The organism is Microbacterium sp. NPDC056052, assembly GCF_042266785.1.
GTDB lineage: Bacteria > Actinomycetota > Actinomycetes > Actinomycetales > Microbacteriaceae > Microbacterium.
The window spans coordinates 1-113,843 of record NZ_JBHJWV010000003.1 but is presented as its reverse complement, the minus strand read 5'-3'; the positions used below and the strand labels follow the sequence as shown (position 1 = coordinate 113,843).

General features: G+C 70.1%; 98 protein-coding genes, 1 tRNA gene and 1 pseudogene (1 of these 100 running past the window's edge). 36 read left to right on the top strand and 64 right to left on the bottom strand.

Annotated features, from left to right (window positions below):
* Positions 1-1,159: the 5' portion of a rhamnan synthesis F family protein gene (locus ACFC1J_RS07095; RefSeq protein ID WP_375903830.1), read on the bottom strand. The gene continues 725 nt to the left of window position 1, outside the view; the window shows 1,159 of its 1,884 coding nt (coding positions 1-1,159); the start codon lies at positions 1,157-1,159; its stop codon lies beyond the left edge, outside the window.
* A gap of 197 nt (positions 1,160-1,356) precedes the next feature.
* On the opposite strand from ACFC1J_RS07095, the gene ACFC1J_RS07090 reads away from it, so the two are divergent.
* The gene (locus ACFC1J_RS07090) at positions 1,357-2,829 is read left to right on the top strand and encodes a glycosyltransferase family 4 protein (protein WP_375903828.1); all 1,473 of its coding nucleotides are present in this window, start codon (positions 1,357-1,359) and stop codon (positions 2,827-2,829) included.
* Here the strand turns inward: ACFC1J_RS07090 and ACFC1J_RS07085 are convergent.
* Positions 2,813-4,009, bottom strand: a complete 1,197-nt coding sequence (locus ACFC1J_RS07085) for an ABC transporter ATP-binding protein (protein WP_375903826.1) — start codon at positions 4,007-4,009, stop codon at positions 2,813-2,815. The two genes, ACFC1J_RS07090 and ACFC1J_RS07085, sit on opposite strands and share 17 nt — an antisense overlap.
* Positions 4,009-4,857: an ABC transporter permease gene (locus tag ACFC1J_RS07080; protein ID WP_375903824.1), complete on the bottom strand. Its 849-nt coding sequence runs from the start codon at positions 4,855-4,857 to the stop codon at positions 4,009-4,011. Before ACFC1J_RS07080 ends, ACFC1J_RS07085 begins: the two co-directional genes overlap by 1 nt.
* A gap of 213 nt (positions 4,858-5,070) precedes the next feature.
* On the opposite strand from ACFC1J_RS07080, the gene ACFC1J_RS07075 reads away from it, so the two are divergent.
* A complete protein-coding gene (locus tag ACFC1J_RS07075; protein ID WP_375903822.1) occupies positions 5,071-5,907 on the top strand; it encodes an NAD-dependent epimerase/dehydratase family protein in 837 nt (278 codons plus the stop codon).
* Between the two features lie 19 nt (positions 5,908-5,926).
* On the opposite strand, the gene rfbA is transcribed toward ACFC1J_RS07075, so the two are convergent.
* Positions 5,927-6,802 (bottom strand): glucose-1-phosphate thymidylyltransferase RfbA, encoded by an 876-nt coding sequence (gene rfbA, locus ACFC1J_RS07070; RefSeq protein WP_375903820.1) that lies wholly within the window; start codon positions 6,800-6,802, stop codon positions 5,927-5,929.
* Between the two features lie 238 nt (positions 6,803-7,040).
* Between rfbA and ACFC1J_RS07065 the strand changes: the two genes are divergently transcribed.
* On the top strand, positions 7,041-7,472 hold the full coding sequence (locus ACFC1J_RS07065; RefSeq protein ID WP_375903818.1) for a GtrA family protein: 432 nt from the start codon (positions 7,041-7,043) through the stop codon (positions 7,470-7,472).
* Here ACFC1J_RS07065 and ACFC1J_RS07060 read toward each other — a convergent pair.
* On the bottom strand, positions 7,433-9,019 hold the full coding sequence (locus ACFC1J_RS07060; protein WP_375903816.1) for a DUF2142 domain-containing protein: 1,587 nt from the start codon (positions 9,017-9,019) through the stop codon (positions 7,433-7,435). The genes ACFC1J_RS07065 and ACFC1J_RS07060 overlap by 40 nt on opposite strands.
* Positions 9,020-9,084: 65 nt before the next feature.
* Between ACFC1J_RS07060 and rfbB the strand changes: the two genes are divergently transcribed.
* Entirely contained in the window at positions 9,085-10,083 is a 999-nt protein-coding gene (rfbB, locus tag ACFC1J_RS07055) for a dTDP-glucose 4,6-dehydratase (protein ID WP_375903814.1), read from the top strand.
* 8 nt (positions 10,084-10,091) lie between these two features.
* Positions 10,092-10,640: pseudogene (locus ACFC1J_RS07050) on the top strand (dTDP-4-dehydrorhamnose 3,5-epimerase family protein); the annotation flags it as partial.
* 78 nt (positions 10,641-10,718) lie between these two features.
* Here the strand turns inward: ACFC1J_RS07050 and ACFC1J_RS07045 are convergent.
* Together ACFC1J_RS07045 and ACFC1J_RS07040 are read right to left on the bottom strand one after the other, a co-directional pair.
* A complete protein-coding gene (locus ACFC1J_RS07045; RefSeq protein ID WP_375903813.1) occupies positions 10,719-14,195 on the bottom strand; it encodes a hypothetical protein in 3,477 nt (1,158 codons plus the stop codon).
* A 47-nt stretch (positions 14,196-14,242) separates the two neighbouring features.
* Positions 14,243-15,316, bottom strand: a complete 1,074-nt coding sequence (locus tag ACFC1J_RS07040) for a glycosyltransferase (RefSeq protein ID WP_375903811.1) — start codon at positions 15,314-15,316, stop codon at positions 14,243-14,245.
* Positions 15,317-15,452: 136 nt separating this feature from the next.
* On the opposite strand from ACFC1J_RS07040, the gene galE reads away from it, so the two are divergent.
* A complete protein-coding gene (galE, locus tag ACFC1J_RS07035) occupies positions 15,453-16,472 on the top strand; it encodes a UDP-glucose 4-epimerase GalE (protein WP_375903809.1) in 1,020 nt (339 codons plus the stop codon).
* A gap of 56 nt (positions 16,473-16,528) precedes the next feature.
* Here galE and ACFC1J_RS07030 read toward each other — a convergent pair whose 3' ends face one another.
* From ACFC1J_RS07030 to ACFC1J_RS06995, 8 genes are all read right to left on the bottom strand, one after another.
* The gene (locus ACFC1J_RS07030; RefSeq protein ID WP_375903807.1) at positions 16,529-17,986 is read right to left on the bottom strand and encodes an LCP family protein; all 1,458 of its coding nucleotides are present in this window, start codon (positions 17,984-17,986) and stop codon (positions 16,529-16,531) included.
* Positions 17,983-18,450 carry a 5-(carboxyamino)imidazole ribonucleotide mutase gene (gene purE, locus ACFC1J_RS07025; RefSeq protein ID WP_375904478.1) on the bottom strand — a complete coding sequence of 156 codons (468 nt, stop codon included), beginning with the start codon at positions 18,448-18,450 and terminating at the stop codon, positions 17,983-17,985. Before purE ends, ACFC1J_RS07030 begins: the two co-directional genes overlap by 4 nt.
* A 163-nt stretch (positions 18,451-18,613) precedes the next feature.
* Positions 18,614-19,738, bottom strand: coding sequence for a 5-(carboxyamino)imidazole ribonucleotide synthase (locus ACFC1J_RS07020; protein WP_375903805.1), 1,125 nt, complete (start codon positions 19,736-19,738; stop codon positions 18,614-18,616).
* Positions 19,739-19,916: 178 nt separating this feature from the next.
* On the bottom strand, positions 19,917-20,480 hold the full coding sequence (locus ACFC1J_RS07015; protein ID WP_375903803.1) for a PH domain-containing protein: 564 nt from the start codon (positions 20,478-20,480) through the stop codon (positions 19,917-19,919).
* A 102-nt stretch (positions 20,481-20,582) separates the two neighbouring features.
* Positions 20,583-21,251 (bottom strand): O-methyltransferase, encoded by a 669-nt coding sequence (locus ACFC1J_RS07010; protein ID WP_375903801.1) that lies wholly within the window; start codon positions 21,249-21,251, stop codon positions 20,583-20,585.
* Between the two features lie 31 nt (positions 21,252-21,282).
* A complete protein-coding gene (locus tag ACFC1J_RS07005; RefSeq protein WP_375903800.1) occupies positions 21,283-22,362 on the bottom strand; it encodes a lysostaphin resistance A-like protein in 1,080 nt (359 codons plus the stop codon).
* The gene (locus ACFC1J_RS07000) at positions 22,359-23,465 is read right to left on the bottom strand and encodes a DUF1648 domain-containing protein (RefSeq protein ID WP_375903798.1); all 1,107 of its coding nucleotides are present in this window, start codon (positions 23,463-23,465) and stop codon (positions 22,359-22,361) included. Before ACFC1J_RS07000 ends, ACFC1J_RS07005 begins: the two co-directional genes overlap by 4 nt.
* Positions 23,466-23,478: 13 nt before the next feature.
* Positions 23,479-23,826, bottom strand: a complete 348-nt coding sequence (locus ACFC1J_RS06995) for a GntR family transcriptional regulator (protein WP_375903796.1) — start codon at positions 23,824-23,826, stop codon at positions 23,479-23,481.
* A gap of 110 nt (positions 23,827-23,936) precedes the next feature.
* On the opposite strand from ACFC1J_RS06995, the gene ACFC1J_RS06990 reads away from it, so the two are divergent.
* Complete coding sequence (locus tag ACFC1J_RS06990; RefSeq protein ID WP_375903794.1) at positions 23,937-24,407, top strand: DUF4442 domain-containing protein; 471 nt, start codon at positions 23,937-23,939, stop codon at positions 24,405-24,407.
* A gap of 27 nt (positions 24,408-24,434) precedes the next feature.
* Here ACFC1J_RS06990 and ACFC1J_RS06985 read toward each other — a convergent pair whose 3' ends face one another.
* Positions 24,435-25,553 (bottom strand): LacI family DNA-binding transcriptional regulator, encoded by a 1,119-nt coding sequence (locus tag ACFC1J_RS06985; protein ID WP_375903792.1) that lies wholly within the window; start codon positions 25,551-25,553, stop codon positions 24,435-24,437.
* A gap of 137 nt (positions 25,554-25,690) precedes the next feature.
* Here ACFC1J_RS06985 and ACFC1J_RS06980 point away from each other — a divergent pair, with 137 nt between their 5' ends.
* The 3 genes from ACFC1J_RS06980 to ACFC1J_RS06970 all read left to right on the top strand — a co-directional run bounded on the left by ACFC1J_RS06980 (position 25,691) and on the right by ACFC1J_RS06970 (position 29,937).
* The gene (locus ACFC1J_RS06980) at positions 25,691-26,992 is read left to right on the top strand and encodes an MFS transporter (protein WP_375903790.1); all 1,302 of its coding nucleotides are present in this window, start codon (positions 25,691-25,693) and stop codon (positions 26,990-26,992) included.
* Positions 26,989-28,620 (top strand): CocE/NonD family hydrolase, encoded by a 1,632-nt coding sequence (locus ACFC1J_RS06975; RefSeq protein WP_375903788.1) that lies wholly within the window; start codon positions 26,989-26,991, stop codon positions 28,618-28,620. Before ACFC1J_RS06980 ends, ACFC1J_RS06975 begins: the two co-directional genes overlap by 4 nt.
* A 66-nt stretch (positions 28,621-28,686) precedes the next feature.
* A complete protein-coding gene (locus ACFC1J_RS06970; protein ID WP_375903786.1) occupies positions 28,687-29,937 on the top strand; it encodes an APC family permease in 1,251 nt (416 codons plus the stop codon).
* Here ACFC1J_RS06970 and ACFC1J_RS06965 read toward each other — a convergent pair.
* A complete protein-coding gene (locus tag ACFC1J_RS06965) occupies positions 29,891-30,679 on the bottom strand; it encodes a helix-turn-helix domain-containing protein (RefSeq protein WP_375903784.1) in 789 nt (262 codons plus the stop codon). The genes ACFC1J_RS06970 and ACFC1J_RS06965 overlap by 47 nt on opposite strands.
* Before the next feature lie 116 nt (positions 30,680-30,795).
* Here ACFC1J_RS06965 and ACFC1J_RS06960 point away from each other — a divergent pair, with 116 nt between their 5' ends.
* Positions 30,796-31,320 (top strand): VOC family protein, encoded by a 525-nt coding sequence (locus ACFC1J_RS06960; protein WP_375903782.1) that lies wholly within the window; start codon positions 30,796-30,798, stop codon positions 31,318-31,320.
* Here ACFC1J_RS06960 and ACFC1J_RS06955 read toward each other — a convergent pair.
* The 4 genes from ACFC1J_RS06955 to ACFC1J_RS06940 all read right to left on the bottom strand — a co-directional run bounded on the left by ACFC1J_RS06955 (position 31,301) and on the right by ACFC1J_RS06940 (position 35,483).
* Positions 31,301-32,155: an SGNH/GDSL hydrolase family protein gene (locus ACFC1J_RS06955; RefSeq protein ID WP_375903780.1), complete on the bottom strand. Its 855-nt coding sequence runs from the start codon at positions 32,153-32,155 to the stop codon at positions 31,301-31,303. The two genes, ACFC1J_RS06960 and ACFC1J_RS06955, sit on opposite strands and share 20 nt — an antisense overlap.
* An 81-nt stretch (positions 32,156-32,236) precedes the next feature.
* The gene (locus ACFC1J_RS06950; protein ID WP_375904477.1) at positions 32,237-33,505 is read right to left on the bottom strand and encodes a histidine--tRNA ligase; all 1,269 of its coding nucleotides are present in this window, start codon (positions 33,503-33,505) and stop codon (positions 32,237-32,239) included.
* Between the two features lie 48 nt (positions 33,506-33,553).
* Positions 33,554-34,285 (bottom strand): MazG family protein, encoded by a 732-nt coding sequence (locus tag ACFC1J_RS06945; RefSeq protein WP_375903778.1) that lies wholly within the window; start codon positions 34,283-34,285, stop codon positions 33,554-33,556.
* On the bottom strand, positions 34,275-35,483 hold the full coding sequence (locus ACFC1J_RS06940; RefSeq protein WP_375903776.1) for a Na+/H+ antiporter NhaA: 1,209 nt from the start codon (positions 35,481-35,483) through the stop codon (positions 34,275-34,277). The genes ACFC1J_RS06945 and ACFC1J_RS06940 overlap by 11 nt, the downstream gene beginning before the upstream one ends.
* 257 nt (positions 35,484-35,740) lie before the next feature.
* On the opposite strand from ACFC1J_RS06940, the gene ACFC1J_RS06935 reads away from it, so the two are divergent.
* Together ACFC1J_RS06935 and gdhA are read left to right on the top strand one after the other, a co-directional pair.
* Positions 35,741-38,335 (top strand): phosphoenolpyruvate carboxylase, encoded by a 2,595-nt coding sequence (locus ACFC1J_RS06935; RefSeq protein WP_375904475.1) that lies wholly within the window; start codon positions 35,741-35,743, stop codon positions 38,333-38,335.
* A 152-nt stretch (positions 38,336-38,487) separates the two neighbouring features.
* The gene (gene gdhA, locus ACFC1J_RS06930) at positions 38,488-39,849 is read left to right on the top strand and encodes an NADP-specific glutamate dehydrogenase (RefSeq protein ID WP_375904473.1); all 1,362 of its coding nucleotides are present in this window, start codon (positions 38,488-38,490) and stop codon (positions 39,847-39,849) included.
* 67 nt (positions 39,850-39,916) lie between these two features.
* On the opposite strand, the gene ACFC1J_RS06925 is transcribed toward gdhA, so the two are convergent.
* Positions 39,917-40,804, bottom strand: a complete 888-nt coding sequence (locus ACFC1J_RS06925) for a helix-turn-helix transcriptional regulator (protein ID WP_375903774.1) — start codon at positions 40,802-40,804, stop codon at positions 39,917-39,919.
* A gap of 101 nt (positions 40,805-40,905) precedes the next feature.
* Here ACFC1J_RS06925 and ACFC1J_RS06920 point away from each other — a divergent pair, with 101 nt between their 5' ends.
* Positions 40,906-41,679: an SDR family oxidoreductase gene (locus ACFC1J_RS06920; protein WP_375903772.1), complete on the top strand. Its 774-nt coding sequence runs from the start codon at positions 40,906-40,908 to the stop codon at positions 41,677-41,679.
* 57 nt (positions 41,680-41,736) lie between these two features.
* Here the strand turns inward: ACFC1J_RS06920 and ACFC1J_RS06915 are convergent, their stop codons facing one another.
* The 5 genes from ACFC1J_RS06915 to ACFC1J_RS06895 all read right to left on the bottom strand — a co-directional run bounded on the left by ACFC1J_RS06915 (position 41,737) and on the right by ACFC1J_RS06895 (position 51,150).
* The gene (locus ACFC1J_RS06915) at positions 41,737-44,703 is read right to left on the bottom strand and encodes an aminotransferase (RefSeq protein ID WP_375903770.1); all 2,967 of its coding nucleotides are present in this window, start codon (positions 44,701-44,703) and stop codon (positions 41,737-41,739) included.
* Between the two features lie 54 nt (positions 44,704-44,757).
* Positions 44,758-45,354: a gamma carbonic anhydrase family protein gene (locus ACFC1J_RS06910; RefSeq protein ID WP_375903768.1), complete on the bottom strand. Its 597-nt coding sequence runs from the start codon at positions 45,352-45,354 to the stop codon at positions 44,758-44,760.
* A 59-nt stretch (positions 45,355-45,413) separates the two neighbouring features.
* Positions 45,414-45,974, bottom strand: a complete 561-nt coding sequence (locus tag ACFC1J_RS06905) for an NUDIX hydrolase (RefSeq protein WP_375903766.1) — start codon at positions 45,972-45,974, stop codon at positions 45,414-45,416.
* Positions 45,971-49,558: a transcription-repair coupling factor gene (gene mfd, locus ACFC1J_RS06900; RefSeq protein ID WP_375903764.1), complete on the bottom strand. Its 3,588-nt coding sequence runs from the start codon at positions 49,556-49,558 to the stop codon at positions 45,971-45,973. The genes ACFC1J_RS06905 and mfd overlap by 4 nt, the downstream gene beginning before the upstream one ends.
* A 92-nt stretch (positions 49,559-49,650) precedes the next feature.
* Positions 49,651-51,150: a DUF222 domain-containing protein gene (locus ACFC1J_RS06895; RefSeq protein WP_375903763.1), complete on the bottom strand. Its 1,500-nt coding sequence runs from the start codon at positions 51,148-51,150 to the stop codon at positions 49,651-49,653.
* Between the two features lie 203 nt (positions 51,151-51,353).
* On the opposite strand from ACFC1J_RS06895, the gene ACFC1J_RS06890 reads away from it, so the two are divergent.
* Positions 51,354-51,959, top strand: coding sequence for a hypothetical protein (locus ACFC1J_RS06890; RefSeq protein WP_375903761.1), 606 nt, complete (start codon positions 51,354-51,356; stop codon positions 51,957-51,959).
* A 63-nt stretch (positions 51,960-52,022) separates the two neighbouring features.
* Here ACFC1J_RS06890 and pth read toward each other — a convergent pair whose 3' ends face one another.
* Both pth and ACFC1J_RS06880 read right to left on the bottom strand, forming a co-directional pair.
* Positions 52,023-52,604 (bottom strand): aminoacyl-tRNA hydrolase, encoded by a 582-nt coding sequence (gene pth, locus ACFC1J_RS06885; protein ID WP_375903759.1) that lies wholly within the window; start codon positions 52,602-52,604, stop codon positions 52,023-52,025.
* Between the two features lie 104 nt (positions 52,605-52,708).
* Positions 52,709-53,308, bottom strand: a complete 600-nt coding sequence (locus tag ACFC1J_RS06880) for a 50S ribosomal protein L25/general stress protein Ctc (RefSeq protein ID WP_375903757.1) — start codon at positions 53,306-53,308, stop codon at positions 52,709-52,711.
* 190 nt (positions 53,309-53,498) lie between these two features.
* Between ACFC1J_RS06880 and ACFC1J_RS06875 the strand changes: the two genes are divergently transcribed.
* Positions 53,499-53,624 carry a hypothetical protein gene (locus ACFC1J_RS06875; RefSeq protein ID WP_375903755.1) on the top strand — a complete coding sequence of 42 codons (126 nt, stop codon included), beginning with the start codon at positions 53,499-53,501 and terminating at the stop codon, positions 53,622-53,624.
* 67 nt (positions 53,625-53,691) lie between these two features.
* Here the strand turns inward: ACFC1J_RS06875 and ACFC1J_RS06870 are convergent, their stop codons facing one another.
* From ACFC1J_RS06870 to ACFC1J_RS06850, 5 genes are all read right to left on the bottom strand, one after another.
* Positions 53,692-54,399 (bottom strand): ABC transporter ATP-binding protein, encoded by a 708-nt coding sequence (locus ACFC1J_RS06870; RefSeq protein ID WP_375904471.1) that lies wholly within the window; start codon positions 54,397-54,399, stop codon positions 53,692-53,694.
* Positions 54,392-55,345, bottom strand: coding sequence for an ABC transporter ATP-binding protein (locus tag ACFC1J_RS06865; protein ID WP_375903753.1), 954 nt, complete (start codon positions 55,343-55,345; stop codon positions 54,392-54,394). Before ACFC1J_RS06865 ends, ACFC1J_RS06870 begins: the two co-directional genes overlap by 8 nt.
* Positions 55,342-56,547 (bottom strand): branched-chain amino acid ABC transporter permease, encoded by a 1,206-nt coding sequence (locus ACFC1J_RS06860; RefSeq protein ID WP_375903752.1) that lies wholly within the window; start codon positions 56,545-56,547, stop codon positions 55,342-55,344. The genes ACFC1J_RS06865 and ACFC1J_RS06860 overlap by 4 nt, the downstream gene beginning before the upstream one ends.
* Positions 56,544-57,560, bottom strand: a complete 1,017-nt coding sequence (locus ACFC1J_RS06855) for a branched-chain amino acid ABC transporter permease (RefSeq protein ID WP_375903750.1) — start codon at positions 57,558-57,560, stop codon at positions 56,544-56,546. Before ACFC1J_RS06855 ends, ACFC1J_RS06860 begins: the two co-directional genes overlap by 4 nt.
* 99 nt (positions 57,561-57,659) lie before the next feature.
* Complete coding sequence (locus tag ACFC1J_RS06850; protein WP_375903749.1) at positions 57,660-58,886, bottom strand: branched-chain amino acid ABC transporter substrate-binding protein; 1,227 nt, start codon at positions 58,884-58,886, stop codon at positions 57,660-57,662.
* A 336-nt stretch (positions 58,887-59,222) separates the two neighbouring features.
* On the opposite strand from ACFC1J_RS06850, the gene gndA reads away from it, so the two are divergent.
* Complete coding sequence (gene gndA, locus ACFC1J_RS06845) at positions 59,223-60,677, top strand: NADP-dependent phosphogluconate dehydrogenase (protein WP_375903746.1); 1,455 nt, start codon at positions 59,223-59,225, stop codon at positions 60,675-60,677.
* A 101-nt stretch (positions 60,678-60,778) separates the two neighbouring features.
* Here the strand turns inward: gndA and ACFC1J_RS06840 are convergent, their stop codons facing one another.
* Together ACFC1J_RS06840 and ACFC1J_RS06835 are read right to left on the bottom strand one after the other, a co-directional pair.
* Entirely contained in the window at positions 60,779-61,423 is a 645-nt protein-coding gene (locus ACFC1J_RS06840; protein ID WP_375903744.1) for a bifunctional 4-hydroxy-2-oxoglutarate aldolase/2-dehydro-3-deoxy-phosphogluconate aldolase, read from the bottom strand.
* Positions 61,420-62,340, bottom strand: a complete 921-nt coding sequence (locus ACFC1J_RS06835; protein WP_375903743.1) for an SMP-30/gluconolactonase/LRE family protein — start codon at positions 62,338-62,340, stop codon at positions 61,420-61,422. The genes ACFC1J_RS06840 and ACFC1J_RS06835 overlap by 4 nt, the downstream gene beginning before the upstream one ends.
* 109 nt (positions 62,341-62,449) lie before the next feature.
* On the opposite strand from ACFC1J_RS06835, the gene ACFC1J_RS06830 reads away from it, so the two are divergent.
* Positions 62,450-63,367, top strand: a complete 918-nt coding sequence (locus tag ACFC1J_RS06830; RefSeq protein ID WP_375903741.1) for a dihydrodipicolinate synthase family protein — start codon at positions 62,450-62,452, stop codon at positions 63,365-63,367.
* Positions 63,364-64,080 (top strand): SDR family NAD(P)-dependent oxidoreductase, encoded by a 717-nt coding sequence (locus ACFC1J_RS06825; RefSeq protein ID WP_375903739.1) that lies wholly within the window; start codon positions 63,364-63,366, stop codon positions 64,078-64,080. Before ACFC1J_RS06830 ends, ACFC1J_RS06825 begins: the two co-directional genes overlap by 4 nt.
* 66 nt (positions 64,081-64,146) lie before the next feature.
* Here the strand turns inward: ACFC1J_RS06825 and ACFC1J_RS06820 are convergent, their stop codons facing one another.
* From ACFC1J_RS06820 to ACFC1J_RS06810, 3 genes are read right to left on the bottom strand one after another with little or no spacing between them, the layout of a single operon-like run.
* Positions 64,147-65,454 carry an ABC transporter substrate-binding protein gene (locus tag ACFC1J_RS06820; protein WP_375903737.1) on the bottom strand — a complete coding sequence of 436 codons (1,308 nt, stop codon included), beginning with the start codon at positions 65,452-65,454 and terminating at the stop codon, positions 64,147-64,149.
* Between the two features lie 55 nt (positions 65,455-65,509).
* Complete coding sequence (locus ACFC1J_RS06815; RefSeq protein ID WP_375903735.1) at positions 65,510-66,370, bottom strand: carbohydrate ABC transporter permease; 861 nt, start codon at positions 66,368-66,370, stop codon at positions 65,510-65,512.
* Complete coding sequence (locus tag ACFC1J_RS06810) at positions 66,367-67,299, bottom strand: carbohydrate ABC transporter permease (protein WP_375903732.1); 933 nt, start codon at positions 67,297-67,299, stop codon at positions 66,367-66,369. The genes ACFC1J_RS06815 and ACFC1J_RS06810 overlap by 4 nt, the downstream gene beginning before the upstream one ends.
* Positions 67,300-67,514: 215 nt before the next feature.
* Between ACFC1J_RS06810 and ACFC1J_RS06805 the strand changes: the two genes are divergently transcribed.
* Entirely contained in the window at positions 67,515-68,318 is an 804-nt protein-coding gene (locus ACFC1J_RS06805; RefSeq protein WP_375903730.1) for an IclR family transcriptional regulator, read from the top strand.
* A gap of 93 nt (positions 68,319-68,411) precedes the next feature.
* Positions 68,412-69,572: a mandelate racemase/muconate lactonizing enzyme family protein gene (locus ACFC1J_RS06800; protein ID WP_375903729.1), complete on the top strand. Its 1,161-nt coding sequence runs from the start codon at positions 68,412-68,414 to the stop codon at positions 69,570-69,572.
* Positions 69,573-69,627: 55 nt separating this feature from the next.
* Here ACFC1J_RS06800 and ACFC1J_RS06795 read toward each other — a convergent pair whose 3' ends face one another.
* Positions 69,628-73,581, bottom strand: coding sequence for a hypothetical protein (locus ACFC1J_RS06795; RefSeq protein WP_375903727.1), 3,954 nt, complete (start codon positions 73,579-73,581; stop codon positions 69,628-69,630).
* A gap of 173 nt (positions 73,582-73,754) precedes the next feature.
* On the opposite strand from ACFC1J_RS06795, the gene ACFC1J_RS06790 reads away from it, so the two are divergent.
* On the top strand, positions 73,755-74,744 hold the full coding sequence (locus ACFC1J_RS06790) for an acetylxylan esterase (RefSeq protein WP_375903725.1): 990 nt from the start codon (positions 73,755-73,757) through the stop codon (positions 74,742-74,744).
* 75 nt (positions 74,745-74,819) lie between these two features.
* Here ACFC1J_RS06790 and ACFC1J_RS06785 read toward each other — a convergent pair whose 3' ends face one another.
* Together ACFC1J_RS06785 and ACFC1J_RS06780 are read right to left on the bottom strand one after the other, a co-directional pair.
* Positions 74,820-75,515 carry an ABC transporter ATP-binding protein gene (locus tag ACFC1J_RS06785; RefSeq protein WP_375903723.1) on the bottom strand — a complete coding sequence of 232 codons (696 nt, stop codon included), beginning with the start codon at positions 75,513-75,515 and terminating at the stop codon, positions 74,820-74,822.
* A gap of 30 nt (positions 75,516-75,545) precedes the next feature.
* Complete coding sequence (locus tag ACFC1J_RS06780) at positions 75,546-77,069, bottom strand: ABC transporter permease (protein ID WP_375903721.1); 1,524 nt, start codon at positions 77,067-77,069, stop codon at positions 75,546-75,548.
* A gap of 142 nt (positions 77,070-77,211) precedes the next feature.
* Between ACFC1J_RS06780 and ACFC1J_RS06775 the strand changes: the two genes are divergently transcribed.
* Together ACFC1J_RS06775 and ACFC1J_RS06770 are read left to right on the top strand one after the other, a co-directional pair.
* The gene (locus ACFC1J_RS06775; protein ID WP_375903719.1) at positions 77,212-77,946 is read left to right on the top strand and encodes a response regulator transcription factor; all 735 of its coding nucleotides are present in this window, start codon (positions 77,212-77,214) and stop codon (positions 77,944-77,946) included.
* Positions 77,947-77,983: 37 nt separating this feature from the next.
* Entirely contained in the window at positions 77,984-79,675 is a 1,692-nt protein-coding gene (locus ACFC1J_RS06770; RefSeq protein ID WP_375903717.1) for a sensor histidine kinase, read from the top strand.
* A gap of 23 nt (positions 79,676-79,698) precedes the next feature.
* Here the strand turns inward: ACFC1J_RS06770 and ACFC1J_RS06765 are convergent, their stop codons facing one another.
* The 6 genes from ACFC1J_RS06765 to ACFC1J_RS06740 form a co-directional block, all read right to left on the bottom strand.
* Positions 79,699-81,225 carry a flavodoxin reductase gene (locus ACFC1J_RS06765; protein ID WP_375903715.1) on the bottom strand — a complete coding sequence of 509 codons (1,527 nt, stop codon included), beginning with the start codon at positions 81,223-81,225 and terminating at the stop codon, positions 79,699-79,701.
* Positions 81,222-82,103, bottom strand: a complete 882-nt coding sequence (locus ACFC1J_RS06760; RefSeq protein ID WP_375903713.1) for an FAD:protein FMN transferase — start codon at positions 82,101-82,103, stop codon at positions 81,222-81,224. Before ACFC1J_RS06760 ends, ACFC1J_RS06765 begins: the two co-directional genes overlap by 4 nt.
* 1 nt (position 82,104) lies before the next feature.
* Complete coding sequence (locus ACFC1J_RS06755; protein WP_375903711.1) at positions 82,105-82,587, bottom strand: FMN-binding protein; 483 nt, start codon at positions 82,585-82,587, stop codon at positions 82,105-82,107.
* A 159-nt stretch (positions 82,588-82,746) separates the two neighbouring features.
* Entirely contained in the window at positions 82,747-83,784 is a 1,038-nt protein-coding gene (locus ACFC1J_RS06750; protein WP_375903709.1) for a ribose-phosphate diphosphokinase, read from the bottom strand.
* 9 nt (positions 83,785-83,793) lie between these two features.
* Complete coding sequence (gene glmU, locus ACFC1J_RS06745; RefSeq protein WP_375903708.1) at positions 83,794-85,224, bottom strand: bifunctional UDP-N-acetylglucosamine diphosphorylase/glucosamine-1-phosphate N-acetyltransferase GlmU; 1,431 nt, start codon at positions 85,222-85,224, stop codon at positions 83,794-83,796.
* A 1-nt stretch (position 85,225) separates the two neighbouring features.
* A tRNA-Gln gene (locus ACFC1J_RS06740) sits at positions 85,226-85,297 on the bottom strand.
* Positions 85,298-85,410: 113 nt separating this feature from the next.
* Here ACFC1J_RS06740 and ACFC1J_RS06735 point away from each other — a divergent pair.
* Both ACFC1J_RS06735 and ACFC1J_RS06730 read left to right on the top strand, forming a co-directional pair.
* Positions 85,411-85,878, top strand: a complete 468-nt coding sequence (locus ACFC1J_RS06735) for a GNAT family N-acetyltransferase (protein ID WP_375903706.1) — start codon at positions 85,411-85,413, stop codon at positions 85,876-85,878.
* Between the two features lie 54 nt (positions 85,879-85,932).
* Positions 85,933-86,442, top strand: coding sequence for a MarR family winged helix-turn-helix transcriptional regulator (locus ACFC1J_RS06730; RefSeq protein ID WP_375903704.1), 510 nt, complete (start codon positions 85,933-85,935; stop codon positions 86,440-86,442).
* 87 nt (positions 86,443-86,529) lie between these two features.
* Here ACFC1J_RS06730 and ACFC1J_RS06725 read toward each other — a convergent pair whose 3' ends face one another.
* Complete coding sequence (locus ACFC1J_RS06725) at positions 86,530-87,471, bottom strand: NADP-dependent oxidoreductase (protein ID WP_375903702.1); 942 nt, start codon at positions 87,469-87,471, stop codon at positions 86,530-86,532.
* A gap of 107 nt (positions 87,472-87,578) precedes the next feature.
* Between ACFC1J_RS06725 and ACFC1J_RS06720 the strand changes: the two genes are divergently transcribed.
* The gene (locus ACFC1J_RS06720; RefSeq protein ID WP_375903700.1) at positions 87,579-88,514 is read left to right on the top strand and encodes a GlxA family transcriptional regulator; all 936 of its coding nucleotides are present in this window, start codon (positions 87,579-87,581) and stop codon (positions 88,512-88,514) included.
* Between the two features lie 16 nt (positions 88,515-88,530).
* A complete protein-coding gene (locus tag ACFC1J_RS06715; RefSeq protein WP_375903698.1) occupies positions 88,531-89,472 on the top strand; it encodes a pseudouridine synthase in 942 nt (313 codons plus the stop codon).
* 29 nt (positions 89,473-89,501) lie between these two features.
* Here ACFC1J_RS06715 and ACFC1J_RS06710 read toward each other — a convergent pair whose 3' ends face one another.
* The 7 genes from ACFC1J_RS06710 to ACFC1J_RS06680 form a co-directional block, all read right to left on the bottom strand.
* Positions 89,502-90,161, bottom strand: a complete 660-nt coding sequence (locus tag ACFC1J_RS06710) for a methionine ABC transporter permease (RefSeq protein WP_375903696.1) — start codon at positions 90,159-90,161, stop codon at positions 89,502-89,504.
* Positions 90,161-91,222 carry a methionine ABC transporter ATP-binding protein gene (locus tag ACFC1J_RS06705; RefSeq protein WP_375903694.1) on the bottom strand — a complete coding sequence of 354 codons (1,062 nt, stop codon included), beginning with the start codon at positions 91,220-91,222 and terminating at the stop codon, positions 90,161-90,163. The genes ACFC1J_RS06710 and ACFC1J_RS06705 overlap by 1 nt, the downstream gene beginning before the upstream one ends.
* Before the next feature lie 121 nt (positions 91,223-91,343).
* Complete coding sequence (locus ACFC1J_RS06700; protein ID WP_375903692.1) at positions 91,344-92,255, bottom strand: MetQ/NlpA family ABC transporter substrate-binding protein; 912 nt, start codon at positions 92,253-92,255, stop codon at positions 91,344-91,346.
* 81 nt (positions 92,256-92,336) lie between these two features.
* The gene (locus tag ACFC1J_RS06695) at positions 92,337-93,011 is read right to left on the bottom strand and encodes a DedA family protein (RefSeq protein WP_375903690.1); all 675 of its coding nucleotides are present in this window, start codon (positions 93,009-93,011) and stop codon (positions 92,337-92,339) included.
* A 116-nt stretch (positions 93,012-93,127) separates the two neighbouring features.
* Positions 93,128-94,963 carry a Na+/H+ antiporter gene (locus tag ACFC1J_RS06690; protein WP_375903688.1) on the bottom strand — a complete coding sequence of 612 codons (1,836 nt, stop codon included), beginning with the start codon at positions 94,961-94,963 and terminating at the stop codon, positions 93,128-93,130.
* Positions 94,964-95,122: 159 nt separating this feature from the next.
* A complete protein-coding gene (locus tag ACFC1J_RS06685; RefSeq protein ID WP_375903686.1) occupies positions 95,123-96,055 on the bottom strand; it encodes a sugar kinase in 933 nt (310 codons plus the stop codon).
* A gap of 117 nt (positions 96,056-96,172) precedes the next feature.
* Positions 96,173-97,996, bottom strand: a complete 1,824-nt coding sequence (locus ACFC1J_RS06680; protein WP_375903684.1) for an ABC-F family ATP-binding cassette domain-containing protein — start codon at positions 97,994-97,996, stop codon at positions 96,173-96,175.
* 109 nt (positions 97,997-98,105) lie between these two features.
* On the opposite strand from ACFC1J_RS06680, the gene ACFC1J_RS06675 reads away from it, so the two are divergent.
* Complete coding sequence (locus tag ACFC1J_RS06675) at positions 98,106-99,470, top strand: hypothetical protein (RefSeq protein WP_375903682.1); 1,365 nt, start codon at positions 98,106-98,108, stop codon at positions 99,468-99,470.
* Positions 99,471-99,513: 43 nt separating this feature from the next.
* On the opposite strand, the gene ACFC1J_RS06670 is transcribed toward ACFC1J_RS06675, so the two are convergent.
* A complete protein-coding gene (locus ACFC1J_RS06670) occupies positions 99,514-100,281 on the bottom strand; it encodes a biotin--[acetyl-CoA-carboxylase] ligase (protein ID WP_375903680.1) in 768 nt (255 codons plus the stop codon).
* A gap of 137 nt (positions 100,282-100,418) precedes the next feature.
* On the opposite strand from ACFC1J_RS06670, the gene ACFC1J_RS06665 reads away from it, so the two are divergent.
* Positions 100,419-102,008 carry an acyl-CoA carboxylase subunit beta gene (locus tag ACFC1J_RS06665; RefSeq protein WP_375903678.1) on the top strand — a complete coding sequence of 530 codons (1,590 nt, stop codon included), beginning with the start codon at positions 100,419-100,421 and terminating at the stop codon, positions 102,006-102,008.
* Complete coding sequence (locus ACFC1J_RS06660; RefSeq protein ID WP_375903676.1) at positions 102,005-102,226, top strand: acyl-CoA carboxylase subunit epsilon; 222 nt, start codon at positions 102,005-102,007, stop codon at positions 102,224-102,226. The genes ACFC1J_RS06665 and ACFC1J_RS06660 overlap by 4 nt, the downstream gene beginning before the upstream one ends.
* A gap of 337 nt (positions 102,227-102,563) precedes the next feature.
* On the opposite strand, the gene ACFC1J_RS06655 is transcribed toward ACFC1J_RS06660, so the two are convergent.
* The 4 genes from ACFC1J_RS06655 to ACFC1J_RS06640 form a co-directional block, all read right to left on the bottom strand.
* A complete protein-coding gene (locus ACFC1J_RS06655; RefSeq protein ID WP_375903674.1) occupies positions 102,564-103,571 on the bottom strand; it encodes a hypothetical protein in 1,008 nt (335 codons plus the stop codon).
* Positions 103,568-104,794, bottom strand: coding sequence for a sensor histidine kinase (locus tag ACFC1J_RS06650; RefSeq protein ID WP_375903672.1), 1,227 nt, complete (start codon positions 104,792-104,794; stop codon positions 103,568-103,570). Before ACFC1J_RS06650 ends, ACFC1J_RS06655 begins: the two co-directional genes overlap by 4 nt.
* Before the next feature lie 68 nt (positions 104,795-104,862).
* Positions 104,863-105,528, bottom strand: a complete 666-nt coding sequence (locus ACFC1J_RS06645) for a response regulator (RefSeq protein WP_375903670.1) — start codon at positions 105,526-105,528, stop codon at positions 104,863-104,865.
* A 72-nt stretch (positions 105,529-105,600) separates the two neighbouring features.
* Positions 105,601-106,875 (bottom strand): class I SAM-dependent RNA methyltransferase, encoded by a 1,275-nt coding sequence (locus ACFC1J_RS06640; RefSeq protein WP_375903668.1) that lies wholly within the window; start codon positions 106,873-106,875, stop codon positions 105,601-105,603.
* Positions 106,876-106,953: 78 nt separating this feature from the next.
* On the opposite strand from ACFC1J_RS06640, the gene ACFC1J_RS06635 reads away from it, so the two are divergent.
* Together ACFC1J_RS06635 and ACFC1J_RS06630 are read left to right on the top strand one after the other, a co-directional pair.
* A complete protein-coding gene (locus tag ACFC1J_RS06635; protein ID WP_375903666.1) occupies positions 106,954-107,613 on the top strand; it encodes a Maf family protein in 660 nt (219 codons plus the stop codon).
* Positions 107,614-107,719: 106 nt separating this feature from the next.
* Positions 107,720-109,489, top strand: a complete 1,770-nt coding sequence (locus ACFC1J_RS06630) for an acetyl/propionyl/methylcrotonyl-CoA carboxylase subunit alpha (RefSeq protein WP_375903664.1) — start codon at positions 107,720-107,722, stop codon at positions 109,487-109,489.
* 367 nt (positions 109,490-109,856) lie between these two features.
* Here the strand turns inward: ACFC1J_RS06630 and ACFC1J_RS06625 are convergent, their stop codons facing one another.
* Positions 109,857-110,405, bottom strand: coding sequence for an RBBP9/YdeN family alpha/beta hydrolase (locus tag ACFC1J_RS06625; protein ID WP_375903662.1), 549 nt, complete (start codon positions 110,403-110,405; stop codon positions 109,857-109,859).
* Between the two features lie 195 nt (positions 110,406-110,600).
* On the opposite strand from ACFC1J_RS06625, the gene ACFC1J_RS06620 reads away from it, so the two are divergent.
* Positions 110,601-110,924 carry an SOS response-associated peptidase family protein gene (locus ACFC1J_RS06620; RefSeq protein WP_375903661.1) on the top strand — a complete coding sequence of 108 codons (324 nt, stop codon included), beginning with the start codon at positions 110,601-110,603 and terminating at the stop codon, positions 110,922-110,924.
* 41 nt (positions 110,925-110,965) lie between these two features.
* Here the strand turns inward: ACFC1J_RS06620 and ACFC1J_RS06615 are convergent, their stop codons facing one another.
* Positions 110,966-111,799 (bottom strand): helix-turn-helix domain-containing protein, encoded by an 834-nt coding sequence (locus tag ACFC1J_RS06615; RefSeq protein ID WP_375903659.1) that lies wholly within the window; start codon positions 111,797-111,799, stop codon positions 110,966-110,968.
* 253 nt (positions 111,800-112,052) lie between these two features.
* On the bottom strand, positions 112,053-112,187 hold the full coding sequence (locus ACFC1J_RS06610) for a hypothetical protein (protein ID WP_375903657.1): 135 nt from the start codon (positions 112,185-112,187) through the stop codon (positions 112,053-112,055).
* A gap of 22 nt (positions 112,188-112,209) precedes the next feature.
* On the opposite strand from ACFC1J_RS06610, the gene ACFC1J_RS06605 reads away from it, so the two are divergent.
* Positions 112,210-112,845 carry a hypothetical protein gene (locus ACFC1J_RS06605; RefSeq protein WP_375903656.1) on the top strand — a complete coding sequence of 212 codons (636 nt, stop codon included), beginning with the start codon at positions 112,210-112,212 and terminating at the stop codon, positions 112,843-112,845.
* Between the two features lie 299 nt (positions 112,846-113,144).
* Positions 113,145-113,549: a nuclear transport factor 2 family protein gene (locus ACFC1J_RS06600; RefSeq protein ID WP_375903654.1), complete on the top strand. Its 405-nt coding sequence runs from the start codon at positions 113,145-113,147 to the stop codon at positions 113,547-113,549.
* Positions 113,550-113,843: the final 294 nt, after the last annotated feature.

The window sequence follows — 113,843 nt, the reverse complement described above, 5'->3', positions numbered from 1 at the left end:
CGACGATGTCGTACTCGTCGTTACGGAGCAAATCGGCGCAGGTGAGCAGAAAAGCGGAGACATCGCGCCCTGCGTTGGACTCCGTCACACGGACCTCGTACGAGCGGACGCCTCGTGCGGCGAGCGCCGCCTCCAGCACTCGGCGCTTCTCCTCGGTGTCCGTCGTCACGACAACGTGCCGTGCGCAGGGCATCCGTTCCGCATAGTCCATGAGCTCGTCGATCATGTCTTCGTAGAAGCAGTGGATCGCCACCAGGGCGGTCATCCTTCGCGCGCCCTCGAGCTGCTCGGCATCGATCTCCAGCGCGTCGGAGAAGATGCGGTGCAGCGAGAAGTTCGTCGCAGCCACGCGCGGCTCCATCGTGCGCGCGACGTTCTCCCAGATGAGCTCGAGCGGATAGCCAGAAGTGCGTTCCAGGATGCTGATGACGTCGCGCCCGATGATCGCGTGATCCGACAGGTAGAGCGGATCGTGGAAGAACGTGCGCCGCTTCACGATCGGACACCGCTCAGCGGTCAACTCAACGACATCGTCGAGAACGGGGTTGCGACTCGGGAAGTCCGTGTAGGGATAGACCACCCTCCAGGTGAACCCGCGCTCCTCGAAGTAGGCGGCGAATCGCGCTTCATGCCTGTCGATGGACTGCTCGTAGCTCGTGATCTCCGGCATCGCATGCCAATAGTGACGAAACGCCGGTGACAGCAGCAGCGACTTCCTCACGGCCAGCCAATGCGACTGGATGTGCCTCGGCAGCACCCCGCCGCTGGCGAAGTCGTGCGGGGCGACCTCGGCGTGCTCCGTGATGCCCCAGAAATCGACGTCCCAGGCATCCGTCTTCTCGAACATCTCCGAGAACGGATAGACCGGGCCGAAGAAGGTGTAGTTCAGCAGAATGAGCTCGTCGTACTCTGCAAGACGATCGAATCCGAATCGAGTCAGGGCCTCCTTGTATCCACCGACGTCGAACCCGACGTTGTCGCGCTGCCAGACCTCGTCGGCGACCCTTTCGAGTTCTGCGAGTCCGTCCTGCGAGACCGAACCGTTCGAGATCACGACGATGTGCTCAACGTGCTCGCGGAGCTTCTCCAGGCAGTACGGGATGTAGCGGTCGACGATCCCTTCCTTTTCCCAGAACAGGTAGAAGGCGATGCGCTTCACGGGACTCCTCACAAACTGGACATTCCGGTCGAGTATAGCCGCCGCGCCTGCGCTGCCCTCGGATCGGCATGCTGATGACTCCGCGTGCCTCGCCACCGCACCGGATAGGATAAGGCGGACCAAGGCTCGCATGACGCCGCGTGTCCTCCGTCCCGGGCACAGTGTCGTCGCCCGACCCGAAGCCGAGAGAAGCCTCAATGCCAGACTCCCTTCCGTCCCTCGAGCCGAACGGTACGCAGCGCGTCCTGATCGTGAGCCCCGACACGTTCGGCCGCAAGATGGGCGGGCCGGCGATTCGCGCCTGGGAGATGGCGAAGCGGCTCGCGGCGGTCGCGCAGGTGCGGCTCGTCTCGATCAAGGACTCATCGCTCACGCACGAGGAGTTCGACGTCCTCATGGTCGGCGATGAGGAGCTGAGGCAGCAGGTCGACTGGGCCGACGTCGTGATCGCCCAGGGCGAGGTCTTCGCGCTACATCCGTGGCTGGTCGAATCCGAAGTCGTGATCATCGCCGACGTCTACGACCCGTTGCATCTCGAGGTGCTCGAATCCGCCAAGGACGAAGGCCCGGAGGGCCGCAGCTTCCTTGTCAGGTACTGCGTGGACATGCTCACGACGCAGCTGCGGCGAGCGGACTTCATGATCTGCGCGTCGGAGAAGCAACGTGACTTCTGGCTCGGCCACCTCGGCTCCCTCGGTCGCATCTCCCCGGAGACTTACGACGCGGACAGGAGCCTGCGCAACCTCATCGACGTCGTGCCGTTCGGCGTCTCCGCCGACGTACCTGAACAGACTCGCCACGCCATCCGCGGCGCCGTCGAGGGGATCGGCCCCGACGACAAGGTCATCCTGTGGGGCGGCGGCGTCTACAATTGGTTCGACCCCCTCACCCTCATCCGGGCCGTGCACGAGCTCTCAGAGCGGCGGCCCGAGGTGAAGCTCTACTTCCTCGGGATGACGTATCCGAATCCGGCGGTTCACGAGTCACATATGGCGGCAGAGGCGCTGCAGCTCGCCGATGAGCTGGGCCTCACCGACACCCAGGTGTTCTTCAACATGGGTTGGACCGACTACGACGACCGCATCAACTACCTTCTCGATGCGGACCTCGGCGTCAGCACCCATTTTCCCCACGTCGAGACGGCCTTCAGCTTCCGCACGCGGATCCTGGACTACCTCTGGGCCGGTCTGCCGATCGTCGCGACCGACGGCGATGGTTTCGCACCCCTCATCCGGGACCACCGTCTCGGCGCGGTCGTCCCGGCCGAGGATGTGGATGCGCTCGTGGCGGCCCTGGAACAGACGCTCTTCGCTGACGACACCGAAGAGCTCCGCGAGAACGTGCGGGCCTTCGGACGCAGTCTCACCTGGGATCGCGCGCTCGCACCGCTGATCGACTTCTGCCTAGCGCCACGGCACTCCGCGGACTACCCGACGTCGGGGGACGATTCGCTGGATGCTCATCGTGCACGGCACATCGAGGTCCTCGAAGCCAAGATCCTGCAGTTGAGCGATCAGGTGGGCGCGACGCGCGACAGACTGGTTGTCGCGCGCGACGAGCTCGACCGAGTCCACTCGAGCGCGTCCTGGCGCCTGTCCGCACCGCTGCGCCTCGCCGGCCGTCTAGGACGTCAGCTCCGCCGAATCCGACCGGTCAGAGGCCAGCGCTGATCTCGGCAGCGACCGATCCGAGCGTCATCGTCTCCGCGTGGACGGTGAACATCCGTCCCTGCATAAGCACGTGCGAGTTGATGTCGATCACTTCGGAGACGTTCGCGTTGATGTAGTACTGGCCCGCCCCCAGATAGACCCGCTCGATCCGGAAGTCGACATGCGTATCTCCGGCTTCGATCGCAGGCAGGACCATGCCGAGCCGCTCCGTGTTCGAGGCGATAGTCATCTGGCCCAGAGCCGTGTCGATGCTGAAGCCGGCGGCCCAGTGGGACATCGCCTCGCGCGCTCGTGCATGGATGCGCACCGTCAGCGGATCCCCCACCTGCACCTCGGCGATCTCGTCACCATGATCGTCATGCAGGGTGATGGCGGTGACCTCGATCAGCTGCTCGGTCCCGCGCTCGTGCAGTTCACCCAGTCGGCGGCCCTCCAGCACGTCGCGAAGAGCCGCGACTCCCCTGTTGACGTCCCCGTCGAAGACGATCTGGCCATCCTTGAGCACGACCGCACGATCGCAGAGCTCCTGCACCTGCGACGCGGAATGCGACACCAGGATGATGGTGCGCCCTTCGGCTCGGAACTGCGCGATCCGCTCCATACACTTGCGCTGGAAGGCCTCATCCCCGACGGCAAGCACCTCGTCGACGAGAAGCACGTCCGGATCGGTGTGGATGGCCACCGCGAACGCGAGCCGGACGAACATGCCGGACGAGTAGAACTTCACCTGGGTCTCGATGAAATCTCCGATCCCGCTGAACTCGTGGATCGCATCGAACTGCTCGTCGACCTGTTCACGGCTGAGACCCAGGATCGCGGCGTTCAAGTACACGTTCTCGCGTCCGCTGAGATCGGGATGGAATCCCGCACCGAGCTCCAGCAGAGCTGCCATCCGCCCGCGGTTATAGATCGCACCGCTCGTGGGTGCGACGATGCCACCGATGAGCTTGAGCAGCGTGCTCTTGCCTGACCCGTTGGCGCCCAGCAGACCCACGGTGGTCCCCGCTTGAATCTCTAGCGAAACGCCGTTGACCGCGGTGAAGCGCTCTCGATGCTCCCGGCCGAGCTTGCCGAGATGGACGATCCGGTCCTTGAGCGTGTTGTCCTTACGCACCTGGAACGTCTTGGTGACGTCTTCGACGCGGACGACGACGGGACCCGGGACAGTTGAGACGACCATTACATCTCCTGTGCGAAGTTGCCCTGCAGACGCGTGAACACGCGATGGGCGATGAAGACGAGCACGACGCCGATGACGAAGGCTATGAGGATGCGCAGTCCGAGGTCCGCAGGGTAGTCGGCCGCCGTGCCGCCGCCCCAGAAGGCCCGGTGGAAACCGAGGACGCCGAGGGTGATCGGATTGTTCTGATAGATCTCGAACGCCCAAGACGGGAGGTGGAAGCTCTCGAAGGCGCGCTTCACCATGCCCCACGTGTATACGATCGGCGACGCCCACATGGCGAGCATCACGACCACGTCAAGCAAGTACTGCACATCGCGGAGGTACACGTTGACCGCGGAGAGCAAGAGGCCGAACGCGAGGCCGTACACCAGGATCAGCGCCACCGACGGAAAGAACCACAGCATCTGGGCCGGGTCTGCTGGAAGCGCCCGGAAGATCAGTGCGGCGGCGAGAAGCACGACGCACTGCACGAGGAACATGAAACCCGCGCCGCCGATGCTCGCGAGCGGGAAGATCTCGCGCGGAAGATAGATCTTCTTCACGAGACCCGAGTTCGCGAGGATCGAACCGGTCGCGCTCACGACCATCTCATTGAAGAAGCCGTAGAGCGTTAGCCCGGCGAAGAGATAAACCGCGAAATCGGGGACGCCGTCCGCGGCCCGCAAGAACTTCCCGAGCACGACGTAGTACATCAGAAAGAGGATGATGGGCCGGATCACGGTCCAGAGGAAACCGAGGAAGCTGTCCCGGTAGCGGGCCTGGAGGTCGCGGCGCACGAGGAGCTGCAGCAGTTCCCGGCGCTGGAAGATCTCACGGATCTTGCCTCCGCGGACATCGAGCGTCAATCCGGAAGCGTCTGTGCGCAAGAACGGCGCCGCGGCCAACCGCGTGTATCGAGGTTCTGTATCCACCGTGCTCCCACGTCGTCCAACCCAACCTTCTCAGCCTACTGCAGGCACCTGTCAGAACCCCGGCGACAGACGCCATGAGGACATCCGGTACCCTCGTGACGGACGTCCGCAGCTCGACGGACGCGGGATTGGAACGGTGGCGTCTTCATGACTGACTCTCGCGCGCGCTTCGTGGTGACCGGCGCAGGCGGCTATCTCGGACCCCATGTGGTGGCGGCCCTCGCCGACCGCGGTCACGAGGTGCTCGCCGTCGTGCGGCCCGGCTCCTCGGCAGTCACGGATCCCCGCGCGGTACGCGTAGAGGCCGATATCCTGGCGCCCGATTTCGACGTGCGCAACTGGGGCTCCCCGCACGGCATCGTCCATCTCGCGTGGCAGGACGGGTTCGTCCACAACTCCCCCGCGCACCTCGGACAGCTGTCCGCCCATTATCGGCTGCTCACGGCGGTGGAAACCCCGCGTCTCGTCGTCCTGGGCACGATGCACGAGATCGGTTACTGGGAGGGCGCCATCAACGCTGAGACGCCGACGAATCCGCTCTCACAGTACGGCATCGCGAAGGATGCGCTCCGGCGGGCGTTGCCTCTTGCCCTGCCACCCGAGACGGCGCTGGCATGGGCCCGGGCCTACTACATCTACGGGGACGACCGTCGCAGCAACTCGATCTTCCGCAAAATCCTGGAAGCCGCCGACGCCGGCAAGACGACGTTCCCGTTCACCTCCGGAAAGAACCGCTACGACTTCATCCGGGTCGAGGAGCTCGGGCGTCAGCTGGCCGCTCTGGCTGAGGCCGTGGATGTCACGGGAACCCTGAACTGCTGCACGGGCGAACCGATGTCGCTCGCCGACAAGGTCGAGCAGTTCATCGCAGAGAACAATCTCCCGATCTCCCTGGAGTACGGCGCATTCCCGGACCGGCCGTACGACTCCCCCGGTGTGTGGGGCGACGCCTCCGTCATCCGTGAGGTGATGGCCCGAGGCTGAGCCGCCCCGGGCCCTCCGCTCAGCGGGCTCGTCCGCGCGTGACGATGTCGAGCAGGTACTGGCCGTACCCGCTCTTCACCAGGGGCTCTGCCCGCTCGCGCAGCTCGTCGTCGCTGAGGAAGCCCATCCGCCAGGCGACCTCCTCCGGGCATCCGATGGACAGGCCCTGACGCTTCTGCACCGTGCGGATGAACTCCGTCGCTTCGCTCAGCGAGTCGAAGGTGCCGGTGTCCAGCCAGGCCGTTCCGCGGGGAAGGATCTGAACCTGCAGGTCACCACGGTCGAGGTAGACACGGTTCAGGTCAGTGATCTCCAGCTCGCCGCGCGCAGACGGCTTCAGTTCCTTCGCAATCTCCACGACGTCGTTGTCGTAGAAGTACAGACCAGGGATCGCGTAGTTGCTCTTCGGCTGAGACGGCTTCTCCTCGATCGAGAGGGCGCGTCCCTGTCCGTCGAACTCGACCACGCCGTACGCCGTGGGGTCGGCGACCCAGTACCCGAAGACCGCAGCACCGCTGAGATCCGAATACTCCCGCAGATGCGAGCCCATCCCAGGGCCGTAGAAGATGTTATCTCCGAGGACCAGGGCCGCGGTGTCGCCGCCGATGTGGTCGGCGCCAAGCGTGAACGCCTGGGCGAGACCGTCTGGCGAGTGCTGCTGGACATACGTCAGTGAGACCCCGAAACGCGAGCCGTCGCCGAGGAGGCGCTGGAACTGGTCGGCGTCGTGCGGGGTGGTGATGATAAGGATGTCGCGGATCCCGGCCAGCATCAGAGTCGACAGCGGGTAGTAAATCATCGGCTTGTCGTACACCGGCACGAGCTGCTTGGAAATGCCGAGGGTGATCGGATGAAGCCGCGAGCCGGTCCCGCCGGCCAGGATGATTCCACGCATCTGTCCAGTCTCGCGCAGAACGGTGTACGAGCCAAACTCGAGCGGCGCCACGCGGGTGATAACCTGACTGCGATCGAGGGGCTCCTCGGTCTAGCTCAGCGCCGAGACCGGGCCGACCGGAGGCGCGCACAGGACTCCGAGATCACTTGCACATCACCAGCATCAGTCCCCGCTCTCATGCCGAGTCCGCTCTCGGCGTACGCGACTCCGTGCACCCACCTGCCCGGCGCGGACGCGCATGACCTCGTCCACACGTCGCGACACCGGTTCCGGGGTTGCGTCCAGTCGACGTAGCGTGCTGAAGTACCTGATCGCTGGGGGGCTCGGATTCCTCGTGGATTTCGGGCTGCTCGCCCTGCTCCATCAGGTCTTCGGATGGTCGACGTGGCTCGCTGCCGGCGTGGCCTTCGCGGCGAGCTTCCTGTTCACCTACGCGATGCAGCGCAACTTCACGTTCGGGTCCGAGGCGCCGCATGGCTGGGCCCTTCTCAAGTACTCCGCGCTCGTCGCATTCAACCTGCTCGCGACCGCGGGGATCGTCGCGGTCGTCGATCAGACCCCCGCCGGATGGGCCGTCGGCAAGGTCGCCGCCACCGCGGTGACCACGCTCTGGAACTACTTCGCGTATCGCTACTGGGTGTTCGCCAGGCCGCGCGGTGAGGAACCCTGAGCGGAGGGATCCTCGCGCCCCCCGAGGCCGGCGAGTCTGCTCAGCTGCGCGTGCAGCGCCGACTGACTCGTCAGCAGCTCATGCGCCAACAGTGAGAGCGCCGCGATAAACGTCGCGGAGCCAAGCAGCCAGACGATGAGTGGGTGCGGAACACCCGCCTCCCACCACCAGCTGCCGGGCGCGGTCAGTCGCAGTCCGGTGACGTTGCCCAAGGTATAGCGCTTGATGTTGCTGTAGAGCGCGACGGCGTTGGCGATGGACAGGATCGCGACGATGCCATAGGCCTGCACGCGTGTGAGAGCCAGCGGCTTCTTGCCGCCGACCGGGAGCATCGCGAAACCGACGAACATCGTCACGAGCGGCAGGAGGTAGCGCGGGTGTACGAGTGCGCCGACCTCCATATCGTTGCGCTGCAGGAGATAGACGGGCAGCACGATGAGAGCGGCGGCGGCGACCGCCAGCAGGACGGCTTTGCGCCATCCCATCGACGCGAGCCCCATGAATACGACCGCCCCGACGACGAACATCATCCCGACCCAGACGACGGCGGGCATCACGACATCGTTCCAGCCGAGCGGCCAGGTCCCGAACGACCCGAACCAGAGCAGAGGCACGTCGAGCAGGTTGCGCAGCAGCAGCTCCCGCCCGTGCAGCGTCCCACCGCCGCTGCCGGGGGCCGCGCCGTTCTGCCAGGCGGTCGCCTGTTGCGCGGTGAGGTACAGCAGGAAGCAGACGAGCGACAGTGCGGCCGGATAGGCGATCGACAGCCAGAACCGACGTCCTCGGGGGCCGCGCGCGGCGATCAGGACGGCCGCTCCGAGCGCCACCACCGCATAAACAGCCATGTCAGGCCGCGCGCCCGCTCCCATCACGGTGATCAGCGCCGCGAGCACGCCGAGGCCGATCCTTCGACGGCCCGAGCTTTCGAGGAAGCCCAGCATGGCAAGCCATAGCGTGCCGCCTGCGAGCACCGCCCACCCGCTGGGATTGACCGAGGCCACGAGGAACAGTCCCCAAGGGATGAGGGTGGCGGCCATCGGCACCACCAGCAGGGGGCGTCGTCGCGAAGGCAGCAGCAGATACAGCGCGGTGATGATCGCGACGAAGATCACCACGTTGAGGAGACGCACCGCGATCACGGAAACCGCGACATCGCTCGACGCGAAGACGCTCATCACCGAGTAGTACACGGGAGAGTAGAAGTGCGCGGTGGAGTTGACGTGATCCGTCGTGACCAGATGATTGGGATCGGATCCGAGAACCTCCCTCTGGCAGTTCGCGGTGATCTCTGGATGGAACGCGTAGCACTGCGAGGCGATGGTCGCCCACGGCACCCACTTGCCCGCCCCGTCCGGTGCCGTCTCGCACAGCCCGGGGCGATCGCCGGCGCCGCACCAGATGCTGGCGATGTGATAGTTCTCGTCAGGCGCGCCACCGACCGGCGATGCGACCGCCCAGGATCCCAGCGCGATGAGCAGGAGGAGCGGGGCGAGCAGCAGCAGGGGCAGTCGGCTGCGGCCCGGCCTCGTGTGGCGGAATTCAGTCACTCCGCAACCCTATCGGGCGCTCTCCGGCCGCAGGTCCTCACTCCCCCGCCCGGTATCATGGAGGGATGCGCAGACTCTTGGTCACGGGCGGAGCCGGCTTCATCGGCTCCAATTTCGTTCACTACGTACTCGAGAACACGGACGACACGGTCACGGTGCTGGACAAGCTGACCTACGCCGGCAATCTGGCGTCTCTGCAGGGTCTCCCCGCCGAGCGCTTCCAGTTCGTCGAAGGCGACATCTGCGATACAGAACTGGTGGGACGCCTCTTCGACAAGCACGACGCCGTGGTGCACTACGCGGCCGAGTCGCACAACGACAACTCGCTGAGCGGGCCCGCGCCGTTCGTTCAGACGAATCTCATCGGAACGTTCACGCTCCTCGAAGCAGCGCGGCGGACCGGGATCCGGTTCCACCACATCTCCACGGACGAGGTCTACGGAGACCTCGAGCTCGACGACCCTACTCGCTTCACCGAGCAGACCCCGTACAACCCGTCAAGCCCGTACTCCTCCACCAAGGCCGGGTCCGACCTCCTGGTACGTGCATGGGTCCGGTCGTTCGGTGTCCAGGCAACGATCAGCAACTGTTCGAACAACTATGGTCCGCGCCAGCACGTCGAGAAGTTCATTCCGCGGCAGATCACGAATCTCATCGATGGCGTGCGCCCGCGGCTGTACGGTGACGGGCTGAACGTACGCGACTGGATCCACGCGGACGACCACTCGTCTGCGGTGCTGCGCATCCTCGACGCCGGAGCTATCGGCGAGACCTACTTGATCGGCGCGGACGGCGAGAAGACGAACCGCGAGGTCATCGAGCTCATCCTGCAGGAGATGGGACGCCCGACCGACGACTACGACCTTGTCACGGACCGGGCAGGACACGATCGCCGGTACGCAATCGATTGGACGCGTCTGCGTGAGGAGCTCGGCTGGACCCCCCAGTTCTCCGACTTCTCCACGGGCATCGTCGACACCGTTCGGTGGTATCGCGACAACGCGGACTGGTGGCGGCCGCAGAAGTCCACGACCGAGCGCAAGTACGCGGAGACGGGGCAGTGACCGGTGGAATGCGCTTCGGGCTCCCCCTTGCGCTGAACGCCTCGCCCATCGACGGCCTGCAGGTCCTCGACATCCCTGTGCACGGCGACAATCGCGGATGGTTCAAGGAGAACTGGCAGCGAGAGAAGATGCTCGCGCTGGGCCTTCCGGACATCGGCCCGGTGCAGAACAACATCTCCTTCAATAAGAGCCGCGGAACCACGCGTGGCATCCATGCCGAACCGTGGGACAAGTACATCTCCGTCGCGACCGGCAGCGTGTTCGGCGCGTGGGTCGATCTGCGCGAGGGCGAGGGTTTCGGCACCGTGTTCACGACGGTGATCGATCCCTCAGTAGCTGTCTTCGTCCCCCGCGGCGTGGGGAACGCCTTCCAGACGCTCGAGGATTCGACCGCATACACGTACCTCGTGAACGAGCATTGGTCGCCAGAGGCCGAGTACGTCTTCCTGAACCTCGCGGACGAGACGGCGGACATCGCATGGCCCGTCCCGCTGGACGAGGCAGAACTGTCGTCCAAGGACAAGGCGCACCCGCGCCTCGCAGACGTGGTGCCGATGACGTTCGACTGAACCGGAAAGACGAAGAGAACGGGCGGTCTTCCTCGACGGAAGCCGCCCGTTCTCATGCTTCTGTGCTCAGTGCAGAGCCCCGTCGGCGACGATGAGCACCGTCCGCGGAACTCCATAGGTCGCACTGATCCAGACCTGATCGGCGTCACTGACAGGCACGAGGCCGCCTGAAGCGAGATAAACCTGCCCCTGGCTCATCTCCCGGACGAAGCGGGCCGCCGTGGCCGGCGGGGCGACAGGCGCTGCCGAGATCACGTCCGCAGGAGTGTCGGCGAACGCAAGCCCGCCGTAGTTCGCAGCGCTCACCGGCAGCCATCCCTGCGCCGAGAGCAGGTACACGGACCCGCCGTACGAGGCACGCACCGGAATCGAACCGGAGGTCCTCAGCTTCGCGAAGGAATCATCGGATAGCGGCTTCGCCGTGCCCTTGAGCACGTCGACCTGTGCCGCGGCAGGAACATCGAGGATTCGCCCGGTCGATGTCATCAGGCGCATCGCGCCGGCCGCGCTCCGATAGATCCCGGCAGCGACCACCGGATCGCCGATCGGCAGCCCCTTCAGCAGCGCGTCCGACACGATCGTCGCCGTGGAGCCGATGCCGTACATGGCCAGGATCGACGGATCAGGCACCTCGCGGCGCTGACCGCTCTGGATCAGCCACGGGTTCCCGCTGCTGCCCTGAAGGAGCGCCGCAAGCGGACCGCTGTCCTTCATGCCGAGGGCCGAGACATCGGCCGTGGGAAGCGTCGCGCACGTCTTGCCGAACGCGGCGACATCCGAGCAGGTACCCAGGCGGTACGAGGCCGTGCCATCAGAGATCATCAGCTTCGCATCAGGGGACTTCCAGATCATTCCGGGCGCTAGGGTGAGGCCTTGTAGTGTGCCGTCCGCGAGCACCCACACGGTTCCGGATAGCCCGAAGAAGCTGGATGCCCAGGCTCGCGCCGCATCGTTCTCGATCACCTGCGGCGATCCACCGGAGATCAGGAACACCTGGGAGGAGGACGCGATCCGGACGAAATGCGGTCGCCCGTCGGTACCGGCCAACGGCACGCCCACCCACGCGCCGGGGTCGCCCGTCGTGAAGAACTTCGTTCCTCCGTACTGTGCAGGGTCGACCTGGAACCAACCCTGCTGGGTGAGCAGAAGCGCACGGTTGTCGCTGTACATCCGCGTGGGCAGATCGCCGCGTGCCGAGATCGTCGCGAAACTGGGAGCCGTCAGCTGCCGGGCGACGCTGGTCACGCCTGCGACGCGCGCGCCCTGCGGGACTCGGTATGCTCCCGACCCGTTGACCAGCAACATGCCCGTGCCGCCGTCGGCGTAGACCCCCGATCCGAGCACCGGCGCCCCCACCGCCAGCGCCTCGACGAGTGACGTGGAGACGGTGGTCGCTGCGGATCCGATGCCATAGGGGGCCAGGATGCCGGGATCCACGACTTCGCGGCGCTTGCCCGCCTGCACGAGCCAGGTCGCGCCTCCAGACTGACGGACCAGCAGTTCGAGCGTGCCCTTGTCAGAGGTTTGCGACAGATCGGACGCCGTGGCGGTGGGCAGCCTTGTGCAGTCCCCGCCCCAATCGGCGACCTGCGAACAGCTGCGGAAACGGTACCGGTTCGTGCCGTCGATCAGGTAGGCGGTCCCGTCCGTGGCGCGGACAAGTCTCTGAGCCGGAGCCGCGATTCCGCCCAAAGCCGAGTCTGCGACGACCCGCACGTCGGGCCGGACACCGAACGTGGCGGTGATCCAGCGCTGCTGGTCCGCGTTGACGAGCTGGAGGGTGCCGCCCGACACCAGGAACACCTGGATGCCCGACTGCTCGCGCACGAAGTGCGCTCCCAGCGCGGACGAGGCGGACGGCAAGCCGGCGACGGCTCCCGCAGGGAGATCCGCGAAGCGGACGACCGATCCGTATGCGTCCACCGCCATCCAGCCGTCGACGCTGAGCAAGTAGGCCTGAGTGCCGGCGCGGACCGCGAGCGGAAGCGTCCCTCCGCTCCGAAGCCGCGCGATCGATTCCGCCGTGACGCGCTTGGCCACGGACATGAAAGCGGGGACCTGGCCCTGTGCGGAGACCTTGTAGGCGCTGCCGTTCTGCAGCAGCGCGGTCATCGCTCCGGTCGAGTCCCTGTAGATCCCTGCGGCGAACACCGGATCGCCGAGCGAGTACTCCGACGCCATCGCATCGGAGATGGTGATGATTCCGGTCGACATGCCGTACTGCGCGAGGATGGAGCGATCGACGATCTCACGTCGCGAACCACTCTGGATCAGCCAGGAGGATCCGATCGCGCTGACCGAAGGCTGCAGTGTCCCCCCGTCCGGATAGATGTTGACCTGCGCCTGCGCCACCAGCGGAAGCGAACCGCATGCCCACCCGTAGTCCGTGGCGAGAGCGCACGAGGGCACCCAGATCCTGCGTCCGCTGTCCAGGAGATACACGTTGCCGGCGTCGGTGCGCACCGCACGCGGAGCGGTGCCGCCATCCGAGAACTTGGCGAGGTCGGAAGAGCTCACCACGCGCAGGGCGGACACCCACGTGAACTGCACCGCCCGCTCGGCCGTGGGGAAGAGGTACTTGACCGTGCCCGTGACTAGGTACACCTTTCCCGACGTCGAGTCCTGCAAGATCTGCGCGCTGGCCGAGGGAGTAGAGCTCTGCGTCGATCCGAACCAGTCGGTGAAGTAATTGTAGAAATTACGATTACCGTACGCCGAGCAGCCGTCGCCCTCGCCGTATCCTGCTGCAAGAGCCGCAGCATTCGGCTGATATGGCGTGTAGTAGTAGAGGGCGGCTGTCGCCTTGTTCGAAACGAAGACCGGTCCGCTGCCGCAGGCCTGGTTGGGGTTGTAAAGGATGCTCCATGTGTTGCCCGGCGCGTACCAGGTGAACCAGCGGCCCTCCATGTAGATCTGCATCTGACGCGCCGCGCCGTAGATCTGCTGGAAGAAGCCCACGTAGCTCGGGTCGCATGGAGCGTCATCGGGGCACCCCTGACCGAGCGCGCTGTCATAGCGCCAGCCACTGGGCCAGGTGTGCGTGACGAGGCCCTGCTCCTTCTGGAGCATGACGATCAGGACCCGCGGGTTGATGTTGCACGACTGCGAGACGCGGTAGATGATGCTCGCCGCGCTCTCGTTCGCCGTCCCCGAGTATCCGCCGCAGTACGCGTCGGCGGGGCGGTTCTGAGACGTGACGCGGAAGTCCTTGAGGCAGGTGTATCCGCTCTGGCACGACGGCACCTTAGCGTTGAAGAAATCCTGAATCTGCTGCGCCGACATCGTCGACTTGTCCGTGAACACGGCGTCGCTGATGATGTTCCCGGCTTGGAACCCTGCCAGGGACATCGGGCGGATCGACGACGCCGCCGGCCCCGACGCCGTAACGGCGTGCGCGGCGACCGACTGAGACGCGGCAGCGGATCCTGCCGCGGACACCACGGGCACCAACGTGCTGACGAAGACGGCCAGGACAGCCAGCACGCCGACGATCCACCGCCGGTGCACAACAAGGCGCGTGAGACCCGGGTCATCTCCACTCATGTGACCAGTGTGGCGGATGTGGCAAGATATCGCCACATTTCCGCGATTCAGAGCTCCGCGTGCAGCGTCCAGACCCGCTCGGCGGAGCCGTTCCAGGAGTAGGCCCGAGAGCGGTCCGCGGCGAGCACCGACAACCGCCTGGCGCCCTCCCCCGCGGCGTCCCTCAGGGCGTCGGTGAATCCTCCCGGCCTCACGAGCAGCCCGCCCTCGGCGAGCACGTCGTGGTGCACACCGCTCTCCGCCGCGATCACGGGGACACCGAGCACGAGCGCCTCGACCAGTCGCCACGGCCAGACCGGGGCGGGATCCGCCCCGGCGAAGGCGAGCGCACCCGCGAGCAGCGCGGCGCGGTCTTCCGCGTCCAGCCGCCCGATCACGTGCACGCGCGGCGCGACGAGCCCTTCCGTCGCCGCGACCTGGGCGATCGCGGGCGCGGATCCCGTCGCCGCGTCCAGCACGAAAACATCGGCATCCCGGTCGACCGCGGCGGCGAACACCGCGGAAAGGGTCCCCGCCGTTCCCGTGCTCACGATGTACCTGTCGGGGGCGCCGAGCGCACGGCGGCGCTCGGCGGCATCGTGCGGGATCGCGAAGCCCGCGGCCGCCGCCCCGGGGATCACCCGGATGCGATCGGCGAAGCGACCGAGAGCGGCGAGCTCCTCCGCCATCGCGTGCGTGGGCACGACCACGGCGTCGGCGTGCTTGACGGCGCGCTTGAGCATGCTGCGCTGCCACAGCACGCTCGCGCGCGACAGCTGCTCCGGCGCGGTCCACGCCCTCAGATCCCAGACCGTCGCGACCGTCTGGTCGTAGTCGTTGGCCCTGTCGTGCTTCGCCAGCGGGGCGAAGAGGGTGGGCGCATGGATCATGCCGCCGCCGACCCCGGCGACCACTCCGAGCTGCCAGGCGGCGCCGAGCTCCCTGCGCGCCAGCGACAGACGGTGCAGCGAGTCCGCGCCGTCGACGGTGAGGTCGCCCGCTCCGCCGGGCACGATCGCCTCGATCGTGCACTTCTGGGGTGCGGTCGCCGCGAGTCCGAGGACCAGGGAGCGTGCGGCCTCGGCCTGATCGGCGTCGACGACGTCGTTCACCTGATCCAGCACAACCCGCAGCACAGCCATGCTCCGAGCCTATCCAGCGGCGCGCACAAGTCGCCGGAGGCGCTCCCGGCGGACGCCAGAGCGGGCTGCCGGCTGAGCCGCAGCACGGTGGGGGCCAGTAGCATCGTGACGAACGTCGAGGCCCTAAGGAGCACACATGCGCGTACTCGTCACCGGAGGGGCCGGCTACATCGGATCCCACACCGTCCTCGCCCTCCTGGAGCGCGGGGACGACGTCATCGTCGTCGACAACTTCGCGAACAGCTCGCCGGTCTCGCTCGAGCGCGTCGGGCGCATCGCGGGTCGTACGGCACGCACGCACCGGATCGATGTCGCGGACGCGGACGCCCTCGACGCGGTGTTCGCCGCAGAGAAGCCGGAGGCCGTGATCCACTTCGCCGGGCTCAAGGCCGTGGGCGAGAGCGTCGCCGAACCGCTGCGCTACTACTCCGAGAACCTCGGGACCACGTTCGCGCTGCTCGCGGCCATGCAGCGCCACGAGGTCCACACGCTCGTCTTCTCCTCCTCCGCGACCGTGTACGGCGATCATCAGCCCGTGCCCTACCGCGAGGACGGCGGAATCCTCGACGCTTCCAACCCGTACGGCCAGACCAAGGTCATGATCGAGCGGATCCTCACCGACGTCGCGCAGGCGGATCCGCAGTGGCGCATCGCGCTGCTGCGCTACTTCAATCCCATCGGCGCGCACGAGAGCGGCCTGATCGGCGAGGATCCGCGTGGCATTCCGAACAATCTCGCACCCTACGTGGCACAGGTCGCCGTCGGACGTCTCGCCGAGGTCGGCGTCTTCGGCGACGACTACCCGACCGCGGACGGCACCGGCGAACGCGACTACATCCACGTCGTCGACCTCGCCGCAGGACATGTCGCGGCGCTCGAGCACCTGCGCACGCACGAGGGCGTCCGCGCGTGGAACCTGGGCACGGGCCAGGGGACCTCGGTGCTCGAGCTCATCGCCGCGTTCGAGAAGGCCTCGGAGCGGCCCATCCCGCGGCGCGTCCTGCCCCGACGCGGAGGCGACCTCGCCCAGACCTGGGCCGACACCGCCCGGGCGGAGTCCGAGCTCGGCTGGCGGGCGCAGCGCGACATCGTCGACATGGCCGCGGACACCTGGCGCTGGCAGTCCGCGAATCCGCAGGGTTACGACTCCGAATAGCCCGGATCCGACGGAGTCCGCGACCGACGAGCCCGGTCGCGGATGGGAGCGCTGGATCAGCTCGTCGGCGCCGGAGAGGGCTCGGGGTGCAGGGCCGCCTTGACCATCGCGTGGATCTGGTCCCAGTCCGGTTCGAGCTCGTCCACGCCGTTCGCCGGAGTGAGGTCGATCGTGGTGAGCTTCTCCTTCTTCGCCTTCATCATGAGGTCGAAGAACTCCGGCAGCTTGTCCTGCGGCAGGTCGGTGTCGACCGCCGATGTGCCCGCGGCGGCGATCTCGCTGAAGTGCGCGGCCACGTTCTGCGGCGTGAACTGCTTCAGCAGCGCGTCCTGCAGCTCGCGCTGACGGCGCATCCGGTCGAAGTCGCTCGTGGTGTAGCGCGAACGCGCGTACCACTGCGCCGTGTCGCCGTTCATGTGCTGCGGCCCGGCCTCGATCCAGCCGGTCGCCCACTCCTCGGCGTTGTCCGGGCCGCCCCACTCGGGAACGTTGCCCTCCGGCAGGCGCTCCTTCACGTCGATGTCGACGCCCCCGAGCGCATCGATGAGCTTCGCGAAATCGTTCATGTCCAGGAACACGTAGTACGGGATCTTGATGCCGAGCACGCCCTCGGCCGCATCCTTGGTCGCCTCGACCGCGGGACGCGAGCCGTGCTGTTTCGCCTCGGGATAGAGCGAGGGCCCGGTGTGGCAGGTCTCGACGGCGTTGGTGAGCTGATTGATCCCGCTCCCCCAGCCGCAGTCCGCGTCGTCGTGCGCCTGCAGGCCGTCGGGGTACAGGTCGTGCATGGGGCCCGGCGCGAATGGCACGTGCGGCATGTCGCGCGGGATGCCGAAGATCGTGGTCCTGCCGGTCTCGGCGTTCACCGACACCACCGAGATGCTGTCGTAGCGCATCGAGTCGCGGCCGAGGCCGCTGTCCGCGCCGAGCAGCAGCACGTTGTAGTAGCCGTCGCTGGGCGGCAGGCTCGGGCCGCCGGAGCCGAACAGGGTGCTGATCGCGCTGCGGCTGGATCCGACCACGTTCGCCGCGTAGGCGGCGCCGGAGCCGCACAGGCTCAGCACCAGGACGGCGACGAGCGGGATCGCGAGCTTGGCGTAGTTCTTGGTGCGCACCAGCCGCACGAGCCGGAGCGTGTCGAACGTCAGCACGACCCAGAGGACGACGTACGCGATGCAGAGCAGCTGGATGAGGCTCAGCACGAGCCAGCTCACCCACCCGCCGCCGACGGTGAGCCAGAGCAGCGCCTGGCGCCAGAGCAGCGCGCCGAGGATGCCGAGCACGACCAGCGCCCACATCGTGAGCGTGGCGCCGAGGCCGAAGCGGCCCAGCCGGCGGTTGCCCGCCAGCACCTGCGCAGATCCGGGGATCAGCACGTTGAGCACGACGAGCCACCAGCCGCGGCGGGTCATGACGTCAGGGGACCCGAAGTCGGGGTCGCGCATCGGCCTCGTGCGGATCAGCCCCGCGCTCTGCGCGGAGACCCCGCCGGGCCGGGTCAGGACCTGGGTCACAGGCTGTCCTTCAGCCGCCGGTTCTTCTCCTCGACCTGCGCCTCGAGGTCGCGGGCGTAGGACTCGACGCGATCGGCGAGAGCCGGATCCGCGGTTCCCAGGATGCGGGCGGCGAGGATGCCCGCGTTGCGCGCGCCCCCGATCGAGACGGTCGCGACGGGGATGCCCGCGGGCATCTGCACGATCGACAGCAGCGAGTCCATGCCGTCGAGGTAGGCGAGCGGGACGGGGACGCCGACCACGGGCAGCGCCGTCACGGAGGCCAGCATGCCGGGCAGGTGCGCCGCGCCTCCGGCCCCGGCGATGATCACCTTGAGGCCACGCCGGCGCGCCTCGGTGCCGTAGCGGTGCAGCTTCTCCGGCGTGCGGTGCGCGGAGACGACCTCGACCTCGTGCGGGATGCCGAACTCGGTCAGCGCCTCGGAGGCGGCACTCATCACGCGCCAGTCGGAGTCGGATCCCATCACGACGCCGACGAGGGGCGCGGCCGATGCATGCAGTGTCCCAGTCACCCGTACAGGCTACGGGCGACGGCTGGGAGAACCCCGCTGCGGCGCGCCCTCACCCGCGAGAACCCGGACATCCCCCAGACGGACGCCGGCGCGGGCGGATGCGGTCCCGAGCGGCTCAGGCGAACGCGGCCGCGGCGGCCCTGGCCTCGGCCAGCACGGCGTCGAGGTCGGATCCGCTCGCGTTCACGTGCCCGACCTTGCGGCCGGGACGCGGCGCCTTGCCGTAGGTGTGCACCTTGGCCTGCGGGCTCGCGGCGAGCGCGGCGGGGACGCGATCGAGCATCCCGGCATCCGCGGGGCCGCCGAGGATGTTGATCATGACGGACCAGTCCTCGTGCGGGGTCGTCTCCCCCAGCGGCAGGTCGGCGACCGCGCGCAGGTGCTGCTCGAACTGCCCTGTCACGGCGCCGTCCTGGCTCCAGTGGCCGCTGTTGTGCGGGCGCATCGCGAGCTCGTTCACGAGGATCCGGCCGTCCTCCGTCTGGAACAGCTCGACCGCGAGCATGCCGGTGACACCCAGTCCTTCAGCGATCTCCCGGCCGATCCTGGCGGCTTCGGCGAGGTGCTCCGCGTCGACGCCGGGCGCGGGGGCGATCACTTCGGCGCACACCCCGCCCTTCTGCACGGTCTCCACGACGGGGTACGACACGGACTCGCCGTTCGGGCGCCGTGCGACCTGCTGCGCCAGCTCGCGCACGAAGGGCACGAGCTCCTCGACGAGCAGGGCGTCGCCGGCGGCGAGGGCCGAGAACCAGTCCGCGGCCTGCTCGGCCGCGGACACGACGCGCACGCCCTTGCCGTCGTAGCCGCCGCGGGGCGTCTTCACGACACCTCGGCCGCCGTGCGCGTCCAGGAAGGTCTGCAGCTCGCCGGCATCGGCGACGCGCGCCCAGTCCGGTTGGGGCGCGCCGAGATCCGTGAGGCGTGCGCGCATGTCGAGCTTGTCCTGAGCGAAGCGCAGCGCGTCGGGTCCGGGATGCACGGCCACGCCGTCCGCGACGAGCGCGCGCAGCACCTCCTGCGGCACGTGCTCGTGGTCGAACGTGACCACGTCCACGTCCGCGGCGAACCGGCGCACGGTATCGAGGTCGCGGTAGTCGCCCACCGCGGTGGCCGCCAGCTGCGCCGACATGCCCTCGTCCTCCGCCAGCACCCGGATGTCGATGCCCAGCTCGATCGCCGGGGCGATCATCATCCGCGCCAGCTGTCCGCCGCCGATCACACCCACACGCAACGCCATCGGATCTCCGTTCCTCGCCCCCATTCTCCCGCACGTTCCCCCCGCCTCTCGCCGCCCCCGCTCGCGCGCACCCCGCTCCCGCCCCGCCGAAGCCCCGCCCCAGTTCCCTCCCACCTTCGAGTCGTCCCCACCAGCGGAGGCTATGGGGTGCGCTGGCGGGGACGACTCGCAGCAGAGGTCAGGCGGTGTAGGGGTTCTGGGCGGCCTGGGCGTCGCGGTGGGCGAGGATCTGCCCCACCTCGACCTGGTCCGCGAGGGTCTCCTGCACGAGCGCGACGTTCGGCACGTCGCGGATCCGCAACGGCGCGTCCACGCCGTTCGACAGCAGGACCGTTCCGGCGCCGACGAGGCGCTGCAAGGGTCCGCGGCGCACCGAGATCGTGTAGCCACGCGCGTGCGACATCTCGATGCTGTTGCGGGATCCGACGCCGTCCCGCACGATCACCCGGCGCGTCGTGATCGTGACCCGCCGCGACAGCCACGCGATGAACGGCACGACCACGAGCAGCAGCACGAGAACGCCGCCCGCCGCCCACAGCATCCAGTCCTCGGCCCAGCCCGCGAGGGGGGCCGGGAGGTTGCTCGTGAAGTACCCCGTCGCACCCGCCACCACGACGAGCACGAGCGCCGACCAGAACAGGTGCCGCGCGTGCGGGTGGAACCGGGCGATGAGGCGCTCCTCGGCGGGCACGCCGGGCGGCGGCGTCATCGGCCGCCCGCCCAGACCCACTGGTTGCGTCACGCGTCCATTGTGACCCGTGACGCCGATATCCGCACGGCCCCGAGCGGGTGTGTCCGGATGCGGATCCGCGAGGAGCCGAGGATCCCGCTCACGCGGATCGCGTCACACCAGCACGGCGATCGCGACGCCGTCCCAGCCCTTCACGCCGACCGTCTGCAGCGCCGTCGCGTCGAAGCGGGGATCGCGGCCGAGCATCTCGAGCGCCTCGCGCGTGCCGACCACCATGGAATCGGCCGAGGCGGGGTCGACGATATCGCCGTCGCGGCCGATGTTGTCCAGCACGACCACGGATCCGGGATGGCCGAGCCGCGCCGCCCAGTCCAGGTAGATCGTGTTCGACTCCTTGTCGGCGTCGATGAAGATCAGATCGAACGGCTCGTCGTCCTCGAGCGCCGGCAGCACCTCGGCCGCGCGTCCCAGGCGGATCTCGACCCGCTCGCCCACACCCGCGGCGTCGATGCTCGCGCGCGCGACCACGGCATTGTCCGGCTCCGCCTCGATCGTCACGACGCGGCCGCCGGCCCCCACCGCGCGCGCCATCCAGATCGTGGAGTAGCCGCCGAGAGTGCCGATCTCGAGCACCCTGCGTGCTCCCGCGATCCGGGCGAGCAGGTTCAGCAGCTTCCCGCTGACCGGCGCGACCTCGATCGCGGGCATCCCCGCCGCCTGCTGCGCGGCCAGCGCGGCCTCGAGGGCTGGGTCGTGCCCGACCAGGGTCTCGGACAGATAGTCGTCGGCGGCGCGCCAGTTCGCGAGGTTCGGTTGGGCCATGCGCCCAGCTTCGCCCCTCGCGCGGCGGCGATCAAGACCGTTCCGGCTCCGATCCGCTCGGCATGCCAGGAGAGGCCCCCGCGCGCTGCGGATCCTCGGCGACCGGCTCGGGGAAGGGCGCCGGAAGCGTCCGCGGCCGGTCGGCGGCGAGTGCCGGCTGCCGGCGGAACTGGCCGGTGAGGATCAGGACGAGGATCACCGCCGCGCCGACGATCCAGCCCGCCACGCCCAGCGGCAGGACGAGGGCCGGATCCGCCGACGTGCCCGCGGCGAAGAACCACAGGTACATCGCCGCGGAGGCGTTGAGCGCGCCGTGCGCGAACACGGCGGGCCACATCGAGGCGGAGCGCAGCCGGAGCCAGCCGAGCAGCACGCCCCACACCACGCATCCCCCGATCATGAGGAGCACCCCGCCGACGTCGGTGCGCCCGAAGTCGTAGCCGAGCAGGATGATCGGCGCATGCCACAGGCCCCAGACCACCCCGCTGATCAGCAGGGAGACCCCGGTGCCGTAGCGACGCAGCGCCGGCACGAGGAACCCGCGCCAGCCGAGCTCCTCGCCGAACGCCGCAATGGCGTTGACCGTGGCGGCGGCCACCGGGATGCTCGCCGCCTGCGCCGCGATCAGCACTCCCGCCGGCGGAAGCGGCGTGCCCGCCGGGACCTTCGCCGCGAGCAGTTCGGTGAACCCGGAGAAGCCCGCGAGGTCGACCGTCAGCCAGCCGCACAGGGCCGCGACCGCGGTCGAGGCCAGCACGAGCAGCGGAGGGGCCAGCAGCCCGATCACGATCAGCCACACGACCCGCTTCACGGGACGCAGGGGCCACAGGCCCAGGAAACGCAGCCGCTGCCCCTTCGGGATCGGCCGGAGGACGAGCAGTACGAGCACGACGGCGACGGCGGGCATGTACATCATCACGCTCATGAGCGGGAGGGCGTACGGCTCCCGCAGTCCGTCGCCGAGCCACAGCGGCAGCGCCACCAGCCACGCCAGTCCGCAGGCCAGCACGATATACGCGACGATCGCACCGAGACCGATGCGCAAGGGCGCCCCCTGCTGCGACACTCGGGTCCCCTCGACGCCCGCCGTCCTCTGGCTGTCCTCCGTCATGATCCGCTCCGATCGTCGTCCGGTCGTTCCGTCCCGTGCGCGCCGCCGTCCGGTGCCACGGCCCCGGACGACCCCGCGCGGTCGAGATAGGCCTGCAGCACCCCGGCGCCGACCGCCGCCCCGTCGACCGTGACGACCAGAGGGCGCTTGTCCCGGCGCTCGACCTCGATCGCGGGCCCACGGCGGAGCACGATTCCGGTCCGGCCGTCGAGGCCGAGCCGCCAGCCGAAGCCGCCGAACTCGCCGAAGGGGTTGCAGTCCACCGCACGCACCGAGACGACCTCATCGAGCGGCACGTGCGCGCGGGGGAAGCCGATCAGGGATCGCACCGAGAGCCCGTCCGGACCGACGCGCACCCGGAACGATGCGGACGACGCGAACGCGCCGCCGATGAGCACCAGGGTGAGCACCGGCACCCACATCCGGTCGGTGAACCGGATCGCCATGAACGCGGTGACGCCGACCACGACCACCACGAGCAGCGAGATCAGGATCATGGCGCGGCGGGACAGCGACGCGGTGGCCAGCCAGACCACGCGCTCGCCGTTCGTGATCGCGGCGACATGGGCGGGCTGCAGCGGCGCGGCCGGAGCCGGGCGGATGTGCGGCTGCAGCAGCCAGCCGATCCCGATCAGCACGACGAACGCACCGAACCCCAGCAGCATGAGACCGCCGAGATCCTGCGCATGCCTCGCATCGGCGATACCGCGCTGCGTGCCCACGGCGCCCAGGTTGATGACCGCGCTGAGCCCGGATATCCCTAGAGCCATCCCGACGATGAGCCTCGCACCGCCGCCCCAGTGGTCGCGCACCCCGATGACCGTCGTGATCGTGAGCGCCGCGGGAAGCACGAAGCCGAGCAGGATCGACAGCCAGGCGAACGTGGCCGGCGGCCCGAAGCCGTCGACGCCCGAGGGACCCCAGTGCGTGGCGGCGGGCGAGGGCAGCTCCGGCAGCCAGGCGAGGACCAGCGCGAGCACGACGGCGGAGAGCACCAGCGGCACGGCGGCGCCGAGGGTCAGGGCGATCAGCCGTGCCCGGCGCAGATCCCGGGCCGGGATCGCGGTCACGTCCTGCGCGGAAGGGGCGGAACGGGCGTTCATGGTGGGGTCCTCCTCATTCCTGGGCCGCGATCAGCGCGGCGAGCATCGCGGGGCCGACGCCGAGCGCGGCGCCACGGCGGACGAGCGCCCCGATGTCCTCCGCAAGGTCGGCGAGAGGCGCGGCGGAAGCAGCGAGCACCGCACCGCGCCCTCGGCGCAGGTCCACGAGCCCCTCGTCGCGCAGTTCCTGATACGCGCGCAGCACGGTGTGCACGTTCACGTCGATGGCATCGGACAGCTCGCGCGCGGCGGGGAGCCTGTCGCCGGGGCGCAGGCGCCCTGCGAGCACCTCCGACCGCACCGAGGCCGCGATCTGCGCGAACAGCGGCTGCGCGCTGTCGGCGTCGATACGGATCAGCATCGCGCTCACCTCCTGTGTAGTTATTCTAGTTCAACTAGTTCAACTAGTTCAATTGTGGAAGAGATCCAGTCGATTCATGACCGGGGGCGTGCACCGGGAAGACTGGCCGCATGCGCATCACCCCCCGCCGGCTGGCCGTCGGCATGAGCCTGTGGATCCCGAACCTGTTCAGCGGCATCAGGGTGCGCGGGTTCAGCGCCGACTGGACGCATGCCGCCGTCGAGCTGCACGTCAACGTCTTCACCCGCAACTACGTGAAGACCGCGTTCGGCGGATCCATGCAGGCGATGACGGATCCGTACTTCTTCATGCTCGTCATGCATCAGCTGGGCCGCGACTACGTGGTGTGGGACACCCGAGGCGAGATCGAGTTCCTCAAGCCGGGTCGCGGCGTGCTCACCGCGCGCTTCCACGTGCCGACGGAGCGGGTCGCCGACATCCGGGCGCGCGCCGCGGGCGGCGCGAAGGTGCTCGAGTGGTTCGAGACGGAGATCACCGACCGCGACGGCGAGGTCGTCGCGCGCGTGCGCCGCGAGGTGTACGTGCGGGAGAAGAAGCGCGTCACCGCCGCGAAGAGCTGAGGAATCAGGCGATCGCGGGCGAGGCGCTCAGACAGGGCCGCACCCGCAGGACCCGCGCAACACGAGTTCGACCGGCAGCTCCACGCCCCGAGCCGGAAGGGCCGGATCCGCGATGCGCTCGCTGAGCAGCTGCACGGAGATCCGCCCCAGCGCGCCCATGGGCTGACGCACGGTGGTCAGAGCAGGCGACACGAACCGGCCGGCGTCGATTCCGTCGAACCCGGTGACGATGACGTCGTCGGGAACGGCGAAACCGGCCTCGCGCAACGCTTCCATCACACCGAGCGCCGTCTGATCACTCGCGCAGACGATGGCACGCGGCGGCGACGACTCCTCGAGCCTGCCGCTGATCTCGACCCTGGCCGCCTCGCGGGAACCCGTCTCGACGATCGCGGGACCACTCGGCGGCGCGCCGAGGCGCGAGAGCGCACTGTCCCAGCCGCGCCGGCGCGCCTCATGCTCCGCGCCGTCCTCCGGCCCCGCGTACCAGAAATCGGTGACCCCATGATCGACGACGAGGTGCTCGGCCATCGCGGCCATCCCGCCCTCGTTGTCCACCGTGATCGCATCCGCGAGCGCCCCGGGGGATGCGCTCCGTCCGAGCAGCACGACCGCCCTGGTGCGCATGAGTCGTCCGAGCTCATCGGGTGAGATCGTCGAGGGAAGCACCACGACGCCGTCCACCCGTCGCGAGACCTCCTCGAGGGCGAGTCCCGCGTCGCTTCCATGCTGCCAGCCGACCACGAGCGGCAGCCCTCGCAGGGTGCACTCCAGCTCGACGCCGTGCAGCACTTCATCGGCGAACAACGGGAAGAGCCGCGGACTCATCGGGTCGTCGCGCACACGTGCGACCACGCCCGGACCCGGAATCGGGCCGGCGCCTCGATCACCCCTGACGCGCGCCGGCATCACGAGTTCGTCGGGTTCGTGCCCGCTGAACGAGTAGAGCCCGATCGCCCCGGTCTGGCGCTCCGCAAGCGCACGGGCGCTGCCGCTGGGGATGTAGTCCAGTCGCCGGACAGCCTCGCCGACGGCTTTCCGTGCGGCCTCGCTCAGCTTCTCGGGCGCACGGAAGAACCGCGAGACGGTCGCCGTGGACACCCCGGCGGCCTCCGCGACGTCATAGACATTGGACGATCTGCTCATGCCAGGCCCTCCTCTGGGTTCGACCAGCCTAGCGACGCCGCCGACCGCCGGCCCGGCGCCGAGATGCGACGGACCTCAGCCTTGACCCGCAGGATGTACGCGCATACACTCCAGAGACCGACGCTTAGGAGACGATGATGTCCTCTTCCACCCTCGACCCCGCGGTCCCTGAACCCGCCGCTGCTCTGCCGCTTGCGACCGACGACATCCCGGGCGAGCGCCAGAGCCGCTGGTTCTGGGTCTCGTTCACCCTCACCTGGCTGGCGACGGGGATCGCGCAGGGCATCGCGAGCGTCGCCGTGCCTCAGCTGCTGAAGCAATGGGATCCGTCCCAGGCGACCGGCAATCTCAGCGTGATCCTCACGGTCGGCGGCGTCGCCATCCTGGTGACCACCCCCTTGTTCGGCCGGCTCAGCGATCGATCGATGTCGCGACTCGGGATCCGGCGTCCGTGGATCCTCCTCGGCTCCCTCATCGCCTTCGCCGGCTTCATCGTCCAGGCGATCGCCGGAAGCATGATCGTCCTCACCCTCGGCGTCGTCCTCGTGCTGATCGGCATGGGAGCGGTGTCGATGACCGTGCACACGCTCTTCGCCGATCAGATCCGCCGCCGTATCCGCGCGATCATGTCGGCCGTCACCGGAGCTGCCTCGACGATCGGCATCCTGCTGGGCGTGTCGCTCACGGGCGCCGTCGCCGCGCTCGGACAGATCGGGATGTTCCTCATCCCCGGCGGGATCTCGGTGCTGCTGTCGCTGACGCTGTTCCTCAGTCTCCGCGACATCCGGCGCACCGCTCCCCCGCCCGCCCTGCGCTGGGCCGACCTGTTCAGCACGTTCTGGCTCAGCCCCCGCCGTTACCCCGATTTCGCCTGGGCCTGGGCGTGCCGGTTCTTCATGACGGCGTCGATCATCACCGTGACGAGCTACCTGTACCTGACGATCTCGAGCCGATTCGGACTCGAGGATCCGGCGCGCATCGCCGCCGTCCAGACAGAGGCGACGGGCGTTTTCACCCTGATGAACCTGCTCATGGCCTTCGTGTTCGGCGTGATCTCGGATCGCACGCGCCGCCGCAAGCCCACCGTGGTGATCGGAGCGCTCATGAGCGCGGTGGGACTCGCGCTCGCGATCTCGTTCGGCGACATCGCTTTCTTCCTCATCGGAATCGCCATCGTCGGCGCCGGGCAGGGCGCCTACATCGCCGCCGACGTCGCCCTCATGACGGAGTGCCTGCCGTCGGCCGAAGACGCCGGCAAGGACCTCGGCATCGTCGCCCTGGCGTATCTGCTGCCCGGTATCGTCGTGCCCGTCTTCGGCTACTTCCTCACGAAGATCGGCTCCCCTGCCGGCGAGAACTTCGCCGCGTTGTACGTCGCCGCCGTGGTCATGGCGATCCTCGCCGCGGTGTGCGTCACCCGGGTGAAAGGTGTGAGATGACGACCGGACCCCGGCTCAATCGGGCGGCACGCTCTGAGTACCGTCAGCTGTCGCGGGCGGCGGATGCTCCCCCGGTCACCCATCCGCGCGGGCGCGTGACCCGCGGGATCCGCGTCCCCGCGGCCGACGGCGCCGCCCTGATCACCGATCATTGGTCCCCCGAGGGCGCGACCAGCACGACCATCCTCGTGCGCACGCCCTACGACCGCGCGGGCATGGCGGGGGCGGCGAGGTTCTTCGCCGAGCGCGGCCACCACGTCGTCGTGCAGAGCTGCCGCGGCACCTTCGGTTCGGAAGGAACGTTCGACCCTCTGCACGACGAAGCGGCCGACGGGCAGGCGGCTCTCGCGTGGCTGCGGGCGCAGCCGTGGGGAACCGGCACCGTGCTGTCCTGGGGAGGCAGCTACGTCGGCGTGACGCAATGGGCGCTGTGCGACGGTCCCCTGCGGCCGGATGCGATGGGCATCGCCGTCTCCGCACGACGCATGGACGAGGCGATCCTGTACCGCGGCGGCGGTTTCTCGATGGACACCGTGCTGACCTGGGCGTCCGCGCTCGACATGCAGGAGCGCGGCGCGGCGAGCCGGCTCTGGGCCGCGTTGTGGGCGCCCTGGCGGCTGAAGAGGGCCATGAACGCCGTACCGCCGACAGCCGCCCCGGGGATCGCGCATGCGGGTCCGGCACCGTTCGTGGCCGACTGGCTCACGCACAGCGATCCCGGCGATGACTGGTGGCGCCCACTGCGTTTCGCCGAGGATCCTGCGACGATCCCGCCCACCGTGCTCCTGGCCGGCTGGCAGGACCTCTTCCTCGAGGGGCAGCTCGATGATCACCGCGCCCTCACCGACGCCGGCGTTCCCGTGCGCCTCATCGTCGGCGACTGGGGTCACGGCGGCCCCGAGATCCTGCGCCGGGGTGCGCTCGAAGCACTCCACGCGTTCGACTCTCCGGCGCCCGGCCCCGCGGTGATGGTCGAGGTCAGCGGAGGGGGCGGGTGGCGCGAGCTCGACGCCTGGCCGCCGGCGAGCTCGCAGCAGGTCTGGGAAGGCGCTCCCGGCGGCGCACTGGCCCTCCGCCGCTCGGGCGACGCCCGAGCCGTGGCGCCGTCGACGACGTCGTACCGCTACGACCCCGACGATCCCACTCCTGCCGCCGGCGGGCGCACCCTGAACCCGTTCAACACAGGCAGACGACGACAGGCCTCCCGCGAGCGACGCGACGACGTGCTGGTGTTCACCGGTCCGCGACTGGACGAGGATGTCGTCACGATGGGAACCGTGGAGGTCGAGCTCACCATCGCTTCGACTCTGCCTCGATCGGATGTGTTCGTCCGGCTCTGCGAGGTCGACCGAAGGGGGAAGTCGGTCGGCCTGACCGACGGCTATCTGCGTCGGCACCCTGCGCACGGCGATCGGATGACCATCGCCCTCGCCCCGCTCGCTCACCGTTTCGCTGCCGGCCATCGGCTGCGCCTGCAGGTGTCCTCCGGCGCGCATCCGCTGCATCTGCGCAACCCGGGGACTGAAGACCCGGTGCGGGACTTCCGCCGCATGAGGGCCAGTCGACAGACCCTCGCTCTCGGAGGCGACCAGCCGTTGCTGCTCCGGTTGCCCGTCGTGCCGGGCTGATCGGCACGGAGCGTCTCCCGGGCGCCGGTGTCCCGCCGGGTGCGTCCGATCCTCGATGATGGGGGCATGCCTCTTGCGCGCCGCCTGACGCTCGCCGACGCCGTCGCGATCGGTCTCGGATCCATGATCGGCGCAGGGGTCTTCACCGTCTGGGGTCCCGCCGTGGGCGCCGCGGGATCCGGCCTCCTGATCGCGCTCGTGCTGGCGGGATTCGTAGCGTTCTGCAACGCCACCTCGTCCGCACAGCTCGCCGCCGTGCATCCGGTCTCGGGCGGCACGTACGCGTACGGGCGCGCGGAGCTCGGACCCTGGTGGGGCTTCACCGCCGGCTGGTGCTTCGTGATCGGAAAGCTCGCGAGCTGCGCCGCGATGGCGATGACGGTCGCGGCCTACGTCGCCCCGGCGGGATGGCAGAGGCCCGTCGCGATCCTCGCGGTCATCGCCCTCACCGCCGTCACGTGCGCTGGGGTGACCCGCACCGCCCGCGTCACCCAGGTGCTCGTCGCCGTGACGCTGCTCGGCCTGATCGTGGTCCTCGCGGCGGCCGGGGGCGCACTGCCGCAGGCTGGACCGGCACCGCTCCCGTCCGGGTCGCCCTACCGCGTGCTCCAGGCGGCGGGGCTGCTGTTCTTCGCCTTCGCGGGCTACGCCCGCATCGCGACCATGGGCGAGGAGGTGCGGGATCCGTCGCGCGTCATCCCGCGGGCGATCGGCATCGCGCTCGTCGCCGCGCTCGCGATCTACGTGCTCGTCGGCGGCGCGGTCGTGCTGACGCTCGGCGGCGCCGCGGCGGGCTCCTCCGCACCTCTCGCCGACGTCGTCTCCGCGGCCGGCTGGACGGCCGCAGGGCCCGCGGTGCGGATCGCCGCCGCGACGGCGGCGATCGGGGCGCTGCTCGCCCTGCTGTCCGGGATCGGACGCACCTCCCTCGCGATGGCGCGGGAGCGGGACCTGCCTCGGTTCCTCGCCGCCGTCGATCCGCGGCACCAGGTCCCGCGGCGCGCGCAGCTGGCCGCGGGGGCCGTCGTGGTGGCCGTCGTGCTCGTCGCCGACCTGCGGGGAGCGATCGGGTTCTCCTCGTTCGGCGTCCTGCTGTACTACTTCGTCGCGAACGCCGCCGCGCTCCGGCAGGGCGGGGCCGTCCGGCGGTATCCGAAGGCGCTGCAGGTGCTCGGCGCCGTCGGGTGCATCGCCCTGGCCGCCTCGTTGCCGCTGCCCTCGGTGCTGATCGGAGCGGCCGTGGTGCTCGTGGGCGTCGCCCTCCGCGCGATCAGGCTCCGCCGGGACCGGCGTCGGCACGATACGCCGACGGCGTGAAGCCGAGCACCGCGCGGAAATCGTTCGCGAGGTGCGACTGATCCGCATAGCCGAGATCCGCGGCCACGGTCGCGAGATCCGTGCCGGGATCCGAGCGGATCCGCTCCGCCGCCTCCTGCAGGCGGCGCCTGCGGATCATGGCGGCGGGAGACAGCCCCACGTGACGGTGCGCCATGCGCTGCAGGGTGCGCACCGAGACCGCGAGCCGGGCCGCCGCCTGCTCCGGCGTGCGGACGGCAGCATCCGACATGAGCAGCTCCGCCATCGCGTTCGCGTGCCGGGCCTGCGCCGTGACCTCGCCGACGCGGTCCCGCAGCCAGGCGCACAGCACCGCGACGGCCCGCTCCCGATGCCTGTCGCCCGAGGACATCCCCTGCGCGACCGCCTCCGGCAGCCCCGGCGCCGGGTACGCTTCCACCCGGTCGAGCAGGACGGAGGGCGCCTCGGTCAGAGCAGCCACCGCGGCCGGTCGCAGCAGAGCGCCGACCGCCCATCCCCTGCCCGTCAGCTCGCGTGCGCTGGCGCGCGTGGTCGCACCGGACAGCACCGTGCCCCCTTCCTCGACGACGAGGTTCAGCGCGGGGAACGACACGAGGTCCTGCCGCGACGAGCGTCCCGGTTCGAGGTCCCACTCGGGGATCCAGCACCACTCCACGAGCTCGGCGGCATCGGCGGGCGGCGCGAGTCGGTGGAACTGCGGCAGGCGCGCCGGGTACAGCACACCGCGCGTCGGATCGACCATCCCTCGAGCGTAGAAGGCACCGCGGACATCGGCGCGCCGCCCGGCTGTCGTCGATCGTCTCGCCCTGGCGCGAATCTCCAAGAACCGCCTCCCGCACCGGGCCTAGCCTCGGGGTCATGAGCGAAGACACCTCCCCCACAGCGACCACGGGCGTCACCGGCGAGTACACGACGAACGGCCGACCGAACTCCGCGACGTCCCTCACCCCGTTCCTGGCCATTCCCGATTCCCGATCCGCGATCGAGTTCTATCGCGAGATCTTCGGCGCACGCGTCGTCGAGATCACCGAGTTCGGCGACGTGGTCGCGCATGCCGACCTCGACTTCGGTCTCGGCATGCTGCAGCTGGGCGACCCCAACCCCGAGTACGGTCTCATCGCCGCGCCCGGCGGCGACGCCGACTGCTATTCGATGGGCCTCTACGTGCCCGACGTCGACGCGGTCGTCGAACGCGCCGTCGCCGCGGGCGCCACGATCCGCGAGGCGCCGTCGACGTTCGTCTCCGGAGACCGCTATGCGAGCATCCGGGATCCGTTCGGCGTGCGCTGGTCGATCATGACGCGGGTCGAGGACCTCTCGGAGTCCGAGAGCGCTGCCCGCATCGCCGAGTGGGCCGCGTCGTTCACCGCCGCTGAGGGCTGAGCGCTCCTCCGGCCGCACTCGCCGAGGCCTCCTCGGCCGCCGCCGTGACCGCGGGCAGCAGCGCCTCCGCGGTGCGGCGGTAGCCGAGGGCGCTGGGGTGGAAGCGGTCGAGGCTGAACATCTCCTCCGGCTCGTCGAAGAACATCGGGCCCACCGCGCGACGCAGATCGACCGCGGTGGCTCCGTGCTCGATCGCGGCCTGCGCCTGCGCCGCCGCCAGTCGCCGTGACAGCCGCGAGGCGATCGAGCGCAGCGGCTGCGGAACGGCCCGCAGCGCCCCGAGGTCGGGACAGGTGCCGACCACGACGCCGGCTCCGAGAGCGTGCAGCCAGCCGATCGCGTCCTCGAGGTGCTGGACGGAGAGGGAGACGGGGATCCGGTGGGTGACGTCGTTGCCGCCGACGACGATCACCGCCACCTCCGGCAGATAGTCGCCCTCCAGGGACGCGAGCTGAGCATCCAGATCCGGCGACTCGGATCCGACGATCGCAACGGTCCGCAGTCGCACGGGTCGTCGCGTCCGCCGTGCGAGGCCCTTGGCGAGCCGTCCGCCCAGGGTGTCCTTGCGCCGCTCGGCGCCGAGACCGGCCGCGAGCGAGTCGCCGAGCAGGAGCATCTCGATGGGCTCCCCGGTCAGGCGCGGCCGCCATATGCGGTCGGCGTCGAGCGCATCCTCGCCCAGCGGCTTGCCGATGCGGCGCCGGGCGATGCGCGCCTGACGCCTCAGCGTCAGCGGCACGACGACCGCGGATCCCGCGATCGCGAGCCCGGCGGCCCCGAGAAGCCCGACCGGGACGCCCCGGGACCCGGCCCGACGGCGGTCAGCAGCGTCCATACGCCGATCAGACCGCATCGACATGAACGGCGTGTGACCGCCCGTGGACGATTCGGCGGCCTCAGGAGAGATCCGGCGCCCTCAGGAGAGGGGCTTGACCTCGAGCGCATCCGAGGCGTCGCCCGCGCGCACGCCCGCGAAGGCCGTGTAGCCGTCGGCCGCGGCGCGCTCGAGCAGCGCCTTGAGGTTCTTCGTGCGGCGTTCCAGGCGCACCCTGGCCCCGCCGGCGATGAGCGCGGCCTTGTGGGCGACGAGCTCCGAGACGGGCACGTCGCCGTCGTGCACGAGCACCACGGACCGCCCCGCCGCATCATCGGCGGACTCCAGCAGGTCGACGATCCGCTCGAAGCCGATCGAGAAGCCGACCGCCGGCACCTGCTGTCCGAGGAAGCGCCCGATCATGCCGTCGTAGCGTCCGCCGCCGCCGAGCGAGTACGACACCGAAGGGTGCGCGAGCTCCATGATGGTGCCCGTGTAGTAGCCCATGCCGCGCACGAGGAACGGGTCGAACTGCAGCGGGATGGGATCGATGCCCTCGGCGGCGGGACGGGCCGCCGCGACGGCCTCGCCGAGGCCGACCAGGTGCCCGACGAGCTCGTCCGGGGCGTTCTCCGGAAGCGCCTTGCGGATCTGCCGCTCGCCGTAGGGGTTGTACTCGAGGGTCTGCGGACGGTGCAGGAAGGCCGCGAAGGCATCGACGGCGGACGCCGTTGCCGCGCGCTCGCGCAGCTCGGCGACGATGCCGTCCGCACCGATCTTGTCGAGCTTGTCGATCGTGATGAGCACTCCGGGACGCTCGTCCTCGGCGAAGCCGAACGAGTCGAGCATCCAGTCCAGAGCGCGGCGGTCGTTCACGCGCACCGTGCCGCCGGTGAGCCCGAGAGCGTCGATCGTGTCGAGCGAGGCGACGATGAGCTCGGCCTCGGCGCGCGCCGAGTCATCGCCGATGATGTCGATGTCGCACTGCACGAACTGGCGGTAGCGGCCCTTCTGCGGCCGCTCGGCGCGCCAGACCGGACCGATCTGGATCGAGCGGAACACCCCGGGCAGCTGTCCGCGATTGGTCGCGTAGAAGCGCGCGAGCGGGACCGTCAAGTCGTAGCGCAGGCCCAGGTCGCTGAGCGCGGCGGGGTCCTCCGCGGCCGCGCGGATCCCGTCCGCGTCGAGTCCCCGGCGCAGGATGTTGAAGGACAGCTTCTCGTTGTCGCCGCCGATCCCCGCGTGCAGCCGGTCGTACTCCTCGACGACGGGCGTCTCGATCTCGTCGAAGCCGTGCGCGCGGTAGCGTTCGCGGATGACGGCGAGCACGCGCTCGCGGCGCGCCTTGTCGGCGGGGAGGAAGTCGCGCATCCCGCGCGGAGGATTGACCGTTGCCACGGATCCATTCTTCCAGGTCCGTCAGACCGCCTCTGATCCCTCCGCGGCGCGCACCTCGGCTTCGAGGAGCCTGATGCGCTCGCGCAGCGCGCGCTCGGCGTCCCAGCCGTGTGCGCGCGCCGTGACGACGAGGGCCAGCAGCTGATCGCCGAGCTCCGCCTCCGTGGCCGGGACGGGCTCCGCGACGGGAGCCGGCGTGGGATCGACGATCGCCGGCAGCGCCTCCTCGAGAGCCTCGGCGGAGGGATCCTCCGAGACCTCGGCGCCCGCTTTCGCGGCGCGCCCCAGGATCTTCTGCGCGCGGGCGAGCGCGGGCATTCCCGGCGGGATCCCGTCCAGCACGCTGCTCCGCTCATGCTTCTCCGCCGCCTTCGCGGCGTTCCAGTGCACGAGCACCTCCTCCGGCGTGCGGGCGATCGCGTCGCCGAAGACATGCGGGTGGCGCCGGGTCATCTTCTCGGTCAGAATGCGCGCGACGTCGTCGATGTCGAACGGATCCTCCGGATCCTGCGCCGCGATCGCCGCATGGAACAGCACCTGCCAGAGCAGGTCGCCGAGCTCCTCGCGCAGCTCAGCGCGGTCCTCCCGCTCGACGGCGTCGATGAGCTCGGCCGACTCCTCGACGAGGTACGGCACGAGTTCGCGGTGGGTCATCGCCTGCGACCACACGCACCGCTCCCGCACCTGCCGCATGACCTCCGCGGCGGCCCGGAGCGGATCCGTCTCGGCAGGGGACTCCCGATCAGCGCTCATCCCCGTACGCCTCCTCATCCTCGTCCGGCTCGTCGTCCTCCGCATCGCCGAGGGCGCGGTGCACCTTCGCCCGCCAGGAGACCAGCACGGCGGCGACCACCAGCGCGATCACCGACCCCAGCAGCACCGCGAGGATCGCCTGGTCCTTCACCGCGGCATCCCCCGCGAAGGCGAGATTCGCCAGCAGCAGCGAGACCGTGAATCCGATGCCGCCCAGTGCTCCGGCCGCGAGCACGTCGGGGAAGCGGATCGCCGGAGGCGCGCCCCGCGGGCGGATCAGCTGCGCGAGGGCGCCGAACGCGCCGATGCCGATCAGCTTGCCGACCGGCAGCGCCACGAGGATCGCGAAGAACGCCGGGGAGAGCTCCTCCAGCGGCACCTGCGGGATGACCACGAACGCCGCCACGAAGGCGAACAGCGGCAGCACCAGCCCGTTGACCCAGGGTTCCAGCGCATGACGGGTCGGATCCGCGGCCCGGGGCGCCATCACCAGGCCCAGCATGACGCCCGCGATCGTGGCGTGCACGCCGGAGGCGGCGAACAGCCCCCAGGCGACCACGCCGACGATCGCCATCAGCACGGCCACGACCGGGGTGGCGGGCCCGCGCAGGCGCCGGCTCAGCACGGCGAACACGATGACCGCGAGCACGCCGAGACCGAGCAGCAGCAGGTTCAGCCCGTGCGCGAACAGCACGGCGATGAACACGATCCCGACGATGTCGTCGAGGATCGCGAGCGCGAGCAGGAAGGCGCGCACCGCCGAGGGCAGACCGCGTCCGAACACGGCGAGCACGCCGAGCGCGAAGGCGATGTCGGTCGCGGTCGGGATCGGCCAGCCGGTCGCGCTCGGATCCGAGCCGGCGATCCACAGGTACAGGGCGATCGGCACCAGGATGCCGCCCGCGGCGGCGATCGCAGGCTGGATCGCCACGCGCACGCTGTTCAGCTCGCCGCGGGTGAGTTCGTACTGGAGCTCGAGCGCGACGACGAAGAAGAAGATCGCGAGCACGCCGTCCGACACCCAGTGCGACACCGAGAGGTCCAGAGCCGTGCCGGGGATCCCTAAGTGCGCGCCGAGCACTCCGGCGATCGCGTCGTGCGTGGGAAGGTTCGCGAGGAGCAGCCCGAGCCCCGCGGTCGCCAGCAGCAGGATCGCGGGGAACTGCGGGGACCTCAGAAGGCGACTCGTGCGGCTCATCCCCTCCACCGTATCGCGCCCCTCCTCAGCGATCTCTACTTCCGCGAGACTCCAACTCCGCGACGAGACTGCGGTTCTGGAGCGCAGTCTCGTCGCGGAGTTGGAGTCTCGCGGTCAGGCAGGAGGAAGCGGGGCGTCACGCGGTCGTGGGGCGCGCCGGGTCGGTTTACGCTCGAACCGTGACCCCCGACACAACCCACACTGAAGCCATCCGCATCGTCGGCCGGTTCGAGGCAGGGCGCGAGCTGCCCGAGGCCATGCGCGCCGACGTGCGCATGCTCGGCGCGCTGCTCGGGCAGGTGCTGCGCGAATCCGGCGGCGACGACCTGTTCGACGACGTCGAGCGCCTGCGCCAGGCCACGATCGAGGCGTACACCGACGAGTCCTCCGAGGCCTTCGACCGCGCGACCCGCATCGCCGAGGAGTTCTCGGTGCAGCGCGCCGACGAGGTCGCCAGGGCGTTCACCGCCTACTTCCACCTCGTGAACCTCGCCGAGGAGCACCAGCGCGTGCGCGTGCTCCGCGAGCGCGGCGACGACCCCACCTCCACCGACACGGTCGCCGGCGCCTTCGCGCAGCTGAGCGCAGAGGTCGGCGAGGAGGAGGCCCGCCGCAGGCTGGGCGCGCTGCGGTTCCACCCCGTGTTCACGGCGCACCCCACCGAGGCCCGCCGCCGCGCGGTGTCCTCGAGCATCCGGCGCCTCGCCGAACTGCTGAGCGCGCACGACGCCGCGGCCGAAGGCGGCGCGGAGGCGCACCGCGCCCGCCGCCGCATGCTGGAGGAGGTCGACACCCTCTGGCGCACCGCGCCGTTGCGCGCGCAGAAGCCGGCGCCCACCGACGAGGTGCGCACCGTCATGAGCGTCTTCGACGAGACGCTGTTCACGACCGTGCCGCACGTGTACCGCCGCATCGATGACGTGCTGCGCGGCGAGGAGTCCGGATCCTCCGCCCCCATCGTGCCCGCCTTCGTGCGCGTCGGCACCTGGGTCGGCGGCGACCGCGACGGCAACCCGTTCGTGACCGCCGCGGTGACCCGCGAGGCTGCGGCGATCGCGGCCGACCACGTCCTGCGCGGACTCGAGCGCGCCCTGGAGCGGATCGGACGCACCCTGACCCTCGACGCCGAGGGCACGCCGCCCTCCGCGGAGGCGAACGCGCTGTGGGACGAGCTGCAGGCCGCCCACCCCGACGTCGCCCACGAGGTCGCCACCCGCTCCCCCTCGGAGCCGCACCGTCGGATCCTGCTGCTGCTCGCGCACCGCGTCGGGGTCACCCGTCGCGGCGACGAGGGCGGCTACTCGGATCCCGAGCAGCTGCTCGGGGACCTCCGCACCGTGCAGTCGTCGCTCGAGGCGGCCGGCGCGCACCGGCACGCGTTCGGCGGCGTGCAGCACCTCATCTGGCAGGTGCAGACCTACGGCTTCCACCTCGCCGAGCTCGAGGTGCGCCAGCACTCGCAGGTGCACGCCCGGGCACTGGCGGAGCTGGACGCGGCGGAGGACGGATCCGGATCCCTCAGCGCCGAGACCGAAGAGGTGCTCGCGGTCTTCCGCGCCGTCCGGGAGATCCAGCGCACCTATGGCCCGCGCGCGGCGGGCCGCTACGTCGTCTCGTTCACGCAGTCCGCCCAGGACCTCGCGAACGTGCACCGCCTCGCCCAGTACGCGAGCGGCGAGAACGGACCCGTGCTCGACGTGGTGCCGCTGTTCGAGACCTTCGCCGACCTGCAGGCCGCCCCGGGGATCCTCGCCGAGATCGTCACGCACCCGGCTTTCGCGGCGCGCCTCGCCGCGACCGGCCGGCGCCTGGAGGTCATGCTCGGCTACTCGGACTCCTCGAAGGACGTCGGTCCCGTCGCCGCGAACCTCGCCCTGTACGAGGCGCAGGCCGAGATCGCCGCCTGGGCGCAGCGCGAGGGCATCGAGCTCACCCTGTTCCACGGCCGCGGCGGCGCCCTCGGGCGCGGCGGCGGACCTGCGAACTCGGCGATCCTCGCCCAGCCGCCGCACTCCGTGGACGGCCGATTCAAGCTCACCGAGCAGGGCGAGGTCATCTTCGCGCGCTACGGGGAGCCCGCGATCGCGATGCGGCACATCGACCAGGTGACGGCGGCGACCCTGCTCGCCTCCTCCCCCGGGGTCGAGCAGCGCAACAGCGCCGCCGCGGAGCGATTCGCCGAGGTCGCCGCGACCATGGATCGCGCCTCCCGCGATCGCTTCTTCTCGCTCGTGAAGGCGGACGGCTTCGCACCCTGGTTCGCGACCGTCACGCCGATGGAGGAGGTCGGTCTGCTGGCCCTCGGCTCTCGACCCGCCCGCCGCGGGCTCTCGGTCGAGTCCCTCGAGGACCTCAGGGCGATCCCGTGGGTGTTCGCGTGGACGCAGGCCAGGATCAACCTGGCCGGCTGGTTCGGCCTCGGCACGGCGCTCGAGGCCGTCGGCGACGAGGAACTGCTGCGCACGGCGTACCAGGAGTGGCCGCTGCTGCGCACGATGGTCGACAACGTGGCGATGAGCCTCGCGAAGACGGATCCACGCATCGCCCGGCGCTACCTCGGCCTCGGCGATCGCGACGACCTCGCCGGGCTCGTGCTCGAGGAGATGGATCTCACCCGCTCCTGGGTGATCCGCCTCACAGGAGGCGAGCGTCTGCTCGAGAACAAGCCGATCCTGCAGCGCGCCGTCGCGATGCGCAGCCCCTACGTCGACGCGCTCTCGCTGCTCCAGCTGCGGGCTCTGCGGGGCCTGCGCGATGCCGACCAGTCCGCTCCGGCGCCGGATCCCGAGTTGCAGCGCCTGCTGCTGCTCTCCGTCAGCGGCGTCGCCGCCGGTCTGCAGAACACGGGCTGACCCACGTTCCCCGCGCCGTCGTCGTACGGCGAAGGGCGGGTCGCGGGCCGGGTTAGAGTGAGAATTCCGCCGTATCCGGCTTGTCGCGCACGACACGATCGACAGCGCTCGTCCTTGTCTCCTCGTCAGAAAGCATCCCCCGCGTGACCGACATCCTCACCGCTGATTTCCATCCCCTCTCGACGCACTCCCAGCCCGTCTTCGAGGACGTCCTGGCACTGAACCCGAACGAGCCCGAATTCCACCAGGCCGTGCACGAGGTGCTGCATTCGATCGGACCGGTGCTCGATCGCCACCCCGAGTACGTCGACGCGGGAGTGCTGGAGCGCCTCGTCGAGCCGGAGCGTCAGGTGATCTTCCGGGTGCCGTGGGTCGACGACAACGGCAAGCTGCAGGTGAACCGCGGCTACCGCGTGCAGTACTCCTCCGTTCTCGGTCCGTACAAGGGCGGACTGCGCTTCCACCCGTCGGTGAACATCTCGATCATCAAGTTCCTCGGCTTCGAGCAGATCTTCAAGAACGCGCTCACCGGCCAGGGCATCGGCGGAGGCAAGGGCGGCTCGAACTTCGACCCGCACGGTCGCAGCGACGCCGAGATCATGCGCTTCTGCCAGTCCTTCATGAACGAGCTGTACCGCCACCTCGGCGAGCACACCGACGTCCCCGCAGGAGACATCGGGGTGGGCGGCCGCGAGATCGGCTACCTGTTCGGTCAGTACCGCAAGATCACCAACCGCCACGAGTCGGGCATGTTCACCGGCAAGGGCATCGGCTGGGGCGGGGCGCAGGTGCGCACCGAGGCCACCGGCTACGGCGCGGTCTTCTTCGCGCAGGAGATGCTGGCGGTGCACGGCGACTCGCTCGACGCGAAGCGCGTGGGGGTCTCCGGATCCGGCAACGTCGCGATCTACGCGATCCAGAAGGCCGCGCAGCTGGGCGCCGTGGCCGTGACAGCCTCCGACTCCTCCGGGTACGTCGTCGACGACGCCGGCATCGATGTGGACCTGCTGCGTCAGATCAAGGAGGTCGAGCGCGGCCGCATCGTCGAGTACGCGAAGCGCCGCCCCGGCGCCCGCTTCATCGAGGGCGGATCCGTCTGGGAGGTGCCCGTGGACATCGCGGTCCCTTCCGCGACCCAGAACGAGCTGGACGGCGCGAGCGCCGACGCCCTGATCGCGAACGGCGTGCGCGCCGTCTCCGAGGGCGCCAACATGCCGAGCACCCCCGAGGCCGTCGTGGCGTTCCAGGACGCGGGCGTGCTGTTCGCGCCCGGCAAGGCCGCGAACGCCGGCGGCGTGGCGACGTCCGCGCTGGAGATGAGCCAGAACGCGGCACGGCAGCGCTGGGGCTTCGACGACAGCGAGCAGAAGCTGCGCGAGATCATGGCCGACATCCACCACGCCGCGTTCGACGCCGCGGAGCGCTACGGTGCTCCAGGCGACTACGTCGCGGGCGCGAACATCGCCGGCTTCGAACGCGTCGCGAACGCGATGCTCGCACAGGGCGTGATCTGAGCCGCACCCGCTGAACGACGAAGCGCCGGTCCGTCTCGAGCGGGCCGGCGCTTCGCGTCTCGGTGCGTCAGCGCTCCGTGGCAGGAGCGCGATGGAGATCGCCCGTCCGGGGCGGCCGCTCTGCGATGCGCTCTGCCGCGCCGCTCGCGGCCCAGGACCCCAGTGTGCGCAGCGCATCGGCGGTCCTCTCGTCCGCGGCCGTGTACGTCACGAGCATGAGCGCCGGCTCGTCGGGAAGGCCGAGCGTCTCGTAGGCGAGCGAGAGGCGCCCGATCTCGGGGTGATCGACGAGCTTGCGACCGTGGGTCTTCACTGCCACCTCCTGACGCGCCCAGGCGCGCACGAACTCGTCGCTGCCGATGGTGAGCTCGCCGATCAGCGCGGCGATCTCCGGAGTGCCGGGGAGCAGCCCCGCCATCCGACGCAGATGGGCCGCCGTCTCGCGGGCGACCTTGTCCCATTCGGGGTAATAAGCGGGCGAGGTCGGATCCAGGAAGACATGGCGGGCCATGTTGCGCGGGCCTTCGGGGAGCGCGATGAGGGCGTCGCCGAGCAGGTTCACAGCGAGCACGTCCATGGCGGGCCCCAGCACGAACGCGGGAACCTGCGGCATCGCGTCGAGCAGCGCGGTGAGTCCAGGACGCGTGCCGGGCGCCGGGACCGCTCGCACAGCCCGCAGCGGGGTCGCGGGGCGGGCGAGCACCCGGAGGTGGTCGCGCTCGACGTCGTCCAAGCTCAGCACGCGGGAGATCGCGTCGAGCACCTGATCCGATGCCGCCCGCGCCCTCCCTTGCTCCAGGCGCACATAGTAGTCGGGGCTGATCCCCGCCAGGAGCGCCACCTCCTCGCGCCGGAGGCCCGGCACGCGCCGCTGGCCGCCGGCCGGCAGACCGCGCTCCTCGGGTGCGACCCTTTCGCGCTTCGCACGCAGGAACTCGCCGATCTCCGTCGTCATGGTCTCAGTATCCCCGCTGTGCGGCTCGGGAAGGTGGCCCTGCCGGACCCAGGTTCACCGGGACGTTCCGCCGGCGGATCCGCGTCCGCAGGCTGGTCGGCATGAACACTTCTTCCTCATTCCCCCTCTCCGGACGCACCGCTCTCGTCACGGGAGCCGGCAGCGGCATGGGTGCGGCGATCGCGGCGCATCTCGCGGCGCTCGGCGCCTCGGTCGCCGCGCTCGGCCGCCGGGAGGACCGCCTCACGGCCCTTGCGACCTCCGCCGCAGACTCCGGGACCGCAGGGCGGATCCTGGCCGTTCCCGCGGACATCACCTCCGACTCCGAGGTCGAGGCCGCCGTCGCGCGGATCCACCGTGAAATCGGCCCGGTCGACATCCTCGTCAACTCCGCCGGAGTGATGCTGCCCAATCCGCTCGCCGACGGCCGCGCCGACGAGTGGGGTCGCATGATCGACACGAACCTCACCGGGTTGCTGCGCATCACCCGCGCCGTGCTGCCCGACCTGACCGAGGGGGCCGGTCGCGGACCGCGGGACATCGTCAACATCTCGTCGATCGCGGCTCACGTCACCTTCCCGGACTATGCGGTATACGCGGCGACGAAGGCGGCGGTGACCGCTCTGTCCGCCATGCAGCGCACCGAGGTCGCGCGTCACGGCGTCCGCGTGACGAACGTCGAGCCGGGGCTCACCCAGACGGAGCTCGGCACGCACATCGGCAACGAGCGCCTGAGCGCGGAGCTCGCCTCGATGTTCGACGCGATCGAGGCGATCTCGGCCGAGGACATCGCCGACCTCGTGGACTTCGTCGTGACCCGCCCGGCGAACGTCAACCTGCGCCAGGTCGTGGTGCTCCCCACCCAGCAGGCGTGACGCGGCGCGGGGATCGCCGGAACGAGGCGACGGGCCCCTCCACGGGGAGGGGTCCTGTCACCAGCCCGCGGCGAGCACCCGGTCCACGGCGGCGACGACCAGGTCGGCGCTCTGCGCGGTCAGGCACAGCGGGGGCTTGATCTTCAGCACGTTGGAGCGCTCGGAGGTGGTCTGCACGATCACGCCCAGCTCGCGGAGCCGTTCGCAGATCGCGGCGGCCTCCGCGGCGGCCGGCTCCATCGTCTGCCGGTCGCGGACCAGCTCCACACCGAGGTACAGGCCCTCGCCGTGCACCGGACCGATCAGCGGATGGCGCTCGGCGAGCGCGCGGAAGCCCTCGGCGAGGCGCGCTCCCACGACACGGGCGTTCTCCTGAAGGCCCTCCTCGGCCATCGCGTCGAGCACGGCGAGGCCGACCCGGCAGCTGAGCGGGTTCCCGCCCGCGGACGAGAAGAACTGCCCCTGCGCGGCGAGCGCGTCGGCCACCCGCTTCGACGTGATCACGCCGCCGATCGGGTACCCGTTGCCCATCGGCTTCGCGATCGTGATGATGTCCGGCAGGACGCCGGACTGCTCGAATCCCCAGAACGAGGATCCCATCCGCCCGAATCCGACCTGCACCTCATCGGCGATGCACAGGCCCCCGGCGGCGCGCACCCGCGCATAGGCCTCCGCGAGGTACCCCTCCGGCAGCATCACGCCGCCCGCGTTGCCGAGCACCGATTCGCAGATGAAGCCGGCCACAGGACGCCCCTCCGCGGCGAGGCGGTCGAGATCGGTCCCGAGATCGGCGGCGTAGAGCGCTCCCGTCCCCTCGCCACGGTAGGTGCCCCGGAAGCGGTTCGGCACATCGGCCACGTGCACCCAGTCCGGGCGCGTGGCGAGGGCGTCCGGGTTGTCGTAGGCGCTCGTGGTGACCGCATCGCTCGCCATGGTCCAGCCGTGGTACGCCTCGCGCAGCGACACGACCGTCCTGCGCCCGGTGGCCGCCTGCGCGAGCCGGAGCGCGAGGTCGACCGCCTCGGATCCGCTGTTCACGAGCAGCACCGTGTCCAGCCGGTCGCCCGACGCGTCGACCGGGCGCGTGGGCAGCAGCGCGAGCAGCCGCTCGCTGTACTCCGCGAGTTCGCGGTACAGGAACCGGGAGTTGGTGTTCAGGATCCGGATCTGCCGGTTCACCGCGTCGGCGACGCCCGGGTGCCCGTGACCGAGTCCCGTCACGTTGTTGACCATGTCGACGTACGCACGGCCCGTGGTGTCCACGAGGTGGTGCCGCCAGCCCCGTTCGATCTGCGGAGGGCGCTCGTAGTACCGTTCCTGGGCGCTCGCGAAGATGCGCGTCCGTCGCGCGAGCTCGTCCGCCGCATCGTCGGACTGGCTCCGTGCGGGCAGGCCGAGGATCCCCGCGGGATCGGCCGAGAGCCGGCGCCAGGCCGGGACGCGATCGGGCTCCACGAGGGGCGCGTCGTCGTCCGCGCCCGCGAGCGTCTCCGCGCCGGGCGCGATGACCGTGACGACGAGTGTGCGCGGCCCTGCGGCTTCGGGAACCCACCCGATGCGCTCGCCCTGCGCGACCTCCGCGCCGTCCTCCGACGCCGCCGCGCCGCGGATCTCGCACCGCCAGCCGTTCGTCGTCACGATGTGCGCGATCCCGTCCACCGACGCGATGAGACTCCCGGAGACCGGGGCCGCCAGCGCCAGCCGAGGACCGGCGGGAAGATGGATCGCGGTGCCGACCGGCCAGGTCGCGGCCGCGTCGGTCGTGTCGAGCGTGGTGCGCGTGAGCCGGTACACGCCGTAGGGCATGACGGCCGCCGCGGCGCCCTGCGCGAGGGCGCCGCGGATGAGCACGTCCTCCGCGTCGGGCGCGAGCCAGGCGCCCGACGCGAGGCCTTCCGATTCCGTGCCGGGATCCAGGACCACGACCTCGCCGGCGAGCTCGGGAAGGAGGGACGCGAGCGGAGCGGCGCCCGGCACCATGGGAGGCTGCGCGATCGCGGCCGGGAAGCCCAGCGCTGCGAGCACTTGCTCGACCGCCTCGCCGAGCGGCACGGCGGTCGCCGCGTCGAAGATCGCCTGCTCCCCCGCGATCCGCTCCCTGGCGTACGCGTTGTCGCCGTCGATCTCCAGCTGTCGCCAGCCGCTCGCGACGAGCAGCGCGGCGCGGAGCGCGATGAGCGGCCAGATCGCCCTGGCCTCGGCCTCGCTCAACGGCGCCTCGGCGTGGAAGGCGGCGATGGTCTCGAGCACGCGCAGCGGACGCTCCGGTTCATGATGCAGCATCGACGACGCACACACCGCGAGCTCGGCCACGCGCCAGCCCAGGGCGAGGTCGCCGAGGTCGAGCACCGTACGGGGGCGCAGCCGGGAGTCGGCGCCGCGCACACCCATGACGTTGTCGTCCGTGAGGTCGCCGTGGATGGGCTGCACCGGGAGCTCCGCGGCGACGGACCGCAAGAGCTCCTCGGCCTCTGCGATCACGGGCGACACCCGGTCGCGCAGCGCCGGGTCCGCGATCGACGGCAGCAGGTTCCTCGCCTCGTCCGCGGCCACCCGCATGTCCCACATCTGCGGACGGTCGAGCCCCGGGTGCGCCAGCCCGGCGAGCGCGTTCACCGACGCGGCGGCGAGGGATCCGAACTCCCGCAGCACGACCGGTGCGAAGTAGCCGGCGTCGACCATCGCCTCGCCCTCGGCGAAGGCGCTCCGCCGCACGGCGAAGCCGCGCCACCGCTGCGTCAGCGCGCCGTCTCCGCCCGGCAGCGCCGCGGGCACGGGCACGCCGGCGGCGCGGTAGGCGTCGAGCGCGGCATGCTGGGCATCCCTGGCGCTGTCCGGGAAGGCGGGGTTGTCGATCCGGAGCACGCTGCGGGATCCGTCCTGCTCCGTGAGCAGGAAGTTGCGGTCCTGATTGCTGCCCAGCTCGGATGCCGTGACGACGATGCCCCACAGATCGCGCGCGATCGCGATGGCGTCGGAGACGGAGACGTCGGGGCGCACGAGTCCCCCGGTCTGTTCTTGCACGGCGGTTCCTTCGTTCGGAGCGGGAGGGCGTTCGAGCGGGACCGGGGGGTCTGGTCAGAGCGCGTGGTCGTCGGCGTGCCGCGCGAGCGAGCGGGCGTAGCGCTCGGTGAGCTGGACCATGAGATCCGGCGTCGAGCGGTCCACGCCGAAGACGTAGCCGGGGAAGTCCAGTTCGTGCTGCGCCTCCCAGATCTCCTCGTGCCGCTCGGGCGAGAGGATGCGCACCGGGTCGCCGACGGCGACCCATCCGATCGGCACGACGGTCTCGGGCGGCAGGATCGTGCGCAGGTGCACCACGGCGTTGATGCGCACTTCGCTGCGCTCTCCGATCACGGCGCCGTTGAAGATCCGGGTGCCCGTCGCGAGGAAGACCTCCTCCTCGATCGTGGCGCCGGAGATGCTCGCCATCGGCCCCACCAGCACGTGGTCGCCGATGTGCACCGGGTTCGCCGCGGTGGCGCGGATGAGCGCGTTCTCCATCACGATCACGTGCTCGCCGAGCGTGATCGGTCCGCCCTCCGCCGTGATCACGGCGCCGTGCAGCACCTGGCAGTTCTCGCCGATCGTGACGTCGCCGGAGATCACAGCGGACGGCGCCACGACCGCGGTGTCGTGGATGCGGGGCCGAGCCCCGAGGTGCTCGTAGATCATGTGACGAGCGTAGCCGTCAGCGCGGCTCCGACGTCGCGGAATCGGCGACGGCGGAGCACTCAGATCCCGACGGGCGGCAGAAGGCCCTTCGCCGCGGCCATCGTGCGCGCCACGAGCAGCGTGGGATCCAGGATCTCCCCCTCCGCGATGAGGCGGTCAAGTTCGGCGAGCGGCATGCGCACGCTGCGCACGCGCTCGGCCGGATCGTGCGTCGCGGCATGCCCGCGCCGCACCGCCGTGGCGAGGAACACATGCGTCTTCCCGACGCTGCGCCCGGGGTTCGTCGCGAAGACGTGCAGGGGCGTGAGCTCGTCGGCGATGAGTCCGAGCTCCTCCTCGAGTTCGCGCCGGGCCGCATCCGCAGGAGCCTCACCGGGATCCCCTGCGCCACCGGGAAGGTCGAGGATCCAGCGGTCGATCGGGTAGCGGTACTGCCGGGCCAGCACGACATCGCCGCCGAGCACCACGAGCGTGGACACCGAGAACGGCGCGCTGCGATCGACCTCGTGGACCGTGCGGGCGCCGCCGGGGAGCTCGACCTCGTCGGCGTCGATCCGCACGCGCCCGCGGTGCACCTCGCGCGTGGACAGCCAGCGCCACCGCGGCTCGTCGGCGCTCATCCTGCGGCGCCTGCCGGTGCGACCGCGGCGACCGGCTCCGCCGGGGCTGGCTCGGGGAACAGCGCGGTCAGCAGCTGGCCCGTCCACTCGACCGGGTCGGCGCGATCCGCACCGGGCATCGGCACGACCAGCGCCTCTCCCCCGCCGACGAGCTTCGCCTGCGGATACAGGCGCTGCACGCGCACCTTCATCGAATCCTCGAAACGGGCCGGAGCGACCCGGAGGTTCGATCCCATCGCCACCACGTCAGTGAGCCCCGCGCGCGCGGCGCGGCGCCGCAGCCGGGCGATCGCGACGAGGCCCTCGACCTCGGCCGGCGGCGCTCCGTACCGGTCGGTGAGCTCCTCCACGACGCGGTCGATCGCGTCATCCGCCGCCGTCGCCGTGGCCGCGCTGGAGAGCTTCTGATAGGCCTCCAGCCGCAGCCGCTCGCTGTCGATGTACGAGTCGGGGATCCGCGCATCCACGGGCAGCTCCAGGCGCAGCTCGGCGCCGGTCTCGGTCTCCTCCCCGCGGAACGTCGCGACGGCCTCGCCGATCATGCGCAGGTACAGGTCGAAGCCGACACCCGCGATGTGGCCGGCCTGCTCCGCGCCCAGCAGGTTTCCGGCGCCGCGCAGCTCGAGGTCCTTGAGCGCGACCTGCATGCCGGATCCGAGGTCGTTGTTGACCGCGATCGTCTGCAGCCGGTCGGCCGCGGTCTCGCTCAGCGGCTTCATCTCGTCGTACAGGAAGTACGCGTAGGCGCGCTCCCTGCCGCGGCCCACGCGCCCGCGCAGCTGGTGCAGCTGGCTCAGGCCGTAACGGTCGGCCCGGTCGATGATGATCGTGTTGGCGTTCGAGATGTCGAGGCCGGTCTCGATGATGGTCGTCGAGACCAGCACGTCGAACTTGCGCTCCCAGAAGTCGTCGACGACCTGCTCGAGCTGGTGCTCGCCCATCTGGCCGTGCGCGACGGCGATCCGCGCCTCCGGCACGAGCTCGGCGAGCTCGGACGCCATGCGCTGGATCGACTGCACGCGGTTGTGCACGTAGAAGATCTGCCCCTCGCGGAGGATCTCGCGGCGGATCGCCGCGGCGACCTGCTTGTCGCTCTTCGGTCCCACGAAGGAGAGGATCGGATGCCGGTCCTCGGGCGGGGTCTGCAGAGTCGACATCTCGCGGATCCCGGTGACCGCCATCTCGAGCGTGCGCGGGATCGGGGTGGCGCTCATCGCGAGGATGTCGACGTTCGTCTTCATCTTCTTGAGCGCGTCCTTGTGCTCGACGCCGAAGCGCTGCTCCTCGTCGACGATCATGAGGCCCAGATCCTTGAACATGACCTGATCGGTGAGGATCCGGTGCGTGCCGATCACCATGTCGACGGAGCCCTCCAGCAGTCCGTCGAGAGTGAGCCGCGCCTCCTTGTCGGTCTGGAAGCGCGACAGCGGGCGGACCTTGACCGGGAAGCCCGCGAAGCGCTCGGTGAACGTCTCGAGGTGCTGCTTGACCAGCAGCGTCGTCGGCACGAGCATGGCGACCTGCTTGCCGTCCTGGATCGCCTTGAACGCGGCCCGCACGGCGACCTCGGTCTTGCCGAAGCCGACATCGCCGGACAGCAGCCGGTCCATCGGGATGGGCCGCTCCATGTCGGCCTTGATCTCATCGATGGTCTGCAGCTGGTCGGGGGTCTCCGCGAACGGGAAGGCCTCCTCCAGCTCGCGCTGCCAGGGGGTGTCCTTGCCGAACGCGTAGCCCTTGGCCGCCATCCGCGCCGAGTACAGCTTCACGAGCTCGACGGCGATGTCGCGCACGGCCTTGCGCGCCTTGCCCTTCGCGGCGGCCCAGTCGCTGCCGCCCATCTTGGACAGCGTCGGCGCCTCGCCGCCGACGTACTTCGAGAGCAGGTCGAGCTGGTCGGTGGGCACGTAGAGCTTGTCGCCCGGGTACCCGCGCTTGGACGGCGCGTACTCCAGGACGAGGTAGTCCCGCGTCGTCTTGACGGGGTTCCGCCCGCCCGAGGACACCTCGCGCTGGGTCATCTCGACGAAGCGCGCGATGCCGTGCGTCTGATGCACGACGAAGTCGCCGGCCTTCAGCTGCATCGGATCCACGACGTTCTTGCGTCGCGAGGCGAGCTTCTTCACGACGCGGGTGTCGCCGCCGATCGTGCGCCCGTAGAACTCGTTCTCGGTCAGGACCGCGATCTTCGCGGCCGCGACCTGGAACCCCGATTCGATGGCGCCCGTGACGAGCGTCGCGACGCCCGCGTCCGGGACGCCCGGCAGGCCGTCGACCACGCGCGCCGCGACTCCGCGGTCGGCGAGCACGTCGCGGGCGCGATCGACGAGGCCAGGGCCCGAGGCGACGAGCACGACCCGCCACCCGTCGGCGACGCGGCCGGCGGTGAACTCGATCGCGCCGTCCACGTTGCCGTGGAACGACGGGATGGGGGCGGCGCTCACTCCGTCGGCGCCCTGATCGAAGGCCGCGTTCTCGGAGCCGGCGTCGAAGGCGCTCAGCCGCCACCACACGCCGCCGCGGTCGTGCACGGCCTCTCGCAGCTCTGCGACCGAGAGGAAGTCGCCGGTCTGCAGGTCGATCGGCGCCGAGGCGCCGGCGGTCGCGGCGCTCCAGGCGGCATCGAGGAACTCCCGGTTCGTCTCGCCGAGGCTCGCCGCGCGGGCTCCGGAGCGCTCCGGATCCACCAGCGCGACGGCGGCGTGCTCCGGGAGGTAGTCCGTCAGCGGCACGACAGGACCCGCGACGACGGGCAGGAGCGACTCCATGCCCTCGACCGGGATCCCCTCCGCCATCTTCTGGAGCATCCCGGAGATCCCGGGGAAGGCGTCGACGAGCGCGCCGGCGCGCTCGCGGACCTCGGCGGTCAGCAGCAACTCGCGGCTGGCCGGCAGCGAGACCCCGGAGGGCGCGGCCGGAAGCGAGCGCTGATCCGCGACAGAGAAGAGGCGGATCTGATCGACCTCGTCGCCGAAGAACTCGACCCTCGAGGGGTGCTCGGCCGTGGGCGGGAAGACGTCGAGGATGCCGCCGCGCACGGCGAACTCACCACGACGGGAGACCATGTCGACCCGCGAGTACGCGCGTTCCACGAGGGAGGCCGCCACGCTGTCGAGGTCGTACCCGCGCCCCCCGACCGTGAGCTCGAGCGGCTCGACGTCGCCGAGTCCCGCAGCGACGGGCTGGAGCGCCGCGCGCACCGAGGCGACGACGACGAGCGGCCGCTCCCCTGACCAGATCCGCATCCGGCGCAGCACCTCGAGGCGCCGCCCCACGGTGTCGGGGCTGGGGCTGAGCCGCTCGTGCGGGAGCGTCTCCCACGCGGGGAACGAGAGGATCTCCGCATCGGGCCGGTAGGAGCCGAGGGCGGCGGCGAGCGATTCGGCCCGCCGTCCGGTCGGGGCGATCACGAGCAGCGCCGCAGGCTTGCCCGCCGCGGACCGGCGCTCGAGGAGCCCGACGAGCATGGGCGCGTCCATGCCGACGCTCGCCAGCAGGTCGGCATCGGTCTGCGCCCAGCTCAGGGCGTCCCTGAAACCGGACGCCTCCTCTTCCAGAGCGCGGATGATCCCCTGCACAGTCACCGGAAGAGTCTATGCGCCGCCGCCGACACGACGCCCCGAGCGGGGATCATCCGCGGTGCGACTCACCAGGGTGGTGAGCCCCCGTGCGCGTGTCATCCGGGTGGGGCGAGGGCATGGGCGGGAATGCAGTGCGGGTGTGGCCGGTGGTGGGTGCGGGGCCGGTGCCAGCCGCGGCGGGGGTCCCACCAGTGCGGGCCCCGGATCTCGGGAACACCGTGACGCATGCGGACCTGCCAGCCCGAGGTGTCCAGGGTGCGGTGGTGGTGCCAGCACAGGGCGACACCGTTGCTCGCGTGCGTGGGACCCCCGGCGGCGTGTTCTCGGACGTGGTGGATCTCGCACCAGGTCGCGGGCACCCCGCAGCCGGGGATCACGCATTCCCGGTCCCGGAGGACGATCGCACGGCGCTGCACGGCCGTGAAGATCCGGGCCGTGGTCCCGATCGAGACGATCTGCCCGCGCTCGTCGAACAGCACCCGCTGGATCCCACCCGCACACCCCGTATGCCGGGCGACCGTGACCGGGACATCCCACCCGGTGCCCTCCAATCCAGCCCGCCCCGTCCCGGACGCGTAGTCCTCCGCGGTGACGGAGACGACCAGGGTCGGAGCGGCACCGCCCAGTTCGGGGAACCCGCCAGAGGCGGCAGCCACGTTCACGATCATCGCGAGCGCGTCATGACGCTTCTGCGCCGGGGTGCGCTCATCCACCGGATCCGGAAGACCACCAGAAGCATCGCCATCGCAAGCATCGGCATCGACATCGGCGGTGTCGGCGGGTGTGAACCTGACCCCGCCCGCGGTGACCGGGGGCGCGTCGTGCGCGGCCGGGTTGCCGACCGCGTCGAACAGCCGCTGCAACTGCGCCGCGGTTGCCGGGAGCAACCCGCCCTGGAACGGGACGACGCCGTTGCGGAGCCGCCCGAACGTGACGCCCCTGTTCCGCTCCCCCGCCCGATCCTCCGGCTCTGCCCCATCCGGATCCAACCGCAGCATCAACGCCCGGGAGAAATCCGCCAGCTCCTGCGTCGACGGACAGGGCCCCGGACGACCGTGCTCGTCCGGCAAGTCCTCCCCCCGCGCCGTGCTCGCAAGCAACCCATCGACGACCTCGCGCTCGGCAGCACTGATCCGGTTCCCCGCCTGCTCCACCGGACCGACCGCCGCCAACAGGCCCGCCACCGACACCATCCCCTCCCGCAACGCCTGAGCCATCGCCGGGAACACCGCCGGGCCCAGCTCACCGCTGGAGAGCATAATCTCCCGGTGCGTGACCCGGCTCGCATGCACGAACCGCCGCGCCGTCGGGACATCCGTCCGCAACGCCCGCCGCAGCAGCTCCGTCACATCCCTGCACCCCGCCGCCGACGACACCCGCTCCTCCGCGAGCCGCCGATCCCGATCCGCGACCTGCCCCACCAGGCCCGTCAGCACCGCATCCACCCGCCGCCGCACCGCCCCGCCCACCACCAACGCCGACACCAACCCCGCCGCGTCCACTGCGTCGAACCCAGCCTCCGCCGACGCCGACGCACACAACCCCGCCAGCAGGTCATCCACCTGCTGCAGAACCTCCGCCGGACTCGATGTCATACCTCCATCCAACCCGGGACCACCGACATTCGAACTACCAGATCAGGCCATCTTTCCAAACCGTGGAGAACGCCCCCGAAACGCAACTTGTGGAGGAAGAAGCCACCGCCGCGCCGCACCCCGCGCACCGGCCACACGTCCCGTAAGACGACCCTCGCACGCTGCACACACCGCACGTCGGCCGCCGACCCTAGGATGAACGCGTGACCGATCCGCAGCAGTCCAGCCCCGTTCCGCCGCCCCTCGCGCCGGGATATCCGGCGCCGCCGGTCGCCCCACCCGCCGCCTACCAGCCGCCGGTCGCGCCTGCGTACCAGCAGCAGGCCGGCGCGCCCGTCTACCAGGCACCCCCCGGAGCCTTCTCCGGTCCCGCCGGCGGCTACACCGCCCCGTACGCGCCGACGACCCCGCCTTCCGGCGCTCCGGGGCTCGGCCGCATGGCGCTGCTGCTCGCCCTCCTCGCGACCGTGGTGCTCACGATCGTCGGCGCCGTGCTCGCCTGGCAGGTCGGCCATGGCATCGGCTCCTCGACCGACCTCACCGACCTCGAGAACCGAGTCTCCGGCAACGACCTGTCCATCCTCACCCCCGTGCGCGACCTCATCCTGTGGGTCGAGATCACGACATGGACGGCGACCGCGCTGGGCATCTGGGCGCTCGTGCAGGGCATCGTCGCGATCGCCAAGCGGCGCGGCCGCGGGCCCGGCATCGCCGCGGTCATCATCGCCGCGCTCGGACCGTTCGTGTACGGCCTCGCGGGCTACATCGCCTTCATCGTCGCGCTGGGCGTCGCGGCGACCCAGCGCTGACGCAGGCAGGCGTCCGCACCGGTCTCACCGGGAAAGGAACGCGACGCCCGAGACGCACGCCGCTCAGCGCGGCGCGTGATGCTTCTGCTGCGCCGCGAGCAGCCCGTCCTGGACGAGCAGCTCCACGGCGTCCGCCGCATCGGAGATGAGGATCGGGAGGTTCGGACGCTCTGCCGTGCCGAACGGCGCGAGCACCCAGTCGGCCGGATCCTGCCGCCCCGGAGGGCGGCCGATCCCCACTCGCACGCGCGGGAAGTCGGGCGTGGTCAGCACACGCGCCACGTCGCGGATGCCGTTGTGCCCGCCGTGCCCCCCGCCGACCTTGAGCTTGATCGTGTCGAAGGGGATGTCGAGCTCGTCGTGCACGAGCACGATCCGCTCCGGATCCACCGAGTAGAACCGGGCGAGCGCGCCGACCGGGGCGCCGGAGACGTTCATGAAGCTGTTCGGCTTGGCGAGCACGAGCTTGTCGCCGCCCGGACGCACCCAGGTCTCCACGACCCTGGCTCCGCCCTTGTGCTCGCGGAAGGTCTCGCCGCGACGGGCGGCGAGCTCGTCGACGACCATCTGACCGACGTTGTGCCGAGTCGCCGCGTACTTCGGGCCGGGATTGCCGAGCCCGACGACCAGCCATGTCTGCGCCATGGATCCATCCTCCCTGAATTCGCGTCGTGCCAGGAAACCGTCCTGGCACGACGAAGGGGGCGCGATCGCATCGCGCCCCCTCGGCCAGAAGTTCGAACCGCGGATTACTCCGCAGCGGCCTCCTCGGAGGACGCGGCCTCTGCAGCGTCGCCCTCGGGCTCAGCGGCTGCCTGCGCCGAGACGGCGACGATGAGCAGCTCGGGGTCGGCGGCCAGGGTGACGCCCTTGGGCAGCTTGACGTCGGCGGCGGTGATGTGCGCGCCCTCCTCGAGCCCCTCGACCGAGACCTCGACGTGCTCGGGGATGTGCGTGGCCTCGGCCTCGACGGCGAGGTGGGTGTTCTCCAGCTGCACGATGGTGCCCGCGAACGCCTCGCCCACCACGACGACGGGAAGCTCGATGGAGACCTTCTCGCCCTTCTTCACGACGAGCAGGTCGATGTGCTCGATGATCTGGTGCACCGGGTCCTTCTGCACGTCCTTGACCAGGGCGAGCTCGGCGCGGCCCTCGATGTCGAGCTCGAGCAGCGCGTTGGCACGGCGGATGAGCAGGCCCACCTGGTGGCCGGGAAGGGCGACGTGCACCGGGTCGGTGCCGTGGCCGTAGATGACGGCGGGGATCTGGCCGACGGCACGCAGACGGCGGGCGAAGCCCTTGCCGAAACTGGTGCGGAGCTCGGCGACGACCTTGTTGTCTTCAGTCATGGTGTTCTCCTTGTTCACACGCGGCGCGAGAGCCGCGCGGTGGTCTGGGTGCGTCGTCTCGACATGACGGAAGGAGAGCCAGAGCTCGCCGCGTCGATCACGGATGTGCGCGCACGCGCGCCATCCCTCGCCGAGGACCACACCATGCTACCCGAGTTCGGCACGCGCCACTGACGATAGGCTGTACGGCATGACCGATGGTGTATTCCTCTCCGAAGCGCTGGCCTGGCTGATCGGCCTGATGGTCGTCGGCGCGACGGTGCTCTGCTTCGGCGCACTGTTCTCGCTCGGCCGCTCCGGCTACCGCAAGGACTGACGAACCGCCCACGAAGAACCGCGCCGCCCTCGAGGGACGACGCGGTTCTTCTCGTGTGCGGCTCGAGTCACCCCACGCCGAGGTAGGCCTCCTTGACGGCCGGATCGGCGAGCAGTTCCTTGCCGGTTCCGGTGCGGGTGATCGCCCCGGTCTCCAGCACGAAGGCGCGATGCGCGCGCGCGAGCGCCTGGTTCGCGTTCTGCTCCACCAGCAGCACGGTCGTGCCCTGCGCGTTGATCTCCGTGATGATCTTGAAGATCTGACGGATGAACTGCGGAGCGAGTCCCATCGAGGGCTCGTCCAGCAGCAGCACGCGCGGCTGAGACATCAGCGCACGGCCGATCGCGAGCATCTGCTGCTCGCCGCCGGACATCGTCCCGCCGAGCTGCTTCTTGCGCTCGTCGAGCCGGGGGAACAGCGAGAACACGCGCTCGTAGGACTCCGCGACGCCCGACTTGTTCTTCAGGCCGAACGTGCCCATGTCGAGGTTCTCCAGCACCGTCATGCCGGGGAAGATCCCCCGGCCCTCCGGCGACTGCGAGATGCCCTTGACCACCCGCAGGTGCGCCTTCATCTTGGTGATGTCCTGGCCGTCGAACGTGATGGATCCGCTCGACGGTTGGAGCAGCCCCGAGATCGTGCGCATCGTCGTCGTCTTGCCCGCGCCGTTCGCGCCGATCAGCGTGACGATCTCGCCCTCGTCGACCGAGAAGGAGATGTCGTGGATCGCCTTGATCCGTCCGTAGTGGACCGAGACGTCCTTCAGTTCAAGCAACGTCATCTTCGGGCACTCCCAGGTAGGCGGCGATCACGCGCGGATCGTTGCGGATGGCGGCGGGCAGGTCGTCGGCGATCTTCTTGCCGAACTCCAGCACCACGATGCGGTCGGTGACGCCCATCACGAGCTTCATGTCGTGCTCGATGAGCAGCACCGTGTAGCCCTCGTCGCGGATGGACCGGATGAGCGCCATCAGGTCCTCCTTCTCCGCCGGGTTGAAGCCGGCGGCCGGCTCGTCCAGGCAGAGCAGCTTCGGATCCGTTCCGAGCGCACGGGCGATCTCGAGGCGTCGCTGGGATCCGTAGGACAGATCCCGTGAGCGCTTCTGCGCATGCTGCGCGATCCCGACGAAGTCGAGCAGGGCCATCGCACGATCGACCGAGGACTTCTCCTCCCGCACGTGTCTGGGCAGCCGCAGCAGCGCGCCCGGTACCGAGGTGCGGTGCCGCGCGTCCAGCCCGACGACGACGTTCTCCAGAGCCGTCATCTCACCGAAGAGGCGGATGTTCTGGAACGTGCGAGCGAAGCCCAGACGCGTGATCTGGTGCTGCTTGCGTCCCTTGACCGACTGCCCTTCCAGCAGCACGTCGCCGCTGGTGGGCTTGTAGACGCCGGTCATAGCGTTGAAGCACGTCGTCTTGCCGGCGCCGTTAGGGCCGATCAGACCGAGGATCTCACCGCGCTTGATGTCGAACGACACGTCGTCCAGGGCGGTGAGACCGCCGAAGCGGATGGTGAGGTTCTTCACCTCGACCAGCTTCTCACCGACCTCGACCTCGATCTCGCGCTCGGACTCCGCCCCCTCGACGAGGGGCGGGTCCTGCCCCGGCACGATGTCCGGCTCCGCGCCGTCGGCGAGCGGGGCGTCGAGCGACGCCGCCTCCGCGAGGGGTTCCTCGGGAGTCGCATCGGCGGGAAGCCCGTTCTCCTGGGGATCGGTCATGATGCGCCTCCCTCGGTGCTCGGCTTGGGTGCTCTCTGCGGTTCTGCGCCCTGAGGCGGTTTCGGCGGGGCGATCCACTCGATCGCCTTTCGCGAATAGGCCATGAGACGCATCTTGGCGGGGATGAGGCCCTGCGAGCGGTAGATCATCAGGATCACCAGCGCGATGCCGAAGATCAGGTACTTGTACTCCGCGATCGCGGTGAACCGCAGCGGGATGTACGCGACGATCGCGCCGCCGAGGATCGCGCCGACCTTGTTGCCCGTTCCGCCGAGGACGACGGCCGCGAGGAACAGGATCGAGGTCTGCACGTCGAACTTCTGGTTGTTGACGAAGCCGATCTGGCCCGCCATCAGCGCGCCGGACAGGCCGCCGACGCTCGCGCCGATCGCGAACGCCCAGACCTTGTACTTGAAGGTGGGCACGCCCATCGTCTCCGCGGCGTCCTCGTCCTCGCGGATCGCGATGAACGCGCGGCCGACGCGCGAGCGCTCCAGGTTGCCGACCAGGAGCAGCACGATGATCAGGACGGTGATGGTCAGCCAATACCAGGGCATGCCGTTCGAGTTCGAGAAGATCGGGACGCCTGCGGCCGTCTCCCCCGGCGGACGGCCGATGTTCTGGAAGCCGACCTGGCCCTTCATCGCAGGGATGATCGTCGCCAGGATCCGCACGATCTCACCGAAACCGAGGGTGACGATCGCGAGGTAGTCGCCGCGCAGTCGCAGGGTCGGAACCCCCAGCACGACGCCGAAGATCATCGCGACGATCATGGCCGCGGGGAGCGTCCACAGGTACGGGATCTTCAGGTACGGCGAGTCGGGACTGGTGAACATCGCCGCGGTGTACTGGCCGACGGCGAAGAAGGCGACATAGCCGAGATCGAGCAGGCCCGCATAGCCCACCACGACGTTGAGCCCGACCGCGACGAGCGCGTACACGGCCATGGAGAACAGCGCGATCGACCAGTTGTTGCCCGGCGATGTGCTGAGCGGGAAGAAGTCGAGATACGGCAGCGCGTAGGCCAGCACGACCACCGGCACCATCCACGCCCACTGCATAGGACGGGACAGGTCGTTCCAGCGCTCGCGGATTCCGCGGAACGGGCCGCGGCGCACCGTCGCGACCGATTCGGTCTCGATCGTCTCGCGGGCCGACTCGGCCGTGGGCAGCGGGCGGGGCCCGTCGGATGAGGTGCTCATGCCTTGCTCCTTCCGAGAGTGGTGCCCAGGATGCCGGTCGGGCGGACCAGCAGGACGAGGACGAGGATCACGAAGGCCACGACGTCCGCCCACTGCGCGTCTCCGAGCAGGATCTGTCCGTAGTTGCCGACGATGCCGAGCAGGATGCCGCCGAGCAGCGCGCCGCGCACGTTGCCGATGCCGCCGAGCACGGCGGCGGCGAACGCCTTGACGCCGAGGATGAACCCGCCGTTGTAGATCACGCCGGAGGGCACCAGCATCACGTAGAAGAGCGCCGCGGCTCCGGCCAGCAGACCGCCGATGACGAAGGTGATCACGATGGTGCGCTCCTTCGAGACGCCCATCAGGGTCGCGGTGTCCGGATCCTGCGCGACGGCGCGGATCCCGCGTCCGGTGCGGCTGCGACGGATGAACATGTCGGTGCCGACCATGAGCAGGACCGCGGCGACCACGATGATGATCTGCTGGTTGGTGATGATCGTCCCGAAGACGTCGAAGATCGGCTCCGGGATGAACATCGTCACGGCGGGCTGCGCGTTCGCCCCGCCGACGAACGGCAGGAAGATGAGGTACTGGATCGCGAACGACACGCCGATCGCGGTGATCAGGAACGCGAGTCTGGGAGCGTTGCGTTTACGCAGCGGTCTGTACGCGACGCGTTCCACGAGGAAGGCGGTCACCGCGGAGGCCAGCATTCCGACGACGAGCGCCAACAGGAGATCCATGATGATCTCGGCGGGCCCGATGGTCGGTGCGCTCGGACCGAATCCTAGGGCGGTGAGTGTGACGACCACGCCGTACGCACCCACGATGAAGACTTCGGAGTGCGCGAAGTTGATCAGGCTCAGCACGCCGTAGACGAGCGTGTAGCCGACCGCGATGAGGCCGTACACGGCCCCGAAGGTGAGACCGTCGAACGTCGCGCTCCAGAAGTTCTGGAACAGCGCGTTGACGTCGAAGTTGATCCAGGAGTTGTCCGCGTGCACGACGGACTGGGCAAGGAGATCCAGCATTCAGGTTCGCTTCCGCAAGGGGCGGCGCGTCGTTGCGCCGGGAACGAGCAGGGGGTAAGGATCCCGCGACGCGGGCGAGCGCGTCGCGGGATCCCTCGATCACTTGCCGATCGGGCCGACGTAGACGATCTTGCCGCCGTCGACCTTGTAGCCGTACACCGCAGGAGCCTGCAGCTCACCCGTGGCATCCCACTTGTAGTGCTTGCTCAGGCCGTCCTTGTCGTAGTTCTTGACCCAGTCCTTGAGGTCGGCGCGGGTCTGCTTGCCCGCGTCGATGCCCGCCAGCAGCACCGTGGCCGCGTCGTAGCCCTCGATCGAGTAGGTGCCGGGCGCGGCGTTGGACGCTGCCTGGTACTCCTTCGCGAAGTCGCTCAGCAGCTCACCCGGGATGCAGGGGCAGGTGAAGTAGGCGTTCTTCGACGCGTCGCCGGCGAGCTTGATGAACTGGTCGTCCTTCACGCCGTCCGGGCCCACGAACGCACCCTTGTAGCCCTTGGACACGAGCTGCTGGTCGAACGGCGCACCTTCGGCGTAGTAGCCGGCGTAGTAGACGGCGTCGGGCTTCGCGTTCAGGATCTTCGAGATCGTGGCGGAGAAGTCCTTCTGTCCGGTGGTGACCTTGTCCGTCCCCGCCAGCGCGGAGCCGAGCGCGTCACTGGTCGCGGTGCCGAGGCCGATGCCGTAGTCGGAGTCGTCCTGCACGAGGTAGACCTTCTTGGCCTTCAGCGTGTCGGTGACGAACTTCGCGGCGGCGGGACCCTGCTGCGAGTCGTTGCCGAGTGCGCGGAAGAAGGTCGTCCAGCCGTTCTTCGTCAGGCCGGGGTTGGTCGCCGACGGCGTCAGGTGCACGAGGCCCTGCTGCTCGAAGATGTTGCCCGTCGCCTTGGACTCGCCGGAGAACGGCAGGCCGATGACGCCGACGATGTCCGCCTCGCCGACGGCCTGGGTGACCGGGCCGGTCGCCTTGTCCGGCGTGCCCTCCGTGTCGAACTTCTTGAACTGCACCTGGCAGTCGGGGTTGGCCTTGTTGTGCTGGTCGATCGCGAGCTGCACGCCGTTGAAGATGTTGATGCCGAGCTGGGCGTTCGCGCCGGTCTCCGCACCGATGTACGCGATCGTGGTGGTCGCCGCGCACTTGCCCTTGCCGTCGCCTGCGGGGAGGACCGCGTCCTTCGGAGTGTCGACCGACGTGACGGCCGGGACATCGATCGCGCCGCCGCCGCCGCTCGTGGCGTCCGGGCTGCCCGCCTTGTTCGCACAGCCAGCCAGCAGCAGGAGTGCGGCTGCTGCTGCCACGCCCGCGGTGAGGGCCTTCTTTCGCATCATGTGATTGCCTTCCGATTCGGGTCATCGACCGCCCCTTGCGAAACGTCGATGTCTTCAAGGTGTGGCGAGCGTACCTCTATGTACGCGTCCCGCGCACGACATTAGTCCGACCGCGTCCAGTTTTCGCGCGATAACGCGACACGGCTACCCGGATCGTTACACGCCGGACACGCGAGCGTCATCCGCCGGAAAACGACGGCGGCCGGCCGCTCCCCCGCCGAGTGCGGGCATGCCGTCATCGACGGCGGCTGCTCGGGCGCCGACGCACCGCCCTGACCTCCGCCCCAACAGCGATACCCTGATTCCATCCCCCACCGGACACACGAGGAGATCACCGTGCCCACTGCCGCTGCCAACATCGGAGTCGTCGGACTCGCCGTCATGGGTTCGAATCTTGCCCGCAACCTCGCCAGCCGCGAGGGCAACACCGTGGCGATCTTCAACCGCAGCTACGAGAAGACGCAGGGCGTTCTGGACGCGCACCCCGAGGCCGGGTTCATCCCCGCCGCGACCTACCAGGAGTTCGCCGACGCGCTGCAGAAGCCGCGCACCGCGATCATCATGGTCAAGGCCGGCGCCGGCACCGACGCCGTGATCGACGAACTCGTCAAGGTGTTCGAGCCCGGCGACATCATCGTCGACGGCGGCAACGCGTACTTCCCCGACACGATCCGCCGTGAGAAGGCCGTGCGCTCCACCGGGATCAACTTCGTCGGCGCCGGCATCTCCGGCGGCGAGGAGGGCGCGCTCACCGGGCCGTCGATCATGCCGGGCGGATCCGACGAGTCCTGGGTGACGCTGGGCCCGATCCTGCGCTCGATCGCCGCGATCGCCGAGGGCGAGCCCTGCGTGACGCACGTGGGCCACGACGGCGCCGGCCACTTCGTGAAGATGGTCCACAACGGCATCGAGTACGCCGACATGCAGCTCATCGCCGAGGCCTACGACCTGATCCGCCGCGGCACGGGCAAGAGCCCCGCCGAGATCGCTGAGATCTTCGCTGAGTGGAACAAGGGCGAGCTGGAGTCGTACCTCATCGAGATCACCGCCGAGGTGCTCCGTCAGGTCGACGCTTCCACCGGCGCGCCGCTCGTGGACGTCATCCTCGATCAGGCCGGCGCCAAGGGCACCGGCGCCTGGACCGTGCAGACCGCGCTCTCCCTCGGCGTCCCCGTCTCGGGCATCGCCGAGGCCACCTTCGCCCGTTCGCTGAGCTCGCACCCCGAGCAGCGCCTCGTCGCCGGCGCCCTGCCCGGTCCGGAGGAGGCGTTCACCGTCCCCGCCGACCAGGTCGACGCGTTCATCGAGGACGTGCGCCTGGCCCTGTACGCCTCGAAGATCGTCGCCTACTCGCAGGGCTTCGACGAGATCCGCGCGGGTGCCGCCGAGTACGGCTGGAACATCGACCTGGGGGCGATCTCGAAGATCTGGCGCGGCGGCTGCATCATCCGCGCGCAGTTCCTGAACCGTATCGCCGACGCCTACGCCGAGACCCCGGATCTTCCGGTCCTGATGACCGCGCCGTACTTCGCCGAGGCGATCACCCGCGCCCAGGCCGCCTGGCGCCGCGTCGTCGTGGCCGCCGCGCAGGCCGGCATCCCGGCTCCCGCGTTCTCCTCGTCGCTGTCGTACTACGACGGGATCCGCGCCGACCGCCTCCCCGCCGCTCTCGTGCAGGGCCAGCGCGACTTCTTCGGCGCGCACACCTACAAGCGCATCGACAAGCCCGGCACCTTCCACACCCAGTGGTCGGGCGACCGCACCGAGATCGAGGCCGTCGACACGCACTGACGCCGCCCCACCGACGAGTCGTCCCCGTCAGCGCACCCTCTGGAGTGCGCTGACGGGGACGACTCGCACGTGGAGGGGGGTGCCTCGGAGCTCGCGCGGCCTCAGGGGCGCGCCACGGCGTGCTGGAAGGCGGCGGCACGCGACTTCAGGGCCGCGAGGTCTCCGGACGGCGTCGCCGCATCGCCGAGGAGCGGTCCCCCGACGCCGACGGCGAACGCCCCGGCCGCGAGGTAGTCCCCCGCCGTCCCCACCGACACGCCGCCGACCGGGATGATCCGCGCGTGCGGCAGGGGCTCGCGGACGGCGCGGAGGAAACCCGGTCCGAGGCCTGCGGCCGGGAACAGCTTCACGGCCGCCGCGCCGAGGTCGAGACCGCGCTGGATCTCGGTGGGCGAGTAGACGCCGGGGAGCACGCCGATCCCCTGCCGGATCGCGTACTCGACGGACTCGGTCAGCGTCGGCGTCACCATGAACTGCGCGCCGGCCGTCACGGCCCTGTCCACGTCCGCCGGGGTGAGGGCCGTGCCGGCGCCGATCATCGCACCGGCCGGAGCGTCCTGGACGACCTGGGCGATCGCCTCCTCCGCCCCGTCCAGGGTGAGCGCGATCTCCAGCGTCAGGACGCCGGCATCCAGCAGCGTCCGCGCCGCCGCGACCGTGGCGTCGACGTCGCTGCCGCGGAGGATCGCGATGAGCCGGCTCGCACCGAGCCGCTCCTGCAGGCGCGCGTTGTCCACGATGCTCACGAGGCGCTCCCGTCGGCCGACGCCTCACGGCGATCGCCGAGGGGGATCGCTCCGCCCCACGGCCGCGCGGGCGCACCGCCCACCTCGACCTGCACGCCCAGGATCGCGCCGTCCGCCGCGGAGGGGCTCTGCAGTCCGATGCTCGCGGTCGTGATCACCAGCAGGTCGTCGACGAGGGCGACCGCGGTCGGCCTGGTCGCGGGGAGCGCGATGACCTCGTCGAGCGTCCCGTCGGGCGAGTAGCGGCGCACCTCCCCCGCATCCCACACGGCGACCCAGAGCAACCCCTCCCTGTCTATCGTCATGCCGTCGGGGTTTCCTCCTTCGACGGCGCACACCGTGCGACGGTGCGACAGCCGGCCGTCGGGGGCCACGTCGAAGGCCTCGATGCTCCGGTGCGGAAGCGTGTCGATGTAGTACATCGTGGATCCGGTGTCGTCGAAGACGAGGCCGTTGGACACCGTGACCCCGCCGAGGCGCTCGACCGCGATCCCGCGCTCATCAATGCTCCACAGCGCGCTGTGCGGATCCCGCGGCATCGACTGGCTGCCCACCCAGAAGCGCCCGGACGGATCGCAGGCGCCATCGTTCATGTAGTCGCCCGGCACGGCGAGGTCGGAGACGACGGGAGCGATGCCGCCCTCATCCCCCACGTGCACCACGCCGCGCTCGGCGGCGACGATCCACCCCGCGTCCGCCTCGACGAGGGGCGCCGGCGCACCGATCTTCGCCCCGACGACGAGGGATCCCGCCGGCACCAGCCTTCCGCCCTCCCAGCGTCCTCGGTGGAAGCGTCCTGTCGCCATGTCGATCCAGGCCAGACCGCCGTCCCGGCCGTCCCAGCGCGGCGATTCGGCCTGAACGTATCGTTCGTCGGAGATGATCTCGACGATTCGTGAGCGGGGTGAACGCGTCATCCTTGCCCTCTTTCACTGGTAGGCGATAACCGTTATGTGGCAGACTATCTCACAATATGCATACCTCTTGCGCGAAATGCGAACCGATGATGAAGCGGGGAACCGGCCGATGACTCCTACCCTCTACGGCTTGATGCCGATCCTGGCGACGCCGTTCGACGAGACGGGCGCGCTCGACCGCGCCGGCCTTCGGCGTCTGGTCGAATTCGAACTCGCGTCCGGCGTCGACGGCGTGGCCGTGTTCGGGATGGCGAGCGAGGGCTTCGCGCTGACGACGAAGGAACGACGCGCGATCCTCGACGACGTCGTCTCGGTCGTCGACGGCCGCGTTCCCGTCATCGCCGGGGTCAACGGCACCTCGACCGCGACGTCGATCGAGCAGGCCCTCCTCGCCGAGGAGGGCGGCGCCGACGCGCTCATGGTGCTTCCGCCGTTCATGGTGAAGCCGGCGGCGAGCACGCTCGTCGACTTCTACGGCGACGTCGCGGGATCCACCTCCCTGTCGGTCATGGTGCAGGACGCCCCCGGCGTCACCGGCGTCACCATGACGCCGGGACTCGTCGCCGAGCTCGCCCGTCTCGACGGCGTCGACTCCGTCAAGGTCGAGGCGCCGCCCACCGCCCCCAAGGTCGGGGCGGTCGTCGATGCGCTCGGCGGGACGGACTTCGCCGTGCTCGGCGGCCAGAACGCCCAGTTCTGCCTGGAGGAGTACGCGCGCGGCGCCGTCGGCACGATGCCGGCCTGCGAGTTCCCCGACCTGCTCGGACCCGTGCTGGCCGACTTCGTCGCGGGGCGCGTCGAAGAGGCGCGCGCGGGCTTCCGTCGTATGCTCCCTCTCGTGCTGATCGGACTGCAGGGCGGCATCGCGTGGGCGGTGCACAAGGAGGTCCTCGTCGCGCGCGGCATCATCGAGCACGCCACCGTGCGCTACCCGGCGGCCCGCCTGGACGCCGGCAGCCGTGCCGCGGTGCACCTCGTCCTCGAGGAACTCGCCCTTCCTCCCCTGCCGACCGCGGTCCGCGTGTGACCAGTCGTGTGCTGCTGATCGGCGGCGGATCCGACATCGGCATCGCGATCGCACGCGCGTTCGCGGAGCGCGGCGACGCCGTCGTCGGCGTGGGACTGGAGCCGACGGTCGATCCGGCCTTCGCGCGCTTCCTCGTCACCGACTGCAGCCGCCCGGAAGGCGCGGAGACGGCCGTCGCCGACGCCGCGGCCGCCCTGGGCGGCATCGACGTCGTCGTTCTCGCGGCCGCGCGCATGCCGATCGACCGCGCCGACGCGACGAGCGACGAGGACTGGCACGGGGCGCTCGGGGCGACGCTGGACTCGGCGTTCTTCGTCGCCCGCGCGGCACTGCCGCTGCTCGCCTCCGGCTCCTCGATCGTGGCGGTGACCTCGGTCAACGCCACGCTCGCGGCGCCCTCCCTGCCCGCGTACGCCGCAGCCAAGGCCGGCGTCGAAGCCCTCATGCGACAGCTCGCGCTGGACTACGGACCCCGCGGGATCCGCGTGAACTCGGTGCAGCCCGGGAGCATCTCCGCCGCCGACACCGGGGAGACCGAGGGCTATCCGCTGGGCAGGATCGGACGCCCGGAGGAGGTCGCGTCTGTCGTCGCCTTCCTCGCATCCGAGGGGGCGTCCTTCATCACCGGCGCGACCATCCCGGTCGACGGGGGGCTCTCCATGTCCTCCCCCGCCGCGTGGCTGAAGCCGGTGCTGCGGGACCGCTGGCTCTGACGACCGTTCCCCTCGCACACGAATGCCGCGCCGGAGGATCTCCGGCGCGGCATTCGTGTGCGGGAATCAGGAGTTGGAGTCGAGCAGCCCCTGCACTTCCTTCTTCAGGGCGTTGAGCCCGGCCTGGACGTCCACCTGGCCGGCGAGGATGGTCGCGACGCCGCCGCCGATCGCGGCGTCGATCTGCGCCGTTACGGCGACCCGGTCCCAGGCCGCGGCCCGGGCGTGCTCCGACACCTGGGTGCGGAAGGTTCCCTGGAACTTGTCGGCGGCGAGGGCGGGGATCTTGTCCGCGACGCTCTTCGCGGCCGGTGCCACGGCGGAGCGCTCGTAGAGCGCCGTCGCCGCCGCGACATCGGTCGCCGCATACGTGATGAACTCGCGGCTCGTGACCTCGCCCTCCCCGGCCGTCGCGAACAGGCCGCTGCCCCAGGCGCGGTTGTAGGACTTCTTGCCGTCGACGGTGGGGCGCGAGATCGCGCTGACGTTGTCGAGGATGTTCTGCGCGGCGCCGTTCTTCTTCAAGAACGTCGGGACGAGCGGTGCGTCGTCGTAGAGGGCCGCCCGGCCGCTGGCGAACAGGATGCGGGCGTCGCTGCGGGCGACGTTGGTCTGTGTGAGTCCCGCATCCATGAGCGACTTGTACCAGGTGATGGCCTTGACGCTCGCGGCGTCGCCGATGGTGCATTTCAGATCGTCCGTGACGACCTCGCTCCCGAAGCCCCACATCCAGTGCACGGCGTCCTTCAGGTCGGGGTTCTTCGTCACCGCCGCGTACGGGATCAGCGAGGAGTCCTGCGCCTTGATCTTCTCCAGGGCCGTCGCGAACTGCTCGACGGTCATGCCGGACTTGATGCCGACGCTCTTGGCGATCTCGCCGTTCGTGGCGATGCCGATGCCCGACGCGGTCAGCGGCAGCACGAGCAGCTTCCCGTCCTTCGTGTAGGAGTCGAGGACGCCCTGGGGGATCCCGAGGCCCTTGGCCAGATCGGTCAGATCTGCGAGCAGGTCCATGGGCGTCAGCACCTGCCAGCCACCCGACTGGCCGACGCCGAGGAGCTTGCCGGAGCGGCCGGTGAGCGCCAGCTGCGTGGCGGCCTGGTCGTACGGATAGATCACCGGCGCGACGGTGACCCCCGCGTCCTTGGAGAACCCGTCGATGATCCCCTGCCACGCGGGCTTGAGCGCCTCCTCGCCGAGCGAGTTGCCGTAGAAGTTGATGGTCTTGGCCTTGGTCGCGGCGTTCGCCGTGGCGCCGGGGGGCGTCGCGGCCGGGGTGGCGCAGCCGGCGAGCGCGAGGACGCCGAAAGCGGCCAGCGCGGTGCCTCCGCCGAGGAAGGCGCGACGACTCAACTGCGAGTTCGGGATGTTCATGGGCACAGCTCCTTCAGGGACAGGTCGGGAATCGAGATGTTTCGGGGACAAGCGGCTAGCCCTTCACCGCGCCGGCGGCCAGGCCGGACACGAAGTAGCGCTGGAGGACGACGAAGATGATGACGAGCGGGAGCGAGGTGATCAGGGAGGCCGCCATGAGCGCGGGCCAATCCGCTGTGCCCTCGTGGATGAACGCCTGCGTGAGTCCCGCCGGCAGCGTCTGCTTGTCGGGACCGGCGAGCGTGAGTGCGAAGAGCAGGTCGCTCCACCCGCGCATGAAGGCGAACATCGCGGCGGTGATGAGCCCCGGCACGACCAGCGGGAAGACGATCCGGAACACGGTGGCGGTGCGGGACAGCCCGTCCACCTTCGCGGCCTCGAGGATGTCGTCCGGGAGGCCGTCCATGATCCCCTTGAGCAGGAAGACCGTGAGCGGCAGCGTGAACGTCGTGAACGAGAGGATCAGGGCCGCATAGGTGTACAGCAGGCCCGCGGAGCTCAGCATCAGATACAGCGAGATGAGCAGCAGCGCACCGGGGATCAGCTGACCGATGAGGAACATGAACATGATCGCGTTGCGTCCGCGATAGCGGAACTTCGAGAGCGAGTAGGCCATCAGCCCGCCCACGAGCACGGCCAGCAGCGCGGTGCCGCTGGACACGATGATGCTGTTGCCGAGGTTCTTCAGGAGCGCGTCGTTCTGGAAGAAGCCGACGAAGTTCTCGATCGTCGGATCCACCGGGAAGAACGGCCGGTTCTGGGCGAACACGTCCTCCTTCTTCGTGAACGCCGTCGCCGTGAGCCAGTACACCGGCAGCAGGCCGAACAGGGCGAGCACGATGAGGCCCAGACGCCCGGGGACGGACAGACGGGGGCGGATGATCCCCTCGCCGACGTCGCGGTTGCGGCGCATCATTTCTCCAGTCGTCGGTTGAGGAGCAGATATCCGCTCGAGATGATCGCGAGCAGGACGAGCCACAGCGCCCCCATCGCGGAGGCCTTGCCGAGCTCGTAGCTGCCGAAGGCGAGGTGGTAGAGGCTCACGGCGAGGGTCGTCGTCGAGTTGCCAGGCCCTCCGCCGGTCATGACGAAGATCGTGTCGAAGTTGCCGAAGTTGTAGATGAACTCGAGCACGGCGACGAGCGTGACGGGGCCGGCGATGTGCGGCAGCGAGATGTACCGGAAGCGCTGCGCCCGGGTCGCGCCGTCGATCGTCGCGGCCTCGATCTGCTCGCTGGGCAGCGTCTGGAGCACCGCGAGCGCGACGACCATGATCCAGGGGAAGGAGTGCCAGGTCTTCGCGATGATCACCGCGGACATCGCACCGACGGGGTTGCCGAGCATGCTGATCTCGGGCAGGCCGAGGAGCGTCAGGACGTGGTTCACGACGCCGTAGCTGTCGTTGAAGATCCACGCCCAGAGGAAGGACACGACCACGCCGGGCAGCAGCCACGGCAGCATCAGCGCGCCGCGCAGGACGGTGCGGCCGCGCATCCGGGAGTTCAGCAGCATCGCCAGAGCGACGCCGAGGAACAGCGGGAAGACCGTGGAGAGCGAGGCGAACACGAGGGTGGTGCCCAGCCGCGCCACGAACTCGTCCCAGATCAGCGCGTAGTTGTCGAGCCCGACGAACGTGCGCTCCGGACGCAGCAGGGACTGGTCGTAGAGGCTGGTGCCGATGCTCGAGACGAGCGGGAAGATCGCGATCACGAGGAACAGCAGGACCGCAGGAAGTGCGATCATGAAACCGAACGTGCGGTCCTTCGCGCCCAGCGTGGAGCGGCGTCCCGAGCGCGGCGGGACCTGCTCGCGGATCTCTGGCCGCTCGAGGGTGGCTTGTGGCATGGCATTCACTTTCCGGGTGGGGTGGCCCCTGCGGGCCCCTGCACGTCTTCGTCGCAGTCGTCGACGATGACGTGCAGTCAGTCAACCACAATGCAGATGCGAAATCCACAAAATGCATAAGACACCCACATTTGCCTTGCTTGGTGTCATCAGGCTCATTAGGATGACTGGCAACGGCTTCGCAGATGCGGCGGCCGCAGGGAGGAGAAGTCGCGATGGCGTCGGAATCGGTGGGTGGCACCCAGACCGTGGAACGGGCGATGTCCTTGCTCGCCTGCTTCACAGAGGAGTCGGGTGAGCTGCGGGTCTCCGAGCTCTGCACGCTGACCGGACTCGGGCAGTCCACCGTCTCGCGCATGATGTCGGCGCTCGACCGGATGAAGTTCGTCGTCCAGGACGGTCGCACCGGCCTGTACCGACTCGGGCCGGCGGCGGTCGCGCTCGGCACGATCGCGCTCAACGGCTCGCCGATCTTCCGCGCGTCGCGGCAGATCGCGCAGAACCTCGCCCGCCGGATCGAGATCGGCGTGAACGTCGCCGAGCTCAGCGGCTTCACCTTCACCTACCTCTGCAACTTCGAGGGCGCGCTCGCCCCGAAGTCGTTCGCGATGGCAGGACGCACGGGGCCCCTGCACGCCACCGGCCTCGGCAAGGCCCTGCTCTCCGGGATGACCTCCGAGAAGGTCGACGAGTACTTCGAGCACTCCCCCCAGCGCTTCACCCCGCACACGATCGTCGACCGCGACGCCATGCAGGTCGCGCTCGAGGAGAGCCGCAGCCGCGGATACGCGACCGAGATCGAGGAGCTCGCCTTCGGACGGGCGTGCATCGCCGCGCCGATCCACAACAGAGCGGGTGAGATCGTCGCCGCGCTCTCCGCGAGCGGGCCGCTCTCCGTGCTCGACCTGCACGCCCCGCACCAGGAGCTCGCGCTGCAGCTCATCGAAGCGGCCGACGAGATCTCGGTCGCACTCGGGTACAGCCCTTCCCGTTCCGCGAGCGCCTTCGCGGCCCTCTGATCCGCCGCCGCGATCCGATCGCGGCGCCCTGAAGCTCATCGCCGCGGCAGACGCCGTCGGCCTCTTCCCCCACGACTGTCTTCGGAGACCCTTGTGAAGATCACGCGCGTCCAGACGTTCCCCCTCTTCCTGTCGAGGGAGGATGCGGACGACTCCTATGCGGGCGACACCGGCGTGGCCCATCGCGGCTACGTCATCCGACCGCCGTGGCGGAGCCTGTACTCCCCCGGCTACGAGTCGCTCCTCGTCAAGATCGAGACGGACGAAGGACTCGTCGGGTGGGGCGAAGCGCTCGCCCCCGTCGCCCCCGAAGTGGTCGCCGCGGTGGTCGATCACCTTCTCACCCCGCTCATCATCGGCGAGGATCCGCGATCCGTGCGCACGCTCTGGCACCGGATGACCGAGTCCATGCGCGAGCGGGGGCATCTCACCGGACACCAGGCGGACGCCATGGCCGCCGTCGACATCGCGCTCTGGGATCTCTGGGGACACGCGACGGGCCTCTCCGTCTCCGAACTCGCGGGCGGCCGCTTCGCCGAGATCCTGCCGACCTACGTCTCCGGGATCCGCGGGAACGACGACGCGGAGCGCGTCGACAAGGCGACGGCCTTCGTCGAGGCCGGCGTGCGACGGATCAAGCTGCATCTCGGCACCGACGTCCGCACCGACCTCGCCACCTATGACGCGATCCGCGCGGTGCACCCGGATCTCGATCTCGCGCTCGACGCGCACTGGACCTACCGGCTCGGCGAGGCGAAGGCCCTGGGCCGCGAGCTCGACGACCGCGGGGCCTGGTTCTTCGAGGCGCCCCTGGCACCCGAGGACGTCGAGGGCCACCGCGATCTCGCCGCGGCACTGGCCACGCCGATCGCGGTCGGCGAGGCGATGCGCAGCCGTTTCGAGTTCACCGACTGGCTCGCCCGCCGAGCCGTCGGCCTGACGCAGCCCGATATCGGCCGCACGGGGATCACCGAGGGGCTCGCGATCGCCGCGGTCGCCGACGCGTTCCACGCGCAGGTCGCCCCTCACCATTCCGCCGCCTTCGGCATCGCCATGGCGGCGGGAGTGCACGTCGCGGCGAGCGCGACCTCGCTGCTCGCCTTCGAGTACCAGCCGTTCACGCTGCCCGTCGCCAACCTCATCCTCACCACCCCTCTCGAGGTGCGACCCGATGGCGGATTCATCGTCCCGACCGGCCCCGGACTCGGCGTCACGGTGGACGAGGATGCTGTCGCCCGGTACGTCCGGCGCTGACCGCACACCGCCCGAAGGGGGTGGACCGGAGCCCCGCTCCGGTCCACCCCCTTCGTCAATCCCCGACCCGCACGAACTGCGCGGCGCTGACCCGGTGGATGCTCGTGCTGCGGACCTCCAGCCGCACGACGCCGGGAGCGCCGGCGTCGTAGCGGAAGGTGCCCAGCGCACGCCAGGCGGCCGCGCCCTGGGTCTGGTCCACGATCACCTCGCTGCTGCCGCCCTGGTGCTCGACGACATAGGCCGCCGATGTGGTCGTCGTCGGATTGGTCGGATACCAGACCGAGACGCGGTAGAGACCCGGCTGAGGAAGGTCCGCCTTCCAGGTCACCGTGCTGCCGACGGAATCGGTGTCGCTGTACCGCGTGCGCGTTCCGTTCCAGCCGGAGAGACCGCTCGGATACCACCGTCCGGTCTCGAGGTACCCGGGCCAGGGCGACTGCGTGTGCACGATCACGCCTTCGTCGGCCATCCGCACCAGGACCCCGCGGCGCAGAGTCTGATCCAGCCGCGCCTCGAACCGTGTGCTCGATCCCGGAGCGACGCCCGCCCCTGCCGTCACGGTCCAGGTGTGCGTCAGATCGGAGCGCGGCGGCACGACGACGGCCGCGTCCCGCTGATCGATGGTCCACCCGGTGGCGCCGTAGAGGGAGAGCGTGCCCTGGAGCGGCGTCACGCCGGTGTTGATCACCAGGGCGGTCAGCTTCACCGTCGCACCTGGGCCGCTGGCGACCTCGGTGTCGGATGCGAGGGAGACCAGGCGACGTCGGTCGATCACCTCGATCGACGCGGGCCTCAGCGTGACGGGCGTCGCGCCCGGCACCGACAGGGATCCGGCCACCTGGACCTCCCCGAGCGCGGCGGACGCCGCGATCACGACCGCGGACTCCACCCGGACCGTCGTGTGAGCGGGAGCCGCGATGGCGGGCACCGTCCCGTCGAGCTGCCACCCGCTCGGCAGGGTCAGCCCGACGCTGCCGGCGATCGGCTGCGCCGTCCCGTTGCGCACCTCGATGATCAGCGGGACCCTGTCCCCTGCCGTGCCCGTGGCCTGGGCGACCACGTCTCCCGACACCTCCGCGCCGACGCCGGCGAGCCGGGCGGGCAGGCGCAGCGTGACCTCGGCCGTGGTCGCGCCGCCGGCTGAGACCGTATAGGCGAACGTCTTCGTCGGGTCGTCCACCGGGATCGTCCACTCGTAGGGATACCCCTTGGCAGGCGCCTGCTGCGCGGCCTGCCCGCCGATCCGATAGGAGAGCGTCGCCTGCTGCTCCGTGTCGATCTGCACATACGCGTCGTATCCCTGCCCGCCCGGCCGCACCAGCAGCATCCCGCGGACGAGTCCGTAATCGGTCGCCGGATCGGAGTCGACCTCTCGGAAGCTGTCCGGGCCGTGGTCGACGATGTCGTCGAACGGCAGCTCCGGCCGCTGCACCGCGACGTTGCGGACGACCAGGGCGAGCAGCCCGTGCCCCGGGACGGTGACCGTGACGCGCGCGTCGACCGCCGCCTGGGAGGAGCGGCTGCCGTCCGCGGCGACCACCTCGACCGCGGGCGCGGCGGAGCGAGGCAGTCCGGTCAGATCCCCGGCGAGGTCGACGACGACCTGCTGGGCGTCGGACGCCGAGTTCGTGAGACTGATGTAGAGCGCGCCGTTGCCCACCCCGGCGATCCAGTTGACCAGCGGGTTGTCCAGGGCGATCAGTCCCGCCGGGAAGTAGGGCCAGACCCCGGTCTCGCCGAAGAACGAGCCGGGCGCGTGACCGTAGGCGAAGAACTTGAAGTAGGCGAAGTCCGCCTCGAAGACGTGCGGGAACTCGATGCTGCCGGAGCTCCGGTAGAAGCTCTCGCTGATCAGATAGTCCATGGCGAGACCCAGCTGCGCGGGCGCGTGATGGAAGTAGTACCCGGTGATCCCGACGGGGCCGCTCGTGGCGAAGTCCGGCTTCATGTGCGCGACCTGGAACTGCCGGCCGTAGTAGCCGGGATAGGTCGTGAATCTGCCGATCACCATGTTGTGCGCGACATCGGCCAGCAGCGCGTCGCCGGTGTGATGGGCGAGGCGCAGCAGCGCACCTGCCCAGCACGGATTGAAGACGTATCCGCCGCCGGGATCGGTCACGGCGCTCACCCCGAGCTTGAACGACGAGAGCGCCTCGAAGGTGAGGCCGGAGGGCGAGACGTACCAGGCCGGAACCGTCTCGGTCGCCACGCCCGTGACCGGATACGGCGGCAGCGACGAGCGGGTCTCCCAGTCGTACTGCTGCATGATCACGTGACCCTCGGGAACCGTGATGGTCTGGTCCGGGACGGGCCGCACGGCGGTCTGCGTGATGAACCGCTGCACCTCCCTGTGCGCTCCCTCCAGGAAGACCGCCTCCCCCGTGACCTCGAACAGCTCGAGCAGGTCGACCCAGTACTTGGAGAAGCTGTAGGCGAAGCCGCCGGGCGGCTGGCCGTTGCCGCGGTAGGGCGTGAGGATCTGCTCCTGCACGTAGCGGCGGCCGATCAGCGTCGCCTCCGCCAGATACGCCGGATCCCCGGTGGCCCGGTAAGTCGCGAGCGGAACGGCGAAGGGCGCACGGCTCTGCCCTACCACGCCGGACTTCGTGGCCTGCACCGCGAGCCGCTGGATCCCGGCGTTGCGCCCATGGGTGAGCTGGTAGAGCGCCGTCAGGTTGACCGCGTCGGTGGGGATGCGGCCGAGCCGGTACTGCGTCTTGTCGTTGTACACGGGGCTGCCGATCACCGGCGAGTGCCCGATCCCCTTGCGCGACACCTGATACTCGATCAGCGGCCGGGCGCGCCGGTCGTACAGGGTGCCGCCGGTCGTGCCGGTGAGGTAGTGCGCGGAGAGCACCACGCCGCTCGCGGCGGTGCGGACGGCGTCCTCGTTCTCCACGTCGACGAAGCCCTTGGCGCGGTTCCACCACCCGGAGAAGGACGGGATGTAGTCCACGGAGTCGTCCCCCGCGGGCTCGACGGCGATCAGTTCCGCCATGGCGTGCACGGCGTCGGTCAGCGATCGCTCGTAGACGTTGCGCCGATAGGCCGTCATCCCGTATTCGCCGCGGCACAGCTGGGTGTACGCGGCATACAGGGCGCCCGCCTGCGCGGCCACTCCGAACGCGAAACCGCGCTGTTCGCCCGCCGCCATCGCCGTGCGGAGGCCGGGCTGCGGCGAGTACATGCAGGGCACGACGTCGAGGCTGTCGTTGCGCAGGCTCATGCCGTACGGCTGACGGTCCGACATGAGCTGCCGTTCATGCACGAACTCCGCGACCTCGGACGGCAGGTAGACGCCGGAGGTGACCGGGATCCCGCCGACGGCGTACTGCGTGAGCGCCATCGGGGCGAAGAGCTCCCACGCCCCGAGCGGGGCCGAGCCGTCGAGGACGGACAGCGCGTGCTGGTACGACCCGCACAGCACCTCGTCGAGATCGTCGAGCGACCGGGCGTCCTGGCTCTGGTAGCCGACGAGGTAGTCCCCGGCGTTCTTCGCCGTCAGCACGTAGTGGGCTTCCGGGTTGTCGCCCTCCAGGCGCCAGCGCACGACGAGCTCGACGTCGTCGGTGCTGGTGCGCAGCTCGATCGCCTGCGGTCCGAGGACCTGGAAGGAGGTGAATCCCAGCCAGCTCGGCGCCAGCGGACCGTAGAGCTCCGGCGCGCTGCCGGACGGCAGAGCCCCCTTCAGCACCACCCATTGCTCGTCGAACCGGTGGGCGGGATCCGTCACGGCGAGCCACCCGCCCTCGTGCGCGATCTCGAGATCGCGGACGATCGTCGCCCCTCCGTCCCACGTGGCCTGGAAGAAGGTCATCCGGTGGTTCGTCCCGACCAGCTGCGCGACCTGGGTCACCGCCAGGTTCGGCATGTCGAGCCGCCGCAGCGCGTCCGCGTAGGCGCCGCTCGCCGCGGGGAGCTCGGTGGCCGCGGCCGATGAGCCCCCGGCGGTCTGCGCACCGAGGACCGGCGGGAGCACGCCCGCGATCACCAGCATGCGCAGCACGGATCGCCGACTCCACTGCAGGGAGCCCTCGTCATCTCTCGCACTCTTCCTTGCAATCATGATGCATATATTGCAATCCATATGCGATGATGTCAATGGATCCTCTCGCAAGGACGCGAATGCCGCCTGCACGGCAGTATCGAGGAGGAACAGCACCCGTGAGGAGACAGTCGTTGGCCGGCGGAACACCCGAAGAACTGACCGAGTACTCCCTCGGAGCGCTGCTCGTGGCCCCGCCGGACCAGCCGGAGCCGGAAGACTTCGACGAGTTCTGGCGGTCGACCTTCGAGGAGTTCGGCACCGGCGCCGTGGCGTGGCGGACCGTGCGCGAGCGGGACGCGACGCCGACGCATCGCGTGAGCGAGATCCGCTTCGAGTCCTCCGCGGACGAGCCCGCTGCCGCATTCGTCATGGTGCCGCACGCGATGACCGCCATACGGCGCGGCCTCGTGGTCGGGCACGGCTACGGCGGACGCACGGGCCCCGACGCCGAGCGCGTTCCCGCGGACACAGTCGCGGTCTTCCCGTGCGCGCCGGGAACCAGCGCGGATGCGCCCAGCCGCTTCCCCGCGCTTCCCGCGGAGCACGTGCTGGCGGGCATCGCGCACCGGGACACCTACTCGCTCCGCTTCGCTGCGGCGGACATCTGGCGTGCGGCGACCGTGCTGCTGGACCTGGCACCTGCCGCCGCGGACGCCCTCGACTTCAGCGGCAGCAGCTTCGGCGGCGGGATCGGCGCGATGGCCCTTCCGTGGGACACGCGCTTCCGCCGCGCGGCGCTGGACGTCCCCAGCTTCGGCGCGCACGCGATCCGACTCACCCGGCGCTGCACCGGGAGTGGAGAGGCCGTCCGGATGCACCTCCTCACCCATCCCGAGGACCGCCCCACGCTCGACTATCACGACGCGGCGAGCGCGGCCCGCCGCCTTCGCATCCCGGTGCACGTCGGAGCCGCCGTGCTCGACCCTGCGGTCGATCCGCGCGGGCAGTTCGCGGTGTATCACGCGCTCGCCGGGCCGCGCCGGCTGACCGTGCGGGCCAACGGGCACATCGACGCCCCGGAGGGCCGGCTCGCCGACGCGCTGGCGCTGCAGGCCGCGGTCGACTTCCTGGCCCTGCCCGACGACAGGTTGCTGACCGGGGCGCCGACCGCCCTCCTCTGACCACCCCATCAACGCGTCGTCCCCGTCAGCGCACCCTCTGGAGTGCGCTGACGGGGACGACGCGTTGATGGAGGGTCAGACCTCGGTCAGGCGGCCGTTCTTGAGCCGCAGCCTACGGTGTGCGCGCTTCGCGACGGCCGAGTCGTGCGTGACCACGATGAGGGTCAGTCCTTCGGCGCAGAGCGACTCGAGCAGGACGAGGATCTCGTCGCGCATCTCCTCGTCGAGGTTGCCGGTGGGCTCGTCGGCGAGCAGCACGCGCGGCTTCTTCACGATCGCCCGGGCGATCGCGACGCGCTGCTGCTGGCCCCCGCTCAGCTCGCCCGGCAGATGATCGCCGCGGTCGGCGAGGCCCACGTGCGCGAGCGACTCGTCGACCCGGGCGCGGCGCTCCTCGGCCGGGATCCTCAGCGGCACGAGCGCCATCGCCACGTTCTCCCTCGCGGTGAGCGTGGGGATCAGGTTGAACCCCTGGAACACGAATCCGATCTCCTCGGCGCGCAGCCGGCCGAGTTCGCGGTTCGACGCGGTGGACAGCTCGGTGCCGCCCAGCACGAGCGATCCGCCGGAGGGACGGTCCAGGGCGCCGAGCAGCTGCAGCAGTGTGGACTTCCCGCCGCCCGTGGGCCCCTGGATCGTGACGAATTCGCCCGCCCTGATCTCGGCGGTCGCACCGGTCAGCGCCGCGACCGTGCGTCCCTTCGTCCGGTAGGTGCGCGTGACGTCGGTCAGCCGGTACAGCGCCTGCGGCTCGGTCTCTGTGATGCTCATGATGTCGTCTCTCCTGTTCGGTGATGGGTGTCAGGCGGCGGACCGCAGCGCTTCGGCGGGGCTCAGCCTCGCGGCCCGCCATCCGCCGATCGCGCCGGCGACGAGACCGCCGAGGATCGCGAGCCCCACGGCGGCGGCGAGGATCCCCGCACTGAGGGGCGCGTGCAGTACCACCGCCTGTGCGGTCTCACCCAAGCCGCGGAATGCTCCGCCGCCCCCTCCCTGGAACGCTCCGCCCGCGGCTCCCGCACCGGACTGTCCGGCGCCCCCGGCGCCTCCGCCGCGGGCGAAGCCGTCGGCCGACGCACCGGAGATCGTGGGCCGGACGAGGTTCACGACGAGGATCCCGGCAAGGCCGAGGGCGAGCCCCGCCGCTCCCCCGATGAGGCCCTGGACGAGCGACTCGCCGGCCACCTGGCGGACGATCCGCCCGTTGGACCAGCCGATCGCCTTGAGCGTTCCGAATTCCCTGGTGCGCCGGGCGACGCCGGAGAGAGTGAACAGCACCGCGAGGAGCACCGCGACCGCGAGCACGATGAGGGACAGCCAGGTGCCGAGGCCCTCGATCATGCCGGCGGCGCTCGCGAGGGATCCGGAGACGGTCGAGGCCAGATCCGCCTGCGAGCTCACCGTCGCGGTCGGCAGCGCCTTGGCGAGCGCGGTCTGCACGGAGGAGATGTCGGCCGCCGATGCGGCCTTGACGTAGACCGTCGATACGACATCGCCCGTTCCTGCGATCGTCTGCGCGGTGTCGAGCGGCAGGTACACGTTCGCCGCGGTGTCGGCGGAGTCGGACGAGGAGGTCACGATCCCGACGATCTTCACCGTGGATCCGCCCACGTCGATCGTGCCGCCGACGCTCAGGCTCTTCGAGGTCGCGTAGGTGCTGTCCACCAGGGCGACCAGCTGCCCCGCATCGGCGGCGTCGAGCGCACGGCCGGAGGAGACCGTCACCGATGACAGCGGCCCCACGGTCGTCCCCGCGGACGGGTCGACGCCCAGCACCGAGAACGAGTTGAGACCGAAGTTGCCGCCGCCGAACCGCGGACGCTCGCCCGTGCCCTGCCCTTCTCCCGCGCCGGACTGGCCCGTGTCGGTCTGGCCCGTGCCCGTACCGCCCTGCGCGCCCTGCTGAGCGATCTGCCCGTCGAACGTGAGGTTGGTCAGGCTCAGCGCCCCTGTGGCCGCGGCGACGCTCTCGGTGCCCGAGATCGTCTTCACTCCGGCCGCGTCGATCGTGCCCCGCGCCGGGGAGGCGCGCAGCACCGAGGTCTTCAGGGTGGTGCTGCCGTCGCTCGCAGCGGCCCCGCCGCCCGCGCCGAAGTCGAAACGCTGCCCGGTGTCGCTGCCGCGCTGGGCCGGCGCGCCGGTGACCGTGAGGTCGGTGCCCACGCCGTAGACCCGCGCGAGCGCCTCCGTCTGCGCATCGCGCACTCCCGCCGCCAGCGCGTTGACGACGATCACCAGGGCGATCGCTATCGCGAGTCCCACGGCGACGATCGCCGTCTGCTTCTTCCGCCCGGCCAGTTCCCGGCGCAGATACGTCCCGTACATGCTTCTCCTTCGATCACGCTCGTGCTGGTGACGCTAGGAGCCGGTTCTGGGGCGCGATGATGGCGTTGCTATGCGCGCGCTAAGCACGTCAGATCACCAAAGCTCATAGACCGTTCATAGGAAACTGAGGAGAATAGACCTCATGAACGATCACGCCACTGAGCTGCGCCGACCCGATGGCTCTCCCCTGCGGATCCTCGCGGTCGACGACGAGCCGATGCTCACCGACCTCCTCGCCATGGCCCTGCGGATGGAGGGATGGGAGGTGCGCACCGCCGGATCAGGACTCGAAGCGCTGCAGGTCGCCCGCGACTTCGGCCCCGACGCCCTGGTCCTCGACGTCATGATGCCCGATCTGGACGGGCTCGGCGTCCTCAAGCGCCTGCGCGAGCAGGGCAACATGGTGCCCGTCGTGTTCCTCACCGCGAAGGACGCGGTGAGCGACCGGATCGCGGGCCTCACCGCCGGCGGCGACGACTACGTCACGAAGCCGTTCAGCCTCGAGGAGGTCGTCGCGCGGCTGCGCGCTGTGATCCGCCGCTCCGGCGGCGCGACCACCGACGCCGGCGACTCGATCCTGCAGGTCGGCGACCTCACGCTCAACGAGGACAGCCACGAGGTGGTCCGCGCGGGCGACGAGATCGAGCTGACCGCGACGGAGTTCGAGCTGCTGCGCTTCCTCATGCGCAACGAGCGCCGCGTGCTGTCCAAGGCGCAGATCCTGGACCGCGTCTGGAGCTACGACTTCGGCGGCCGTTCGAGCGTCGTCGAGCTGTATATCTCCTACCTGCGCAAGAAGCTCGACGCGGGGCGCGAGGTGGCGCTGATCCACACCGTGCGCGGGGTCGGCTACATGATCAAGGCGCCCCAGCAGTAAGACCGCCGCACCGAGCACGAAGAAGGCACGACTTTCGATGAATCCGTTCCGCATCCGCCCCCGGGGCCCGCTGTCCCTGCAGACACGGCTGATGGCGGCGGTGACCGGATTCGTCTCGCTCATCCTCGTCGTGATCGCGATCACGACGAGCGTCGTGCTCGGGAACGTGCTCAACGGGCGGCTGCAGGACGAGCTCGCCGCGACCACGAAGAACGTCGGCACCCAGGCCATGCAGAAGCTCGTGCTGGGGCACGCCGTCCCGGAGGCCTCGGACCTGGTGGTCGGACCGACCGGCGTGCAGAACGGCACACTGGTCATCGTCGTGACCCCGGCCGGCTCCGCGTCGGGCACCGTGGTCACCGCCGACCGTGTCGCGCAGGACCTCACGCCGCTGCAGATCCATCAGGCTGTCACCGCCCTCTCCGAAGGCCGCTACTCCGAGGACCTTTCCCAGCTCGGCGACTACCAGTTCGTGCATCAGCCGATCCCTGCAACCGGGCAGCCGCAGTTCGAGGTGATCACCGGGCTTCCCCGCGCATCCACGGAGGCGCAGATCACCACGCTGTTCTCCATGATCGCGCTCACCACGATCGGCGGACTCATCCTGCTCGCGCTGTCCACGGCGATCACGATCCGGGTCGCCCTGCGCCCGCTCCGCGAGGTCGCCGAGACCGCGAACAGGGTCGCCAACCAGCCGCTGGACCGCGGCGACGTGTCGATCACGGAGCGCGTGCCCGCCGCGGAAGCGGATCCGCGCACCGAGACCGGACTCGTCGGATCCGCGCTGAACACCCTGCTGGATCACGTGGACGCCTCGCTCGCCGTGCGTCAGCGCAACGAGGAGCGGATGCGGCAGTTCGTCGCCGATGCGAGCCACGAGCTGCGCACGCCGCTGTCCTCGATCCGCGGGTACTCGGAGCTGTCGCTGCGCGCGCTGACGCGATCCGATGCGCCGGAGGATCCCGCCACGGCCTCCGCGCACACCGCCCTGGAGCGCATCCAGGCGCAGTCGCTGCGGATGACCAGCCTGGTCGAGGATCTGCTGCTGCTCGCGCGTCTCGAGGAAGGCAGGGAGCTCACGCTCTCCACCGTCGACCTGTCCCGGCTGGCGATCGAGGGCGTCGAGGACGCCCGCCCGACGGCACCGGATCACGAGTGGGCGATCGACGTGCCGGAGGAGCCCGTCGAGCTCATCGGCGACACCGGACGGCTGCAGCAGGTCGTCACCAACCTGCTCGCCAATGCCCGCACGCACACCCCGGCGGGCACGCACATCACGATCGAGGTGGCCGAGGAGGGATCCGAGGTCGTGCTCCGTGTTCGCGATGACGGACCGGGCATCGACCCCGCGGTGCGCGACGAGCTCTTCAGCCGCTTCGCGCGGGGCGACCGCTCCCGGAACAGGGCGACCGGCGGCTCGGGCCTCGGTCTGTCGATCACCAAGGCGATCGTCGACGGCCATTGCGGCACGATCTCCGTGCAGAGCGAGCCGGGCGCGACGCTGTTCACGGTCCGGCTGCCGAAGGTGCCGCAGACGACGGCCGGTGCGGCTCCCGCCGGCGCCGCCGACGCCGCTCCCCCGCGTCCCGCCGACAAGAACACGCCGCGGCAGCAGCATGCAGAGCGTCCAGCGCCGCAGCCCCAGAGCGAGGCGGCGCCGCGGCCCCGCGCCGAGAACCGGGACGGCGCAGGCAGCCACCAGCTCGGCCGCACTCTCGGCGGACGCTGAAGCCCCGCCCGAGCGCGATCGGTTCAGTAGCCCGCGAAGGCGTCGGTCGTCACGCGGCGCGCGCCGCGCAGCGCAGGGGCGAGGTCCGCGATGAGCCGCGGCGGGCCGGAGATGTAGGCGTGCCGTCGATCCAGATCCGGCACCAGCGCGTGCAGCAGCGCCGCGTCCAGCCGTGCGCCGCCCGCCCATTCCGCGCCGGAGGGCATTTCCGCGGGCCGGTCGGGGGCGACGACCACGATCCGTGCGCCGGTCCCGCCGAGCTCGCGCAGGTACGCGCACTCCTCCGCCGAGGAGGCGACGAGCACGAGCACCGCATCCGCCGCTTCGCGCGCCCCGAGCTGCGCGAGGAACGGCGTCACGCCGATCCCTGCCGCGATGAGCAGCACAGGCGCCTCCCGGGAGGGCAGCACGAAATCGCCCCACACCCCCGTCGCGGTGAGCACGTCGTCGGGCTGCACCGCGCCGAGCGCGCGCTTGTAACTCGACCCCCGCTCGGCCTCGCGATAGGCGAGGCGCACGAACGGCAGCTCCGCCGGCGTGGAGACGATGCTGAACTCGCGCCGGATGCCCCGGCTGTCGGGGCGGCGGTGCGGCACCTGCAGTTCCAGGTACTGCCCCGGCGCGAACCGGAACGGACGCCGTGCCCGGAACGTCAGCTCCTGCACGGTCGGGGTGACCGCCCTGCGGCGCACGAGCGAGAGCCTGATCCCCGCGCGGGCGACCAGCACGGCGGCGAGGAGATTGCCGACCAGCAGCGCCCGCTCCTGGCCGAGCGTGATGATGCCGAGACCGATCGGCCAGCCGGCGAGAGCTCCCACGACCAGTGCGACGAGCAGCTGCTGCCATCGTCGGGACGGCATGGTCAGCGGCTCGGACAGCATGAAGGCGCCGAGGAACAGCACGGGCGACTGCAGCAGCACCGATGCGAGCAGCGCCCCTGGTTCCACGGCGAGCCCCGCCGCGGCCGACTGCACGGAGAACCGCACGATCGACACGACGGCGTACACCCCGACGAACAGCAGCACGATGCGGATCCGCTCGGTGCGCCAGAGCACGAGCAGGCCCAGCGCGATGACGGGGATCGCCATGGCCGGGGTGCCGACCCACCAGGCCGAGAACCCGAGGCCGGTGATCGTGAGCACCGTGGCGCCGACGGCGGCGGGGTTGAGCAGGTGCCGCCCGCGCCACACCAGCGCGTATTTGGAGGCCGCGGCGACCACCCCCGCGAGCGCGATGCCGCCGATCTGGTCGGGGTTCGTGCCCGGCTGCACCACGAACAGCAGGATGAGCGCCGTGATCAGCGATGACTCGATGCGGCGCGGGACGTGCAGCAGCGCCTGCGCGACGGCATCGGTGGCGAGCGTCGCGAGCATCAGCATCGCCAGGGTGGCGAGGATGTCGAGCGGCGGCACCGAGACCGCGCCTGCGGCGGACAGGATCATCGCGACGGCGGCGAGCACGAGCAGCGCGTACAGCGTGAGCCGGTACATCGAAAGCCGTCCGAGCTGCGCGACCACGCGCTGTCGCGCGCCGATCAGCGTCGCGATCATGCGAACACCTCCATCCGGTCCCCCGCCGACCACTCGACCGCTCCATCCGTGGTCATCCGCACCCATTCCACACCGAACCGGGCCGCGAACGCGGCACCGCCGTCGAAGAACAGCGCCGTGGCAGCCGCATCCGCGACCATCGCCTCGGCCGCGATGGCCCAGGTCGCCGCGATCGTGCGCACGGGCTCCCCCGTCCGGGCGTCCAGCACGTGGTGCAGCCCGCCGCGCTCCCCCGGCCACGCGCGCCTGTTCACGGCCGATCCGCAGAGCGCCGCATCCGCGATCGTGGCGACCCCGATCGCGCGGGTCGCGTCGAACGGGTGCTCGAGCCCCACCCGGATCGGCGCCCCGCTCCGGCGCAGGTCGCCGCCGGCGTCGACGAGGCGTTCGGTGTGCCCCAGGGATCCCAGCAGGTCGTGCACGACGTCGACGAGGCGGCCCTTGCCGATCGCGCCCACATCGATGAGAGCGGGCGCGTGCAGGGCGAGGGCGCCGTCGTCCCAGGCGAGCTGCTCGGTCCAGTCGGCAGGCGCCGGGCTCGCCCCCCGGTCGCGGAACGAATACTCCGCGTCGTAACCCCGCGCGGACAGGCTGTCTCCGATGAGCGGCTGCACCGCGCCGTCGGTCGCGAGCGAGAGCCCCCGGTACAGATCGAGCATCGCCACCGCATCCGGGGGCGTCGGCACCTCCTGCGGCTCCTCGGCGAGGGCCGTCACGAGCGAGTCGGCACGGAATCGGGACCAGGTGTGGTCGAAGTCGTCGATCACGTCGCGCACCGCGTCGCGTTCGCCCTCCGGGAGCGGGGCGGCCGTGCCGATCTCCCAGACGGTGCCGATCGCCTCGAACCGCCAGACGTCCGTCCGCGGGTGGGGATCCACCCTAGCCCGCGGCTTCGGTGCGGATGGTGGCCAGCGCCTGGGTGAAGCCCTTGCTGGTCAGCGAGGAGCCCGAGACGCGGCTGACGGAGATCTCGTCGAGCTTCTTGCCGACCACCTGGGCGGAGATCCCGCCGATGAACTGCGACTGGAAGTGCTTCGTCTCCGACGCCTGCGGGTCGCCGGTTACCTCGACCTTCGTGACGGTGTCGTCGGAGAGCGTGATCGAGACGGAGATCTTCTCGACCGTCTCCGGCGTCTGGTACGAGCCGTCGGCGGTGTAGGTGCCGTCCTTGTAGGTCGAGCCGGAGCCGGTCGAGGAGCCGGCGCCCGTCGCGGACGGCGAGGGGGCGGCGCTCGTCTGCGACGAGGGGGTCTCGGTCGTGGTCTCGGCGGACGACGACTCGGCCGCGCATCCCGCGAGCAGCAGCGTTCCGGCGATCCCGACGAGGGCGGATCCTTGACGTACCGAGGGCGAGAGCTTCATGGTTCCAGCTTCCGCAACCCTCCTGTGCGTCACCTTTGAGATGACCCGGCGCGTCGTGAAGTCAGGATCCCGTCGCGGAACGGGACGCCGACGCGTAGACGAGAGGCCGTCCGGCGGGAGCCGGCCGGCCTCTCAGCGCGTATCGGGAGACCGTGTGCGTCAGGCCGCGCCGTCGAACATGCTCGTGACGGACCCGTCCTCGAACACCTGACGGATCGCGGTCGCGAGCAGCGGCGCGATCGGCAGGATGCGCAGCCCAGGGAACCGGCGGGCGGCCGAGAGCGGGATCGTGTCGGTGACGACGACCTCGTCGATCGCGGAGTCCTGAAGGCGCTCGCTGGCCGGATCCGAGAAGATCGCGTGGGTCGCCGCGACGATCACCTTGCGGGCGCCGTTGGCCTTGAGCGCCTGGGCGGCCTTGACGATCGTTCCGCCGGTGTCGATCATGTCGTCGACGAGGAGGCAGGTGCGCCCGTCCACGGTGCCGACGATCTCGTGCACCGACACCTGGTTGGCGACCTTCGGGTCGCGGCGCTTGTGGATGATCGCGAGCGGGGCGTCGAGGCTGTCCGACCAGGTGTCTGCGACGCGCACGCGGCCCATGTCCGGGGAGACGATCGTGAGGGTCGCACGGTCCTCGGGGGTGAGGCTCTCCTCGAAGTGCTGGAGGAGGACCGGCTTGGCGAAGAGGTGGTCGACGGGGCCGTCGAAGAAGCCCTGGATCTGCGCGGCGTGCAGGTCGACGCTCATGACGCGGTCCGCGCCGGCGACCTTGAGCATGTCGGCGACGAGGCGGGCCGAGATCGGCTCGCGGCCGCGGCCCTTCTTGTCCTGCCGTGCGTAGGGGTAGTACGGGGCGACCACGGTGATGCGCTTGGCTGACGCGCGCTTGGCGGCGTCGAGCATGATGAGCGTCTCCATGAGCCACTCGTTGATCGGGTCGCCGAACGACTGGATGATGAACAGGTCGCAGCCCCGGATCGACACCTCGAAGCGGGCGTAGAGCTCGCCCGACGCGAACGTCCGGTGCTCGACCGGCGCGATCTCGGTCCCGAGAGCCGCGGCCACGGCGGCCACGAGCTCGGGGTGGGATCGGCCGCCGGCGACGACGAGCCTCTTCTTGGTCTTGGCGACCAGTCCTGGCGCGATGTCGTTCTCGCGGTCCAGCTCGACCGTCGTGTTCTTCTTGCGCCCCATCGGACCCGCCTATTCCGCCGAATCGGCACGTGCTGCAGCGTCAGCTGCGGCCGTGCCTGCCCTGTTCTTCTCGACCCACCCCGCGACGTTTCGCTGGGGGGCGACGCTCATCGCGAGCGCACCGGCGGGGACGTCCTTACGGACGACGGCGCCGGCGGCGGTCTTCGCGCCGGCACCCAGCCTAACGGGCGCGACGAGCACCGTGTGCGACCCCGTGTGCACCTCGTCCCCGATCTCGGTGCGGTGCTTGTTCACATCGTCGTAGTTCGCGGTGATCGTCGACGCGCCGAGATTCACGCCGCGGCCCACGGTGGCATCGCCGACGTAGGACAGGTGCGGCACCTTCGAGTCATCGCCGATCTGCGCGTTCTTGGTCTCGACGTAGGCGCCGATCTTGCCGTCCGCGCCGAGCGTGGTGCCGGCGCGCAGGTACGAGAACGGGCCGACGGTCGCGCGTGCGCCGATCACGGCGAGCGTCGCCTCGGAGCGGCGGACCGTCGCGTCCTCGCCGACCTCGGTGCTGACGAGCGTCGTGTCCGGACCGATGATCGCCCCGCTCGCGACCGTGCTCGCGCGCAGGACATGCGTGTTCGGCAGGATCGTGACGTCCGGTGCGAGGGTGACGTCGTCGTCGATCCAGGTCGTGGCCGGATCCTGGATCGTCACGCCCTCGCGCTGCCAGCGGCGCACGATGCGGTCGTTGAGGGTGCGCGCGGCCTCGGCGAGCTGGATCCGGTCGTTGATGCCGAAGGTCGCCGCCGTGTCGGTCGCGATCGAGACGGCGACCTTCTCATCCGCGGCGCGCAGCAGGCCGATCACCGTGGTCAGGTACATCTCGCCCTGCGCGTTGTCGGTGGTGACCTTCGCGAGCTCGGCGCGGAGCAGATCCGCACGGAACACGTACACGCCGGCGTTGATCTCGCGCGTGGCCTTCTCTGCCTCGTCCGCGTCCTTCTGCTCGACGATGCGGGCCACATCGCCCGACGCGTCGCGGATGATGCGTCCGTAGCCGTTGGGGTCGTCGACGATCGCGCTCAGCACGGTCGCCGCGGCCGCGGCGGCGCGATGCCCGTCGATGAGGGCCTGCAGCGTCTCGGCCTCCAACAGCGGCACGTCGCCCGAAAGCACCAGCACGTCGCCGTCGAAGCCCTCCGGCAGCGCGTCCAGCGCGACCTGCACGGCACGGCCGGTGCCGGGGACCTCGTCCTGATCGACGATGACCGCCTCGGGATGCTCGGCAGCGAGAGCCGCGACCACCTGGTCGCGCTCGTGGCGCACCACGACCTCGACCGTCTCCGCGCCCAGCTGCGCGGCGGTGGCGAGCACGTGGCCGACGAGGGTGCGGCCGCCGATCGGGTGCAGCACCTTGGGGAGGCGGGACTTCATGCGCGTGCCCTGCCCTGCAGCGAGGACGACGATGGCGAGTGCGTTCTGCGTCATGCTCCGCCGCCAGGATTCGAACCTGGACCCCGCAGCTCCAAAGGCTGGGGTGCTGCCGTTACACCACGGCGGACCGCGCCCGCCTCCTGCGGCGGGCGCCCCTCAAGTCTGCCATGCGCGGGCTGTGTGATCGGGCCGGAACAGGCGCGCAACGTCCCCGCAACACCGGCCGGGCACGCTGGCGGGATGACGATCCTGATCGACCGTGTGTCCGTCTCGACCCCCGAGTTGGAGGCGTTCCTCTCCGCGCATCTGCGCGACATGGAGCAGACGGCTCCGCCGGAGAGCAGGCACGCCTTCGACATGACGCGGCTGCTCGCGCCGGGCGTGCGACTCTTCGCCGCGACGGCGGACGGCGAGCTCGCCGGAACCGGTGCGCTGGCCGCCCTGGAACCGGGTCACGAGGAGCTGAAGTCGATGCGGACGGCGCCCGCGATGCGCGGCCGTGGCGTGGCCTCCGCGATCCTCGCCGCGCTCCTCGACGACGCCCGCACCCGCGGCGTGGAGCGGATCTCGCTGGAGACCGGCGCCGCGGACTACTTCTGGCCCGCGCATCGGCTGTACGCCAAGGCCGGATTCGACGAGTGCGAGCCGTTCGGGTCGTACGTCGAGGATGCGCACAGCCTGTTCCTCACGATGCGACTGACGGCCTGATCCGCGGCCCGCGTCTGCGCCTTCCGCCTCGGACGCGCCCGCGATAATGAACGGATGAGCATCGGAGCGGATCACGCCGGCGACGAGGTCGACCGGATCGTCGCGGCGTGGAACACGCAGCGGCCGGACCTCGACTTCTCCCCTCTCGAGGTGCTCTCCCGTGTGGACCGGCTCTCCCGGCTGCTCGACCGCGCCCGCCGCGATGTCTTCCGCCGCAGCGACCTCGAACCGTGGGAGTGGGACGTGCTGTCCGCCCTGCGTCGGGCGGGAGCGCCGTTCCAGCTCAGCCCGAAGCAGCTGCTGCAGCAGACCCTCGTCTCCAGCGGCACCATGACCAACCGCATCGACCGGCTCGTGGGACGCCGGCTGGTGCGCCGGGCGGCGGATCCCGGCGACGGCCGCAGCGTGCAGGTGACCCTCACCGACGACGGCAGGGTGCGCGTGGACGCCGCGATCACGCGCCTCGTCGACGCCGAGGCGGCACTGCTCTCCGCGCTCTCCCGCGGCGATCGCGAGCGCCTCGCCGCTCTGCTGCGCAAACTCAGCCTGAGCTTCGACGCCTGACCGGAAGCGACGCCGCCGGACTCCGTGCCCGAAGGGGATCGAGGCCGGAGCCTGGCGAGGCGCCGGCCTCGATCCCCGTCGTCCGGCTCAGTCCTCCGGATCCACCACGACCACGACCTTGCCGGTCACCCGGCCGCTCTCCACGCGCTCCTGGGCGACGGCGAGTGCGGTGAGCGGGAACCGGCCGTCCAGGTGCGGGGTGACCGCGCCCGTGTCCGCGAGAGCGGCGATCTCGGCCAGCTGGGCACCATCCGCGTGCACGAGGATGGGGCGGATCGGATCCGCGCCCCATTCCTCCAGCTCGGCCTGCTGAGCGGGGGGGAGACCGGTGATCGTGACGATCGCCGTTCCCGGCGCCACCGTGTTCCGAGGCGGCAGGGTGTCGTCGACCGTGATGAGGACGGCGTCCACGGGTCCGATCGCGGCCAGCGCATCGCCGTCGTGGTAGTCGATCACCTCGACCGCACCCCAGCGGCGCACCAGGTCGTGCTTGGCCGGGCTGGCCGTCGCGATCACATGGGCACCCCGCGCGGTCGCGAGCTGGACGGCGAGGTGGCCGACTCCTCCTGCCCCGCCCAGGATCAGGATGCGCTGCCCGGCGACGACGCCGATGGCCTCGAGCGCCTGCCAGGCTGTCAGCGCGGCGAGCGGAACCGCGCCCGCCTCCGCAGCACTCCACGCGGCGGGAGCCGCGGCGAGGTCGCCTGCGGGCACCACCGCGTAGTCGGCGAGCGTGTGCGCGGCCGCCGGGAAGGAGGCGAGCGCGAACACCCGGTCCCCGATCGACCATGCCTCGGCGCCGGGGCCGACCGCCGCGATCCTCCCGGCGACGTCCCAGCCCGGCCTGTCCGAGTACTGGATCGGGCCGAAGTCCCGCGCCGCCGCGCGGATCTTGACGTCCACCGGGTTGAGTCCCACCGCCGACACCGCGACGAGGACCTCGTCCTGCCCGGGCACGGGGACCTCGACATCGATGAGGGAGACGACTTCCGCCGCCGGACCCGCACCGGAGTATTTTGCTGAACGCATCTGATCGCCTTTCGTTCCCGCGACCGAGATGGCCGCAGAAACCAGCGTGGCGCGCGGTCGAGGCCCGGACCAGTGTCCAGATAGACAACATGTGTCACGATAGAGCCATGCACCGCATCGTCGTCGTCGCTCTACCCGGCGTCTACCCCTACGAGCTCGGCATCCCTTCGCGCTTCTTCGGAGCCGCTCACAAGGACGGCCGCCGCCTGTACGATGTGCGCACCTGCTCCCTCGACGGCCGTCCCGTGCCGACGAACGCGGACTTCTCGGTCGCTCCGGACGCGGACCGCCGGGCTCTGGACACCGCGGACACGATCATCGTCCCGCCCTGGGAGGGAGCGGAGGACGGGGCCGACCCGATCGGACTGGATCGCTACGCCGATCGGCGGATCGTCAGCTACTGCACCGGTGCATTCACAGTCGCCGCGTCCGGGATCCTCGACGGCCGCGAGGCGACGACGCACTGGTGCTCGGCGGACGCGTTCGTTCGTCGCTTCCCGCGCGTGCGGCTGCGCGCAGACGAGCTGTTCGTCGACAACGGCACCGTCGTGACCGCGGCAGGCGCCTCCGCGGCGGTGGACACCACTCTGCACCTGATCGGCACGGATTACGGCGCGGCCGTCGCGGCCGCCGTCTCACAGCTCACGCTGGCCGCCCCGCATCGCGGCGGCGGCCAGCGCCAGTTCATCGCGCGCCCGGCGATCGCGACCTCTACGCGTGGGTCCGCCGGGGACATCCAAGCCTGGCTGCTCTCCCACATCGACGAGCCGCTGTCGCTCGGCGAGGTGGCCGGTCGCTTCGGCGTGAGCGTACGCACCCTGACCCGACGGTTCCGGGCCGAGACCGGGCGCACCGTCGGGGACTGGTTCGCCGACGCCAGGGTCGACCGCGCCCGCGAGCTGCTGGAGACGAGCGATCTGCCCGTCGACATGGTCGCCGCACACTCCGGCTTCGCGACCCCCGCGGCCCTGCGCAAGCACTTCCGGGAGCGGATCGGCCTGGCACCGCAGCAGTACCGGGCGAGGTTCGCGCGGGCCGTCTAGGCTGGACCGAATGGGCATGCCCTCTCCCCTTCCGGTGCGCGACGGCGTCGGAGCGACGCGTCTGCGCGTGCCCTCCGATGGCCCCTGGCCGACCGTCGGCGCCTTCATGGCCGAGCGCTTCTTCCATCTCGATCCGCAGCGCCTGCTGGACCGCTTCGACCGCGGCGAGATCGTGGCGATCGACGGCACCCCTCTCTCGCGCGAGACCCCGCTCGGCGTGCACGACTTCGTCTGGTACTACCGGGAGCCGCCGGTCGAGAAGCGGATCCCTTTCGACGTCGAGATCCTGCACCAGGACACCGATCTGGTCGTCGTCGACAAGCCGCATTTCCTCCCGACCACCCCGGGCGGCAAGTACCTGCAGAACTCGGCCCTGGTGCGGCTGCGCAATGCGCTCGGCATCCCTGAGCTCACGCCGATCCACCGCCTCGACCGCGCGACGGCCGGCCTGCTGATGTTCTCGACGCGGCCCGTCACGCGGGGCGCGTACCAGCTGTTGTTCGAGAACCGCCGGGTCGAGAAGGTCTACGAGGCGGTCTCCTTGCTGCCCGAGGGCTGGGATCCGCAGGCGCCCGCGCTCGGTGGATCCGCGCTCCCGCTGGTGCATCGCAACCACATCGAGAAGCTGCGCGGGCACGTCTGCGTGCGCGTGGATCCGGCGCGCGAGCCGAACGCGGAAACCCTCGTCGAGCTCCTGGGCTTCGATGACCGGGTGCTGCACACGCTGCTGCGCCCGCATTCCGGACGCATGCATCAGCTGCGCGTGCACCTCGCCGAACTCGGCGCCGGGATCCTCAACGACGCCTTCTACCCCGAACTCCTGCCGGAGCAGCCCGACGACTTCACCCGGCCGCTGCAGCTGCTCGCGCGCGAGCTGCGCTTCACGGATCCGCTGACCGGCGCCCCCCGCGAGTTCCGCACCCGACGGTCGCTGCAGGAGGCCCCGGCCCCGGCGTGACGCTCGGCCCGTCTCGCCGGCGCCCCGGCTCAGCGCCGCATGATGCGCCGGGCGAGCCAGGTGCCGAGGGTCTGCACGAGATGCACGAACACGACGATCAGGATGATCGCGGCCCACATCACGACCGGCTCGAACTGGCGGAAGCCGTAGACCTGGGCGAACGCGCCCAGACCGCCGCCGCCGACCAGCCCTGCCATCGCGGTCATGTCGATGAGCGCCACGACGACGAAGGTGTACCCGAGGATCAGCGGCCCTAGTGCCTCGGGCATCGCGACCGTGAGCAGGATCCGCCAGGGTCCGGCGCCCATCGACCGCGCGGCCTCGATCACGCCGGGCGACACCGAGACGAGGTGCTGTTCGACGATGCGGCCGATCGCGAACGACGCGGCGACGCCGATCGCGAAGGCGCCGGCGTTGATGCCGATGCCCGTGCCGATCACGATCCGGGTGAACGGCTGCAGCACGGCGATGAGGATCACGAACGGGATCGGCCGGAAGAAGTTGACCAGGAACGAGATGAGGATGCTCACCGGACGGTTCGGCAGCAGGCCGCCGGGACGCGTGACGTACAGGCCGATGCCGATGACGGTGCCGATCACGCCCGCCATCGCGAGGGCGAACGTGGTCATGTACAGCGTCTCGAGCGCCGCCTGCCAGAAGTCCGGGAGCAGTTCGATCAGGCGATCCATCAGCGCACCCCGCCTTCGGCCTCGGGCGCGTCGGATCCGATCTCGGTCACGGTCGCGTGCTCCCTGATCGTCCGGAGCGCCGCGTCGATCGTCGCGTCCGTGCCGCGGATCGCGAGCGTGAGATGGCCGAACGCGCGGCCGCGGATGTCGTTGATCCCGCCGTAGACGAGCTCGAACGCGAGGCCGGCCTCGGCGAGATCCAGGAACACCTGGGCCTGCGAGGAGTCTCCGTCGCGGAACGAGAACGTGACGAGCCGGCCCTCGTGGCGCGCGCCCAGCGACGCCTGCTCCGCAGGACTGGGGATGCCCTTGATGACGGTGCCGACGAAGCGCTGCGACGCCGGGTTCCTGGGATTCGAGAACACCTCGAACACCTCGCCCTGCTCGACGACGCGTCCGTTCTCCATCACGGCGACCTTGGTGGCGAGGGTCTGGATCACGTCCATCTCGTGCGTGATGACGACGATCGTCACGCCCTGCTCCCGGTTCACCCGGGCGAGCAGTTCGAGCACCTCATGCGTGGTCTGCGGGTCGAGCGCACTCGTCGCCTCGTCGGCGAGCAGGATCGCGGGCCGGGTGGCGAGCGCACGCGCGATGCCGACGCGCTGCTTCTGGCCGCCGGACAGCTGCTCGGGGAAGGCCCTCGCCTTGTCGGAGAGCCCGACGAACGCGAGCAGCTCCGTCACCCGCGCCTCGATGTCGGCCTTGGACCAGCCCGCGAGCGTGAGCGGGTAGGCGATGTTCGCCCTGACCGTCTTCGCGGAGAACAGGTTGAACTGCTGGAAGATCATGCCGATGCCGCTGCGCACGCGGCGCAGCTCGCGCTCGGTGAGTGTGGTGAGGTCGACGCCGTCCACGACCAGGCGGCCGCTCGTGGTCGGCTCCAGGGCGTTGATCAGCCGCACCAGCGTGGACTTTCCGGCCCCGGAGTACCCGATGATCCCGAAGACGTCGCCCTGCGCGATGTCCAGGGACACGTCGTCGACCGCGATGACGGGCGAGCCGTCCCGTGCGGTGGGCGGATAGGTCTTGGTGACGCCCTGCAGGCTCACGATCGGCATGGGTTCTCCGGTTCGGTTCTGCGTCACGGGGTTCTCGCGACGCGGAACCGGGCGACGCGGTTCTGCGTCACCCGGTTCTGTCGTGCGCGGCGGAGTCCGTCCCGCCGCCGGCCTTGGGGCCTCAGTTCTTGTGCGCCTTGACGTCCGACTCGACCTTGGCCTGCACCTTCTGCAGATCAGTGGCCGAGAGGACGGTCGGCACCCCGATGTCGCCGGAGGCCTTCTTCAGACCCGCCTGCACAGCCGGATCCTTCTGGAAGATCTCGACGAGCTTCAGGTACGTGGGGTTGTCCTTGTCCTTCGCCCGCGCGGCGAAGATGTTCACGTAGGGCTGCGCGCTCGCATCCTTCGCGTCGTCCTGCGCGAGGGCGTCGGCGAACGTGAGCCCTGCATCCTTCACGAAGTCGTTGTTGATGATCGCCGCGTCGACGTCGGGCAGGGAGGTCGGGATCAGCGCAGCCTCGAGCGGCGTGACCTTGACCTTGGACGCCGCCGTGTCGACGTCGGCGACATCGGACAGCGCGGTGCCGCCGGACTTCAGCTTCACGAGCCCCGCCGACTGCAGCACGAGCAGCGCGCGCGCCTGGTTCGACGCGTCGTCCGGCACCGCGACGGTTCCCCCGGACGGGATCTCCTTCACGCTCTTGTGCTTCTTCGAGTACAGGCCGAGCGGGTAGATCGCGGTGGATCCGATCGCCTGCAGGTCCTTGCCGGACTTCACGTTGTACTGCGCGAGATAGACGATGTGCTGGAACTCGTTGAGGTCGAGCTCACCCTCGGCGAGGGCGGGGTTCGGCTGCTCGTAAGAGCCGAAGTCCACCAGCTCGACGGTGATGCCCTCCTTCTTGGCGGCCTCGACGAAGGCGGGCCACTGCGGGTCGCTCTTGCCGACGACGCCGACCTTGACCGTCTTTCCGGACTCGGAGGTCGGGTCGGATCCGGCACCCGATGCGGACGAGCAGCCGACGAGGGAGATGACGAGCGCGGCGGCGGCGGTGGCGGCGGCGAGCGCGGTGGTGAGCGTGCGGGACATGGCTGTGAGTTCCTCTCTTGGGGGACTCGACCACGCTACGAGGGTGGCGGAGCGCCCTCCGAATCGGCCCGTCACACGGCGTCACAGCTCCGCGCGGGCACCCGCCGTCATGAGCTCGGCCTCGGCCTCGACGGAGGGAGCCGGCGCGGCAGCGCGCCTGCCGCGCGCCCTCCGGACAAGCCGCGCTCCGAGATCGATCAGCACGCCGAACACGATCGACAGCACAACGCCGGCCACTGCCGCGAGCAGGGGCGAATGCCCGAGCCACGCGGAGGCGACGGACGCGATCAGCGCGCTGAGCACGACCCAGCCGACGGCCGCGACGAGAGACAGCGGGAGGAAGCGACGGTACGGCAGCCTGGTCGCGCCCGCGGTCATGTTGACCGCGACGCGTCCGACCGGGATGTACCGCGCGACCAGCAGGTACACGGCCGGTCTAGCGGCGAGACGCTCCCCCGCCCACCCGAACGTGGAACGCACGCGGGGGCGGCGCATCCAGGCCCACCGCTCGGTGCCCATGCGACGGCCGATCGCGTACGCCGCGCTGTCACCGGCCGCGGCGCCCACGCCGGCGGCGATGAGGACCAGGATCGCCGTCGGGGTCGCCGCCGGCCCCGTCGCGAAGGCCAGCGACAAGGCGCCGACGACCACCGTCTCGCTCGGCACGGGTGGGAAGAACCCGTCCAGGAAGCAGAACAGCAGGATCAGGATCGGCGCCCACGGGGTGAGGAGGAACGAGCTCAGGAGGTCGGCCATGCCCTCACGGTAGGTCGCGGAGGCGCCGGGTCGCGTCCCTCTGCAGAGTGATCCTCGCTGCGGGTCGTACTACGCGAGTACGACCCGCGCGAGCAGGCGCGCGCTGCGCGTCTCGGTCAGTCCAGCTCCTCGAGCCCCTGCAGGCGGAGCTGCTCGAGGTCGAGCCGCGCGGAGATCCGTCGCACGACGAGATCGTCGACCGTGCCCGAGCGACGCAGGCCCAGCAGCACCTCGCGCTTGCGGTCCAGCAGCGCCAGCTTGAGCCGCGTGAACTCCTCGTGGCGCACCAGCGGCGAGCGCTGCAGGAGGTCGACGTCCTCCGAGGTCGCGATCATCTGCAGCGTCGCCCCCTCGATGAGCGTGCGTCGCGGAGCGGACCCGCTTGCGGTGCCCTGCTCGTCCCGGTCGATCGGCTCGCCGCCGATGCCGTCGGATCCGATGCCACCGGACGAGATCCCCTCGGACCCCGAGGCATCCGCTTCCGGCTCGGTCCCCGCGGCGAGGGGGTCGGGCTGCCCGAGCATCTCGTCCAGCGCCTTGACCTCTGCATCCACGAGCGCCTGCTCGCGGGCGAGGGTGCGCGCATTCGTGTACTCGAGCATCTGGTAGCCCTCGAACCGGATCCGGTCGCGAACGTCATCGCTGACCTCGTATCGCACGGCGAGGTCGTCCAGCGCGGAGAGCGCCGCCCCCGAGATCGTGCGCTCGGCGAGCTCGTACTCCTCGACCTCGCCCTGATCCGCGGGGATCCGCGCCCAGCGCACGATCGCCGGCAGGAGCGTGCCCTGCACGAGCAGGCTCAGCAGGATGACGCCGGCCGTCACGAACACGATCTCGTCGCGGCCGTCCAGTGCTCCCCCGGCGACCGCGCCCGCCGGCACGGAGAGCGCGATCGCGAGAGATACGGCCCCGCGCATGCCCGCGAACGTGCTCAGCACGCGCGAACGCGCCCGCACGCCCCGGGGAGGACGGGGGCCGGTGCGCTGGTAGAACGGCACGCTGAGCAGCTGGAACAGATAGCGCACGACCAGAAGCGCGACCCAGACCGCGAGCGTGACGAGCACGAGGCGCCCGATCGCGCCGGCCGAGATCTGGTGCACGACGTACTGCACCTCGAGTCCGATCAGCACGAACAGCGCGCCGTTGAGCAGGAACACGCCGAACGGCCAGGCGGACTCGGCCTGCCGTCGGGACTGCGCCGTGGTGACGGTAGGCGAGACGTACGCGATGATCACCCCCGCGACGACGACCGCGAGGACGCCCGATGCGGTGATGAGCTCGGCGAGGAGGAAGGCCACGAACGGGATCAGGAGCAGGGTCGTGTTGATCACGATCGTCGAGGAGACGACGCGCAGCAGCAGGAACGCGAGGGCCGCGACGGCTACACCGGCCGCGATGCCACCCAGGTAGGAGACGATCACCGACCAGGTGACGCTCAGCGGGGTGATGTGCCCGCCGACCGCGAGCGAGATCCCGATCGCGTACAGCACGAGGGCCGTGCCGTCGTTGGTGAGACTCTCGGCCTTGAGCTTCATGAACATGCGCCGCGGCAGCAGCCGGCCGAGGGCGGCGACCGCGGTCGCGTCGGGCGGCGCGACCGCCGCACCGAGGATCAGCGCGGTCTCCCACGGCAGCCCGAAGAACAGCCCGATACCCGCGACGGCGAACGCAGAGGCCACGACGAGCAGCGTGCTCATGGGCAGGATGTAGCGGAAGTCGCGGCGGATCGCGCGCAGCGACGTGGTCAGGCTCTCCCAGAACAGCATGACCGGCAGGAACAGCAGCAGCACGGTCTCCGGCGGCAGCTGGATCTCGCGGAGGGCGGGCACGAATCCCAGCGCGAGGCCGATGATGACGAGCACGAGCGGCAGCGCGAGCCGGAGCCGCGGTGCGAGCAGGGCGCCCGTGAGGATCGTGAGCCCCAGCAGAACGGTGACTTCAAGACCTTCCATGCGCGGCCTCCTCTCGTCTCGCATGCGGACCGCGAGCGCTGTCCGCCCAGAGCACAGCGCCGCATGGGACCACGGTATTCCCGGGTGGGACTCCGTCGCCATCGATGCCGGCACATCCGTCGCACCGGGCGGCGGCCCGAGAGGTCGGCGCCCGAGCGGTCAGCGCGCCGTGTCGGCGAGAGGCGGGTCCGCGGGGTGCGGTGCGGCAGGAGCGCTGTCGCTCGTCGACTGGAGCACCAGATGCGCGCGCTCGTGCCCGCCCTGCAGGCGCTCCCGCACGCTTCGCCCGCTCAGCAGGCCGGCGAGGTAGCCGCCGGCGAATGCGTCGCCTGCGCCGACCGGCTCGACCACCTCGGTGGGGATCGCGGGCACGAAGGTCCGGCCGTGCGCGGAGAACTCGGTGGCGCCGACATCGCCGTCCTTGACGATCAACCGTGCCGGTGCGGGGAGGAGCTCGCGCACGTCCTCCGCGGTCCGGCAGCCCCACAGCGTCTCCGCCTCGTCGCGCCCCACGAAGACGATGTCGGCCCGGTTCGCCAGATCGCGGAGGACCGGGGCGGCGTCGGCGACCGGCCAGAGCCCCTGGCGATGATTCACGTCGAAGCTCAGCAGCGCACTGCTCGCGGCGACGCGCTCGAACACGGCGTCGATCATCGCGGCGCAGTCGCCCGAGAGGACGGGGGTGATCCCCGAGACATGCACGACCGCCGCCTCCTCGATCGGGATCCGGACGATCGACGCGGGGGTCATCCGCGACGCGGCGGACCCGGCTCGGTAGTAGCTGACGCCGCGACCGGGATCCTTGAAGAAGACCCCGGTGGGCGCGGTCTCATCGAAGGACACCCAACGGGTATCGATGCCCTGTGCCGTGATCTCGCGGTGCACCCGGCGTCCGAGCACGTCGTCTCCGAGCGCACTCACCCAGGCGGCCGCGCCGCCGAGCGCCGCCACGTGCCCCGCCACGTTGGATTCGGCGCCGCCGATGCGGAGCCGGATGCTCTCCGCGTCGAGGAGGGACTCCGCCCTGCTCGGTGTCACCATCGCCATGGTCTCGCCGATCGCGATGAGAGCGGGAACGTCTGCTGATGCCATTCCGGCATTCTCCCCCACCGATCACCACTGACGCAACACTCGTTGCATGAGACGCAACTGAATGGATTGCGCGACGAATCCTCCCCTTTCGGGGCCGCCCTGCGGATCCATCGGTGCTCAGCCCAGTTGCTCGGTGAGTTCGAACCAGCGCAGCTCGAGCTCCTCGACCTCGGCCTCCCGCGCGGAGATCTCCTTCATCTTCTCGCCGAGGCCCGCGTAGTCGGACTGATCGTGGTCGGCGAGGGCGTGCTTGGCGCGGTCGATCTGCTCGGCCAGCTTCTGCATGCGGCGTTCCAGGGCTGTCAGCTCCTTCTCGGCCGTGCGACGATCGGCGCCGCTCAGGGCGGACTCGGCCGCCGGTGCTGACGCGGAGGCGGATCCTGCCGCAGGGGCCTTCTGATGCGTCTGCTCGAGCGCGCGCAGCCGCAGATACTCGTCCACCCCGCCCGGCAGGTGCCTGAGGCGCCGGTCCAGGATCGCGTACTGCTGATCGGTCACCCGCTCCAGGAAGTAGCGGTCGTGGCTCACGACGAGAAGGGTGCCCGGCCAGGAGTCGAGCAGATCCTCGATCGCCGCGAGCATGTCGGTGTCCATGTCGTTCGTGGGCTCGTCGAGGATCATCACGTTGGGCTGATCGAGCAGCACGAGTAGCAGCTGCAGTCGGCGCTGCTGGCCGCCCGAGAGGTCCTTGACGGGCGTGGAGAGCTGCGCCGAGGAGAAGCCGAGCCTCTCCAGCAGCTGCCCCGGCGTCAGCTCGGCCGCCTTGGATCCGGTCCCGAACGTATAGGTCGTGCGCAGCCGCCCGATCACGATGCGCACCGGCTCGTCCCAGACGTCCTGCAACTCGTCCAGGCGCTGGGTGAGCGTCCGCACCTGCACGGTCTTGCCGTGCTTGACCCGGCCGCTCGTGGGAGCCAGAGTCCCGGCGACGAGGCCGAGCAGGGTCGACTTGCCCGCGCCGTTGACGCCGAGGATGCCGGTGCGCTCCCCCGGCGCGATCCGCCACTCGACGTCGCGCAGCACTTCGCGCTCCGGGGTCGATGCGGAGGCGGGGAAGGTGACGCCCGCGTCGATGAGATCGACGACGTCCTTGCCGAGCCGCGAGACCGCGAGCGACTGCAAGCCGATGCGGTCGCGGATCTCCGGCACGTCGGAGATGAGCTCGTTCGCCGCATCGATGCGGAACTTCGGCTTCGACGTGCGCGCGGGGGCGCCGCGGCGCAGCCAGGCGAGCTCCTTGCGCGCGAGGTTCTGCCGCTTCGCCTCGGTCGCCGCCGACATCCGGTCGCGCTCGACGCGCTGCAGGATGTACGCCGCGTAGCCGCCCTCGAAGGGCTCGACGATCCGGTCGTGCACCTCCCAGGTCTCCGTGCACACCTCGTCCAGGAACCAGCGATCGTGCGTCACGACCATGAGCGCGCCCTGGTTCGCAGACCAGCGCTTCTTCAGGTGCTCGGCGAGCCAGCCGATCGCCTCCACGTCGAGGTGGTTGGTGGGCTCGTCGAGCGCGACCACATCCCAGTCCCCGACGAGCAGCTTCGCCAGCGAGACGCGACGGCGCTGGCCGCCGGAGAGGTCGGCGACGGAGGCGTTCCAGTCCAGATCGCTCACGAGGCCGTCGATCACGTCGCGGACCTTCGGATCCCCCGCCCACTCGTGCTCTGGGGTATCGCCGACGATCGCCCCGCCCACCGTGAGGGCGTCGTCGAGCACGTCGGCCTGGTCGAGAACCCCGATCGTGGTGCCGCCGCGCACGGTCACGCGCCCGGCGTCGGGCTCCAGGCGTCCGGCGAGCATCGCGAGCAGGCTGGACTTGCCGTCGCCGTTGCGGCCGACGATCCCGATCCGATCCCCCTCTTCGATGCCGAGGGTGACGGAGTCGAAGACGATCCGGGTGGGGAACTCGAGATGGAGGCCTTCGGCCCCGAGGAGATGTGCCATGTCGGTTCCTAGCGTACGGAACCGACCGGTGCTCCTCCCTCCACGATCTGCGGGCGCGGCTCTACGGTAACGTCGGGCACGACCGATCACAGGCTTTCGAGGGAGCGGGATGGACCTACCGCACCGCGCGCGGGCACACGCGCGCTCGTGGATCGAGTGGGCGGCGGTCGTCACCATCATCGTCGCCGGCGCGTGGACGACCTGGGTGCGCGTCCCGCCCGATCACCGCCGTCGCCCCTGGGCCGAGGACGCGAACATCTTCCTCGATGAGGCGATCCGCGACGGTGCGTGGAGCGTCATCGTGCACGGCTACGCGGGCTATCAGCATCTGCTCCCCCGCCTCGTGATGGCGGCGATCTTCCCGTTCTTCGACATCGCGCGCTACCCGATGCTGGTCTTCGCGATCTGCTCGGTGTTGGTCGGTGCAGCCGCAGCAGCCGTGTTCTGGCTGTCCCGGGACCTGCTGCCCTGGCTACCGGCCCGGGCGACTCTGGCAGCGATCACTGTGCTGCTCCCCCTCGCCGCCCAGGAGACGATCGGCAATCTCGCGGATCTCCACGTCTACGCCCTGTGGATCATGCCGTGGCTGCTGCTGTATCGCCCGCGGCGGTGGAGCAGCAGTGTCGCCTGGGCCGCCATCGCGTTTCTGCTCGTGATGACCGAGATCCAATGCGCCTTCTTCTTCTGGTTGATCCCCTTCCGCATGCGGCGCACGGAAGCGCGCGCCTTCCCGATCTTCGCCGCCTTCCTCACCGGCTCGGTCTGGCAGATCGTCACCGCTGTCCTCGTCGCACGCCCGCCGGGTGAGGGCCCGTTGAGCATCGGATCGACCTTCCTCGGTTGGATGGTCAACACGGTCATCCCGCTGGCCCAGGCGGACCCGGTCGCCGTGCGGGCGCTCATCCACTCCTCGGGGCTGCTCGTCGCGTGGGCGATCCTCGTCCCTGTCGCCGCGGCGACGTGGGTCGCGCTGTGGAAGGGCACCCCGAAGCAGCGTCTTCTCACGGTCACCCTGCTTCTCGGGTCGGCTGCGACGTACACCGGCAGCGTCTGGGCGAACAGCCAGGACGCGTTCCGCTACGCCGAGTTCGGTCTCGACCACATCGACACTCTCACAGTGAACATCCGCTACGGGGTGCCGTCCGGCATGCTCTTGAGCGCCGTGATCCCACTGGCCGCGGCGATCCTGGTGTCCCGCACCCGAGAGCCGACCCCTCAGGCCAGGCGCACCGCGACCGCGGCGATCACGACCGCATTCGCCGCGGTCTGCTGCATCGCCGTCGTCGCCACTATGTGGCACGGCGACCTCCACACACTGTCCTTGCGGGGGACGGTGCCGGAATGGCCGGAGGCCGTCCGCGCCGCCATGGATCAATGCGGGTCGACCAGGCCGCCCGAGACCGTCTCGCTGCCTGTGGCGCCCTGGCGCTCCCTCGACCTCTCGTGCACGGAACTACTCTCCCTGCGACGATGACCGATCGGGCCGAGGGCGAGCGCCGCCTTCGTCCGTGCACCGCTCAGGCCAGGCGCAGGTGCACGATGTCGCCGGCGGCGATGCGGTGCTCCGCCCCCTCGGCGCTGACGATCAGGCAGCCGTCCGCGCCGAGCCCCGACGCCTCGCCGACCAGATCGGCGCCGCCGGGGAGCATCACGCGCACCGTCCGGCCGAGCGTGAGGCAGCGCGCCGCCACGGCGTCGCGCAGACCGCTCGCGACCGCCGAGCCGTGCTCCACGAGCCCCTCGATCCACCCGTCCAGCCGGGCCAGGTAGCCGGCGACGAGCAGGTCCGAGTCGGCCTGCGCGCCCTCCACGGCGAACGAGGTCGCGGTCTCGACCGGGAGCTGCTCGGCCGTCATCGCGGTGTTCACGCCGGACCCGACGATCACGACGTCGGATCCGGTGGCCTCGGCGAGGATGCCGCAGATCTTGCGGTCGCCCACCAGCACGTCGTTCGGCCACTTCACGCCCACGCCCCGCTCGGGCAGCTGAGCGGCGATCGCGTCGGCCATCGCGAGGCCCGCGGCGAGCGGGATCCAGCCGCGTTCGGCGAGGGGAACCCGCGGCACGCGCAGCAGCACGGACAGGGCCAGCGCGGATCCGGCCGGCGCCGTCCACACGCGGTCGAGGCGACCACGGCCGGCGACCTGGTCCTCGGTGAGGATCGCGGACAGGTGGAGCCAGCCGTCCCCGTCATCCGCATGCGCGCGCAGATCGGCGTTCGTGGATCCGGTGGAGACGACGACCTCGAGGCGTGCGGCGGCCGCGGTGCTGTGCGGGAAGCTCATCCGGTCACCCTATCCGCGGGGTCCGGCGGAGGACGAGGACGGCCGCCGACGGTCAGAGGGTCCGCACAGAGGATCCCGCTCCGGTGTTGTGCCTCTCATCCAACGGACCCCCGGGCCCCGGCGCTAATGTGGAAACCGTGACGGACACGCCTGACCTCTATACGACCGCCGGCAAGATCGCCGACCTCCGCGCCCGCTACGACGAGGCCGTCGTCGCGGCCGAGGCGAAGGCCAAGGAGAAGCAGCACGCCAAAGGCAAGATGACCGCCCGCGAGCGCATCGAGCTGCTCGTGGACCCCGGCAGCTTCGTCGAGTTCGACGAGTACGTGCGGCACCGCACGACCGCGTTCGGCATGGACAGGAACCGGCCGTACGGCGACTCCGTCGTCACCGGCGTCGGCACGATCAACGGCCGCACCATCGCGGTCTACTCGCAGGACTTCACGACCTTCGGCGGCTCGCTCGGAGAGGTCTCCGGCGACAAGATCATCAAGATCATGGAGTTCGCGCTGCGCAGCGGCGTGCCCATCATCGGCATCCTCGACTCGGGTGGCGCCCGCATCCAGGAGGGCGTGCTCGCGCTCAGCAAGTACGGCGAGATCTTCCGCGCGAACACCCGCTCCTCCGGTGTGATCCCGCAGATCTCGATCATCATGGGCCCGGCCGCGGGCGGCGCGGTGTACGGCCCCGCCCTGACCGACTTCGTGATCATGGTCGACAAGACCAGCCAGATGTTCGTGACCGGCCCCGACGTCATCAAGACCGTCACCGGCGAGGACGTCGGGATGGAGGAGCTCGGCGGCGCGTACACGCACAACACCCGCTCCGGCGTCGCGCACTACCTCGCCGAGGACGAGGACGACGCGATCGACTACGCACGGACGCTCCTCGGCTTCCTGCCGGACAACAACATGGCGGAGCTGCCGTCGTACTCCAACGACTTCGAGTTCGAGACGACCGATGCGGATCGCACGCTCAACACGCTGATCCCGGACTCCGCGAACCAGCCCTACGACATCCACGCCGTCATCGAACACGTCGTCGACGACGGCGAGTTCCTCGAGGTGCAGCCGCTGTTCGCACCGAACATCGTGATCGGCTTCGGCCGCGTCGAGGGCCGCTCGGTCGGCATCATCGCCAACCAGCCCTCGCAGATGGCGGGCACGCTCAACATCGAGGCCGGAGAGAAGGCCAGCCGCTTCGTGCGGTTCTGCGACGCCTTCTCCATCCCGATCGTCACGCTCGTGGACGTGCCGGGCTACCTGCCCGGCACCGACCAGGAGTGGACCGGCGTGATCCGCCGCGGCGCCAAGCTCATCTACGCCTACGCCGAGGCCACGGTGCCCCTCGTGACCGTGATCCTGCGCAAGGCCTACGGCGGCGCCTACATCGTGATGGGCTCCAAGCAGCTCGGGGCGGACGTGAACCTGGCCTGGCCCACGGCCGAGATCGCCGTCATGGGCGGCCAGGGCGCCGTGAACATCCTCTACCGCGGTGAGATCAAGCGCGCGGAGGAGGCCGGCGAGGACGTCGCCGCCGTCCGCACCCGCCTCGCCAACGAGTACACCTACAACGTCACCAGCCCGTTCCTGGCCGCCGAGCGCGGCGAGATCGACGGCGTCATCGAGCCGGCCAACACGCGCGTCTCGATCGCGAAGGCGCTGCGGGCGCTGCGCGGCAAGCGCGCGGAGCTGCCCCCGAAGAAGCACGGGAACATCCCGCTGTGAGCGCGGAGGACGACGGGGCGGTCGAGATCCAGGTGTTGCGCGGCTCGGCCTCCGAGGAGGAGCTCGCGGCGCTCATCGCCGTGCTCTCCGAAGCCTTCGTGGCGGAGGAGGCGGATGCCGTGGCCGCCGAGAAGCCGGTGTCGGCCTGGGGCCGCACGCAGCGCGCCCTCAGGGCGCCGCTGCGCCGGGACATCCCCTGGGGCCGCTTCTCCGGCTGACCGCGCCCTGCACGCCGGCGACCGGGCTTCTCGGGCCTCCGACGGGGATATTCACCTCCGTCCGGATTTGTCCCCCAAAATACCTACAGACATCCCTCTTGCAACCCGGAAGACTCTTTCTTGCAACGCTTCGCGTTCGACCGGATCTCTGCCACAGGGTAGGCAGACGATCTCCGGTCTCTGCGGGCAGTTTTCGGGTAACTGTTCCGCGCCTGGCGAGGGGCGGGCGGCTTCGCCGCCCCTCGCCCTCTCTTCCTCCTCACGGAGAGAGGGGGCCTCTTCCTCACGAACAGAGCGGGCTCCCGTTCCTCGCGAAGAGCGGGCCTTCGCGGAAGGATCACTCCCCGCGCGAGCGCGGGATCTCGTGCCACAGCTCGACGGAGTCCTCGTCCGAGGACTCCCCCGCGGCGGAGCGTCCGACCACGGTCACCGCGATGCGCGCGTCCTTCGGGGCGCGGATGATCAGCCGCGCGGAGGACGAGTCCGCGAGCACATCCGCCAGCTCCTCGCGGATCAGGCCCTTGGCCTGCTCGTCGAGGCCCTCCAGCCCGCCATCGTCGAACACGGTCACGGTGGCGCCCCTCGCGCGCGCCGTCTCGATCGCCGCGCGGGCACGCTCGTTGAGCAGCTCTCCACCGCGGATCTCGTCGCGGAGCCGCCCCTCGGACAGATGCGCCTCCTGCCGCTCCTCGACGGACAGATCGCCCCGGGTCGCGATGACCCTGGCGAGGATCGGCCCGGCGACCGCGAGCGCGTACTGGACGCGTTCGCGGCGCTCGCGCTGGCGGACGATCTGCGTCGCCTGCCAGGCCGACGCCGCCTGCTGGATCCCTGCCAGTCGATCGGTGTCCTGCACCGCGCGTCGCCAGAAGGCGACCAGCAGTTGGGCGATCACCATCCACACGGTCGATCCGACCAGCCCGAGGCCGAGCGCGTCCAGGAAACCGATCCACAAGGTCGACGCGATCGTGAGCAGGAGCAGCACCAGCCATCCGGCGAGCGGGCGGCGGCGCACGATGCAGACCACACCGATCAACCCCACGGAGCCGATGTACCAGGTGGCGTAGGGGGCGCGCAGCGCGCCGGAATCAAGGCCGAGATTGCTCAGCTGCGGGATCGCGACCGTGGAGGCGAGCGCCAGGGCGGCGGCCCAGCGCGGCATCTTCACCGCGCGAGCGGCGCCGACGATGGCGATCACCGCGAAGGACGCGAGGTAGATCGCCACGGCGAGCAGCACCAGCAGCGGACGCGGCGGCGGCGAGGTCCACCACAGCGCCCGTGCCGAGAAGTAGCAGGCGAAAACGAGCGCGAGCCCGGTCGCGACGATGCGGACGGTGAGCCTCATATCCGCGACCAGCCCATCGTGACGATCGTGCCGCGACGGTCGGAGTCGATCGTGGCGCTGCCGCCGACCGCCGCCATCCTGGCCAGGATCGAGGCGCGGATCCCGAGCCGGTCCGCACCGACCTGCGCCGGGTCGAACCCGTGGCCGGTGTCGCTGACCTTGACGGTGAGCCCCGTGTCGCCGTGCCCTTCGACGACCACGGCGAGCCCGCGCGCAGAGGCGTGCGCGACCGCGTTGCCGATCGCCTGCCGCGCGGCGAGGGCCATCGCACGGGCGACGCGGTCGGGGACGGCGCCGTGGCCGAACTGCTCCACCTCGATCGTCAGGCCCATCTGCGTCACGGCGCGGCGCAGATCCTCAGCGAGCAGCTCGACCTCCACCGGCTCGTCGCTGCCCTCCTGCGCCGGCGCCTCCGCATTCGCGAGGCGGGTCAGTGCCTCCCTCGCCATGTCCATGGCGAGGGCGCGCTCCCGGTCGGTGCCTGCGCGCTCGGCCGCGATCAGCGCGGCGAGCACGCTGTCGTGCATGAGCGCTGCCACGGCGACGCGCTCGTGCTCGACCGCCTCGGCGGACGCGGCCTCGGTGTAGAGCGCGACCGCGCGACCGCGGGCGTCGTCGACGCCGTTCGCGACCGAACGGAACATCCAGCCCAGCGCGACCAGCACGAGCCCGAGGATCAGCGTGAAGGACACGTCGAACGCCGTGACGATCCAGAAGTCCGCTCCGAAGTCGCCCTGCACGAGCCGGACGGCGCCGTAGATGAACGGGCCGACGAGCGCCCACGCGACCTGCACGCCGAGGGGGAATGCGACGACCGCCGCGACGCCGGCCACGTTGACGAGGAAGAAGATCCACGGCTGATCCGAGGGGTCGAGGTTCCTGTGGGTCGCCACGAACGGCCACAGCAGGAGGTCGATGAGGTACGCGACGAAGAAGATCCCCGCCGTAAGGCGCACCCCGCGCCCGAGCGTGCAGCACACCAGCATCGCGAGCCACGGCACGAACACCAGCGCCATCATCGTGACGTGCGGCGCATCGACGACCCGCATCTTGATGAGTGCGTTCACCAGCGCCTGGGTTCCGAGCGCGAGCGCGCCGACCCCGACGACGATCGCGATGATGCGCTCCATCCGCCGTCCGGCGAAACGCTCCAACTCCTGCCCGACCTCGCCGGGCGTGGGGATCTTCTCCCACGCCTCTCTGAGACCGTGATCCGCCGACACGCGCTCAGCCCCTCGGCCGCGGCGGCATCACGCTCGCCTCGGCCGGTGCGCCGCGGCGCCCGCGCGGTTCAGGAGACACCCTGCGGATCCTCCTGCGCCGTCTCCACGATGCCGTCCTCCATCGCGCGCCGCAGCAGGTCGACCTTCGTGGGCGCCGGGCGTCCGACCTCGACGTACTTGACCCTGATGCGGGTGATGTTCTCCTTGGCCGTCGAATAGGCCACGCCGAGCCGCTCCGCGACGACCTTGAGCGGCAGGCCCGTCGCGTACAGGCGGAGGACCTCGCGCTCTCGGGTGGAAAGCTGCGCGTCCGCGAACGCGGTGTCGCCGTCGACCGCGTTCGCCCACTCCACGTTGTTGAGGGCCTCGCCCCGCGCGACCGTGCGCACGGCGGCGATCACGTCGTCCAGCGGCGAGGACTTGCTGATGACCCCCGCGGCTCCCGCCGCGAGCGCCTCGCGCACCGACACCGGGCGGTCGGCCACGCTGTGGATGACCACGCTGGATCCGTCGACGACGAGCCGGGTGACGTTCTCGGTCACCGTCGTGCCGTCGCCCAGGGTGAGATCGAGAACGACGACGTCGGCGGGAGCACTGCCCGCGTGGCTTCGCGCATCGAGGTACTCTGCCACGCCGGCGCCCGCGAAGACGACGTCGAAGGACGCCCGCTCGAGCGCGGCGGCGAGTCCCAGACGAACGGACTCGTGGTCGTCGATCAGGGCTACACTGCTCACGGTCTCACCCTATCCCGTGGCCCGGCGGGTCCACGCTCGCTCCTTCACCGCGGGCGATCCTCCCGCCGCGGCTCACCGTGAGAGCAGGGCCACCGTCTCCAGGTGGTGCGAGTGCGGGAACAGGTCGAAGGCGCGGAGGGCCCGCGGCTCGTATCCCAGACCACGGAACGTGGCGAGATCCCGGGCGAGCGCGACCGGGTCGCAGGCCACGTAGGCGATCGCGGCCGGATCCAGTGCGGCGACGTCCTCGACGACGGCCCGTCCGGCGCCGGAACGGGGCGGATCCAGGATCACGGCGCCGCCGGCGAGGCCCCCGGAGGCGGCGCCGTCCGCACGCAGGAAGCGGTCCACGCGCGCGGTGACCGCCTGGACGCCGAGGTCGCGCAAATTCGCGGCCGCATGCCGGGTGGCGCGAGCGGAGGATTCGACGGTCGTGATCCGTCGCGCGCCGAGCCGGGCCAGGGTGGCCGAGAACAGGCCGACACCGCCGTAGAGGTCGAGGTGCGCAGCGTCCGGATCGACCTGCCCGTCGAGCAGCTCGGCGACGGCCCCGTCCAGGAGCCTGGCGGCGGCGGGGTGGATCTGCCAGAAGCCGTCGGCGTCGAGCGTGAAGGAGCGCTCTCCGACGCGCTCGACGATGGTCTCGGGAGCGGGGCGCCGCGGCCCGCGACGGCCCCTGGCTCCGTGCGCGACGCGCTCGGCCTCGGTGCGCAGCACGCGGCGCACCTCGCCGTCTGCGGGTTCGACGAGCTCGATCCGGCCTTCCGGCAGCCCGCGCAGCTCGCGCGCCGCCGCATCGATCGCGGGCCGGGCGAGCACGTGCTCGGCGACCGGCACCACGCGGTGACTGCGCGCGGCGAAGGGGCCGATGCGCCCCTCGTCGTCCACGTGCAGGGTGACCCGGGTGCGCCAGTTCTCGTCGGTTCCCGTGGCCTCGACCTCCGGGGCGTCGATCCCTCCCCCGGCGAAGCGGTCCAGAGCCTCCTGCAGCACCCGGCGCTTGAGCACGCGCTGGTGCGCGATCTCGATGTGCCCGAGGTCGGCGCCGCCCGGCCGCTGCTCCGGCACGCGCGACACGTCGGCCTCCGGCCACACGTGCGGGCGCCGATGCTCCGAGGCGTCGAGCACCTCGACGGTCTCGGCCCGCCAGAACGAGCGCGTGTCGGCGGCGTCGACCCCTGAGCCGGCCGAAGGGTCGGTCAGCCGCGCGCGCACGCGTTCGCCGGGGATCGCATCCGAGACGAACACCACGCGCCCCTCGTGCCGGGCGATGAAGACGCCGCCGTGCGCGATGGCGGTCACGTCGAGGTCGAGAAGGGCGCCCTCGGACGCGTGGGAATCGGTCACCCCTCGATCATCCCAGACCTCGGAGCCCGCCCGCCGCCGGATCCGGATCCGACGGCGGCGCACCGCTAGCGTTGACCCATGCGCGTGTGCCTCGCCTCCACCTCGCCCGCCCGACTCGCTCTCCTCAGGCAGAGCGGTATCGAACCGCTGTGCCTGAGCCCCGATGTGGACGAGGACGCGGTCGCCGCCGCCGAAGCGGAGCGGCTCGGCCGGAAGCTCGCACCGGAGGAGGTCGTGCTGCTGCTCGGGCGCGCGAAGGCCGCGGACGTCGCCGCGCGGATCCCTGACGCGCATCCCGAGTTCGAGGGGATCGTGATCGGCGGCGACTCGATGTTCGAGCTCGACGGCGAGGTGCACGGCAAGCCGCACACGCCGGAGCGGGCGCTCGCGCGCTGGCACGCCATGCGCGGCCGCACCGGCGTGCTGCACTCCGGGCACAGCGTCATCCTGGTGCGCCCCGGCGCGCCCGCCGAGGAGGCGCACGCGGTCGCGGAGGCCGCCGTGACGTTCGCCGCGGACATCGACGACGCCGAGCTCGACCGGTACGTCGCCACCGGGGAGCCCCTGCTCGTGGCGGGCGCCTTCACCGTGGACAGCCTGGGCGGCGCCTTCATCGAGCGGGTGGACGGCGATCCCTCTACGGTCGTCGGCATGTCCCTGTCCACCCTCCGGCATCTCGCCGGACGGCTCGGGATCCGCTGGACCGACCTGTGGAACGCGGTGCCGCCGTCTTCCTGAGCCAGCTCCCCGAGGACCCGCTTCGTAGGATCCGGGACGCGTTCCGCGCCGATTCTTGTGGAGAGTCGTCAAAAATATCGGCCGCGCTGTCGATAGGCTGACATTCATGCCTGACATCGCCAAGGTGCTCGTCGCCAACCGCGGCGAGATCGCCGTCCGCATCATCCGCGCCGCGCGCGACTCCGGTCTCTCCTCCGTCGCCGTGTACGCGGACCAGGACCGCGACGCCATGCACACGCGCCTCGCCGACGAGGCCTACGCCCTCGACGGGGCCACGAGCGCCGACACCTACCTGCAGATCGACAAGATCCTGTCGGTGGCCCGCCGCGCCGGGGCCGACGCCGTGCACCCCGGCTACGGCTTCCTCGCCGAGAACGCCGCGTTCGCCCGAGCCGTGATCGGCGCGGGCATGGTGTGGATCGGCCCCTCCCCCGAGGCCATCGAGGCCCTGGGTGACAAGGTCACCGCGCGCCACGTCGCCGAGAAGGTGGGCGCGCCGCTCGCCCCCGGCACCCCTGGCCCGGTGGAGACGGCCGCCGAGGTGGTCGCGTTCGCCGAGAAGGTGGGCCTGCCCATCGCGATCAAGGCCGCCTACGGCGGCGGTGGGCGCGGCCTCAAGGTCGCGCGCGAGCTCGACGAGGTCGCCGAGCTGTTCGAATCCGCGACGCGCGAGGCCGTCACCGCTTTCGGTCGGGGAGAGTGCTTCGTGGAGAAGTACCTCGACAAGCCGCGCCACGTCGAGACGCAGTGCCTCGCCGACGCCGAGGGCAACGTGGTCGTCATCTCGACGCGCGACTGCTCGCTGCAGCGCCGCCACCAGAAGCTCGTCGAGGAGGCGCCGGCGCCGTTCCTCACCGACGAGCAGAACGCCCTGCTGTACTCGGCGTCCAAGGCCATCCTCAAGGAGGTCGGCTACGTCGGCGCCGGAACCTGCGAGTTCCTCATCGGCGCCGACGGCACCGTGTCCTTCCTCGAGGTCAACACCCGCCTGCAGGTCGAGCACCCGGTCTCCGAGGAGGTCACCGGCATCGACCTCGTCCGCGAGCAGTTCCGCATCGCCGCCGGCGGCACCATCGACTACGACGACCCCGCCCCGCAGGGCCACTCGATCGAGTTCCGCATCAACGGCGAGGACCCGGGCCGCGGCTTCCTGCCGCAGCCCGGTCCGGTCCACGTCTTCAAGACGTTCGGCGGTCCCGGCCTGCGCCTGGACTCCGGCGTGACCGCGGGCGATGTCGTCTCCGGCGCGTTCGACTCGCTGCTCGCGAAGATCATCGTCACCGGCAAGGACCGTGCAGAGGCGCTCGAGCGCTCCCGGCGCGCGCTCGACGAGTTCGAGGTCTCCGGCCTGCCGACCGTGCTGCCGTTCCACCGCAAGGTCGTGAACGACCCCGCCTTCACCGCCGAGGACGGCCGGTTCGGCGTCTACACGCGCTGGATCGAGACCGAGTTCGTCAACGACATCCCCGCCTGGGACGGCGAGCTGGAGGCCTCCTCCGAGCCCAAGGGCCGGCACACGGTCGTCGTCGAGGTCGCCGGCAAGCGCCTCGAGGTCAGCCTGCCCGACCGCGTCGCCGCCTCCGTCGTGGGCACGGGCGGGCGTCCCGCCGCGGTGCCGCCGTCGCGGCGCAGTCACGCCAAGACCGTGAACGCGGGCGCGTCCGGCGATGCGGTGAAGTCGCCGATGCAGGCCACGGTCGTCAAGATCGCTGTCGAGGAGGGCCAGCAGGTCGTCAAGGGCGATCTCGTGGTCGTGCTCGAGGCGATGAAGATGGAGCAGCCGCTGCAGGCGCACAAGGACGGCGTCATCGGCAACATCAACGCCGACGCCGGCGCGACCGTGTCGGCCGGCCACCAGCTCCTCACGATCAGCTGACGCACCCCTCGGCCCGCGAAGGGCCGCAGCACCAAGAAGCGGCGCTCCCGGACGGGGGCGCCGCTTCTTCGTCGTCTCCGCGTCAGTTCGCGATGTAGACCTGATACCGCGCACTCAGTTGACAGCACACACGTTGGGCCCCGTGAAGCCGGCCGCCTTCGAGCGCGACCCGCACCGCGACTTGGTGTCGCCGCGCAGATGCTGCGACCTCGGCGACCGTGAGCTGCAGGATCACAGGCCTGCTCTTCCGTACGGAACCGCGTCGGGAACACTGGGGTTCGTCATGCACGGACGTTACGCACCCCTTCGGACAAGACCGCGCGCGCCAGCCCGCAATCGCAGGGAAGCACGGGGACGCCTCGCGGCTTCACCCCAAGAGGAGCGGGAGCACCTGCGGCAACGTCGACACGCCCTCAGCGGCGAGGAAATGCCCTGCGCCAGGCACCTCGACAACCCCGGCCTGCAGGTACCGGCCCAACGCGATCGTCATCTCCGTGGGGACCACCGAGTCATTGTCGGACAAGACAACGGAGCGACGATGCAGACGAGGCACCAGGCGCTTGAGGTCAATCGGGTCCCTGGTGAAAGCATCCAGTTCGGGTAGCGCCGGCAACGGATTCACGAACCCTGCGACGGCGACGAAAGCACCAATATCGCCGTCGGTGTCCGCGAGCGCTCGAAGGGCAGTTATCGCACCCAGGCTGTGCGCGACGACGGCGGTACTCGGCCCCGGCTCCCCGATCGCGTGACGCGCCGCGTCAGTCCACACGTCACGGTCCGGACTTCCAGATTCGGGAAGCGCTGGAACGTGCACGTCCAGGCCCTCAGCACGCAACCGATCAGCAACCCAGCCGAACCAATGGTCGCCCGGAGACGCCCCATAACCATGGAGGATAACGACGCGTTCGATGCTCATGATCACGGCAACCCTGACCGAGGCTGCGCCATTCCATCCGCCATCGCCAACCACTTACGGATCTGCGTGATATTGAGGGCTACCTCGATCGTCAGGTCGTTTGCTGACATCCCCTGGACACGAAGCCGTGCGTCCGCCTGCGGGCGCACGGCGTCGATGGACTTTAGCGGTTGAAGATCCCGGACTACCTCCACGGTGACGCGCTGCTCGCCGCACCTGGTCAAATGGACGTGCGCGGCGAGAAGACCCCGTTGCTTCGTCGTCGTCACCCGCGAAGCCCGCCACGCCGGAGGCGAGGTCCACGACCGCATGCCCGCGTTCCTCACCCCCGACGCGATGGACGCATGGCTCGAGCCAGCGAACCTCGACCGCGGCGGCCGGGAGAACATGCTCGCCCTCCTCGACGGATCCTCCACAGCGGCCGCCTCCACGATTGAGCAGTACGTCGTCGACCGGAAGGTTAACAACACCCGCATCGTCGACCCGTTCGACCCGACGGTTGTCGAGCCCGCTGGCTGACTCACCGGTCACGCCGCGGGACCTGTGTTGCGGGGAACGGGCTACCCCTCTCGGTGGAGGATTGAATCCGCACTGGCGGCGAGGGCGCGGCGCAGGGCCCGGGTGTCCGCGAAGCCGGCGGCGCGGGCGAGTTGGGTGAGGGTCATGTCTTTGCCTTCGCGGGTGCGGGCGAGGGCTAGTGCGAGTTCGACGCGGCGGCGTCTGATGTGTTCGGTGAGGCTTATGCCGGTGAATTTGCGTTGCAGGCTTCGGGCGGAGATGCCGAGCATGTCCGCGATCTTCTGGGTGTTGAGAGTGGGGTTGTGCGCGCTCACTTCGACGATGTCGAGGGCGCGGTCGTGAATGCTTCGACGGTATTCGCGCGTGAGCTGGCCCACAGTGAGGGCCGCGGTCCGCCTGTACAGCTCTTCGAGGAACCTCGCTTGTGCATGGCGCTGAGCCTCAGGAAGTTCCGGGGAGCGACGGGTGACGGCCGCTCCGAGCGCGGCGACGTCGCCCCAAAGCAGGTCTGTGAGGACGATCGGTGCGAACTCGAGGCCCAACACAGCGGCGAGGGCGCGGATGTCCGGGTTGCCACCCTCGGCAATGACGAGTAGCGCTTCCATACCTCTGGTCGTGACGCTGACGTTACCCGTGGAAACAACGAAGACGGCGACCTGGTCGCGGCTGACCGTCGTCGAACGCCCCTGGTATTGGACTGTGGCTTCGCCTCGGCTGGGCAGGATCACGTAGTCGTTCGAAGAATCGAGATGGATCGTCAACCGTGAGGCTCTCGTGTGCAGGAAATAGCTCCGCACGCCTTCGTAGGGCGCTGAGACGAAGTCGATGATTACACCGGGTGGGGCGACGATATCGCGGGGTAGATCCATATCCATTGAGACCACCTAATCCGGATTCCATCACGCGGTTCGCAGCCCTGTGTGCGTGCAGTTCCCGATCGACGGCGCGAACCCGGGCCACCATCTGATCCGTGTCGTGATTTTGCTCTTCGTTGGCGAGGTTTGCAAGACATCCCGCGCCTCCATGAACACGGTATGCAAAGTGGCCTTCTGCCCATTGAGGGCATGCGCACAGGCCGTGGGGGTCGGTGCGTTCGCGGAGAGAAAGAACGCACATGGGGAATGAAAATCAGGACGTCTCGCAGAGGGTCTCCCGGCGATCGGTGACGAAGGCAGCAGCCTGGTCGGTTCCGGTCATCGCAGCGGCGGTTGCCGTGCCGGCGCGTGCGGCATCCGCACCGGCGCCGGTGCGGATGGTTGACATCGTCGCCCTTCCGATGAGTGTGGTGAGCGCGTCGGACGCACCCGTGACCATGACGATCAACGGCACAGAGCAGCCGACCTACCGCCCCACGCTCGACAGTGGAGGTACGGGCACGACGGTCACCTATCAGGTGGGCTTCACGATCACGAACGATCCGACCAGCACAGTGCCTTTCCCCGCCGACGGAATTGTGCTCTCGATCGGGTACCACGACTCCGCGCAGCTCGGACTGTCGACGGGGCCGAACACCCTGTTCTCGTTCATGGATCTGCCGAACCGCGACACGAACCTCACCAATGTCACCCCCGGATTCAACTACGCGTTCTCCAGCTCATTCCAGCTGGGACCGGACCCTTTCGAGTACGCGGCATACGAGGGCGGATATCTCACGGTCGACCAGTACGCGTTCGTGCTCCCGTCCGCGATCCCACCGGGCGGCTCGTTGACCGTGACCTTCAACTACACTGTGCACGCCCTGCCCATCGCGAACATCCAGACCGCCTCGAACCTCGCGCCTCCGGTCACCGTGACCAATCAGCCGCGAAGCGCCGGCGGGCTCTCCACCACTGCCACGGCTGCAGGCTGGACGGAAACGGATACCGGGAACAACTACGGCCCGAACGACCACAACTACCAGAACTTCACCTACCTGACCTGACCAACTCAGGACACCGGCAGAGAGACGGGTGTGTGCTCTGCCAGCGGTCGGCCTATGTCCGGAGCAGGATGGCCGCCCCTGCCGAGTTCGGACGTTCACGCTTCTCGCCGCCGCTCTTCGGGCTCGCCCACCTGGGGACTTGATAGATGAGCCTGAAGAACCCACAGACGAGCAAACGCGAGCTCCCAGCCTCGCGTTGCTCGCTTTGTCTCCCCATCCCAGGGAAGCAAACAGGCGGCCCACACGCCCCCAGCCGTGGGGGCCGCCACCACAGTGGTAACGACCAGAAGGACACTCCGATGACAAACCGTACTGAACTCTTCGCCTTCCTTGGCTCCGAGGATACCGCCCCGAAATTCTTCGACCACGTCTCCGACACCGTCCAATGGACCGTGATGGGCACGCACCCGCTCGCCGGGCTGTACCGCACGAAGCATGCCTTCTTCGACGCCACTTTCGCGGTCCTGCCCGGACTGATGCGAGATGGCCTCACACTCCATGTCGAACAATTCCACGACGCCGGCGAGTACGGCATTGTCGAACTCCGAGCCAACGCCACAACCCTCGAAGGCGTGCCCTTCGACAACCGCTACTGCTGGGTCTGCCGATTCGACGAAGACCAGATCGTCGAGGTCCGCGCCTACCTTGACTCCGCCATGGTCGCGTACGTAGTTGGGCGCGGAAACGCCACGACGCTCCACTAACGCCTGTGCCGGACGAACTCGCCGTCTAGGCTCTGACAAGATTGGTCCGCGTGATGTGGCAGCCCTGGAGGTGAAGATCCCCGAGGGCTACCAACTGCTCTCCGTCCGCCGCGTCTGACCGCGGCACCAACGACGAAACCGCCCCCGCTTCTCTTCCTTGAGTTCTAGTGGTCGTCGCAACACCTGATCTTCCAGGGAATTGTGACGACCACTATGGACGAGCGTCGAAGTCGGCAGAGGTACACGGTCGAGGAGAAGGCAGCCTTCTTCGCGTTGTTCGAGGAGTTGCAGAGC

Excerpts from the sequence above, each read along its gene's own strand:
- ACFC1J_RS07090 (WP_375903828.1), top strand. The coding sequence starts at position 1,357 with ATGCCAGACTCCCTTCCGTCCCTCGAGCCGAACGGTACGCAGCGCGTC.
- ACFC1J_RS07085 (WP_375903826.1), bottom strand. The coding sequence starts at position 4,009 with ATGGTCGTCTCAACTGTCCCGGGTCCCGTCGTCGTCCGCGTCGAAGAC.
- ACFC1J_RS07075 (WP_375903822.1), top strand. The coding sequence starts at position 5,071 with ATGACTGACTCTCGCGCGCGCTTCGTGGTGACCGGCGCAGGCGGCTAT.
- rfbA (WP_375903820.1), bottom strand. The coding sequence starts at position 6,802 with ATGCGTGGAATCATCCTGGCCGGCGGGACCGGCTCGCGGCTTCATCCG.
- ACFC1J_RS07065 (WP_375903818.1), top strand. The coding sequence starts at position 7,041 with ATGACCTCGTCCACACGTCGCGACACCGGTTCCGGGGTTGCGTCCAGT.
- rfbB (WP_375903814.1), top strand. The coding sequence starts at position 9,085 with ATGCGCAGACTCTTGGTCACGGGCGGAGCCGGCTTCATCGGCTCCAAT.
- ACFC1J_RS07045 (WP_375903813.1), bottom strand. The coding sequence starts at position 14,195 with ATGAGTGGAGATGACCCGGGTCTCACGCGCCTTGTTGTGCACCGGCGG.
- ACFC1J_RS07040 (WP_375903811.1), bottom strand. The coding sequence starts at position 15,316 with ATGGCTGTGCTGCGGGTTGTGCTGGATCAGGTGAACGACGTCGTCGAC.
- galE (WP_375903809.1), top strand. The coding sequence starts at position 15,453 with ATGCGCGTACTCGTCACCGGAGGGGCCGGCTACATCGGATCCCACACC.
- purE (WP_375904478.1), bottom strand. The coding sequence starts at position 18,450 with ATGGGATCCGACTCCGACTGGCGCGTGATGAGTGCCGCCTCCGAGGCG.
- ACFC1J_RS07020 (WP_375903805.1), bottom strand. The coding sequence starts at position 19,738 with ATGGCGTTGCGTGTGGGTGTGATCGGCGGCGGACAGCTGGCGCGGATG.
- ACFC1J_RS07010 (WP_375903801.1), bottom strand. The coding sequence starts at position 21,251 with ATGGCCCAACCGAACCTCGCGAACTGGCGCGCCGCCGACGACTATCTG.
- ACFC1J_RS07005 (WP_375903800.1), bottom strand. The coding sequence starts at position 22,362 with ATGACGGAGGACAGCCAGAGGACGGCGGGCGTCGAGGGGACCCGAGTG.
- ACFC1J_RS07000 (WP_375903798.1), bottom strand. The coding sequence starts at position 23,465 with ATGAACGCCCGTTCCGCCCCTTCCGCGCAGGACGTGACCGCGATCCCG.
- ACFC1J_RS06995 (WP_375903796.1), bottom strand. The coding sequence starts at position 23,826 with ATGCTGATCCGTATCGACGCCGACAGCGCGCAGCCGCTGTTCGCGCAG.
- ACFC1J_RS06990 (WP_375903794.1), top strand. The coding sequence starts at position 23,937 with ATGCGCATCACCCCCCGCCGGCTGGCCGTCGGCATGAGCCTGTGGATC.
- ACFC1J_RS06985 (WP_375903792.1), bottom strand. The coding sequence starts at position 25,553 with ATGAGCAGATCGTCCAATGTCTATGACGTCGCGGAGGCCGCCGGGGTG.
- ACFC1J_RS06980 (WP_375903790.1), top strand. The coding sequence starts at position 25,691 with ATGTCCTCTTCCACCCTCGACCCCGCGGTCCCTGAACCCGCCGCTGCT.
- ACFC1J_RS06975 (WP_375903788.1), top strand. The coding sequence starts at position 26,989 with ATGACGACCGGACCCCGGCTCAATCGGGCGGCACGCTCTGAGTACCGT.
- ACFC1J_RS06970 (WP_375903786.1), top strand. The coding sequence starts at position 28,687 with ATGCCTCTTGCGCGCCGCCTGACGCTCGCCGACGCCGTCGCGATCGGT.
- ACFC1J_RS06965 (WP_375903784.1), bottom strand. The coding sequence starts at position 30,679 with ATGGTCGATCCGACGCGCGGTGTGCTGTACCCGGCGCGCCTGCCGCAG.
- ACFC1J_RS06960 (WP_375903782.1), top strand. The coding sequence starts at position 30,796 with ATGAGCGAAGACACCTCCCCCACAGCGACCACGGGCGTCACCGGCGAG.
- ACFC1J_RS06955 (WP_375903780.1), bottom strand. The coding sequence starts at position 32,155 with ATGGACGCTGCTGACCGCCGTCGGGCCGGGTCCCGGGGCGTCCCGGTC.
- ACFC1J_RS06950 (WP_375904477.1), bottom strand. The coding sequence starts at position 33,505 with ATGCGCGACTTCCTCCCCGCCGACAAGGCGCGCCGCGAGCGCGTGCTC.
- ACFC1J_RS06945 (WP_375903778.1), bottom strand. The coding sequence starts at position 34,285 with ATGAGCGCTGATCGGGAGTCCCCTGCCGAGACGGATCCGCTCCGGGCC.
- ACFC1J_RS06940 (WP_375903776.1), bottom strand. The coding sequence starts at position 35,483 with ATGAGCCGCACGAGTCGCCTTCTGAGGTCCCCGCAGTTCCCCGCGATC.
- ACFC1J_RS06935 (WP_375904475.1), top strand. The coding sequence starts at position 35,741 with ATGCGCGCCGACGTGCGCATGCTCGGCGCGCTGCTCGGGCAGGTGCTG.
- ACFC1J_RS06925 (WP_375903774.1), bottom strand. The coding sequence starts at position 40,804 with ATGACGACGGAGATCGGCGAGTTCCTGCGTGCGAAGCGCGAAAGGGTC.
- ACFC1J_RS06920 (WP_375903772.1), top strand. The coding sequence starts at position 40,906 with ATGAACACTTCTTCCTCATTCCCCCTCTCCGGACGCACCGCTCTCGTC.
- ACFC1J_RS06910 (WP_375903768.1), bottom strand. The coding sequence starts at position 45,354 with ATGATCTACGAGCACCTCGGGGCTCGGCCCCGCATCCACGACACCGCG.
- ACFC1J_RS06905 (WP_375903766.1), bottom strand. The coding sequence starts at position 45,974 with ATGAGCGCCGACGAGCCGCGGTGGCGCTGGCTGTCCACGCGCGAGGTG.
- ACFC1J_RS06895 (WP_375903763.1), bottom strand. The coding sequence starts at position 51,150 with ATGACATCGAGTCCGGCGGAGGTTCTGCAGCAGGTGGATGACCTGCTG.
- pth (WP_375903759.1), bottom strand. The coding sequence starts at position 52,604 with ATGGCGCAGACATGGCTGGTCGTCGGGCTCGGCAATCCCGGCCCGAAG.
- ACFC1J_RS06880 (WP_375903757.1), bottom strand. The coding sequence starts at position 53,308 with ATGACTGAAGACAACAAGGTCGTCGCCGAGCTCCGCACCAGTTTCGGC.
- ACFC1J_RS06875 (WP_375903755.1), top strand. The coding sequence starts at position 53,499 with ATGACCGATGGTGTATTCCTCTCCGAAGCGCTGGCCTGGCTGATCGGC.
- ACFC1J_RS06865 (WP_375903753.1), bottom strand. The coding sequence starts at position 55,345 with ATGACCGATCCCCAGGAGAACGGGCTTCCCGCCGATGCGACTCCCGAG.
- ACFC1J_RS06860 (WP_375903752.1), bottom strand. The coding sequence starts at position 56,547 with ATGAGCACCTCATCCGACGGGCCCCGCCCGCTGCCCACGGCCGAGTCG.
- ACFC1J_RS06855 (WP_375903750.1), bottom strand. The coding sequence starts at position 57,560 with ATGCTGGATCTCCTTGCCCAGTCCGTCGTGCACGCGGACAACTCCTGG.
- ACFC1J_RS06850 (WP_375903749.1), bottom strand. The coding sequence starts at position 58,886 with ATGATGCGAAAGAAGGCCCTCACCGCGGGCGTGGCAGCAGCAGCCGCA.
- ACFC1J_RS06835 (WP_375903743.1), bottom strand. The coding sequence starts at position 62,340 with ATGACGCGTTCACCCCGCTCACGAATCGTCGAGATCATCTCCGACGAA.
- ACFC1J_RS06830 (WP_375903741.1), top strand. The coding sequence starts at position 62,450 with ATGACTCCTACCCTCTACGGCTTGATGCCGATCCTGGCGACGCCGTTC.
- ACFC1J_RS06820 (WP_375903737.1), bottom strand. The coding sequence starts at position 65,454 with ATGAACATCCCGAACTCGCAGTTGAGTCGTCGCGCCTTCCTCGGCGGA.
- ACFC1J_RS06815 (WP_375903735.1), bottom strand. The coding sequence starts at position 66,370 with ATGATGCGCCGCAACCGCGACGTCGGCGAGGGGATCATCCGCCCCCGT.
- ACFC1J_RS06810 (WP_375903732.1), bottom strand. The coding sequence starts at position 67,299 with ATGCCACAAGCCACCCTCGAGCGGCCAGAGATCCGCGAGCAGGTCCCG.
- ACFC1J_RS06805 (WP_375903730.1), top strand. The coding sequence starts at position 67,515 with ATGGCGTCGGAATCGGTGGGTGGCACCCAGACCGTGGAACGGGCGATG.
- ACFC1J_RS06785 (WP_375903723.1), bottom strand. The coding sequence starts at position 75,515 with ATGAGCATCACAGAGACCGAGCCGCAGGCGCTGTACCGGCTGACCGAC.
- ACFC1J_RS06780 (WP_375903721.1), bottom strand. The coding sequence starts at position 77,069 with ATGTACGGGACGTATCTGCGCCGGGAACTGGCCGGGCGGAAGAAGCAG.
- ACFC1J_RS06775 (WP_375903719.1), top strand. The coding sequence starts at position 77,212 with ATGAACGATCACGCCACTGAGCTGCGCCGACCCGATGGCTCTCCCCTG.
- ACFC1J_RS06770 (WP_375903717.1), top strand. The coding sequence starts at position 77,984 with ATGAATCCGTTCCGCATCCGCCCCCGGGGCCCGCTGTCCCTGCAGACA.
- ACFC1J_RS06765 (WP_375903715.1), bottom strand. The coding sequence starts at position 81,225 with ATGATCGCGACGCTGATCGGCGCGCGACAGCGCGTGGTCGCGCAGCTC.
- ACFC1J_RS06755 (WP_375903711.1), bottom strand. The coding sequence starts at position 82,587 with ATGAAGCTCTCGCCCTCGGTACGTCAAGGATCCGCCCTCGTCGGGATC.
- ACFC1J_RS06750 (WP_375903709.1), bottom strand. The coding sequence starts at position 83,784 with ATGGGGCGCAAGAAGAACACGACGGTCGAGCTGGACCGCGAGAACGAC.
- glmU (WP_375903708.1), bottom strand. The coding sequence starts at position 85,224 with ATGACGCAGAACGCACTCGCCATCGTCGTCCTCGCTGCAGGGCAGGGC.
- ACFC1J_RS06735 (WP_375903706.1), top strand. The coding sequence starts at position 85,411 with ATGACGATCCTGATCGACCGTGTGTCCGTCTCGACCCCCGAGTTGGAG.
- ACFC1J_RS06730 (WP_375903704.1), top strand. The coding sequence starts at position 85,933 with ATGAGCATCGGAGCGGATCACGCCGGCGACGAGGTCGACCGGATCGTC.
- ACFC1J_RS06725 (WP_375903702.1), bottom strand. The coding sequence starts at position 87,471 with ATGCGTTCAGCAAAATACTCCGGTGCGGGTCCGGCGGCGGAAGTCGTC.
- ACFC1J_RS06720 (WP_375903700.1), top strand. The coding sequence starts at position 87,579 with ATGCACCGCATCGTCGTCGTCGCTCTACCCGGCGTCTACCCCTACGAG.
- ACFC1J_RS06715 (WP_375903698.1), top strand. The coding sequence starts at position 88,531 with ATGCCCTCTCCCCTTCCGGTGCGCGACGGCGTCGGAGCGACGCGTCTG.
- ACFC1J_RS06710 (WP_375903696.1), bottom strand. The coding sequence starts at position 90,161 with ATGGATCGCCTGATCGAACTGCTCCCGGACTTCTGGCAGGCGGCGCTC.
- ACFC1J_RS06705 (WP_375903694.1), bottom strand. The coding sequence starts at position 91,222 with ATGCCGATCGTGAGCCTGCAGGGCGTCACCAAGACCTATCCGCCCACC.
- ACFC1J_RS06700 (WP_375903692.1), bottom strand. The coding sequence starts at position 92,255 with ATGTCCCGCACGCTCACCACCGCGCTCGCCGCCGCCACCGCCGCCGCC.
- ACFC1J_RS06695 (WP_375903690.1), bottom strand. The coding sequence starts at position 93,011 with ATGGCCGACCTCCTGAGCTCGTTCCTCCTCACCCCGTGGGCGCCGATC.
- ACFC1J_RS06690 (WP_375903688.1), bottom strand. The coding sequence starts at position 94,963 with ATGGAAGGTCTTGAAGTCACCGTTCTGCTGGGGCTCACGATCCTCACG.
- ACFC1J_RS06685 (WP_375903686.1), bottom strand. The coding sequence starts at position 96,055 with ATGGCATCAGCAGACGTTCCCGCTCTCATCGCGATCGGCGAGACCATG.
- ACFC1J_RS06680 (WP_375903684.1), bottom strand. The coding sequence starts at position 97,996 with ATGGCACATCTCCTCGGGGCCGAAGGCCTCCATCTCGAGTTCCCCACC.
- ACFC1J_RS06675 (WP_375903682.1), top strand. The coding sequence starts at position 98,106 with ATGGACCTACCGCACCGCGCGCGGGCACACGCGCGCTCGTGGATCGAG.
- ACFC1J_RS06670 (WP_375903680.1), bottom strand. The coding sequence starts at position 100,281 with ATGAGCTTCCCGCACAGCACCGCGGCCGCCGCACGCCTCGAGGTCGTC.
- ACFC1J_RS06655 (WP_375903674.1), bottom strand. The coding sequence starts at position 103,571 with ATGAGGCTCACCGTCCGCATCGTCGCGACCGGGCTCGCGCTCGTTTTC.
- ACFC1J_RS06635 (WP_375903666.1), top strand. The coding sequence starts at position 106,954 with ATGCGCGTGTGCCTCGCCTCCACCTCGCCCGCCCGACTCGCTCTCCTC.
- ACFC1J_RS06630 (WP_375903664.1), top strand. The coding sequence starts at position 107,720 with ATGCCTGACATCGCCAAGGTGCTCGTCGCCAACCGCGGCGAGATCGCC.
- ACFC1J_RS06625 (WP_375903662.1), bottom strand. The coding sequence starts at position 110,405 with ATGAGCATCGAACGCGTCGTTATCCTCCATGGTTATGGGGCGTCTCCG.
- ACFC1J_RS06615 (WP_375903659.1), bottom strand. The coding sequence starts at position 111,799 with ATGGATATGGATCTACCCCGCGATATCGTCGCCCCACCCGGTGTAATC.
- ACFC1J_RS06610 (WP_375903657.1), bottom strand. The coding sequence starts at position 112,187 with ATGTCAACCATCCGCACCGGCGCCGGTGCGGATGCCGCACGCGCCGGC.
- ACFC1J_RS06600 (WP_375903654.1), top strand. The coding sequence starts at position 113,145 with ATGACAAACCGTACTGAACTCTTCGCCTTCCTTGGCTCCGAGGATACC.